The organism is Lysobacter sp. A378 (assembly GCF_054052125.1).
This window is the reverse complement of the sequence record NZ_JBSVRK010000002.1, coordinates 1,148,750-1,255,424: the sequence shown is the minus strand read 5'-3', so window position 1 is coordinate 1,255,424 and position 106,675 is coordinate 1,148,750. Positions and strand designations below refer to the sequence as shown.

98 protein-coding genes, 1 tRNA gene and 3 pseudogenes (1 of these 102 only partly in view) are annotated in these 106,675 nt (G+C 65.0%); 43 read left to right on the top strand and 59 right to left on the bottom strand.

What is annotated here, in order from left to right:
- A pseudogene (locus ACW7G1_RS11550) lies at positions 1–119 on the top strand (IS30 family transposase); the annotation flags it as partial.
- An 8-nt stretch (positions 120–127) separates the two neighbouring features.
- On the opposite strand, the gene ACW7G1_RS11545 reads toward ACW7G1_RS11550, so the two are convergent.
- From ACW7G1_RS11545 to ACW7G1_RS11530, 4 genes are all read right to left on the bottom strand, one after another.
- The gene (locus ACW7G1_RS11545; protein ID WP_456979847.1) at positions 128–547 is read right to left on the bottom strand and encodes a hypothetical protein; all 420 of its coding nucleotides are present in this window, start codon (positions 545–547) and stop codon (positions 128–130) included.
- A 567-nt stretch (positions 548–1,114) separates the two neighbouring features.
- Positions 1,115–1,414 carry a hypothetical protein gene (locus ACW7G1_RS11540; RefSeq protein ID WP_456979846.1) on the bottom strand — a complete coding sequence of 100 codons (300 nt, stop codon included), beginning with the start codon at positions 1,412–1,414 and terminating at the stop codon, positions 1,115–1,117.
- A gap of 108 nt (positions 1,415–1,522) precedes the next feature.
- On the bottom strand, positions 1,523–5,113 hold the full coding sequence (dnaE, locus tag ACW7G1_RS11535) for a DNA polymerase III subunit alpha (protein WP_456979845.1): 3,591 nt from the start codon (positions 5,111–5,113) through the stop codon (positions 1,523–1,525).
- 93 nt (positions 5,114–5,206) lie between these two features.
- Complete coding sequence (locus ACW7G1_RS11530) at positions 5,207–5,878, bottom strand: hypothetical protein (RefSeq protein ID WP_456979844.1); 672 nt, start codon at positions 5,876–5,878, stop codon at positions 5,207–5,209.
- 136 nt (positions 5,879–6,014) lie between these two features.
- Here ACW7G1_RS11530 and ACW7G1_RS11525 point away from each other — a divergent pair, with 136 nt between their 5' ends.
- The gene (locus ACW7G1_RS11525) at positions 6,015–8,222 is read left to right on the top strand and encodes a tetratricopeptide repeat protein (protein WP_456979843.1); all 2,208 of its coding nucleotides are present in this window, start codon (positions 6,015–6,017) and stop codon (positions 8,220–8,222) included.
- A 64-nt stretch (positions 8,223–8,286) separates the two neighbouring features.
- Complete coding sequence (locus tag ACW7G1_RS11520) at positions 8,287–8,730, top strand: hypothetical protein (protein WP_456979842.1); 444 nt, start codon at positions 8,287–8,289, stop codon at positions 8,728–8,730.
- Here ACW7G1_RS11520 and ACW7G1_RS11515 read toward each other — a convergent pair.
- The 13 genes from ACW7G1_RS11515 to pyrH all read right to left on the bottom strand — a co-directional run bounded on the left by ACW7G1_RS11515 (position 8,720) and on the right by pyrH (position 22,055).
- On the bottom strand, positions 8,720–9,385 hold the full coding sequence (locus tag ACW7G1_RS11515) for a ribonuclease HII (RefSeq protein WP_456979841.1): 666 nt from the start codon (positions 9,383–9,385) through the stop codon (positions 8,720–8,722). The genes ACW7G1_RS11520 and ACW7G1_RS11515 overlap by 11 nt on opposite strands.
- A complete protein-coding gene (gene lpxB, locus ACW7G1_RS11510) occupies positions 9,378–10,592 on the bottom strand; it encodes a lipid-A-disaccharide synthase (protein WP_456979840.1) in 1,215 nt (404 codons plus the stop codon). The genes ACW7G1_RS11515 and lpxB overlap by 8 nt, the downstream gene beginning before the upstream one ends.
- A complete protein-coding gene (gene lpxA / locus ACW7G1_RS11505; protein ID WP_456979839.1) occupies positions 10,589–11,374 on the bottom strand; it encodes an acyl-ACP--UDP-N-acetylglucosamine O-acyltransferase in 786 nt (261 codons plus the stop codon). The genes lpxB and lpxA overlap by 4 nt, the downstream gene beginning before the upstream one ends.
- On the bottom strand, positions 11,371–11,832 hold the full coding sequence (fabZ, locus tag ACW7G1_RS11500; RefSeq protein WP_456979838.1) for a 3-hydroxyacyl-ACP dehydratase FabZ: 462 nt from the start codon (positions 11,830–11,832) through the stop codon (positions 11,371–11,373). Before fabZ ends, lpxA begins: the two co-directional genes overlap by 4 nt.
- A complete protein-coding gene (gene lpxD, locus ACW7G1_RS11495) occupies positions 11,829–12,872 on the bottom strand; it encodes a UDP-3-O-(3-hydroxymyristoyl)glucosamine N-acyltransferase (RefSeq protein WP_456979837.1) in 1,044 nt (347 codons plus the stop codon). The genes fabZ and lpxD overlap by 4 nt, the downstream gene beginning before the upstream one ends.
- A 17-nt stretch (positions 12,873–12,889) precedes the next feature.
- On the bottom strand, positions 12,890–15,406 hold the full coding sequence (gene bamA / locus ACW7G1_RS11490) for an outer membrane protein assembly factor BamA (protein WP_456979836.1): 2,517 nt from the start codon (positions 15,404–15,406) through the stop codon (positions 12,890–12,892).
- Between the two features lie 77 nt (positions 15,407–15,483).
- Positions 15,484–16,866 carry an RIP metalloprotease RseP gene (gene rseP, locus ACW7G1_RS11485; RefSeq protein ID WP_456979835.1) on the bottom strand — a complete coding sequence of 461 codons (1,383 nt, stop codon included), beginning with the start codon at positions 16,864–16,866 and terminating at the stop codon, positions 15,484–15,486.
- On the bottom strand, positions 16,859–18,109 hold the full coding sequence (locus ACW7G1_RS11480; protein WP_456979834.1) for a 1-deoxy-D-xylulose-5-phosphate reductoisomerase: 1,251 nt from the start codon (positions 18,107–18,109) through the stop codon (positions 16,859–16,861). The genes rseP and ACW7G1_RS11480 overlap by 8 nt, the downstream gene beginning before the upstream one ends.
- Positions 18,109–18,960: a phosphatidate cytidylyltransferase gene (locus ACW7G1_RS11475; protein ID WP_456979833.1), complete on the bottom strand. Its 852-nt coding sequence runs from the start codon at positions 18,958–18,960 to the stop codon at positions 18,109–18,111. The genes ACW7G1_RS11480 and ACW7G1_RS11475 overlap by 1 nt, the downstream gene beginning before the upstream one ends.
- Complete coding sequence (gene uppS, locus ACW7G1_RS11470) at positions 18,957–19,715, bottom strand: polyprenyl diphosphate synthase (protein ID WP_456979832.1); 759 nt, start codon at positions 19,713–19,715, stop codon at positions 18,957–18,959. Before uppS ends, ACW7G1_RS11475 begins: the two co-directional genes overlap by 4 nt.
- 20 nt (positions 19,716–19,735) lie before the next feature.
- Positions 19,736–20,293: a ribosome recycling factor gene (gene frr / locus ACW7G1_RS11465; RefSeq protein WP_456979831.1), complete on the bottom strand. Its 558-nt coding sequence runs from the start codon at positions 20,291–20,293 to the stop codon at positions 19,736–19,738.
- A gap of 68 nt (positions 20,294–20,361) precedes the next feature.
- A complete protein-coding gene (locus tag ACW7G1_RS11460) occupies positions 20,362–21,258 on the bottom strand; it encodes a cation diffusion facilitator family transporter (protein ID WP_456979830.1) in 897 nt (298 codons plus the stop codon).
- A 74-nt stretch (positions 21,259–21,332) separates the two neighbouring features.
- Positions 21,333–22,055: a UMP kinase gene (gene pyrH, locus ACW7G1_RS11455; RefSeq protein ID WP_456979829.1), complete on the bottom strand. Its 723-nt coding sequence runs from the start codon at positions 22,053–22,055 to the stop codon at positions 21,333–21,335.
- 285 nt (positions 22,056–22,340) lie between these two features.
- On the opposite strand from pyrH, the gene ACW7G1_RS11450 reads away from it, so the two are divergent.
- Entirely contained in the window at positions 22,341–25,487 is a 3,147-nt protein-coding gene (locus tag ACW7G1_RS11450) for a TonB-dependent receptor (RefSeq protein WP_456979828.1), read from the top strand.
- 162 nt (positions 25,488–25,649) lie between these two features.
- Here the strand turns inward: ACW7G1_RS11450 and tsf are convergent, their stop codons facing one another.
- Together tsf and rpsB are read right to left on the bottom strand one after the other, a co-directional pair.
- A complete protein-coding gene (tsf, locus tag ACW7G1_RS11445) occupies positions 25,650–26,534 on the bottom strand; it encodes a translation elongation factor Ts (protein ID WP_456979827.1) in 885 nt (294 codons plus the stop codon).
- Between the two features lie 71 nt (positions 26,535–26,605).
- Entirely contained in the window at positions 26,606–27,529 is a 924-nt protein-coding gene (gene rpsB / locus ACW7G1_RS11440; protein WP_456979826.1) for a 30S ribosomal protein S2, read from the bottom strand.
- A 382-nt stretch (positions 27,530–27,911) separates the two neighbouring features.
- Between rpsB and map the strand changes: the two genes are divergently transcribed.
- The 13 genes from map (at position 27,912) to ACW7G1_RS11375 (ending at position 40,225) form a co-directional block, all read left to right on the top strand.
- A complete protein-coding gene (gene map, locus ACW7G1_RS11435; RefSeq protein ID WP_456979825.1) occupies positions 27,912–28,688 on the top strand; it encodes a type I methionyl aminopeptidase in 777 nt (258 codons plus the stop codon).
- The gene (gene glnD / locus ACW7G1_RS11430; RefSeq protein ID WP_456979824.1) at positions 28,685–31,306 is read left to right on the top strand and encodes a [protein-PII] uridylyltransferase; all 2,622 of its coding nucleotides are present in this window, start codon (positions 28,685–28,687) and stop codon (positions 31,304–31,306) included. Before map ends, glnD begins: the two co-directional genes overlap by 4 nt.
- Entirely contained in the window at positions 31,303–32,154 is an 852-nt protein-coding gene (gene dapD / locus ACW7G1_RS11425) for a 2,3,4,5-tetrahydropyridine-2,6-dicarboxylate N-succinyltransferase (protein WP_456979823.1), read from the top strand. The genes glnD and dapD overlap by 4 nt, the downstream gene beginning before the upstream one ends.
- A 29-nt stretch (positions 32,155–32,183) precedes the next feature.
- Positions 32,184–32,543, top strand: coding sequence for a Spx/MgsR family RNA polymerase-binding regulatory protein (locus ACW7G1_RS11420; protein ID WP_456979822.1), 360 nt, complete (start codon positions 32,184–32,186; stop codon positions 32,541–32,543).
- A complete protein-coding gene (gene dapE / locus ACW7G1_RS11415; RefSeq protein WP_456979821.1) occupies positions 32,540–33,682 on the top strand; it encodes a succinyl-diaminopimelate desuccinylase in 1,143 nt (380 codons plus the stop codon). Before ACW7G1_RS11420 ends, dapE begins: the two co-directional genes overlap by 4 nt.
- Positions 33,679–34,152 (top strand): DUF1456 family protein, encoded by a 474-nt coding sequence (locus tag ACW7G1_RS11410; RefSeq protein ID WP_456979820.1) that lies wholly within the window; start codon positions 33,679–33,681, stop codon positions 34,150–34,152. The genes dapE and ACW7G1_RS11410 overlap by 4 nt, the downstream gene beginning before the upstream one ends.
- 128 nt (positions 34,153–34,280) lie before the next feature.
- Positions 34,281–34,583: an urease subunit gamma gene (locus tag ACW7G1_RS11405; protein ID WP_456979819.1), complete on the top strand. Its 303-nt coding sequence runs from the start codon at positions 34,281–34,283 to the stop codon at positions 34,581–34,583.
- Positions 34,580–35,122, top strand: coding sequence for an urease subunit beta (locus ACW7G1_RS11400; protein WP_456979818.1), 543 nt, complete (start codon positions 34,580–34,582; stop codon positions 35,120–35,122). The genes ACW7G1_RS11405 and ACW7G1_RS11400 overlap by 4 nt, the downstream gene beginning before the upstream one ends.
- A complete protein-coding gene (locus ACW7G1_RS11395) occupies positions 35,115–36,824 on the top strand; it encodes an urease subunit alpha (RefSeq protein ID WP_456979817.1) in 1,710 nt (569 codons plus the stop codon). The genes ACW7G1_RS11400 and ACW7G1_RS11395 overlap by 8 nt, the downstream gene beginning before the upstream one ends.
- A gap of 10 nt (positions 36,825–36,834) precedes the next feature.
- Entirely contained in the window at positions 36,835–37,506 is a 672-nt protein-coding gene (locus ACW7G1_RS11390; protein WP_456979816.1) for an urease accessory protein UreF, read from the top strand.
- A gap of 25 nt (positions 37,507–37,531) precedes the next feature.
- On the top strand, positions 37,532–38,359 hold the full coding sequence (locus ACW7G1_RS11385; protein WP_456979815.1) for an urease accessory protein UreD: 828 nt from the start codon (positions 37,532–37,534) through the stop codon (positions 38,357–38,359).
- Positions 38,352–39,098 carry an urease accessory protein UreG gene (gene ureG, locus ACW7G1_RS11380; protein ID WP_456979814.1) on the top strand — a complete coding sequence of 249 codons (747 nt, stop codon included), beginning with the start codon at positions 38,352–38,354 and terminating at the stop codon, positions 39,096–39,098. Before ACW7G1_RS11385 ends, ureG begins: the two co-directional genes overlap by 8 nt.
- Positions 39,099–39,139: 41 nt before the next feature.
- Positions 39,140–40,225, top strand: a complete 1,086-nt coding sequence (locus tag ACW7G1_RS11375) for a HoxN/HupN/NixA family nickel/cobalt transporter (RefSeq protein ID WP_456979813.1) — start codon at positions 39,140–39,142, stop codon at positions 40,223–40,225.
- A gap of 25 nt (positions 40,226–40,250) precedes the next feature.
- On the opposite strand, the gene ACW7G1_RS11370 is transcribed toward ACW7G1_RS11375, so the two are convergent.
- The 4 genes from ACW7G1_RS11370 to ACW7G1_RS11355 form a co-directional block, all read right to left on the bottom strand.
- A complete protein-coding gene (locus ACW7G1_RS11370; RefSeq protein ID WP_456979812.1) occupies positions 40,251–42,584 on the bottom strand; it encodes a M20/M25/M40 family metallo-hydrolase in 2,334 nt (777 codons plus the stop codon).
- 105 nt (positions 42,585–42,689) lie between these two features.
- Positions 42,690–43,622 carry a rhodanese-like domain-containing protein gene (locus ACW7G1_RS11365; protein ID WP_456979811.1) on the bottom strand — a complete coding sequence of 311 codons (933 nt, stop codon included), beginning with the start codon at positions 43,620–43,622 and terminating at the stop codon, positions 42,690–42,692.
- Positions 43,623–43,752: 130 nt separating this feature from the next.
- Positions 43,753–44,373 (bottom strand): NADPH-dependent FMN reductase, encoded by a 621-nt coding sequence (locus tag ACW7G1_RS11360; protein ID WP_456979810.1) that lies wholly within the window; start codon positions 44,371–44,373, stop codon positions 43,753–43,755.
- A 43-nt stretch (positions 44,374–44,416) separates the two neighbouring features.
- Positions 44,417–45,283 (bottom strand): pirin family protein, encoded by an 867-nt coding sequence (locus ACW7G1_RS11355; RefSeq protein ID WP_456979809.1) that lies wholly within the window; start codon positions 45,281–45,283, stop codon positions 44,417–44,419.
- 130 nt (positions 45,284–45,413) lie between these two features.
- On the opposite strand from ACW7G1_RS11355, the gene ACW7G1_RS11350 reads away from it, so the two are divergent.
- The gene (locus ACW7G1_RS11350; protein WP_456979808.1) at positions 45,414–46,319 is read left to right on the top strand and encodes a LysR family transcriptional regulator; all 906 of its coding nucleotides are present in this window, start codon (positions 45,414–45,416) and stop codon (positions 46,317–46,319) included.
- 303 nt (positions 46,320–46,622) lie between these two features.
- Positions 46,623–48,317 (top strand): asparagine synthase B, encoded by a 1,695-nt coding sequence (gene asnB / locus ACW7G1_RS11345; protein ID WP_456979807.1) that lies wholly within the window; start codon positions 46,623–46,625, stop codon positions 48,315–48,317.
- Positions 48,318–48,342: 25 nt separating this feature from the next.
- Here asnB and ACW7G1_RS11340 read toward each other — a convergent pair whose 3' ends face one another.
- From ACW7G1_RS11340 to ACW7G1_RS11330, 3 genes are read right to left on the bottom strand one after another with little or no spacing between them, the layout of a single operon-like run.
- Positions 48,343–48,843 (bottom strand): hypothetical protein, encoded by a 501-nt coding sequence (locus ACW7G1_RS11340; protein ID WP_456979806.1) that lies wholly within the window; start codon positions 48,841–48,843, stop codon positions 48,343–48,345.
- A 55-nt stretch (positions 48,844–48,898) separates the two neighbouring features.
- Positions 48,899–49,369, bottom strand: a complete 471-nt coding sequence (locus ACW7G1_RS11335) for a hypothetical protein (protein ID WP_456979805.1) — start codon at positions 49,367–49,369, stop codon at positions 48,899–48,901.
- A 39-nt stretch (positions 49,370–49,408) separates the two neighbouring features.
- Positions 49,409–50,065 carry a thiopurine S-methyltransferase gene (locus ACW7G1_RS11330; protein ID WP_456979804.1) on the bottom strand — a complete coding sequence of 219 codons (657 nt, stop codon included), beginning with the start codon at positions 50,063–50,065 and terminating at the stop codon, positions 49,409–49,411.
- A gap of 66 nt (positions 50,066–50,131) precedes the next feature.
- Here ACW7G1_RS11330 and ACW7G1_RS11325 point away from each other — a divergent pair.
- The 6 genes and pseudogenes from ACW7G1_RS11325 to ACW7G1_RS11300 all read left to right on the top strand — a co-directional run.
- A pseudogene (locus ACW7G1_RS11325) lies at positions 50,132–50,248 on the top strand (pirin family protein); the annotation flags it as partial.
- 183 nt (positions 50,249–50,431) lie between these two features.
- Positions 50,432–50,620, top strand: a complete 189-nt coding sequence (locus ACW7G1_RS11320; protein WP_456979803.1) for a hypothetical protein — start codon at positions 50,432–50,434, stop codon at positions 50,618–50,620.
- A 52-nt stretch (positions 50,621–50,672) separates the two neighbouring features.
- Positions 50,673–51,722: an alpha/beta fold hydrolase gene (locus ACW7G1_RS11315; protein ID WP_456979802.1), complete on the top strand. Its 1,050-nt coding sequence runs from the start codon at positions 50,673–50,675 to the stop codon at positions 51,720–51,722.
- A 23-nt stretch (positions 51,723–51,745) separates the two neighbouring features.
- Positions 51,746–52,252 carry a cytochrome P460 family protein gene (locus ACW7G1_RS11310; protein ID WP_456979801.1) on the top strand — a complete coding sequence of 169 codons (507 nt, stop codon included), beginning with the start codon at positions 51,746–51,748 and terminating at the stop codon, positions 52,250–52,252.
- Positions 52,253–52,288: 36 nt separating this feature from the next.
- Positions 52,289–52,702 carry an organic hydroperoxide resistance protein gene (locus ACW7G1_RS11305; protein ID WP_456979910.1) on the top strand — a complete coding sequence of 138 codons (414 nt, stop codon included), beginning with the start codon at positions 52,289–52,291 and terminating at the stop codon, positions 52,700–52,702.
- Positions 52,703–52,765: 63 nt separating this feature from the next.
- Positions 52,766–53,521 (top strand): alpha/beta fold hydrolase, encoded by a 756-nt coding sequence (locus ACW7G1_RS11300; protein ID WP_456979800.1) that lies wholly within the window; start codon positions 52,766–52,768, stop codon positions 53,519–53,521.
- A gap of 37 nt (positions 53,522–53,558) precedes the next feature.
- On the opposite strand, the gene ACW7G1_RS11295 is transcribed toward ACW7G1_RS11300, so the two are convergent.
- The 5 genes from ACW7G1_RS11295 to ACW7G1_RS11275 all read right to left on the bottom strand — a co-directional run bounded on the left by ACW7G1_RS11295 (position 53,559) and on the right by ACW7G1_RS11275 (position 56,671).
- Entirely contained in the window at positions 53,559–54,188 is a 630-nt protein-coding gene (locus ACW7G1_RS11295) for a response regulator transcription factor (RefSeq protein WP_456979799.1), read from the bottom strand.
- A 49-nt stretch (positions 54,189–54,237) separates the two neighbouring features.
- The gene (locus tag ACW7G1_RS11290) at positions 54,238–54,615 is read right to left on the bottom strand and encodes a response regulator (RefSeq protein WP_456979798.1); all 378 of its coding nucleotides are present in this window, start codon (positions 54,613–54,615) and stop codon (positions 54,238–54,240) included.
- Positions 54,616–54,738: 123 nt separating this feature from the next.
- Positions 54,739–55,146, bottom strand: a complete 408-nt coding sequence (locus tag ACW7G1_RS11285) for a hypothetical protein (RefSeq protein ID WP_456979797.1) — start codon at positions 55,144–55,146, stop codon at positions 54,739–54,741.
- Between the two features lie 50 nt (positions 55,147–55,196).
- Positions 55,197–55,919 carry a hypothetical protein gene (locus tag ACW7G1_RS11280; RefSeq protein ID WP_456979796.1) on the bottom strand — a complete coding sequence of 241 codons (723 nt, stop codon included), beginning with the start codon at positions 55,917–55,919 and terminating at the stop codon, positions 55,197–55,199.
- 161 nt (positions 55,920–56,080) lie between these two features.
- On the bottom strand, positions 56,081–56,671 hold the full coding sequence (locus tag ACW7G1_RS11275) for an NADPH-dependent FMN reductase (RefSeq protein WP_456979795.1): 591 nt from the start codon (positions 56,669–56,671) through the stop codon (positions 56,081–56,083).
- 290 nt (positions 56,672–56,961) lie between these two features.
- Here ACW7G1_RS11275 and ACW7G1_RS11270 point away from each other — a divergent pair, with 290 nt between their 5' ends.
- From ACW7G1_RS11270 to ACW7G1_RS11240, 7 genes are all read left to right on the top strand, one after another.
- Positions 56,962–58,992, top strand: coding sequence for a PAS domain-containing protein (locus ACW7G1_RS11270; RefSeq protein ID WP_456979794.1), 2,031 nt, complete (start codon positions 56,962–56,964; stop codon positions 58,990–58,992).
- A complete protein-coding gene (locus ACW7G1_RS11265) occupies positions 58,992–64,289 on the top strand; it encodes an AAA family ATPase (RefSeq protein WP_456979793.1) in 5,298 nt (1,765 codons plus the stop codon). Before ACW7G1_RS11270 ends, ACW7G1_RS11265 begins: the two co-directional genes overlap by 1 nt.
- A gap of 183 nt (positions 64,290–64,472) precedes the next feature.
- Positions 64,473–65,222 (top strand): pirin family protein, encoded by a 750-nt coding sequence (locus tag ACW7G1_RS11260; protein WP_456979792.1) that lies wholly within the window; start codon positions 64,473–64,475, stop codon positions 65,220–65,222.
- Between the two features lie 11 nt (positions 65,223–65,233).
- Positions 65,234–65,950, top strand: coding sequence for a class I SAM-dependent methyltransferase (locus ACW7G1_RS11255; RefSeq protein WP_456979791.1), 717 nt, complete (start codon positions 65,234–65,236; stop codon positions 65,948–65,950).
- Positions 65,951–66,025: 75 nt separating this feature from the next.
- Complete coding sequence (locus tag ACW7G1_RS11250; protein WP_456979790.1) at positions 66,026–67,339, top strand: epoxide hydrolase family protein; 1,314 nt, start codon at positions 66,026–66,028, stop codon at positions 67,337–67,339.
- 112 nt (positions 67,340–67,451) lie between these two features.
- Complete coding sequence (locus ACW7G1_RS11245) at positions 67,452–68,156, top strand: cytochrome c biogenesis CcdA family protein (RefSeq protein ID WP_456979789.1); 705 nt, start codon at positions 67,452–67,454, stop codon at positions 68,154–68,156.
- Positions 68,157–68,158: 2 nt separating this feature from the next.
- Positions 68,159–68,731 (top strand): thioredoxin family protein, encoded by a 573-nt coding sequence (locus ACW7G1_RS11240; protein WP_456979788.1) that lies wholly within the window; start codon positions 68,159–68,161, stop codon positions 68,729–68,731.
- A gap of 153 nt (positions 68,732–68,884) precedes the next feature.
- Here ACW7G1_RS11240 and ACW7G1_RS11235 read toward each other — a convergent pair whose 3' ends face one another.
- A complete protein-coding gene (locus ACW7G1_RS11235; RefSeq protein WP_456979909.1) occupies positions 68,885–69,571 on the bottom strand; it encodes an NADPH-dependent F420 reductase in 687 nt (228 codons plus the stop codon).
- A gap of 236 nt (positions 69,572–69,807) precedes the next feature.
- Positions 69,808–70,992 (bottom strand): hypothetical protein, encoded by a 1,185-nt coding sequence (locus ACW7G1_RS11230; RefSeq protein ID WP_456979787.1) that lies wholly within the window; start codon positions 70,990–70,992, stop codon positions 69,808–69,810.
- A gap of 556 nt (positions 70,993–71,548) precedes the next feature.
- On the opposite strand from ACW7G1_RS11230, the gene ACW7G1_RS11225 reads away from it, so the two are divergent.
- From ACW7G1_RS11225 to ACW7G1_RS11215, 3 genes are all read left to right on the top strand, one after another.
- Complete coding sequence (locus ACW7G1_RS11225) at positions 71,549–71,818, top strand: hypothetical protein (protein ID WP_456979786.1); 270 nt, start codon at positions 71,549–71,551, stop codon at positions 71,816–71,818.
- Positions 71,819–71,975: 157 nt separating this feature from the next.
- Complete coding sequence (locus ACW7G1_RS11220) at positions 71,976–72,632, top strand: hypothetical protein (RefSeq protein ID WP_456979908.1); 657 nt, start codon at positions 71,976–71,978, stop codon at positions 72,630–72,632.
- Positions 72,633–73,375: 743 nt separating this feature from the next.
- On the top strand, positions 73,376–74,245 hold the full coding sequence (locus tag ACW7G1_RS11215; RefSeq protein WP_456979785.1) for an aspartyl protease family protein: 870 nt from the start codon (positions 73,376–73,378) through the stop codon (positions 74,243–74,245).
- Positions 74,246–74,343: 98 nt separating this feature from the next.
- Here ACW7G1_RS11215 and ACW7G1_RS11210 read toward each other — a convergent pair whose 3' ends face one another.
- The 3 genes from ACW7G1_RS11210 to ACW7G1_RS11200 are packed head-to-tail and all read right to left on the bottom strand — an operon-like array spanning position 74,344 to position 76,717.
- Positions 74,344–74,739 (bottom strand): hypothetical protein, encoded by a 396-nt coding sequence (locus tag ACW7G1_RS11210; RefSeq protein ID WP_456979784.1) that lies wholly within the window; start codon positions 74,737–74,739, stop codon positions 74,344–74,346.
- A gap of 8 nt (positions 74,740–74,747) precedes the next feature.
- Positions 74,748–76,025 carry a sensor histidine kinase gene (locus tag ACW7G1_RS11205; RefSeq protein WP_456979783.1) on the bottom strand — a complete coding sequence of 426 codons (1,278 nt, stop codon included), beginning with the start codon at positions 76,023–76,025 and terminating at the stop codon, positions 74,748–74,750.
- On the bottom strand, positions 76,025–76,717 hold the full coding sequence (locus ACW7G1_RS11200; protein ID WP_456979782.1) for a response regulator transcription factor: 693 nt from the start codon (positions 76,715–76,717) through the stop codon (positions 76,025–76,027). The genes ACW7G1_RS11205 and ACW7G1_RS11200 overlap by 1 nt, the downstream gene beginning before the upstream one ends.
- Positions 76,718–76,922: 205 nt before the next feature.
- Between ACW7G1_RS11200 and ACW7G1_RS11195 the strand changes: the two genes are divergently transcribed.
- From ACW7G1_RS11195 to ACW7G1_RS11185, 3 genes are read left to right on the top strand one after another with little or no spacing between them, the layout of a single operon-like run.
- A complete protein-coding gene (locus ACW7G1_RS11195; protein WP_456979781.1) occupies positions 76,923–77,606 on the top strand; it encodes a phosphatase PAP2 family protein in 684 nt (227 codons plus the stop codon).
- Positions 77,603–79,336 (top strand): phosphoethanolamine transferase, encoded by a 1,734-nt coding sequence (locus ACW7G1_RS11190; protein WP_456979780.1) that lies wholly within the window; start codon positions 77,603–77,605, stop codon positions 79,334–79,336. Before ACW7G1_RS11195 ends, ACW7G1_RS11190 begins: the two co-directional genes overlap by 4 nt.
- 18 nt (positions 79,337–79,354) lie before the next feature.
- Positions 79,355–81,292: an LTA synthase family protein gene (locus ACW7G1_RS11185; protein ID WP_456979779.1), complete on the top strand. Its 1,938-nt coding sequence runs from the start codon at positions 79,355–79,357 to the stop codon at positions 81,290–81,292.
- 48 nt (positions 81,293–81,340) lie between these two features.
- Here ACW7G1_RS11185 and parC read toward each other — a convergent pair whose 3' ends face one another.
- Together parC and rnk are read right to left on the bottom strand one after the other, a co-directional pair.
- Complete coding sequence (gene parC, locus ACW7G1_RS11180; protein WP_456979778.1) at positions 81,341–83,584, bottom strand: DNA topoisomerase IV subunit A; 2,244 nt, start codon at positions 83,582–83,584, stop codon at positions 81,341–81,343.
- Between the two features lie 14 nt (positions 83,585–83,598).
- The gene (rnk, locus tag ACW7G1_RS11175) at positions 83,599–84,015 is read right to left on the bottom strand and encodes a nucleoside diphosphate kinase regulator (RefSeq protein WP_456961888.1); all 417 of its coding nucleotides are present in this window, start codon (positions 84,013–84,015) and stop codon (positions 83,599–83,601) included.
- A 250-nt stretch (positions 84,016–84,265) separates the two neighbouring features.
- On the opposite strand from rnk, the gene ACW7G1_RS11170 reads away from it, so the two are divergent.
- The 5 genes from ACW7G1_RS11170 to sugE all read left to right on the top strand — a co-directional run bounded on the left by ACW7G1_RS11170 (position 84,266) and on the right by sugE (position 89,157).
- Positions 84,266–84,352: transfer RNA gene (locus tag ACW7G1_RS11170), tRNA-Leu, on the top strand.
- Positions 84,353–84,502: 150 nt separating this feature from the next.
- A complete protein-coding gene (gene rnr / locus ACW7G1_RS11165; protein WP_456979777.1) occupies positions 84,503–86,956 on the top strand; it encodes a ribonuclease R in 2,454 nt (817 codons plus the stop codon).
- A gap of 196 nt (positions 86,957–87,152) precedes the next feature.
- A complete protein-coding gene (locus tag ACW7G1_RS11160) occupies positions 87,153–87,953 on the top strand; it encodes a hypothetical protein (protein WP_456979776.1) in 801 nt (266 codons plus the stop codon).
- Positions 87,954–88,014: 61 nt separating this feature from the next.
- A complete protein-coding gene (gene rlmB, locus ACW7G1_RS11155) occupies positions 88,015–88,767 on the top strand; it encodes a 23S rRNA (guanosine(2251)-2'-O)-methyltransferase RlmB (RefSeq protein WP_456979775.1) in 753 nt (250 codons plus the stop codon).
- A gap of 72 nt (positions 88,768–88,839) precedes the next feature.
- Complete coding sequence (gene sugE, locus ACW7G1_RS11150; protein WP_456979774.1) at positions 88,840–89,157, top strand: quaternary ammonium compound efflux SMR transporter SugE; 318 nt, start codon at positions 88,840–88,842, stop codon at positions 89,155–89,157.
- 22 nt (positions 89,158–89,179) lie between these two features.
- On the opposite strand, the gene rnt is transcribed toward sugE, so the two are convergent.
- The 21 genes and pseudogenes from rnt to gspD all read right to left on the bottom strand — a co-directional run.
- Positions 89,180–89,866 carry a ribonuclease T gene (gene rnt, locus ACW7G1_RS11145; RefSeq protein ID WP_456979773.1) on the bottom strand — a complete coding sequence of 229 codons (687 nt, stop codon included), beginning with the start codon at positions 89,864–89,866 and terminating at the stop codon, positions 89,180–89,182.
- A gap of 94 nt (positions 89,867–89,960) precedes the next feature.
- Positions 89,961–90,842, bottom strand: a complete 882-nt coding sequence (locus ACW7G1_RS11140; RefSeq protein WP_456979772.1) for an HvfC family RiPP maturation protein — start codon at positions 90,840–90,842, stop codon at positions 89,961–89,963.
- Positions 90,817–91,701 carry an HvfB family MNIO-type RiPP peptide maturase gene (locus tag ACW7G1_RS11135; RefSeq protein ID WP_456979771.1) on the bottom strand — a complete coding sequence of 295 codons (885 nt, stop codon included), beginning with the start codon at positions 91,699–91,701 and terminating at the stop codon, positions 90,817–90,819. The genes ACW7G1_RS11140 and ACW7G1_RS11135 overlap by 26 nt, the downstream gene beginning before the upstream one ends.
- A gap of 25 nt (positions 91,702–91,726) precedes the next feature.
- Entirely contained in the window at positions 91,727–92,230 is a 504-nt protein-coding gene (locus ACW7G1_RS11130; protein WP_456979770.1) for an HvfA family oxazolone/thioamide-modified RiPP metallophore, read from the bottom strand.
- Positions 92,231–92,300: 70 nt separating this feature from the next.
- Positions 92,301–93,032 (bottom strand): phosphate signaling complex protein PhoU, encoded by a 732-nt coding sequence (gene phoU, locus ACW7G1_RS11125; RefSeq protein WP_456979769.1) that lies wholly within the window; start codon positions 93,030–93,032, stop codon positions 92,301–92,303.
- A gap of 10 nt (positions 93,033–93,042) precedes the next feature.
- Positions 93,043–93,834, bottom strand: a complete 792-nt coding sequence (gene pstB, locus ACW7G1_RS11120) for a phosphate ABC transporter ATP-binding protein PstB (RefSeq protein ID WP_456979768.1) — start codon at positions 93,832–93,834, stop codon at positions 93,043–93,045.
- A gap of 46 nt (positions 93,835–93,880) precedes the next feature.
- The gene (gene pstA / locus ACW7G1_RS11115; protein WP_456979767.1) at positions 93,881–94,774 is read right to left on the bottom strand and encodes a phosphate ABC transporter permease PstA; all 894 of its coding nucleotides are present in this window, start codon (positions 94,772–94,774) and stop codon (positions 93,881–93,883) included.
- Entirely contained in the window at positions 94,774–95,733 is a 960-nt protein-coding gene (pstC, locus tag ACW7G1_RS11110; protein ID WP_456979766.1) for a phosphate ABC transporter permease subunit PstC, read from the bottom strand. The genes pstA and pstC overlap by 1 nt, the downstream gene beginning before the upstream one ends.
- Positions 95,734–95,845: 112 nt before the next feature.
- Entirely contained in the window at positions 95,846–96,958 is a 1,113-nt protein-coding gene (gene pstS / locus ACW7G1_RS11105) for a phosphate ABC transporter substrate-binding protein PstS (RefSeq protein ID WP_456979765.1), read from the bottom strand.
- A gap of 105 nt (positions 96,959–97,063) precedes the next feature.
- Complete coding sequence (locus ACW7G1_RS11100; RefSeq protein ID WP_456979764.1) at positions 97,064–98,215, bottom strand: OprO/OprP family phosphate-selective porin; 1,152 nt, start codon at positions 98,213–98,215, stop codon at positions 97,064–97,066.
- A gap of 144 nt (positions 98,216–98,359) precedes the next feature.
- Positions 98,360–99,076, bottom strand: a complete 717-nt coding sequence (gspN, locus tag ACW7G1_RS11095; RefSeq protein WP_456979763.1) for a type II secretion system protein N — start codon at positions 99,074–99,076, stop codon at positions 98,360–98,362.
- Positions 99,073–99,561 (bottom strand): type II secretion system protein GspM, encoded by a 489-nt coding sequence (gspM, locus tag ACW7G1_RS11090; RefSeq protein ID WP_456979762.1) that lies wholly within the window; start codon positions 99,559–99,561, stop codon positions 99,073–99,075. The genes gspN and gspM overlap by 4 nt, the downstream gene beginning before the upstream one ends.
- The gene (gene gspL / locus ACW7G1_RS11085) at positions 99,558–100,721 is read right to left on the bottom strand and encodes a type II secretion system protein GspL (protein WP_456979761.1); all 1,164 of its coding nucleotides are present in this window, start codon (positions 100,719–100,721) and stop codon (positions 99,558–99,560) included. The genes gspM and gspL overlap by 4 nt, the downstream gene beginning before the upstream one ends.
- A gap of 1 nt (position 100,722) precedes the next feature.
- The gene (gene gspK / locus ACW7G1_RS11080; protein WP_456979760.1) at positions 100,723–101,694 is read right to left on the bottom strand and encodes a type II secretion system minor pseudopilin GspK; all 972 of its coding nucleotides are present in this window, start codon (positions 101,692–101,694) and stop codon (positions 100,723–100,725) included.
- Complete coding sequence (gene gspJ, locus ACW7G1_RS11075; protein ID WP_456979907.1) at positions 101,691–102,269, bottom strand: type II secretion system minor pseudopilin GspJ; 579 nt, start codon at positions 102,267–102,269, stop codon at positions 101,691–101,693. The genes gspK and gspJ overlap by 4 nt, the downstream gene beginning before the upstream one ends.
- A 98-nt stretch (positions 102,270–102,367) precedes the next feature.
- Complete coding sequence (gene gspI, locus ACW7G1_RS11070; RefSeq protein WP_456979759.1) at positions 102,368–102,742, bottom strand: type II secretion system minor pseudopilin GspI; 375 nt, start codon at positions 102,740–102,742, stop codon at positions 102,368–102,370.
- Positions 102,729–103,208, bottom strand: coding sequence for a GspH/FimT family pseudopilin (locus ACW7G1_RS11065; RefSeq protein WP_456979758.1), 480 nt, complete (start codon positions 103,206–103,208; stop codon positions 102,729–102,731). Before ACW7G1_RS11065 ends, gspI begins: the two co-directional genes overlap by 14 nt.
- A 3-nt stretch (positions 103,209–103,211) precedes the next feature.
- Positions 103,212–103,658, bottom strand: a complete 447-nt coding sequence (gene gspG / locus ACW7G1_RS11060; protein WP_456979757.1) for a type II secretion system major pseudopilin GspG — start codon at positions 103,656–103,658, stop codon at positions 103,212–103,214.
- 9 nt (positions 103,659–103,667) lie between these two features.
- On the bottom strand, positions 103,668–104,888 hold the full coding sequence (gene gspF, locus ACW7G1_RS11055) for a type II secretion system inner membrane protein GspF (RefSeq protein WP_456979756.1): 1,221 nt from the start codon (positions 104,886–104,888) through the stop codon (positions 103,668–103,670).
- Positions 104,875–106,398 (bottom strand): type II secretion system ATPase GspE, encoded by a 1,524-nt coding sequence (gene gspE, locus ACW7G1_RS11050; protein WP_456979755.1) that lies wholly within the window; start codon positions 106,396–106,398, stop codon positions 104,875–104,877. The genes gspF and gspE overlap by 14 nt, the downstream gene beginning before the upstream one ends.
- A gap of 174 nt (positions 106,399–106,572) precedes the next feature.
- Positions 106,573–106,675 (bottom strand): annotated as a pseudogene (gene gspD / locus ACW7G1_RS11045) (type II secretion system secretin GspD); its annotated part runs 1,907 nt beyond the window's last position; the annotation flags it as partial.

Genomic DNA, 106,675 nt, shown 5'->3' with positions numbered 1-106,675 from the left:
AGGCCGACTGCGACCAAGCGGTCGTTAAACTGAACACACGACCGAGGAAACGCTATGGCTTCCAGACCCCCGCCGACCGCATGCACAAACTCTCAGGAGTGTTGCACTTGGAGTGTTAATTCACCACTCATCGCTCCGCCGCTTGGCGAGCGCACTTGAGCATGATTTCTTTAACCTTACCTTCCAGCGCAGGATCAGATGGAAAGGTGTCTAGCACCTTGAGCTCAGCTACTGTGTGAGAGCTGATGATAGTGTCCGCGGAGCAGAGGCAATAAGCGTCTCTAAGTTCGACGGTGAGTTTGCCCTGAGCAGACGTTTTGTTAGTGCAGCTACTAAGGACTTTTGAGCGATATTGCTTCTTGAAATCAGCTGCGGATTGTTGGGTGCAAGCGCCAGTTGATGCGGCAAGCAATACAAGCGAGATGGTGGATCGGTACAGCACAATACTCTCCCCAATGAGTGCTAACGCCTGAGTTAAGCCGACTTGCGTAGCGTAGCCGACAACGTGGCAAGCTTTACCTGCCACGTTGTTGGTGTAGCGAAGCAAGTTCGGCTTGAACGAATTGTTAGCGCGCCCTATAGAGTCTGACAGAGCGTGCACACACAAAAAACCATGCAAGGAAAATTACACTGAATAGAAAAATGTAAAAGTACGTCGCCCAAAATGAAAATGGATGTACGACTACCGAAATCCACCCCTCGTCTTCATAAAATGAGCGCGGGCAGCGCCGTGCCTTGCGCAAGCATTTTATCTTTCCAGCGATAAGTACTTGATAAGAAGTGTAAAAGGCTAAGCCAGAGTAAATTGCAGCCTGAACTAACCCGAGCCAAGCGCCAGAACTGCTTCGAGGCCGCAACTTTGCCCTGGGCCAAAAGAACTGACACAGCCAGCCAGTCGCGAGCGTGAGTGAAAATAGCAGGCCCATGCTTATAGGGTCGGCGCTATATGTCTTGACGCGTTGGTACATCAAGTACAGTTCTTCGATGGATGCTTGCGTTGGGTCCATGCGCTAACGCCTGAGTTAAGCCGACCTGCGTAGCGGAGCCGGCAACATGGCAAGCTTTTCCTGCCATGTTGTTGGTGTAGCGAAGCAGGTTCGGCTTGAACGAATTGTTAGGTGTGCGCCTCGGCAAGGTGGTCGCGCCACTCCACCAGCACCTCACCGATCTTTACGTGGCGGTCTTCGGCTCCAGACATGCCCATCCGTTCCGACTCGATTGAGGAAAGATGGCGGGAGATAGCTGCTGCGTCAGCACCCTGCTTGAGAAGGCTGAAGACCCCGGGAAGGTAGCCGTAATACTCGTCACGAGCTTCCGGCGCATCCGAGATGCCACATGGATCCCAGATGTAGTGCAGTACTTCGTCAGTCCTACGATAGAGGTTTTCATCTTGCGGCGAGAGTTTAGTTCCCATAGCACACCTAACACTTAGTAGATCCCCAAAGTGGGGTGTTATCTAATCTAACGGATCGAACGGCTGCATCTTTGAGGTGCTAACTGATAACACTCCAAATATGCCGTGTTATCCGCCCCAAGGCCGCCCCAACGCCAACTTCACCGCCTTGACCCCCGGCACCGCCTTCAACGTCCCCACCAGCTCTGCATCCACCCGTACCGAGTGGCTCCCATTGAGGTCCAGCATCCCCGCTGCGCCCGACCTTATCAAATCGACCCGGAGCGGCGTCGAACCCGGCCGGTGCTTCGCCAGCAATTCGTCCACCCGGTTCCAGACCCCCGGCACCCGAAAATCCAAGCGCAGCGACAGCCGCTTCGCGTGCTGCGCGCAGATCTGGCTGTAGTCCCAGCAGCGCGCCGCCTTCAGTGCGAAGCCGCCGCTGAAGGCGTCCTCGCGCAGGCCGCCCTGGATCACCAGCAGGCGGTCGCGGGTCAGCAGGGTGGCGAACTCGCTGTAGGTCTCGGAGAAGAAGGCGACTTCGAGGCGGCCGCGACCGTCCTCGATCTGCACGAACATCTGGCTGTCGCCCTTCTTGCGGATCGCCACCACCTGGCCGGCGACGGCGGTTTCCAATTCGGGGCGCCAGCCGCTGCGGGCGGACTGGGGACGGTTCTCCCAGATCTTCTCGAGGTCGCCGAGATCAAAGCCGGTCAGATCGTGCAGTTCTTCGCGATAGGGGTCGAACGGGTGGCCGCTGAGGTAGTGGCCGAGTGTCTCGCGTTCGCGAGCCAGCAATTGGCCGAGCGGGAATTCGTCGGTTTCCTTGAGCTCCAGCTGCAGCGCGGGGGCGCTTTCGCCGCCGCCGAACAGGCTGACTTGGCCGGCGTCGCGTTCACGCGTGAGCTGCTCGGTCGCGCGCACCACTTCGGGCAGCTGCAGCATCAGGCTGGCGCGGTTGCGGCCGAGTTTGTCCAGGGCGCCGGCGTGGGTGAGTGCTTCGAGCGCGCGGCGGTTGAGCTTGCCGCTGTCGACGCGCTTGCAGAAGTCCAGCAGGTCGGTAAACGGGCCGGCGCGGCGGGCCTCGACAATCGCATCGCAGGCCCCGTGGCCGACACCTTTCACCGCGCCCAGGCCGTAGCGGATGGTGTGGGCGGCGACAGGACGGTTGCCGTCGGCTTGCACGGCGGTGCCGTCGGCCATGGCATCCGGCCCGGTCGCCGCGGTGTCAATCGCCTCGAACATGTAGGCGGAGGCGCCCGCATCCGGCGGCTGCACGGTCAGGCCCATCACCCGGCATTCGTCGAGGAAGCCGGTGACCTTGTCGGTGTTGTCCATGTCGCTGGACAGCACTGCGGCCATGAACTCGGCCGGGTAGTGCACCTTGAGCCAGGCGGTCTGGTAGGCGACCAATGCATACGCCGCGGAGTGCGACTTGTTGAAGCCGTACTCGGCGAACTTCTCCATCAGGTCGAAGATCGGGCTGGCGACCTTGCGGGGGATGCCGCGCGCTTCGCAGCCGGTTTCGAACTTGGCCCGCTCCTTGGCCATCTCTGCGGCGTTCTTCTTGCCCATCGCGCGGCGCAGCAGGTCGGCGCCGCCCAGCGAGTAGCCCGCCAGGACCTGGGCGATCTGCATCACCTGTTCCTGGTAGACGATGACGCCGTAGGTCGGCGCCAGCACCGGCTCCAGCGAGGGGTGGGGGTAGCTGACCTCGGCCACGCCGTGCTTGCGGTCGACCCAGTCCTTGTCCATCCCCGAGCCCAGCGGGCCGGGGCGGAACAGCGCGGCCAGGGCGATGATGTCTTCGAAGCAGTCGGGCTTGGCGCGCTTGAGCAGCTCGCGCATGCCGCGTGATTCGAACTGGAACACGGCGACGCCTTCGCCGCGGGCGAACAGCTCGTAGGTGGGCTTGTCGTCCAGCGGCAACGTGGTGATGTCGAGCGGTTCTGCACCCGTCTTGGCGCGGCGGACGTTGATCGCCTTCACCGCCCAATCGATGATCGTCAGCGTGCGCAGGCCGAGGAAGTCGAACTTGACCAGGCCGACGGCCTCGACGTCGTCCTTGTCGAACTGGGTGACCGGGCTCTTGCCGTGGCCTTCACCGTCGTGCTCGGCGAACAGCGGGCAGAAGTCGCTCAGCGGGCTCGGGGCGATCACCACGCCGCCGGCGTGCTTGCCGGCGTTGCGGGTCAGGTTTTCCAGGCTGCGGGCGAGGTCGAGCAGGTCGCGGACATCGTCCTGGCTGGCGTAGCGCTCGATCAGCTCGGTCGAGACCAACGCCGGGTTCTTGCGCGCCGCCTCCGACTCGCCGAGCGCGTCGTCCAGCGACACGCCAAGCGTCAGCGGAATAAGTTTTGCGATGCCGTCGACAAAGCCATACGGGTGGCCGAGCACGCGGCCGCAATCGCGCACCACCGCTTTGGCGGCCATGGTGCCGTAGGTGATGATCTGGCTGACCCGGTCGCGGCCGTACTTGCGCGAGACGTAGTCGATCACCTCGTCGCGCCGGTCCATGCAGAAGTCGATGTCGAAGTCGGGCATCGACACGCGTTCGGGGTTGAGGAAGCGCTCGAACAGCAGGTCGTACGGCAGCGGGTCCAGGTCGGTGATGCCCAATGACCACGCGACCAGCGAACCGGCACCGGAACCGCGACCCGGCCCGACCGGGATGCCTTGCTCCTTGCCCCAGTTGATGAAGTCCGCAACGATCAGGAAGTAGCCCGGGAAGCCCATCTCGATGATGACGTCGAGTTCGGTTTCCAGCCGCGCGTCGTACACCTCGCGGCTCTTGCCCTCGGCCAGCGGAGCGGTTTCCAGTCGCTTTTCCAGTCCCTCGCGCGCGGCGTTGCGCAGCCAGCTCTCGATCGTGTGCTCGCTGGGCACCGGGAATGCCGGCAGTGCGTACTGGCCGAACGTCATCTCGACATTGCAGCGCGTTGCCAGCGCCACGGTGTTGTCGATCGCATCGGGCACGTCGGCAAACAGCTCGGCCATCTGCTCGGAGGACTTCAGATACTGCTCGGCGGTGTAGTCGTGGGGGCGTTTGGGATCGTCAAGCACGCGGCCGGTGGAGATGCACACGCGCGCCTCGTGTGCGTCGAAGCCGTCCGCATCAAGGAAGCGCGCATCGTTGCTGGCAATGACCGGCAAGCCACGTTTGCCGGAGGTGTGCAGGGCAAAGCGGTTGAAGACGTCCTCGTCGCCATGTCCGGCGCGGGTCAACTCCAGGTGCAGGCGGTCGCCGAACGTGCCTTGCAAGTCGGCCACCCAGGCTTCGGCCAGTTCCGGGCGGCTGCCGGTCGCGAGCCGCCCGGCGAGGCTTTTCCGGCCGGCCAGTGCGAACAGACCGGTGTTGTCCTCGCGCAGCCATTCCGGGCGCATCGCAACGCCGTCGACGCGGTGGCCTTCCATCCACATCCGGCTGAGCAGCCGCGACAGGGTGAGGTAGCCGGTGCGGTCGCGGCACAGCAGGGTCAGGCGCGAGGGGGTTTCGTTACCGTCGGCCAGGTCGATGTCGGCGCCGAGGATCGGCTTGACTCCGGCGGCCTCGGCCTTGCGGTAGAACTTGACCGCGGCAAACAGGTTGTTGACGTCGGTGACCGCAACCGCGGGCTGGCCCAGGGCGGCGCAGCGCTTTACCAGCCCGTCGATCCGGATCGTGGAGTCGACGAGTGAGAATTCGCTATGCAGGTGGAGGTGTATGAAGCGCGCTGGCATCGTGCCGTTGGCTGACCGGCTGGGACAGTGACCAGAGTATCAGTCCCGCCGGGGCGGACAAGGCTTGACAGACCCTGCCCGCCCGCCATGGCGTCAATGCACCTGAAACCGCACCGCATGGGTTGGGACGTGGAAATGGTCGAGGGCGTCGCGATGGGCCGCGGCAAACGCGATCTCGGCCTGCAGTGCTTGTTGCCACTGCTCCCGGCTGAACTCGAAGTCGCCGTAGTTGCAGCCACGCAGGCGCGCCTCGATCCGGCGCAGCCGACGGTAGTGAAGGTAGTTGTCGACTTCGTCACCCAGTGCCGGCCAGGCGGTATCGACCACGATCACGTCGTCGAGCCGACCGACCCGCGGCAAACGATCCGGCAGCAGGTCGTTCTTCGCACGGATGTATTCGACCACCAACGTCGCCAGTAGCGCGACATCGTTGGCCGTTTCCCATGCCGGGTCGGTGATCATCAGGGCCGCGGCGGCGGCGCGACGCATCCGCTGCGCGATGCCGGGGAGCGGATTGACGCTGCCGTCGCACAACTCGCGGCCGGCGGTGGCCAGTTGGTCGCGCTCAAACGGGGCCTGGGTCCGGCCCAGGCGCGACAGCAGCCGGTTGAAGCGGTCGACTTCGGTCTGGTCGATGGAAAAGCCGCTGATGGTGCGGCGCCGCATCTGGTGGGGGGACGCTGCCGTGGTGGCGGCTACCCGGTCCAGGGCGGCGGGGTACGAACCGGCGGTGGCGAGCATGGTGCTGGTAAGCATGGCGTTCATGACAATTCTCCGGGTCAGGCGCTGGGGATTCGGCGCAGGTCCAGATTCCGCTCGACGCCCGGATGGGTCATGATGTCCGGGGGAGTCTTTCGCCACCTTTGGCACAGGTTGGCGAGGTCTTCATGAGGTTTCACCGATGGATCCGTCAGGAATCACGGGAGAACGAGGACTGCCCGGCGTCCGCTTCCACTTCGGCGGGATCGTCGTGGACGCGGTCGCGCATACGCTGACCCGGGACGGATTGCCACAGGCGATCGAACCCAAGGCGTTCGCGGTGCTGCTGGTGTTACTGCGGCACGCCGATGAGCTGGTCGAGCACGAGACGTTGCTCGATGCGGTGTGGGGTCACCGCCACGTCACCCCCGGTGTCCTTACCCGCGCGATCGCGCAGCTGCGGGCCGCCCTGGATGACCATCCGCACCAACCGCGATTCATCCAGACCCAGCACGCGCTTGGTTACCGGTTCATCGGCGAGTTGGAGGCTGTGGAATCCATTCAGGCTGGGCAACCATCCCCCGAGCCGGCACCGGTCGGGGCCGCCGCGACCTTGGCGAAGCTGGCGGATCCACCGGCGTCAGGTGAAACTATGATCGCGCCCCTGCCAGTGCCGCGAGCCCCGCCAGACTTGTCCTCCCCGCATGGCCATGTCGGCATGGATGAGGCGCCGCCGGCCCGCGTCCGCGGTGGCGTCAAATCGGCCTGGTTCGCCGCCGCTGTCCTGCTGCTGATCGCGATGGCCGCGTTGGCCTGGTTCAACCGCGGGATGCTGTCGCAGCAACCGGCGGATGCCTCGGTTGCGGTGCTTCCCTTCACCAGCCTCAGCGATAACCCCGACGACCGCTACTTCGCCCAAGGCCTGGCGGTGGAGATGCACAACGCGCTGGCGGGCATGCCGGGGCTGCAGGTGGCCGCGGTACGCCCCGGGGCAAGCCAGGATCCCCCCGACATCAAGGCATTGGGCCGCCGTCTCGGGGTGGCGACCGTACTGGATGCCAGTGTGCGTCGTGACGGCGACCGGCTGCGCGTGAATGCGCGCCTGTCCGATACCGCCACCGGTTTCACGTTGTGGAGTAGGAGCTTCGATCGCAAGGCCAATGATGTGTTTGCCGTCCAGAGGGAAATCGCCAACCAGGTCGTGCACGCGTTGCCCGGCGTGCTGAAGGTCGATCCCCACGCCTTGGACAAGCTGGCGCCCACCCATGACCTGAGCGCCTACGAGGCCTACCTGAAAGGACAGCAGCTGCTGTTGGGCTCGGCAAATGACGGCTACCTTGACCAGGCCATCGGATTGTTCGGGGAGGCTTTGGCTGCAGACCCGGATTTCGCCCGTGCCCAGGCCGGGATCTGCCGGGCCCGGATCATCCGCTTCGAGGCTGCGCACGATACCCCGGCGTTCGACCAGGCGCAGGATGCCTGCATGCGTGCGGCGACGATGGATCCGGCACTGCGCGAAGTCAGCCTGGCGCTTGGCGAGTTGCACCGGGCGCGGGGCGATTATGTGCAGGCCAATGAGTTCTACACCGAGGCGCTGGAAGACTTCGGCTTGCGCCCGGCGGCCTACATCGGACTGGCGCGGGTGCAGAGCGCGCAGGGCAACAATGACCTTGCGCTGGAGTATTTCGAGCTGGCGCGCAAGTTGCGGCCCGGTGACGCGCAGGTCTACCGCGAGCGTGGCTACCACCAGTACCTCAATGATGATCTTGCCGGGGCGATCGAGTCGTTTCGCACCGCGACCACCTTGCGGCTCGACGACCCCAGCCTGTGGAGCAGCCTCGGCGGCCTGTACCTGACCGACGGCGACAACGTGCGTGCCGCCGATGCGTTCCAGCAGTCGCTGGCGATCAAGCCCAGCTATGCGGCGTTGAGCAACCTGGGAACCCTCAGGTATGCACAGGGTGCCTACGCGGATGCCGCCCGGCTGTATCGGCGGGCCGCGGATCTGGATCCGACCGACTTCCGCATCTGGGGCAACATCGGCGATGCACTGGTCGCCCAGCCTGCTACCGCCGGGCAGGCGCAGGTGCCGTACCGGCATGCCGTGCAGCTTGCCCAGGACTATCTGACCGTCAAGGACGATGACGCGCAGGCCCAGGCGCTACTGGGCTTCTATTACGCGCGTCTGGGCGATGCGGTGGCGGCGTTGGACCATATAGGCAAGGCGGAGGCGCTGGCGACCGAGCGCGGCGAAGTGGCGTTCATCGATGCCCAGTCGCTGGTGTTGCTGGGTGACACGGCCGGTGCGCGCAAACGTCTGGTGCAGGCGCGTCGGGAGGGCATCGCCGAGCAACGGCTCAAGGCGTCCCCGGTGCTGCACGAATTGTTTGCGGGCCAACCGCGGCAATGACGGCAATGGTTCAGACGATCCCTAAACGGCCTGCACGGTGCAGGCACCCACCACGGAGTGCGTCATGCAACCGAAATCAATAGCAATCATCACCATCGTGCTGTTCGCGGCAGGCTGCAGCAGCACCGGTCCGACCCCGGATGGCGACGGCTCGCCCACAACGCCCGCCGATCCCGATGGGGTGGCCTGCCAGGACTCAGCCGGTGCAGCTGCCGTGCACATCGACCTGGAGTACGACGGCAACGCGGTGAGCACGCCGGATGCGGTCTGCACCGTGGACCGGGGCACCGAGATCACCTGGCGCGCGCCCGCAGGCAGCAGCGAGGCGTTCCAGTTGCAGTTCGCCGATGCCAGCCCCAGCGCCCGTGGGATGCCCCGGAGCGTGGATTCGTCGGAGCAGGACGGTCGGCAGAAAGTGATGATCACCGCCGGCAACGCCAGCGGCGCCTATGAATACGAAATCCAGACCCGCCTTGGCGGCATCGATCCGGCGATCATCATCCGTTAGTGGCGGCTGGGTGCTGCATGTCAGATGCATGCGGCTGGGCGCTCGCGGCGCGCACCGGGGCAAAGCTGCGCCGATGCTGCGGGCAAGGTCCGTGCGTGGCCAGCGCCGCCAGGTGGGCCGGGGTCGGATATCCCTTGTGGGCGTCGAAACCGTAATGCGGCCATTGCCGGTGCAGGTCGGTCATCAGGCGATCGCGGGTGACCTTGGCCAGGATCGAGGCGGCCATGATCGCGCGGTCACGGGCGTCGCCACCGATCCATGCCTCGGCCGGGCAGGGCAGGCCACGCGGCAATGCGTTGCCGTCGATGCGCGCCAGTTCGGCCACGTGCAGCACACCCTCCAGTGCGCGGCGCATGCCGACCATGGTGGCCTGGAAGATGTTGATGCGGTCGATTTCCTCCACCTCCACCGCGACCACGTGCCAGGCCAGTGCGCGCTCGACGATGCGGTCGTAGAGCGCTTCACGGCGTTTGGCGTTGAGCTGCTTGGAATCATTGAGTCCGTTGACCGGGGTGCGGCCGGGTCCCAGCACTACCGCGGCGATCACCACCGGCCCGGCGAGCGGACCGCGTCCGGCCTCGTCGATGCCGGCAATGCGTTGGGCGCGGGGCGCAACCGCCAGGTCGAGCGTGGTCTGGATGACGATGTCAGCCATTTGCCTCGGCCACCAGATCGACGATGGCGTCGGCGGCCTGTGCAGAGGCCTCGCGCTTCAGCGTCTGGTGCAAGGCGAGAAAGCGTGGCTGCAATGCTTCGGCGGCCGCGGGGTCGTGCAGCCAGCGCAAGGTCGCGGCGGCAAGTTTTTCCGGGGTGCAGTCGTGTTGCATCAACTCCGGTACGACTTCGGTGCCGGCCAGGACGTTGGGCAGCGCGTAATGGTCGACCTTGAGCATGCCCAGGCCCTTGACCAGGCGATAGGTCAGCGGGGCGACCTTGTAGCCGACCACCATGGGCCGCTTCGCCAGCATGGCTTCCAACGTCGCCGTACCCGACGCCAGCAGGATCACGTCGCTGGCGACCATCAGGGTGCGGGCACGGCCAGTGATCTCGCGCAAGGCAGGTGCCAGCGCCTCGCGGTCCGGATGGGCAGCAAGCACGCGTTGGAAAGCTTCGTGCGCCTGTGGATTGGCCATCGGCACCACGATCTGCAGCGTCGGCTCGGCGGCGAGCACCTGCGCCGCGGCGCCAAGAAAATCCGCGCCCAGCCGCTCGATCTCGCCCACGCGCGAGCCGGGCAGCAATGCCAGCAGTGGCCGCTCCTGGTCCAGCTGGAGCACTTGGCGCGCCAGGGCGCGGTCGGGTTGCAGCGGCATTTCATCGGCGAGCGGATGGCCGACAAAGCGTGCGTCGACGTCGTGACGCGCGTAGATTTCCGGCTCCATCGGGAACAGGCACAGCACCCGGTCGGCGCTGCTACCGATCTTCGCGGCGCGCTTTTCGCGCCAGGCCCAGACCGAGGGACTGACGTAATGCACGGTGCGCACGCCGCGTTGCTTCAGCCATTTCTCGACACCCAGGTTGAAGTCCGGTGCGTCGATGCCGATGAATACATCGGGCTTCCAGTCCAATACGCGGCGGCGGAACTCGCGGCGCAATCGCAGCAGCCGTGGCAGGTCGCGAAGCACCTCGGCCAAGCCCATCACTGACAGTTCGGAGGCGTCGAACCAGGTTTCCATCCCGGTCTCACGCATGGCCGGCCCGCCGATACCGACGAACTCCGCACCCGGCCATCGCTGTTGCAGTTGATTGATCAGTCCAGCGCCGAGCAGATCGCCGGAGGCCTCCCCGGCGACCAGCGCGACCCGCTTGGCACGGGTTGGGGCCGGGTCATTGAAAATATCGACTGCCGGCGCGCCGCTCATCGCAGCAAGGGCCGTTCACCGCTGTCGATGAACTCCAGCAGCATGCGCACATCCGGGCTGTCGCCCGCGAGGTCGGTCAGCTTTGCGTGAGCCTCTTCCAGCGATGCGCCCGACACATACAAGGCGCGATACGCGCGCTTGATCGCACTGATGCGCTCGGGATCGAAACCAAGCCGCTTCAGTCCTTCGCCATTGATGCCCCGCGGCCGGCTGTAGCCCTCCTGGGCAACCATCACGAACGGTGGCACGTCGCCGTTGACGAAGGCGCCCATGCCGATAAACGCGTGGGCGCCGATCCGGCAGAACTGGTGCACCGCGGCAAACCCGCTGAGGTTGACGTGGTCGCCCACGACAACGTGCCCGGCCAGGGTCGCGTTGTTGGAGAACACGCAATGGTTGCCCACCAGGCAATCGTGGGCGATGTGGGTATACGCCAGCAGCAGGTTGTCGTCGCCAACCCGGGTCATCCCGCCGCCGCCGTGGGTACCGCGGTTGATGGTGACGAACTCGCGCACCGTGTTGCGGTCGCCAATCACCAACTCGACCCGCTCGCCGCGATATTTCTTGTCCTGCGGGTCGCCGCCAATCGCGGCGTGGCCGAGGATCCGGTTGTCGCGGCCAATCCGGGTCGGACCGTGCACGCTGCAATGCGGGCCGATCTGGGTGTTGTCGCCGATTTCGACGTCGGCGCCGATATAGCTGAACGCACCCACCCGCACGCCGGCGCCAAGCCGGGCTCCCGGCTCGATTACTGCGCTGGGATGGATGGGGGCGGTATTCATGACTTCGGCACGACCTCGGCGCACAGGATGTCGGCACTGGCCGCCTGCTCACCATCGACCCGCGCAATGCCCTGGTACAACGCCATGTTGCGGATCGTGCGCTTGAGGATGACCTCCAGATCAAGCCGGTCGCCTGGCACGACCATCCTGGAGAACCTGGCCGCGTCGATCTTGACCAGGTAGAACAGCTTGTTCTCGGCGGTACGGCCCATCGACAACTGCGTGAGCAGGCCACCGGCCTGGGCCAGCGCCTCCAGCACCAATACCCCGGGCATCACCGGCTGTCCCGGGAAGTGGCCGTTGAAGAACGGCTCGTTGCCGGACACGTTCTTGTAGGCGAGCACGCGCTTGTTGGCTTCGAACTCGATCACCCGGTCGACCAGCAGGAACGGGTAGCGGTGGGGCAGCAGCTCCTGGATCGTGGTGACATCGATCGGCAGTTTCAGGGTGTCGCTCATTCTTTCTGATCCTTGTTCGGTTGGCCGCGCAACTGGCGGGCCATCTTGTCCAGTTGCCTGAACCGCGCCGCGTTCCTGCGCCAGCTGCGATTGTCCATTAGTCCGGTCCCCGACGAATACCCGCCGGGTTCACGGATCGAATGGGTGACCAGGCTCATTGCGGTGATTACTACCCGGTCGCAGATCTCCAGGTGCCCGATGATGCCGGCGCCACCGCCGATCTGGCAGTAGCGGCCGATCGTGCTGCTGCCTGCAATTGCGGCGCAGCCGGCGATTGCGGTGTGTGCCCCGATGCGGACGTTGTGGCCGACCTGTATCTGGTTATCCAGGCGCACGTCGTCTTCCAGCACGGTGTCCTCGATGGCGCCGCGGTCGATGGTGGTGTTGGCGCCGATCTCGCAATCATCGCCCACCAGCACCCCACCCAATTGCGGCACCTTGATCCAGTGTGGCTCGCCATCCGGCGGTTGGTCCATGGCCAGGCCGAAGCCGTCGGCACCCAACACTGCGCCCGGATGAATCCGCACGCGTTTGCCCAGCCGCACTCGCGTGACCAGGGTGACCCGGGCGCTCAACTGGCTGCCGTCACCGACCACGCAATCGTCACCAATCACGCAGCCCGGCCCGATCACGACGCCCGTCTCGATACGGCTGCGCGCTCCGATACTGGCAAACGCACCGATGTGCGCACCGGGATCTATCGTGGCGCTGGGATCGATTTCAGCCAGGGGATGGATACCCGGCGGATGTGAAACCGTCCGCTCGAACAAGGCGGCCAGCTTGGCGAAGGCGCTGTAGGGATCATCGGCCAGCAAGGCGGTGCCGTCATATCCTGCGGCGTCCGATTCGCGCATCACCACCACGCCGGCCCGGCTGGCAGCCAGCTGGGCGCGGTACTTCGGGTTGGCGAGAAACGCCAACTGGGTCGGCCCGGCGTTGGCAAGGGTGCCGACGCCGTCGACCCGCGTATCGCCATTGCCTTGAAGTCGGAGCAGGAAACGATCTGCCAGCTCGGCGGCGGAATGGTGGGTGGGTTGCATGTCCTCTGTCAGCGACCTTAGAACGAGCCGCCAAAGGTGAACTGCAAGCGCTCCAGGTCATCGCTGTCTTCCTTCTTGATCGGGAAGGCGTAGCTGATCGTGATCGGCCCCATCGGCGAGCGCCACATCAGGGCAAGACCGGTGGAAGCGCGCAGTTCGCCGGCGTCAAAGGCGTCGATATCGGTATACACGTTGCCGAAATCAACGAACGCCGACGCCCGTGCCGCAGAACTGTCGATCAGCGTGGGGAAGATCATTTCCACAGACCCGGTCGTCTTCAGCGAGCCGCCGATGGGCTGCAGGTAAGAGGTGTTGCTTGCCGACTCGCGCGGACCCAGGGTGTTGTCGGTGAAGCCGCGAACCGAGCGCGTACCACCGGCGTAGAAGTTCTCGAAGAACGGCAGGCCGTCGGCGGTGACGGTCTTTACGTAATCCGGAGAACCCGGTCCGCAGGGGTCGGAAGGCGTCGCTCCCGGGGCGAGAACTGGTGGTGTCTTCGGGTCGTTGTCATGGTCGACCAAGGTCGGGGCCGAGTAACAGATGTCGCGGACGAAGGCATCGCCGTAGCTGTCGCCGTAACCCAGTTCCATCCGGGTATTGAGCACCAGGTGGCGTGAGATTGGCCAGAACTTCGAGAAGCTGTAGTTGAGCTTGAAGTACTCGACGGTTGATCCCGGTAGCGCGGCTTCCAGCCACACGCGCTGCGTTGAGCCGCGGGTCGGGGTCAATGCGCTGTTGAGCGTATTGCGGGCCCAGCCGATCTCGCCGCGCCAGGCGTGGAACGTGCGTTGGCCCACCGCATCGATGTAATCCACGATGGAGTCGGGCGTGACCCCGCGGTAGGCAAAAATCTGGTTGCTGTCGATGCCGAGCATCGCGGTGAAACTGTCGGTCTCGGTGATTGGCACGCCCAGCACCATCTGACCCATGCCGCTGGTGGAGGAATAGCGTGCGGTGTTGAAGTTGGAGTTGTTGAACTCGCTCCAGCGCAGGTTGTAACCCAACGAGACCCCGTTATCGGTGAAATACGGGTTCAGGAAAGAGAAGTCATAACGCTGCAGGTAGTCGTTGCGCTGCGCCTGTACCGCGATGCGGTTGCCGCTGCCGAGGAAGTTGTCCTGCGAGACCTGGACCTGGGTGCTCAATCCGCTCAGCTGCGAGTAACCCAAGCCGAACATGAAGCTGCCGGCGGCTACTTCGTTGAGGGTGTAGACCACGTCGACCTGGTCATGGCTGCCGGGCACTGGCGTGGTCTCGACGTCGACCTTGTCGAAATAGCCCAGGCCCTGGATACGGATCTTGGAGCGGTCGATGGCCGCCTGTGAATACCACGTCCCTTCGAACTGGCGCATCTGCCGGCGCAACACTTCGTCGGCGGTGCGCGAGTTGCCCTTGAACACCACCCGGCGCACGTTCACGCGCGGCCCAGGCACGACCTGCAGGGAAATGGCGACGGTCTGATCCTCGGCGTTCACGCTCGGGATCGGATTTACCTGCGCGAATGCGTAGCCGACGTTGCCCAGGGTTGCCGTGATCGAGTCGGACGTGATCTCGAGCAGGCGACGCGAGAAGATCTGGTCGGGCTTGACCAGTACCAGCTTCTCGATTTCTTCTTTCGGCAGCACGGTATCGCCGCTGATCTCGACCGAGGAGATTTTGTACTGCTCACCCTCGGTGATGCCGGCGGTGAGGAACATGTCCTGCAGGTCGCGGCTGATCGCCACCTGGGTGGAGTCGAGACTGAAATCGACGTAACCGCGATCCAGGTAGAAATTGCTCAGCTTTTCCAGGTCGCCGGAGAGCTTCTCGCGCGAGTACTGGTCATCGCGGCGGTACCAGCTCAGCCAATTGTGCTCGCCGGACTCCCAACTCTCGGTAATCTGCTCTTCGTCGAACAGCTCGTTGCCGACCAGGTTGATGTGCCGGATCTTGGCCGCCTTGCCTTCGTCCACGGCAATGGTCACGTCGACCCGGTTGCGGGCAAGGGTGGATACGCTGGGGCTGATCTTGACGTTGTATTTGCCGCGGTTGTTGTATTGCCGCGTCAACTCCTGGGTGACGCGGTCCAGGCTCAGCCGGTCGAAGGTGTTGCCTTCCGTCAGTCCGATGTCGTTCAGGCCTTTCATCAAGTCGTCGGTCTTGATGTCCTTGTTGCCGGTGAGGGTCAGCTTGTTGATCGCAGGACGTTCAGTGACCGTGACCACCAGGATGTTGCCCTGGTGGCCAATCTGGACGTCTTCAAAGAAGCCGGTTGTGTACAGCGCGCGGATGGCCTCTCCGGCCTTGGCCGGGTCGACGGTGTCGCCACGCTCGATCGGCAGGTAGGTGAATACGGTACCTGCGGAAATGCGCTGCAGGCCGTCGACGCGGATATCACTGACCGTGAACGCGCTGCCGGGATCCGCCGCGGCAGGCGGTGCCGCCGTGGTCGATGGTGCGGTAGTCGTCTGTGCCGTGGCATTCAACGTCGGTACCGTGGACAACGCCGAGGCAAGTGCAATAGCAAGCAGGCGGCGGGGAATGGGTCGCGTCATCATCACGTCCGGTTGGGGTGCGGTTGCGCGGTCAGGACCGGCAGCAGGGCAGGCGGGTTGGAGAAGTTGGTCGACAATCAGTGCACCAGGTTGTTCACGATGTCGTTGTAGAAAGCCAGGCCCATCAAGCCGACGATCAATGCAAGACCGATATATTGGCCAAGCGCCATCGTCCGTTCGCTGACCGGGCTGCCCTTGACCAACTCGATAAGGTAATACAGCAGGTGACCGCCGTCCAAGATCGGGATTGGCAACAGGTTCAGGATGCCCAGGCTCAGCGAGAGCATGGCCAGCAGCGAGAGGAACCACGCGGGGCCCTGGTCGGCATAGGCATTGGCAGCGCGGGCGATGGTAATCGGGCCTGCGATGGTGTTTTCTATCTCGACCCGGCCGGTGAACGCGCGGCCGATCATGGCGAGCAACTCGCTGGTCTGGTGGACGGTTTCGCGCAGCGCCGCAGGGATCGCCGCCACCGGGCCGTAATGCAGTTCCGCGTCCATCGGGGGCATCGGCGGCCGCGCCGCGGCAATGCCCAGCGCCCAGTAGGAATCGCCGCCGTCGGCAGGCCGGGTCAGGGTTGGCTGCAACTCCAGCGCGAGTCGATCGCCATCGCGCTCGACTTCGATCATCGCCTCACCACCGCGCTCGCCCAGGTCCTGGATCAATGGGCCAAGGTCGCCCCAGGCATGGACGGGAATGCCGTCGATGGCTCGGATCAGGTCGCCTTCCGCGAGCACGCCCCAGGCGGGGGTGTCCGGAGCGACGCGGCCGACCAGCGGGGGCACCAGCAGATGATGCGGGATCAGGCCCATCGCCTCGATTGCGCGGCGCTCGTCGAACTGCGCCGGCAGTTCGGACAACGCCAGCGTGCGGGTCGCCTCGTCACCGGTATCGGTGGATACGTGCAACTGGATGTCGGCGTGATCCAGGGCCGCCGGGATCAGGGCCAGTTGGACGTCACTCCAGGTCGGCGTCTGGCGATCGCCAATCCGGGTGATGGTGTCGCCGCGTTGCAGCCCGGCCGCCGCGGCGATGCCGTCAACGTGGCCGACCACCGGCTGGTAGTCGGGTCGACCGATCACGAACATCGCCCACAACAGCGCCACGCACAGGATCAGGTTGGCCAGCGGTCCGGCGATCACGATCGCGATCCGCTTCCATACCGACTGGCGGTTGAATGCCTGCGCGAGCTGTTCGGGTGGCAGATCCGCGGCGCCCTGCTCGTCGAGCCGCGACTCATCGAGCATGCTGACGTAGCCACCCAGCGGGATAGCGGCGATGGCGTACTCGGTGCCATCGGCGCCGCGACGCATCCACAGCGGCTTGCCGAAGCCGACCGAGAAGCGCAGTACCTTCACTCCGCAACGGCGCGCCACCCAGTAGTGGCCGAACTCGTGGAACGTGACCAGCACGCCGAGACTGACGATGAGCCACCAGATCGAACCGAGTAGTTCAGCCATGCGTCGAGTTCCGGTTCATGTCGCCGTTGGCAGCCACGGCCTGACTCGCATGGCGGCGGGCCCGGGCATCGGCGTCGTGCAGGCATTCCAGTGAATCCGCTGCCGAGGCAGGGATCGCCGCGAGGGTGTCTTCGACCAGCGCGGCAATGGACAGGAAGCCTATGCGTCGCTGAAGAAACGCTGAAACCACGACCTCGTTGGCGGCATTCAGCATCGCCGGAGCGGTGCCGCCGGCCGCCAATGCGTCGAATGCCAGCCGCAGGCACGGGAACGCTGCCAGGTCGGGTGCCTCGAAATCCAGTCGCCCGCCCTGGGCCAGCAGGTCCAGGCCGGAGACACCGGAGGTGATGCGACGTGGCCAGCCGAATCCAACGGCCAGCGCGGTGCGCATGTCGGGCAGGCCGAGCTGGGCCAGGGTGGAGCCGTCAATGAACTCCACCATCGAGTGCACCAGGCTTTGCGGGTGCACCAGCACGTCGATCCTGTTGCCGGGCACGCCGAACAGGTGATGCGCCTCGATCACCTCCAGCCCCTTGTTCATCAAGGTGGCCGAGTCGACGGAAATTTTTGGCCCCATCGACCATTTGGGGTGGCGGATCGCCTGCTCGACGGTGACGTCGGCCAACGACTCGCGTGAACGACCCCGGAACGGCCCGCCGGATGCCGTCAGGATGATCCTGGCCAGGCCAAAGCTGGCCGGCGTGCCTGCCTGGTCGGCAGCGTCGGACTGTCGACCGTCAACCGGAAAACACTGGAATATCGCGTTGTGCTCGCTGTCGACCGGCACGATGGTGGCCCCGCCTTCGCGGGCGGCCGCCATCAACAGCTCGCCGGCCAACACCAGCGACTCCTTGTTGGCCAGTAGCAGGCGTTTGCCCGCACGCGCTGCGGCCAGGGTCGACGGCAGGCCGGCGGTGCCGACGATGGCCGCGACCACGGTGTCGCAGGCATCACTGGCCGCCAATGCCTCGATCGCCTCTGCGCCAGCGTGCGCCCGGGTGTCGAGCCCGGCTTCGCGCAAGCCGTCGCGCAACGCCGGGAAGCAGGCCTCGTCCGCGATCGCGGCATGGCGGGGTCGATGCCGCCGGCACAGCTCCAGCAACGCTTCCACGTTGCGTCCCGCCGCCAGCACGGTCGCGCGCAGGTGCCCGGGATGGCGACCGATCACGTCCAGCGCCGACGCCCCGATCGAGCCGGTGGCGCCCAGGACGGCGACCTCACGCATGGCAGTTGCGACCGGCATCAGAAGCCCAGCACGGCCTTGCCCAGCGCAAACGCGGGCAGGGCAGCCAACACGCCATCCAAACGGTCCAGGATGCCGCCGTGGCCGGGGATTACGTTGCCCGAATCCTTCACCCCGGCGTGGCGTTTGAGCAGGCTTTCGAACAGGTCACCGACCACCGAGAACAGCGTGGCAATCAGTGCCACCAGTGCAATCGCCGGCAATTGCGCGGTGGTGGCGCCGGCCAACAACGACATCACCACGCCTGCGGTGACCCCGGCGACCACGCCGCCGACCAGGCCTTCGATGGTCTTGTTGGGGCTGATCAGCGGCGCGAGCTTGCGGCCCTTGAACAGCTTGCCGCCGAACCGGCGTCCGGCGAAATAGGCGCCGCTATCGGCCGCCCACACCACCATCAGCGCGGTCAGCAGCCAGAAGTGGCCGTTGGGCGTGCTGGCGTGGATCCAGGCCAGCGCGCACCAGGCGGGAATCATCGCCAACGCGCCGGCGAACAGCTTGAACACGCGTGCATGGGTGGCATGGTCGCTGGCGAATCGCGGCCGTCCCAGCCAAAACAGCGCCAGGAACCACCAGAGCATGCCGATCAAGGTCATCAGCTCCAGCAACGCAAAGCTGAAACCCCGGGTTGAGCGCGACGCCCACACCAGGGCAACCATCAGCGCCAGATGAGCCAGCAGCAGTACGGTACGGGCGAGGGTGTCCTCGATATCGGCCAGATCGAACCATTCCCACAGGCCCAGCAGGAAGACGACCGCGGCCAGTGCCATCAACCATTCCGTTGGCAGCAGCAGGATCGCGGAGATCGCGACCGATGCCATTACCAGCGCGGCGATCAGGCGGATACGGGTCATGTTGGCATCTCGTTGGAGTTGGCGACCTGCGCGCCAGTGAGGCCAAAACGGCGTTCGCAGGATGCGTAATGGTCGAGTGCACGTTGCAGTGTTGCCGCATCCAGCTCAGGCCACAACAAGTCGGTGAACCACAATTCGGTATAGGCCAGCTGCCACAGCAGGAAATTGCTGATCCGCTGCTCGCCCCCGGTGCGGATGAACAGGTCCGGCGGCGGCAGATCCGCCAGCGACATGCGCGACGACAGCATCGTCTCGTCTATCGTTTGCGGGTCCAACTGGCCGGCGGCGACCTCAAACGCCAGCGAGCGTGCCGCCTGGGTGATATCCCAACGCCCGCCATAGCTGGCGGCGACGGTCAGCTGCAAGCCGGTGTTGGCCAGGGTCTGGGCCTCGGCGGCGTCCATTCGCCGCCCGATGCCCGGGCTGAAGCGATCACGCTCGCCGATGAATCGCACCCGCACGCCGCGGCGATCGAGTTCGTCGACCTCCCGCTCCAGCGCGTTCATGAACAACTTCATCAAGGCGCCGACCTCGGCCTCCGGTCGCCCCCAGTTTTCGCTGGAAAAAGCAAACAGGGTCAGCGCCTGGACGCCCTTGCCGATGCAGAAGTCGATACAGGCATTGACCGCGCGCGCACCGGCGCGATGTCCGATGACGCGTGGTCGGCCACGACGCTCCGCCCAGCGGCCGTTGCCGTCCATGATGACGGCAAGGTGGCGGGGGATGCGTGCACCCGTAATTGGCGGGGAAGGCATGGCAGTGACGGACGCGCTCGTCAAACCGCCATCAACTCCTGTGCCTTGGCCTTGACCACGTCGTCGACGTCCTTGATCGCGGTGTCGGTCAACTTCTGGATTTCGTCTTCGACCCGCCGTACGTCGTCTTCGCTGGCTTCCTTTTCCTTCAGCAGTTCCTTGACCTGCTGGTTGGCGTCGCGGCGGATGTTGCGGATCGCGACCTTCGAATCTTCACCTTCACCGTGGACCATCTTGGACAGGTCACGGCGGCGCTCCTCGGTCAGCGCTGGCAGGTTGATGCGGATCACGGTGCCGGCGGTATTGGGTGTCAGGCCAAGATCGGAGTTGATGATCGCCTTTTCCACCGCCGCGACCATGGGCTTTTCCCACGGGGTGATGGTGAGTGAGCGGGCGTCGTTGACGGCGATGCTGGCGACTTGGCCCAGCGGCATCTCCGAACCGTAGTAGTTGACTTTCAAATGGTCGACCAGCGAGGTCGATGCGCGGCCGGTCCGGACCTTGGTCATGGACTGGCGCAGCGCATCGATGCTCTTGTTCATGCGGGTCTGGGCGTCTTTCTTGATCTCGTTGAGCATCGCCGGCTCCGGTGCTGTGCGGTAATCGCGGAAGTATAGCGAACCCCGCCCCATCCCGGCCGCCGGAGTCATTGCCCGTGCGGCGCACGATCGTGCAGGTCGTGCTCGCACGACTGTCCATGCTCGATCTGCAAGGTCGGGTGGTTGATGCCGAAACGCTGGTCCAGCTGGTGGTTGAGCGCATCGATGAATTGGTCGTGGTCAGCGCTGGCCGGACGTACCAGGTGCGCCGTCATCGCGATCTCGCCGGCTCCCAGCGACCAGATGTGCAAGTGGTGGATCGCACTTACCCCGGGTTGCCCGCGCAGGAATTCGAGCACCTCGGCGCGGTCCACTGCACGCGGTACCGCATCCATCGCCGCGTTGAAGCTCTCACGCAGCAACCCGAATGCGCCCAGCGCCACGACCACGCCGACCAGCAGCGCGGTGGCCGGGTCCAGCCACGCCCAGCCCAGCCACCACATGCCCGCACCCGCCAGCACCGCGGCCAGCGAGACCGCCGCGTCCGCCACCAGGTGCAGGAACGCCCCGCGCCGGTTGAGATCGTGCTCGTGCCCATCGCGCACCAGCCAGGCCGCGCCCAGGTTGACGGCAATGCCCAGCGTCGCCACCAGCATTACCGGCAGTGCAGGAACCGCGGGCGGGGCATCAAAGCGGCGGATCGCCTCCCAGCCCAGGGCGCCGGAGAACGCCACCAGCAGCACCGCGTTGGCCAGTGGCGAGAGCAGGGTGGCCCGGCGCCAGCCATAGGTGTGGGTGTCGGTTGGCGCGCGCTTGGCCAGCACCGCGGCGCCCCAGGCCAAGCCGAGCCCCAGCACGTCGCCCAGGTTGTGCAGCGCGTCCGACAGCAGCACCAGTGAATTGGTGGCAAAGCCGTACCCGGCCTCCAGCGCCGTGTAGGCCAGGTTGACCAGGGTGATGACCGCGAACGTCCGGGTCGCGTGGGAATGCGGGTGCGAGTGCATGCGCCGATCCTGTCACGCGGCTGCGGTGGACACTATTTCACCGCCGCAGCTACTGCCGTGCGGGGATCAACGGGTCAACTGCGGCCCTGGACCAGGGTTCCGATGTCCTCGCCACGCAGGATCTTCAGCAACTCGCCCGGCTGGCTCATGTCGAAGATCCGCAGCGGCAGGTCGCTGTCGCGCGCCAATGCGAACGCGGCGGTGTCCATTACCTGCAGGTTGCGCTTGATGACGTCGTCATAGGTGAGCTTGTCGTAGCGCACCGCATCGTCATGCTTGTTCGGATCCTTGTCGTACACGCCGTCGACCTTGGTGGCCTTGAGCAACAGGTCCGCCCCGATCTCGATGGCACGTAACGCGGCGCCCGAGTCGGTGGTGAAGAACGGTGCGCCGACGCCGGCGGCAAAGATCACCAGTCGGCCTTTTTCCAGGTGGCGGATCGCGCGCCGGCGGATGTAGTCCTCGCAGACGTCATTGATCTTGATCGCGCTCATTACCCGGGCCTTGGCGCCGAGCTTCTCCAGCGCGTCCTGCATGGCCAGGGCGTTGATCACCGTGGCCAGCATGCCCATCTGGTCGCCGGTGACCCGGTCCATCCCGCCGGCTGCCAATCCCGCGCCGCGGAAGATGTTGCCACCGCCGATCACCAGCGCGACCTCCGCTCCGGCGGCCTGCGCCTCCATCACCTCACGCGCGAGCCGATGGATCACCAGCGGGTCGATGCCGTAGTCCTCGCAACCCATCAACGCCTCGCCGGACAGCTTCAACAGGATGCGGCGATAGGCGAGCTGGGACATGAAGACCTCTTGATGAATGGCAACCAGAGAGATTGTACGGGAAGCACAGCACCGCTCGCCTGCTCATGTCGAGTCGGCTGGAAGGGGGCGCTCGCAGGTAAAAACGGACGGGCATCACGACATTATTTTCAAGTGCTGTATCGGTGGAGACGTGCTTATTAAATGTGACTTAAGTCACAGTTCAACAAATCAGGTAATTAATATGTTGTTAAGGGTCGGTGTGGAAAGCCATAGTCGCCCTGCCCGTTTGGGCCATCCATTGGCAGTGTTTGAGGGAGTAACCACGTGTCGAAACCATCTATCCATCGTATTTTGCGTCGCAGCGCGTTGACCGTTGCGCTTGGTCTTTGCTTCGCTGGTGCCGCGCAGGCCCAGAGTACTTCCGGCGGCATCAGCGGCATTGTCGCGGGCGGGGAAGGCAGCACCATCGTCATTTCGAACAACAGCGGTTTCAGCCGTACCGTGTCGTCCGATGCGTCGGGTCGCTACAGCGTTGGCTCGTTGCCGATCGGTGAATACACGGTGGCCGTGCAGCGTAATGGCCAGACGGTGGGGACCAAGGACATCACCGTCATCGTCGGCAGGACGGCAGAGGTCTCCTTCGCCGGCGGTGGTACCACGACTCTGGGGACCGTTAGCGTTACGGCCGCCAACGTTCCGGCGATTGACATCACCGCGCTCGACACCCGGACCATTGTCACGGCTGCGCAACTGGAACGCCTGCCGATCCAGCATTCAGCTGAAAGCATTGCCTTGCTGGCGCCAGGCGCCAACGCGGGTGCCGGTGGATTTTTCGGTACCAGCGTGTCGTTCGGCGGCGCTGGCGTGTCCGAGAATGCCTATTACATCAACGGCTACTTCTCCGGCGAGCCGCTGTCCAACATCGGCGGCTTCAGCATGCCGTACAACTCCATCGCCCAGCAGGAAACCTACACTGGCGGCTATAGCGCCCAGTACGGTCGCTCCGACGGCGGCGTGATCAACCAGATCGGCAAGAGCGGCACCAACGAGGTTCACTTCGGTGGCCAGGTCACCTGGACTCCAAAGGCTTCACGTTCAGATCAGAGGGATATCTATTATCCGGACCTGGATTTCTCCGAAGCCAATTCCAATCCGAATATCCCGCTCATGCCGGAGCGCGACGCAGCCGGCGATATCGTCACGGATGCGAATGGCGACGTCGTCTATACCGATGAGACGTACCAGTACGCTTATGGCGATCCCGGTTCGGCAGGCACCCTGTACAGCCGGGACAGCGAGGACGAGGATTGGCGCTATACCTTGAGCGGTTACATCAGCGGTCCGCTGATCAAGGACCGTCTGTTTGCCTTCGTGGCGGCCGAGTGGGAGGAGAGGAATACCAACACCACTCCGGAATCGGGCGGTACCAGCAGCACGCACAACATCAGGACAGATCCGAAGATCTACGCCAAGCTCAACTGGAACATCAGTGACAACCATCTGCTGGAATATTCCTACATGCATGAGGATAACCGCAGGAAAGGCCGTCTTTACGAGTACGATTTTGACACTGGTACCGAAGGTGCCCAGCTCTCGAATGCGTATCCGACGGAACTGCGGACGCGCAGCGATTTCTCGATCTTCAAGTACACGGGCTATCTGACCGACAGCCTGACGCTGAATGCCACATACGGCCAAGCTGATTTCCTGAACCAGAGTTTGGTCTACAGCGTTCCGGGTCAAGCGTATCTGTTTGGCACCATCAACCAGGACCCGAGGATCACCGGAGGTGATCCGATTAACAACGACATCAAGGGCTACCGTGGCCGCGATGGCCGCGACAACACCAGTGGCCTGCGTGCGGATCTGGAATGGCTGGTCGGCGACCATACCCTGACCGTGGGTATCGACAACCTGAAGACGGAGGCCGAGAACGAAGGCAACGCGCAGATCAATCCGTCCTGGCAATACAGCAAAGCGGCCGGCAACATCGTTCCTGCGCTGGGTGTCGGCAGTCCGGTGTCGGCGGCCAACCCGGATGGCTACTACGTCAACAGCCTCGTCTACTTCGACTCCACCAGCATGACCCTGGACCAGAAAGCCTGGTTCCTGGAAGACCGCTGGCAGATGACCGACAACTTCCTGCTTTCCGTGGGTATCCGCAACGACCAGTTCACCAACTCGAACAACGTCGGTGAGGTCTACATGGACGCCAAGAATCAGTGGGCTCCGCGCCTGGGTGCCAGCTGGGACGTGTTCGGTGATTCCTCGTTCAAGCTGTTCGCCAACGCCGGCCGCTACTTTCTGGCCATGCCGAACAACGTGGCGATCCGTGGCGCTTCGGCTTCGACATACACCCGCCAGTATTACACCTACACGGGCATCGATCAGTACGGCAATCCAACCGGCCTGACTGAGGTTCCGGGTGTCGATGGCGCGCCGCCTCCGGGCCCCGTGTCGGCCAACGGCGAGTATGGCGAACCGGTGGACGTGCTGGCATTCGCGCCCAAGGATATGGAGAACATGTACCAGGACGAGTACATCCTGGGGTTCGACAAGACCTGGGGCGAAAGCTGGGCCTATGGTGCGAAGCTGACCTATCGTGACCTGAAGTCCTCGATCGATGACGTATGTGATTCCGGCAAGATAGCGGCCAAGATGACAGAGATCGGTTTGGATCCCGATAGCGTGGAAATCGCCGGCTGCTACATGTTCAACCCGGGCGGCACCAATACCTTCAGCCTGGCAAACGTCGATGGCTCGGGCCGCACCGAAGTCAAGATGTCGGGCTCGGATTGGGGCTTCGAACAGGGAACCACGCGCACCTACAAGGCGATTGACCTATATCTGGAGCGTCCGTTCGACGGCAAGTGGGAAGTCCGCGTTGACTACACCTACAGCAAGCTGGAGGGCAACAACGAGGGCCAGGTGAAGTCCGAGTTCGGGCAGGACAACATCTCCAAGACCCAGGATTGGGACGCGGCCGAGATAATGGCGTTCTCGGATGGTTATCTGGCCAACGACCGTCGGCATCAGCTGAAGGTCCGCGGCAGCTACGAGATCACCCCGGAATGGATGGTCAGCGGCAAGCTCCGAGTCCTCTCCGGCATGCCGATCAGCTGCCTGGGCTACTACAGCCCGGATGGCAGCATCGACGAGAGCTCGACCGCAGGTGATCCCATCGGTTATGGCTCCAGCTACCACACCTGCTTCGGCCAGGTGCGGACGCCGGGCGAGGAACGTACCTCATGGACCCATCCGCTTGATCTGTCGGTGAGCTATCGCCCGGCGATGTTTGACCACAAGCTGGCCTTGGGCCTGCAGGTGTTCAACGTCCTCAACGAGCGCAAGGTTACCCAAGTGCAGGTTCAGGCCGAAACCGACCCGTACACGGTCGACAACACCTTCATGATGCCGCTGTCGCAGCAGACCCCGCGCTATGTGATGTTCACCGCTTCGGTGGATTTCTGATCCTGCAGGCGCAGGGTGTAGTAGCTTCACGCCAGTAAAGAAAAGGCCGGTCCCTGAAGGGGCCGGCCTTTTTCTTGTGGGCTGCATGAACCATGCGTCATTGCCCATAAAAAAAACCGCGGTTGCCCGCGGTTTTTTCATGACTGAAGCTTGAAGTTGGCTTTAAGCCAATCCGGCCTGCTTCATGACTTCGGCGTGGAAGTCGTCGGCCTGCTTCTCGATGCCTTCGCCAACGGCGAGGCGGGCGAAGCTGACCACTTCGGCACCGGCAGCCTTGAGCGTCTGCTCGACACTCTGGTTGGTGTCCAGCACATACGCCTGGCCGGTCAGGCACAGCTCGTTGACGGTCTTGGCGACCTTGCCGGAGATCATCTTTTCGAGGATTTCCGGCGGCTTGCCGGTGTCCTTGACCTGGGCCAGGGCGATTTCCTTCTCCTTGGCGATGAAGTCGGCGGGGACGTGGGCCGGCGAGATATACGGAGGATTCATTGCCGCGACGTGCATGGCCAGGCCGCGGGCGAGGGCGTCTAGGTCGGAGCCGGGGTTGCCGCCCTTCAGCTCGACCAGCGCGCCGATGCGGCCACCGTGGACATACGCGGCAAGCGTGTTTTCGCTGTCGACACGGGCCATGCGCCGGACCTGCAGGTTCTCGCCAACCTTGGCGATGAGCGCCGAACGGGCCTCGTCAACGGTCTCGCCGGAAGCCAGCTTGGTGGCCTTCAAGGCGTCGATGTCGGCGGCCGCCAGGGCGGCGTTGGCGACGGTCTCGGTGAAGTTGATGAAGTTCTCATCCTTGGCGACGAAGTCGGTTTCGGAATTGATCTCCACCAGTACCGCCTTGCCATCGGCCTGGGCGGCGGCGACGCGGCCCTCGGCGGCGACACGGTCGGCCTTCTTGTCGGCCTTCGCCAGTCCCTGCTTGCGCAGCCATTCCGCGGATGCCTGGATGTCGCCATTGTTCTCGATGAGGGCTTTTTTGCACTCCATCATGCCGGCGCCGGTACGCTCGCGCAGCTCCTTGACCTGGGAGGCTGTGATCTCTGCCATGGGGTTTTACCTCGGTGTTCTGGGGGGATAGAGCCGTCGCGCGAGTGTCGCGCGACGGCGTGACAGCGGCCTTACTTCGTGGCGGGCGTGTCGCTGGCCGGCTGGTCTTCGGCTGCCTTGGCGTCGGTTGCAGGCGCAACGTCTTCAGCTTCGGCGGTATCGGCCTTCACTTCTGCATCAGCGGCTTTCGGCGCGTCGTCGGCTTCCGCAGCAGCCTTCGGTGCTGCCGCCTTCTTGGCCGGAGCGCGGCGTGGCGCCTTGTCGGTGCCACCCTCGATGAAGTCTTCCTCGCGCACGCTGGCAGCCGACGGCGCAGCCGCCTTGCCTTCCAGCACCGCGTCGGCAGCGGCACGGGCGTACAACTGCACGGCGCGGATGGCGTCGTCGTTGCCCGGGATCGCGTAATCGACCAGGGTGGGGTCGTAGTTGGTATCGACCACGGCGATGACCGGGATGCCGAGCTTCTTGGCCTCCTTGATCGCGATGTCCTCATGGCCGATGTCGATCACGAAGATCGCGTCGGGCAGGCGGTTCATTTCCTTGATCCCGCCGAGCGAGGCCAGCTTCTTGTCGCGCTCGCGCTGCAGGCCGAGCACTTCGTGCTTGACCAGCTTCTCGAAGGTGCCATCGGTCTCGGCCGCTTCCAGCTCCTTCAGGCGCGCCACCGACTTCTTCACCGTGGCGAAGTTGGTCAGGGTGCCGCCGAGCCAGCGCTGGGTCATGTACGGCATGCCGCAACGCTCGGCTTCTTCCTTGATCGATTCGCGGGCGCTGCGCTTGGTGCCCAGGAACAGGATGACGCCGCGCTTCTGGGCGACGCCGGAGATGAAGTTCATCGCGTCGTTGAACAACGGGACGGTCTTCTCGAGGTTGATGATGTGGATCTTGCCGCGCGCACCGAAGATGTACGGGCTCATCTTCGGGTTCCAGTAACGGGTCTGGTGGCCGAAATGGACGCCGGCTTCCAGCATCTGGCGCATCGTGATCTGGGGCATTGGTGTAACTCCGATAAGGGAATCCGGCCGCCGGATAGGGTGGGGCGGCTGTCTCGGCGTGAACCGAGGCAAGGATTCCGGGGTTGGACTTCCCCGCTGCCTCCGTGACCGAACCTCGAGGCAACAAGCCTTGAAGCACCCCGGCACGGGCTTTGACAGCAGGTGTGTATTCGCCGGTGACGCCCGGCGTGGGCGAATCGCCAAGGCAGCGCCGTGGTGATCCGGGCAAGTATAGGGGTTGCCGACTGCGGTACGCAATTGCCGGCTCGTTTCGGTCCCGACAGGTCCGTCGCGAAGCGCCAATAGCTCGGTCAAGCGCCTTCCCAAGACCCGCAACGGGCAAGGGCTCATATAACGCAGGCAGATGGGCGATAATGTCCGGATGCCAGTCAATATAAAAACCCCCGAAGACATCGAGAAGATGCGTATCGCCGGCCGTCTGGCCGCTGAAGTCCTGCAGGTTGTCGCCCCGCATGTGAAGCCGGGCGTGACCACCGAGGAACTTGATCGCATCTGCCACGACCACATCATCAATGTGCAGAAGGCGACCCCGGCCAACGTTGGTTACAAGGGCTTTCCCAAGACCGTCTGCACCTCGGTGAACAACGTCATCTGCCACGGCATCCCCAACGAGGCCAAGGTGCTCAAGGACGGCGATATCGTCAATATCGACGTCACCGTGATCAAGGACGGGTGGCATGGCGACACCAGTCGCATGTATATCGTCGGGACCCCTTCGGTGCTGGCCCAGCGCCTGGTCGATGTCACCCGCGAGGCGATGTTCCGCGGCATCAGGGTGGTGAAGCCCGGTGCGACCCTGGGGGACGTCGGTCATGCGATCCAGCAGTACGCGGAGTCCGAGCGCTTCAGCGTGGTGCGCGAGTACTGCGGCCACGGCATCGGCAAGGTCTATCACGACGAGCCGCAGGTGCTGCATTACGGCCGTGCGGGCGAAGGGCTGGTGCTGGAGGCGGGAATGACCTTCACCATCGAGCCGATGATCAATGCCGGCAAGCGCCATACCCGGGTCCTGCCGGACGGCTGGACGGTGGTCACCAAGGACCGTTCGCTGTCAGCGCAATGGGAACACACGGTGCTGGTCACCGATGATGGCGTGGAGATCCTGACCCGCGTGCCAGGCGACGACAACGACCTATGAGCGACCCCGACCCTGGCGCCATTCAGGGCGGACAACAGGATGCGACATGGGCGGCCAGTGCCCGTGATGAGTTGGCCGTGCATGACGCCGGTTTTGCGGCCCGTTTCGACGCTGATGCCGACATCGACCGGTTGCTGGCCGAGCGTGCGGCGGCGGTGGATGTCGTGGTGCAGGCGGCGTGGCAGCGGAGCATCCCCGCGGACGCGGAGCTGGCGTTGTTCGCCGTGGGCGGCTACGGCCGTGGCGAGTTGTACCCGCAATCGGATATCGACCTGCTGGTGATGGCTGAGCCGGCGGCGTCCCGGGCCCACGCCGATTCGCTGGCCCGGTTCTTTGCCTTGCTGTGGGATTCCGGGCTGCCGGTCGGCCATGGCACGCGTTCGCTTGAGCAATGCACCGAGGCCTCGATCGAGGACATCACCGTGTTGACGGCGTTGCTGGAGGCGCGCCCGCTGGCCGCCAACGAGCATGAGCGCCGCGAGTTGCAAGGCGCGGTATCGCCCCGGCTGGTGTGGCCACCGCAGCAGTTCTTCGAAGCCAAGCGCGCCGAGTTGCGCGAGCGTCATGAGCGTTTCGACGACACCGCCGACAACCTGGAGCCCAACCTCAAGGAAGGCCCGGGTGGTTTGCGCGACGTGCAGACCCTGAACTGGATGGCGCTGCGGATCATTGGTACCGCCGACATGGAGTCGCTGGTCGCCTTTGGCCAGCTTGGCGCCGACGAGGTCGCCACCCTGGAGCGCGAGCGACGTGCGCTGGCGCGGCTGCGCTACGGCTTGCACCTGGTGGCCGGCAAGCGCGAAGAGCGGTTGCGTTTCGACTACCAGAAGTTGCTGGCGACCCGCCTGGGTTTCGAGGACGTGGGCGGCACCCTGGCGGTCGAGCAGATGATGCAGGGCTTCTACCGCAACGCCTCGCTGGTGCTGCGCATTGGCGAGCGCCTGCTGCAGCGCTTCGAGGAACAGTTGGAAGGCGAAGCCGAACCCGAACCGCTGGATGACCTGTTCGAATTACGCCGGGGCTACCTCGCCGCGCGCGACCCCGAGTGGCCGCACACCCCCGAGCAGGTGTTTGCGTTGTTCGCGACCTGGGCCGCGCGCGGTGAGTTGAGCGGCCTGCATTCGCATACTGCGCGGGCGTTGGCCGAGGCGCTGCCGACGTTCCCGGATTTCGGTCATGCAGCGCCAGCGCTGCGGCAGCAGTTCATGAAATTGCTGCGTGGCACGCAACCGGTCCGCACGCTGACCCGGATGGCGCGGCTGGGCGTATTGGGGCGCTGGATTCCGGCATTCCTGCAGGTTTCCGGGCGGATGCAGTTCGACCTGTTCCATGTCTATACCGTCGACCAGCACACCCTTGCGGTGCTGCGCAACCTGGCGTCGTTCGCGTCCGGCGGGCCGAGTGACCGTTTTGCGTTGGCCCACGAGGTCTGGCCACGATTGCGCAAGCCGGAACTGCTGTTGCTGGCGGCCCTGTTCCACGACATCGCCAAGGGGCGTGGCGGTGATCATTCGGTGTTGGGGGGCGAGGATGCGCGAGTGTTCTGCACCGCCATGGAGCTGACCGAGGTCGATACCGCATTGGTCGAATGGCTGGTACGCAAGCATCTGCTGATGTCGATGACCGCGCAGAAGCAGGACATCGCCGACCCGGACGTGATCCACCGCTTCGCCACCGCAGTTGCCGACCGCGAACGGCTGGACCACTTGTACCTGCTGACCTGCGCCGACATCGCCGGCACCTCGCCGAAGCTGTGGAATGCGTGGAAGGACCGGTTACTGGCCGACCTGTATGCCGCTACCCGGCTGGCGCTGCGACGCGGCCTGGAGAATCCCCTGGACGCCGCCGACCGCAGCGCGGAAACACGCCGCGCGGTGCACTCGATGCTGAGCGCGTTCGGCATTGATGATGCCGGGGTTGCCGAGTTGTTCGAGCGCATGCCGGCGTTGTCGTTCCAGCGCGGCCGGCCGGACCAGCTGGCCTGGCAGGCGGCCTCCCTGCGCGGCCTGGCGAGCGGCGGCACGCGGGTCCGGGTACGTGCGGTGGCCGCCCACACCGGTGCGCTGGAGGTGTTCGTGCACTCGCCGGATCGCGACGGACTGTTTGCGGCGATCGTCGCCGTGCTGGACCGCTGCGGCTTGGCGATCCAGCAGGCCAGGGTGCTGGACGGCCCCGACCACACGATCTTCGATACCTTCGAAGTGGTGCCGGTCGATCCGCGCCATGCACCGGTCGCCGATACGGTGGCCAACCGCCTCGCGCTGGCATTGGATGGCGCGCTGGAGGATATCCGGCCGGCCCGCCGCACCTTGCCCCGCCACCTGCGTCATTTCCGGATCCCACCGAGCATCGGTTTCAACGATACCGGCGATGGCCGCAGCACGCTCAGCCTGGTCTGCACCGACCGGCCCGGCCTGCTCGCCGATGTCGCCCAGGCCCTGCGCGACCAGGACCTGCGCGTGCACGATGCACGTATCGCGACCTTTGGCGCCCGCGCCGAGGACGTCTTCCAGATCACCGCCACCGATGCCGACGGCCACAACCAGCCGTTGGACGAGGGCCGCCAGGAGGCGTTGAGCATTGCGCTGCTCGCCTGCATTGAAGGAGAACACCAGTGAGTCCAGGCATTTCCGCGACCGATGAGCTGAGGGTGACCATCGAAGGCGCCTTCGCACGGCGCACCACGTTGACCTCGGCGGAAATCGAAGGCTCCACCCGGCCGGTCGTGGAGCGGGTGATCGAAGGCCTCGAGAACGGCGAGTTCCGCGTTGCCGAGCCCGACGGGGACGGTGGCTGGAAGGTCAATGAGTGGCTGAAAAAAGCCGTGCTGTTGTATTTCCGCACCCAGGACATGGAAGTGGTGGAGTCGTACCCTGCACCGTTCTGGGACAAGATCCCGGCGCGCTTTGGCGATTTCGACGAGGCTGCGTTCCGCCAACTCGGTGCGCGCGTGGTGCCCGGTGCGATCGTTCGTCGCGGCGCCCACATCGGCAAGGACGTGGTGCTGATGCCGAGTTTCGTCAATATCGGTGCGTACGTGGGCGAGGGCAGCATGGTCGACACCTGGGCGACGGTGGGTTCGTGTGCCCAGATCGGCAAGGGGGTTCACCTGTCCGGTGGCGCTGGCATCGGCGGCGTGCTGGAGCCGCTGCAGGCGACGCCGACGATCATCGAGGATCACTGCTTCATCGGCGCGCGTTCGGAGGTGGTGGAAGGTTTCATCGTCGGCCACCACAGCGTGATCGGGATGGGCGTCTTCCTCGGTCAGAGCACCCGCATCTACCACCGCGCGACCGGCGAGATCAGCTACGGTTCGGTGCCGCCATACAGCGTGGTGGTGTCGGGGCAGCTGCCGTCGAAGGACGGTTCGCACTCGCTGTACTGCGCGGTGATCGTCAAACAGGTCGACGCCAGGACCCGCTCCAAGACCAGCATCAACGAATTGTTGCGCGGGCTGGCGGATTAGCTGGATCGCGAACAACGGAAATGACCAACATGACCACTGTCTACGGCCTCACCAACTGCGACACATGCCGCAAGGCGCGCAAATGGCTCGACCGCTTCGGTATCGAGCATGCGTTCGTCGATTACCGCGACCAGCGCCAGGCGCCGGAGACGCTGCTCGAATGGAAGGAGCAGTTGGGCGGCTGGGACGCGATGATCAACAAGTCCTCGACCACCTGGCGCCAGCTGCCCGATAGCCGCAAGGCCCCCGGTTCCGACGCCGAGTGGAAGCTGCTGCTGAAGGAATACCCGCAGTTGATCCGGCGCCCGGTGGTGGTCACCGATGACGGCCAAGTCAGCCAGCGCTTCAGCGACAACGGCTTCAAGGCGCGGTTCGGGATCGACCCGTGAGCGATGTTGTCGATCTTGCCTGCGAGTTGATCTCGCGGCCTTCCGTCACACCGCATGACGGCGGATGCCAAGTGCTGGTTGCCTCGCGACTGGCGAGGGCCGGGTTCGTATGCGAATCGTTTCGTTTTGGCGCCGTCGAGAACCTGTACGCGACCCACGGTGATCCGGCCGCGCCCACCCTGCTGTTGCTGGGCCACACCGACGTGGTCCCGACCGGGCCGCGGGAAGATTGGTCCAGTGATCCATTCGTACCGGAGATCCGCAACGGCGTCCTGTACGGGCGCGGCGCCGCCGACATGAAAGGCAGCGTGGCCGCGTTTGTCGTCGCCGCCGAGCAGTTCGTCGCCGCCCATCCCGGTCACCCCGGCCGCATCGCATTGCTGTTGACCTCCGACGAGGAAGGCGATGCGATCGACGGCGTACGCCGGGTGACCGAGACCTTCCGCGGGCGCGATGAGCGCATCGACTGGTGCATCACCGGCGAGCCGTCATCCACCGCGGTACTGGGGGACCTGTTGCGCGTGGGGCGTCGGGGTAGCCTGACCGGCACCGTGGCCATGCGCGGCGTGCAAGGCCACGTGGCCTATCCCGACAAGGCGCGCAATCCAATCCACCAGGCGCTGCCGGCGCTGGCCGAGCTGGCCGCGCGGGTCTGGGACGACGGTTACCAATCGTTCCCGCCGACCAGTTTTCAGGTCAGCAACCTGCAGGCCGGCACCGGCGCGAGCAACGTGATTCCCGGCGAGCTGCAGGTCCAGTTCAACCTGCGCTACAACCCGACCTGGAGCGCCGCGCAGCTGGAGAGTGAATGCGAGGCGGTACTGCGGGCCCACGCGCTGGATTACACGATTCACTGGCATCGCAGCGGCGAGCCGTTCCATACCCCCGAAGGCCCGCTGCGTGCCGCCGCGCGTGACGTGCTGGCCGGCTTCACCGGCACCGCACCGGAAGAAAGCACCGGTGGTGGCACGTCCGATGCGCGTTTTATCGCGACCCTGGGCACCCAGTGCATCGAGGTCGGTCCGGTCAACGCCAGTATCCACCAGGTCGATGAGCACGTGAGCGTGGCGGACCTGGAAGCCTTGCCCGGACTATATTTGGCCCTGATCGAGCGGTTGCTGCTCGCGGAGACACCATGATCAACAACGACGTACTGCGCAGTATCCGTTTCATGCTCGACCTGAGCGACATCAAGGTGGTGGAGATCACCAGGCTGGCCGATCCTGATTTCCCGATCGAGAAGCTGGATGTGCAGGCGTTCCTGAAGAAGGACGAGGACGCGGACTTCATCGAGTGTCCCGACGACGTCCTCGCGCACTTCCTGGACGGGCTGGTACTGCACTGTCGCGGTCGCGACGAGAGCCTGCCGCCACGGCCGGTGGAAAAGCGGATCACCAACAACATCGTCCTGAAGAAGCTGCGTGTCGCCTTCCAGCTCAAGGACGTCGACATGCACCAGGTCTTCGACGCCGCCGGCTTCCCGATCTCGAAGCCGGAGTTGACCGCATTGTTCCGCCAGGCCGACCACAAGCATTTCCGTCGTTGCGGAGACCAGGTGCTGCGCAATTTCCTCAAGGGATTGACCCTGCGCCTGCGGGGCAGTGAGTAACGGTCAGCTGGGGCAGGACGTCGACGACGTACCTTTAACGCGGCTGTGGTTATACCGAGGGCCTGAAGTCACGCCACCTGTTCGCAGTGCGGCGTGTGCTTTTCGTGGCCTGCGCGTGGGAGGGTTCGATGTTCCTGAGTATGCACGAACAAGAACGGCTCATGATTTACCTGGCCGGCAAGCTTGCACTGGAGCGCAAGGCTCGCGGACTCAAGTTGAATCTGCCGGAAACCACCGCCGTCATCACCTCGTTCCTGCTGGAAGGCGCTCGCAACGGCGAGACCGTCGCCGACTTGATGGAGTCGGGCCGCAACGTGCTCGGGTGCGATGACGTAATGGAGGGCGTGCCCGCGATGCTGGCGCAGGTCCAGGTGGAGGCGACATTCCCGGACGGCACCAAGCTGGTCACCGTAACGGATCCGGTGGGATGAAGACCTCCAACCCGTTCGAGAATCCGGACTTCCGGCCCGCCAACCAAGACGAGCCACGACACGCCTCCGACGACCCGGGCCGGGATTATCCGGAAGGCCAGTCGGAATCCGAAGGTCCGACCCGGTCGTCGGGCATCTGCGGGCCAAGCGAGCCGCGCCGCCCGGGTACCGGCGAGCGGCAGGCGCCACGGCGCGAGTCGGCAAGTGAACTGAAAGAATCCGATCCGCTGATCCCCGGCGAGGTGCTGCTGGGGGAGGGCGACATCGAGATCAATATCGGGCTCGAGGTGACCACCGTCAGGGTGGTCAACGGAGCCGACCGGCCGATACAGGTCGGGTCGCATTTCCACTTCGCCGAGGTCAATGCCGCCCTCGAGTTCGACCGGTCGGTGGCCTGGGGCCAACGCTTGAACGTGCTCTCGGGCGGTTCGGTGCGGTTCGAACCCGGTGCCGTCGAGGAAGTGGAGCTTGTTCCGATCCAGGGGCAACGCGTTGTTCTCGGCCTGCGCGGGCTCTGTGGAGGCAAACTCGATGACTAGGGTTGCACGCGCCGAGTACGTTGCCTCCTATGGCCCCACCAAGGGCGACCGCATCCGCCTTGCCGACACCAGCCTGGTGATCGAGGTGGAGGAAGACCGTTGCGCGGGTGGCGATGAGGCCGTCTTTGGCGGCGGCAAATCCATCCGTGAGTCCATGGGGCAATCGAGTGCGACCCGCGCCGAGGGCACGCCGGATCTTGTCATAACCGGTGCGGTCATCCTCGATCACTGGGGGGTGATCAAGGCCGATGTCGGCATCCGTGACGGTCGCATCGTCGCACTGGGCAAGGCCGGCAACCCCGAGACCATGAACGGCGTGCATCCCGATCTCGTGATTGGCCCATGCACCGAGATCATGTCCGGCAACGGCTTGATCATGACCGCCGGCGCGGTCGACACCCACGTCCACTACGTGGGTCCGCAGATGCTGGAGATCGCGCTCGCCTCCGGAACCACCACGGTGGTCGGCGGCGGCACCGGGCCGACCGAAGGTTCCAAGGCCACACTGGCCACGCCCGGGTCGTGGTGGATGCAGCGGATGCTGGAAGGCTTCGATCCGTGGCCCCTCAATGTGTTGTTTCTCGGCCGTGGCAACACCGTTTCGCGCGAGGCCCTGTGGGAACAACTGCGCGGCGGTGTCGGCGGATTCAAGGTCCACGAGGACTGGGGCGCCACACCGGCGGCCATCGACGTGGCGTTGTCGGTGGCGGATGAATCCGGCGTCCAGGTCGCGATCCACTCCGACACCCTCAATGAAGCGGGCTTCGTCGAAGACCTGCTGGAGGCGGTGGCGGGGCGCACCTTCCACTCGTTCCATACCGAGGGCGCGGGTGGCGGCCACGCGCCGGACATCATCCGCATTGCGGGTGAGCCCAACGTGCTGCCGGCTTCGACCAATCCCACCCGTCCGTTCACGCACAACACGATGGACGAGCATCTGGACATGGTGATGGTTGCCCATCACCTGAATCCGCAGGTGCCCAACGACCTGGCGTTTGCCGAAAGTCGCGTCCGTGCCGGCACGATCGCCGCGGAGGATGTCCTGAATGACCTCGGCGCGATTTCGATCATGTCCTCCGACGCGCAGGCGATGGGCCGCATTGGCGAGGTTGTGATCCGCACCTGGCAGACGGCGCACCGGATGAAGAAGATCCGCGGCAGCCTGTCCGGCGATGGCCGTGCCGACAACCACCGGGCACGCCGCTACGTCGCCAAGTACACCATCTGCCCTGCCATCGCACACGGGCTGGAGAAACATATCGGTTCGGTGGAAGTGGGAAAAATGGCCGACCTGGTGCTGTGGCAGCCGGCTCTGTTCGGTGTGCGGCCGGCACTGGTGTTCAAGGGCGGCATGGCGGCCGTCGCCGCCCTCGGCGACCCCAATGCGTCGATCCCCACGCCTCAGCCCGTGCTCGAACGGCTCGGGTTCAACGTGCATACCCGCGCCGCCGCGTCCACCAGTGTCGCGTTCGTATCCCAGGTGGCCATCGACGACGGCCTCGCTGGCCGCTTGAACATCGACCGTCCGCTGGTTGCGATCGAGAATTGCCGGGGACGCACGAAGAAGGACCTGCCTGAGAACACGGCCTTGCCGCACATCGAAGTCGATCCCGACACCTATGCGGTCAGGGTGGACGGCGAGTTGATCGAGCACGAGCCCGCCACCGAGCTGCCGATGGCGCAGCGCTACTTCCTGTTCTGACGCGGCCAGGATGCCGTCCAGGGCTGCCCTGCTGCTGCTCGCCGATGGACGGTTGCCCGCCGGCGGCTACGCACATTCCGGCGGTCTCGAGCCGATCGTCCATATGCAGGACTTGAAGGACGCCGCCGACGTGGAACGCTTCCTGGAGGGCCGGGCGGCGACCACCGGCCTGGTCGCCGCGTCGTTTGCGGCCGCTGCATGCGAGGCTGCCCGCGCGGGCAATGCGCTCCTGCTGAAGGAACTGGACATCGAACTGGATGCCCGCATGCCATCGCCCACGGCACGCGCCGTTTCGCGCGCACTGGGTCGCCAGTTGCTGCGGGCGGCCTCGAGCATCCATCCGCACGTTTTGTTCGAGGGCCTGCAGGGGCGTCCACACCAACCGGTCGTCTACGGGGTTGCAGCGGCTGCGCTGGGGCTTGGTGCCCGTGATGCCGCCCAGGTCGTGCTGCACGATGCGGTTGCCGGGCCTGCCTCGGCAGCCGTGAAGGTGCTCAGCCTGGACCCGTTTGCCGTACACGCGGCACTCGTGCGGCTGACAGATTTTCTCGACGAGTTGACCGCACAGGCGGCCAGCCATGCGCGGACGCCGCCCATGGAATTGCCGGCGATGGGCTCACCCTTGCTGGACATCGCCGCCGAACATCACCACCGCTGGAAGGTGCGGTTGTTTGCCTCCTGAGCCGGCAGCCCGCAGCGCAACCACGATGATCGCGCGTGCATCGCTGGCGACCGAGCGGGTCGTGAGCGACAACGGCCGCGCAGTGAGCCGCGTTCGCGTGCTGCGGTCCCACGCCCCCCTCATGCTGCGACCGACGCTGCCGAAAGGCCGCGAACCGCTGGTTCATCGCATGACCGGCATCGCGCGGGTGTCGTTGGCCACCAGCGCCGCCGGCCCCCTGGGGGGCGACGATTTCACGCTGGACATCCACGTTGGCGCGGGCAGCACGTTGGTCCTGAACGAGATCTCGGCCACGCTGCTGCTTCCGGGCGCGCGGAGGGGGCGCTCACACATGCGTATCACCGTCAGGGTCGATGAGGGTGCAACGTTCTTGTGGCTGCCGGAGCCGGTCATCGCCGCACGCGGGTGTGATCATCTGCATGAGATCGACATCACGCTCGCCGCCGACGCACGCCTGTTCCTGCGCGAGGAGCTGTTGCTCGGGCGCCACCGGGAGCAGCCCGGGCATCTGACCCAGCACGTGCGCGTGATTCGAGCCGGTCGTTCGCTGTTTCAACAACAGCTTGTCCTCGGCCCGGCAGCGAAAGGATGGCGAAGCTCCGCCGTGCTGGGGGCACGCAAATGCATCGGCAGCGTGCTTGTCGTTGACCCCGCATGGCACACCCGCACACCCGGCACGCGCGTGCTGGGGCATGACGCGGCGTTGCTGTCCCTCGAAGGTCCCGGCGTCCTGGTGAGTGCGCTGGCGGACGACACGCTTGGGCTGCGCCGGCAGCTCGACCACGGTGTTACGCTGCTGGGGGAGCCGTGGGCACCGGCCACCGCATCGGCCACTGGAGACTGTCTTGACTGATCCCCGGAACACCACGCGAACCCGCTCGCTGCGCCTCGGCGTCGCCGGTCCGGTCGGCACCGGCAAAAGCACCGTCATCGCAACGCTGTGCCGCAACTTGAATGCGGAATTCCGCATTGGCGTGATCACCAATGACATCTACACCGACGAGGACGCCCGGTTCCTGCGCTCGGCCGGAGTGCTGCCCATTGAGCGGATCCGTGCGGTCGAGACCGGGTCCTGCCCGCACACCGCCATTCGCGACGACGTAACCATGAATCTGCTGGCCGTGGAAGATCTCGAGAAGGACTTCGCTCCGCTCGACATCGTCCTGGTCGAAAGTGGTGGCGACAATCTCACCGCAACGTTCTCCCCCGCGCTGGTTGATGCGCAGTTGTTCGTCCTCGACGTGGCCGGCGGCGGTGATGTCGCACGCAAGGGCGGGCCTGGCATTGCCCGCGCCGACCTTCTGGTCGTCAACAAGGTCGACCTGGCCGAGTACGTCGATGTCGATGTCGAGCAGATGCTGAAAGATGCGCGGGCCGCGCGTGACGACAGGCCGGTTCTCGCGCATTCGAAGAATCGCCGCGAAACCGACAAGCAGCTGTGCGACTGGGTCAGGCAGCTTCACACCGCGTTTGTCAACGGCACCCACTCGCCAAGCGACCCCGGCCCCATGGCACCGCACCATCACGCCAGCGAGGACGGCGGGCACGTTCACAGTCACGAACACGGCGGCCATACGCACCTACACCGGTAACGACGCTCCGGCCTTGCCGGAACTGCCAGGGAGCTTTCGTCATGCGATCGGTGCCGCCCACATCCAGCAAACTCACGGCATTGATCGGGATGGGTGTCGTCAACGCAGCGCTTTTTATCCTCGGCTGGGGCGCCTTCTTCCTGGTGGTCCTGCCCGGCGACTACATCATGGGTGGGCAGGTGGTGTTCGGGACCGGCCTGGCGGTTACCGCGTTCACGCTGGGGCTGAGACACGGTTTCGACCCCGACCACATCGCGGCGATCGACAACACCACACGCAAACTCGTCGCGGAGGACGGCCAGCACCCGGTCACGGTTGGCTTCTGGTTCGCACTCGGGCATTCCACCGTCGTCGTCGTCACGGTCTTGCTGCTGGTGGCGGGACTCAATGTGCTCGCCAGCCAGATCACGCTTGAGCACTCGACACTGACCTCGATCGCCAGCGTGTGGGGCGTGCTCGTTTCCGGCGTGTTCCTGTTGCTGATCGGCCTCATCAACCTGGTATCGCTGCAGGGAATCTGGCGGGTGTTCCGTAGCATGCACCGCCAGCAACTCGACGAGGCCGAACTCGAACGCCTGCTGACAAACCGCGGTGTGCTCAACCGGATTCTCGGTCCGGTCGCGCGCCGTGTGGACAAGCCGTGGAAGATGTACGTGGTGGGGCTTCTGTTTGGGCTCGGCTTCGATACCGCCACGACGATTGCGCTGTTCGTGATTGGTGGTACGGCCGCTCTCACCGCGCCGTGGTACGTGGTGCTGGTGTTGCCCATCCTGTTCACGGCCGGCATGACCCTCGTCGACACGCTCGATGGCGTGATCATGCATCACGCCTACGCATGGGCGTTCGCCTCGCCGGTACGCAAGGTCTATTACAACCTGACGATCACCATCATCTCGGTCGCCGTTGCGTTCCTGGTCGGTGGACTCGGGCTCATCGGTCTGGCAGCGGAAGCGTTTCCCGGCAGCTCCGGATTGCTGGGCTGGATCGCGGCCCTGGATATCGAGAACCTGGGCTATGTGATCGTGGCCATCCTGGTTTTTACCTGGCTCGCGGCATCCGCTTACTGGAGAATCGCGAAAGTGGAATCCCGGTATTCGGGTGACGACGGTCGCGCCGCCGACACGTGAGCTACATGGGCGCCGGCGACCGCCGCTAGTCCTCCAGCGTCAGCTCGGTCCACGACCAGCTCGAGTCGCCGGGACCGGATGGCACGGCGACCGCGTCGCGGGCATGCACCACTTCGGCCAGCCCGGCCGGCACACCGTGCGATCGGTCATAGGCGTAGAGGGTGACGGGTTCGCCGGCAGCGACCTTGAACTCGAATGTCGCGCCTTCGTCCGGCAAGCCGACCAGCGCGATCTTGCGCCACGTGGTTTCCTGCGCGTGCCAGCGCGACGGAGCCAGTGCCTGGCCCTGGACCCGGATCGATGCGACGTCGACGCTGCCGGGCAGGACCAGACCGCCTTCGATCGCGCCCCGGACGGAACGCAGGCGGAGCCGCAGCTGGCGTTTGCCGTCGATCACGACGTCTTGTTCCAACTCAAGGACCGGTGGCGTCAGTACCGGGCCATCGGGACCCGCGAAGCCCCGGCCCGACCACGGCAAGACGCGCTCCGATTCCGAGGCAAATCCGTTCTCCCGCAGGAAGCCGGCGGGCAGGTCTGCTCTGGGTTGCAGAAACACCCGCGCGCCTGAATCGGTGCCCACGTAGGCCAGGTTCATCGGTCGCGGGACATCGGCATCGAACGCTGGCCGCGCGAGTGCCAGCACGGCGCATGCAATCGTCGCCAACAACGCCGCGCCACCCAGCACGACTTCACCGCGGCCCAGCGACCTCAACGCCGGTATCAGAGGCAGCAACACCAGGCCGGTCAGCAGCATCGCTGCCGGCAAGCCCGGATGGCCGATGGCGCTGTAGCTGTCCACCGCATAGGGGAACCACAACGCCGCGGCGACCACCGCCGCGACTCCCGCCCACACGCGATGACGCCCAGGCCAGGCGTGGCCACACAGTGCGCCGGCCAACAGCGGCAACAGCCCCATGTGACTGGCGCCGGGCATCGCCATCACGGCGGCGATCGCGATGGCCGCAAAAGGAAGCAAGCTCGCGGCGGCAGCGGTCGCCTCGCCGCACCATCGCTGGAGCAGCCATCCCGCCAGCAGGGTCACTGGCAGGGCCAGCAACACGAACGTCGCAACCAGCATGCCGCCCTGGGCCGTCCATGCCGCCGGCATCGCCCCCAATGCCTGCATCACCGAGTGGATCGCCCAGCCGATTCCGCCCAACATGGTCAGTCCGGCGAACATGCCGGCTCCGGCACCAATAAGCGGCAAGACCCGAACCGTACCGTCGCGGAGCAGCCGCACTACCAGAGCCAGCCAGGCGGCCAGGCCCAGTACCAACAGCCAGACATTCCAGGTGACCGGCCAGCCGGCCAGCGCGGCCCCGAACACGTTGAAGAACACCGCGTCGTGACTGGATTTCAGCGGAACTGTGGCACTGGCCAGCGCGCGCGCCATGGCCAGTGCGTTGTCGCCATGTTGCTGCAACGACCCGGGATCCAGGTGGGCGATGTCATCCAGTGGCGTGTGGTATCGCGCTGCGCCCCGGGCCCAGGCGAAGTTGACCCCGACCAGACCCTCGCGCCGGTAGACGGTGAAGTCGGTGTCGTTGGGCAGGGTCTTGTAGATCTCGTAGTCCAGCGATGAACTGCCCGGTCGCGACAGCGCACGACGCACGGTCGAGACGATTGCGGAGTTGCCCGGCTGGGTCTCGATCAGCAGGCTCGCACCGGTGGTGCCGCGAGCCTCCAGGTTCACCGCCGAGCGGATGTGCTTGAACTCCGGTTCGCGCGCGAAGGCTTCCGCGCCGATCAGGCCCAGCTCCTCGCCATCGTTGGCCAGCAGCCAGACATCCCGCGGCAATGGCGGGCCGGCCTGCAACGCACGTGCGACCTCGATGATCGCCGCGACCCCGGCGCCATCGTCGGAGGCACCCGGCCCGGCGGCCACCGAGTCGTAATGGGCCGACAGCAATACCGCGTCCTCGGCACTCGCACCCGCCAGCCTGGCGACGACGTTGTCGACCGTCGCGCAGGTGTTGCCGCCGCAAGCAAAGCGACGCTGGACTTCGGCATCGATCCCCAGCCGTGCGAACTCGGCCACTATGCGGTCGCGCACCGCGGCGTTGGCGGGGCTGCCGGTTGGGTGGGGGCGTTCATCGCCGAGGATGCGGACCAGCACCTGTTTTGCCCGCGCGGCCGAGAATGCCTCGGGTGGCGCATCCATGCCAAGCGGAGCCGGCGGCCGGTTGCCACGCAGCGACAACGCCGCGACCAGCACGAACAACGCCAGCAGAATGGTCGATGCCAGCTGCGAGCCGGCCGGCCCTGCTCCAGTCGGTCGCGCCTCAGTTGGTCGAGTACCAGTCAGTCGAGCCCGGGCTGCGCGCAGACCCGCGCCAATGGATGGTGTCGTGTGCGGCATCTTCTTCCCCAGGCCAACCGGAAACGGCCTGCCGATGATAGCCGTGATCCGGCTGCACCCGTCATGGCATGCAACGCGGCGACGGTCAGCGCCGCAGGGGGTGCTTCAACGCTTGTCCTGCGACGCCTGCGCGATGGGAAAGCCGTGGGCATTCCAGGCCTCGAATCCACCCGCCAGCGGACGCACGTGCTTGAAGCCGCGGCTCTTCAGCTGCCGGGCGAGCAGTGCCGCTGACGCTTCGTTGGGACAGTCGCAATAGATGATCACTTCCGGCTGGGCGGCCAAATCCAGCTCGGCAATGCTGGAGGCCGCGATCGCGCCGGGGATCCAGCCCGACAGCTGGCGTTGATCCGCCGGACGCACATCCAGCACCAGTGGATTGATGCCGGTTCCCATCAATTCGTGCAGCTCGGCCGGCGAAATGCGCGCCATCTGGATCAGGCGGATGAAACGCTGCCGTTTCCAGACTTTGCGCAGGACAAATACCGTGATGGCGGCCAGCAGCAGGATCAGACCGATCCGCCCAAGCGACTCCAGCCGCATCAGGACATCGTTCACGGCCTCGTGGAAGATCGCGCCGGTGGCAACCGCGACGCTCGCCCACAGTGCCGCGCCGATGCCGTCGTAAAAGGCAAAGCGGCCCAGGCCGGTCCGGGTCTGGCCCGCCAGCGTGGTGGCCAGTGCGGCGAAGCCGGGAATGAATTTCGCGACGATCAGCGATGGCGCGCCCCAGCGCGAATAGATGCCCTGGGTGGTGCCGACGCAGGAGTCCGGTGAAAGTGAAAGGCGGCAAATGAAGCGGATCATCGGCCCGCCGAACCGGCGCCCGCCGGCATACCAGAACGCATCGGCCAGCACGGCTGCGACGGTGGAGACCAGCAGGATCGACCACAGGCTGTCGCCCGACTGCACGGCCATGGCGCTGGTCACGACGATCGGTGGATACGCCGGCACCGGAACGCCGCCCTGGTCCAGCAGGACGGCGATGAACACGACCCACAAGCCGTAGTTCTCGATCAGGTGGATCAATGCATCCATGGGGTTCCAGGCTCTTGCGAGCGCAGGTTTCTACGAGGGCAGGCTTCCAGGGTGATTGTTCATATCGGCGCAGGCGAGCGCAAGAGCAACCGCTGCCTTGCGCCCGATGACATGCCTGTCGATGGTGCGGTCAGGCCGGTGTTGCCACCGGTGTGGCCGATGCGGCTTGCGTGGGTTCGGCTGCCCGCGGGCGCAGGCTTGCCAGCGCGCCTGTCCACTTGGCCAGTTCGTCCAGCATCTGCTGCGCGGAATGGTCAATCAACTCGTTGGAAACAAAGATGCCTTGTTCGTCCAGCGATTGGCCCACCATTGGCACGGCAACGCCTTCGACCATCGGCATCATCTTCAGGGTGGTGACCAGTTGCTTGGCCATCTGCACCGCGCGCAGGCCGCCGGACACGCCGCCGTAGCTGACGAAACCGCAGGCCTTGTAGTTCCACTCGCGGTAGACGTAGTTCAACGCGTTCACGAACGCCGGCGGCGGGTTGAAGTTGTACTCCGGGGTCACAAACACGAACGCGTCGGCCGCCGACACGCTGGCCGACCAGGCCTTGGTGTGGGCGTGCTCGTATTGCTGCATGGCGGGGTGGGTTGGCTCGTCGTAGACCGGCAGGTTGAAGTCCGCCAGATCGACCAGCTTGACGTCGAACGCGCTGTGTTCGGCAGCGAAATCACTGAACCAGCGCGCTACGGCAGGACCGACACGGCCCGGGCGGGTGCTGGCAATCACGACATGGAGTTGGGGTTTCACGTGGTGCTCCTTGAGAGTGGTCGAGGTGGGGGTTTCGTGTCAGTCAGTGCGGCATCCGTCCGAATTGACCGCTGTTGAAGTCGGTGATCGCCTGGTGGATCTCGTCCTGGGTATTCATCACGAACGGGCCGTGGCCGACGATCGGCTCGTCGATCGGCTCGCCGCTGAGCAGCAGCACGGTGGCATCGCTGTTGGCTTCCAGCAGCACGTCGCTGCCGGCGCGGTCCAGCATCACCATCTGCGCCTCGCGGGCGATCTGGCTGCCGTTGACCTGCACGGTGCCGCGCAGGACGATCAGCGCCGCGGTATGGCCTTCGGGCAGCTCGAATTCGCTGGAATGGCCTTGGTCCAGGCGCACGTCCCACACATTCATGGCGGTGAAGGTGCGTGCCGGTCCCGCATGACCGGCGTACTCTCCGGCAATCACCCGGACCCGGCCGGCGTCGCCGGGCAGGGCTACCGACGGGATGTCGGCGTTCAGCAGGTTCTGATAACCGGGCGGACTCATCTTGTCCTTCGCCGGCAGGTTGACCCACAGCTGCACCATCTCCAGCGTGCCGCCGGTGCGGGTGAACTCATGCGAGTGGAACTCCTCATGCAGGATCCCGGACGCGGCGGTCATCCACTGCACGTCGCCGGGGCCGATCTTGCCGCCCGCGCCGGTGGAATCGCTATGCTCGACCTCGCCTTCATAGACGATGGTGACGGTCTCGAAACCACGGTGCGGATGCTGGCCGACGCCACGTGGCTGCGCGGCCGGGTCGAACTTCATCGGTCCGGCGTAGTCCAGCAGCAGGAACGGGCTCAGGTGCGCGCCGTGGCTGTTGTAGGAAAACATCGAGCGGACGGGGAAGCCGTCGCCCACCCAATGCGGCTTTGGGGCGCTGTAGATGCCGAGGACCTTCTTCACCTTGATCTCCTGTTGGCTGGGCCGGGATGGTTCTGGGCCGATGGAGATAGCTTAATTTCATGACGATTGATCCGGAAGTCCCCGTTTCCTATCCTCATCGTTCTGTTTAAAGAACGATGAGGCGGTCGCCATGCAGGATCTCAACGATCTGTACTACTTCGTGCAAGTGGTCGATCACCGCGGCTTCGCGCCGGCGGGGCGTGCGCTGGGTGTCCCCAAATCCAAGCTCAGCCGGCGCATCGCGATGCTGGAGGAGCGGCTGGGCGTGCGCCTGATCCAGCGCTCTACGCGTCGGTTTTCGGTCACCGAAATTGGCCAGCAGTACTACGGGCATTGCAAGGCGATGCTGGTGGAGGCGCAGGCGGCGCAGGAAGCCATCGACCTGACCCGCTCCGAACCCTGCGGCATCGTCCGCCTCACGTGCCCGATCACCTTGCTGGACGCGAACGTCGGCGCGATGGTGGCCGATTTCATGGTCGACCACCCGGGAGTATCCGTTCACCTGGAGGCGACCAACCGTCGCGTGGACGTGGTCGGCGAAGGCATCGACGTGGCCATCCGCGCACGCACGCCACCACTGGAAAACAGCGACCTGGTGATGCGGGTGCTGGCCGTACGCACCTCATGCCTGGTGGCCAGTCCGGCGTTGCTGGCCGGCCACACGTTGCCGATGATGCCGGTCGATTTCACCGGCCTGCCGAGCGTGGATCTCGGACCGCCGCAACCGCAACATGTCTGGTCGCTGCAAGGCCCGGAAGGTGCCTCGGTCGCGATCCCGCACCAGCCCCGGCTGGTCACCGATGACATGAATGCCCTGCGCGTCGCCGCGATTCGTGGCGTCGGCATCGCGCAGTTGCCGACCATGGTGGTCAGTGACGCGTTGAAGCAGGGCGCGCTGGTGAAGATCGCCCCGGAATGGGCGTCACGAAGCGGCATCGTGCATGCCGTGTTTCCGTCAAGGCGCGGACTGCTGCCCTCGGTGCGAAGCCTGATCGACTACCTGGCGAGGCGGTTCGAGCAGCTTGATCAGGACTGAAGCCACGGGACACTTGCGCAGATGCAGGCACCTTTCGGGCGAGTGCTTGCGCGCGGTAGGCATATGGAGCAGGATCGGCCAATGATCCTCGTTGTCTCCCAGCTTGCATTCGCGTCCGCAGTGACCGGTTCCGGTCCGTGTGCGGCGCATTGTGCTGTGCAGTTCAATTCGAATAATAACGTCAGCCTCCCGCAGGCCGGCGATTAGCGAACGCGACAAACGCTCAATCGATCCCCAAGGCCTGCACTGCGAAGTGCGGGCCTTTTTATTTTCTGCGCCTCAATGTCCTCACGGAGCCAACCCATGTGTTCAATCTTCGGCATCTTCGGCCTGCAACCCGGCGACGACCTCCTGCAACTGCGGCAGCGGGCGTTGGAACTGTCACAACGCCAGCGTCACCGCGGTCCTGACTGGAGCGGGGTGCATCTGGACGACGGCGCGATCCTGGTCCACGAGCGCCTTGCCATCGTCGACCCGGCTGGCGGCTCGCAACCGCTGCGTTCGGCCGATGGGCAACTGGTGCTCGCGGTCAATGGCGAGATCTATAACCACCGCGAGCTCGAGGCCTCGCTGGAGCAGCCCTACGACTTCCAGACCGGTTCGGATTGCGAGGTCATAAGCGCGCTGTTTCGGGAGGATGCCGATATCGCCGGCTGGCTGAACCGTCTCAACGGGATCTTCGCGTTCGCGTTGTGGGACCGGGAGCACCAGCGTTACCTGATTGCGCGCGACCCGATCGGCGTGGTGCCGCTGTACTGGGGTCACGACGGCAGCGGCCGGCTGTGCGTGGCTTCGGAGATGAAGGCGCTGGTGGAGGTCTGCAACGATGTCTCCCAGTTTCCGCCGGGGCATTACTACGACAGCCGCAGCGGTGAACCGGTGCCGTACTACCAGCGCCCGTGGCGCGAGCACGACGCCACCGTGGGCGTGGAGGTCAGCCCGCGCGAACTGCGCGAAGCCTTCGAGGCCGCGGTGCACCGGCAACTGATGAGCGACGTGCCTTACGGGGTATTGCTGTCGGGTGGCCTGGATTCGTCATTGGTGGCGGCCTGCGCGGCACGCTTCGCACGTAAGCGCATCGAGGACGATGACAGCTCCGAAGCCTGGTGGCCGCGGCTGCACTCCTTCGCGATCGGCCTGGAAGGCTCGCCCGACCTGGCAGCTGCCGAGATCGCCGCCGAGGCGCTGGGCACCGTCCACCACGGTTTCACCTACACCATCGAGGAAGGTCTGGACGCATTGCCGGAGGTGATCCGGCATGTCGAGACCTATGACGTGACTACCATCCGCGCGTCCACGCCGATGTATTTGCTGGCGCGGCGGATCAAGGCGATGGGGGTCAAGATGGTGTTGTCAGGCGAGGGCAGCGACGAGATCTTCGGCGGCTACCTGTACTTCCACAAGGCACCCGATGCTCGCCAGTTTCACGAAGAGTTGGTGCGCAAGATCGACGCGCTGCACAACTACGATTGCCTGCGCGCGAACAAGTCGATGATGGCCTGGGGCGTGGAGCCGCGGGTGCCGTTCCTCGATGTCGAATTCCTCGAAGTAGCGATGAGGATGGACGCGACCGCGAAAATGGTCGGGACCCGAGCCGACGGGACGCGAAGGATCGAGAAGGCCGTGTTGCGTGAAGCTTTCGAAGGCTACCTGCCGGACTCGATCCTGTGGCGGCAGAAGGAGCAGTTCAGCGATGGCGTCGGCTACGGCTGGATCGATGGCCTGAAAGCGCACGCCGCCGCGCAGGTGAGCGATCGCGAAATGGCGGCCGCGGCAAACCGGTTTCCGGTCAACCCGCCGCAAAGCCGGGAGGCGTATTTCTACCGGCGGATCTTCGAGCGATTGTTCCCCGGCGAGGCCTGCGCGCAAACGGTGCCGGGCGGCAAGTCGATCGCCTGCTCGTCACCCGCCGCGATTGCCTGGGATGCGGCGTTTGCCGATGCGGCCGACCCGTCGGGCAGGGCGGTCGCCGGAGTGCATGCCGCGGCGATCGCCTAGGGTTTCCCGGTGTCGGCCGGGTCGGTCACTCCAGGACGTAGGACCGGCCTGACCATCTGAGCGACTCGTAGTCGCCGCATTCCATGCACGAGTACCAGCGGACCTCGTCCGTGCCGTTGGCCTGCAGGGCGCTGAAACCGGCCTCGCCGGGATACTCGAAATGCTGCACCAGGGCGCCATCGCGGGTAATCGCGAGGAAGCGGCCGTTGCTGCCGGAACCGGTTTCAAACACGCCCACGAAGACCTCTTCGCCGCCCTTGGCCTTGTCCAGCTGCGAATGCAGCCGGAAGGAGAAGCCGGATTCCGCGTAGTGGGCGATCGCCATTTCCGGGATGCGGCCGTGGAGCAGGGCGTCGTCGAGCGCACTGGCCTGCGTCCAGGACGGATTGAAACGGTCGATTGGAACTCCGGTGATGGTTGTGGAGCTCGGCGCGAACTCGATGTCGTACCACCACGCGGCAACCGGCGCGTCGGATGGAGTGTCCGTGGCAGCGCCACCGGGCGCGGCGCAGGCGATCAGCAGCAATGCGGCGACCAGTGTCGTCAATGCAGCCCGTGGTGTCGCCCAACAGCGAAGTCGATTACCAGTCCACATGCCAGTGCCTCCCTCCTGCAGCGCGGGGTTCGCGCAGGACCGACGCCCCGAGTTCCTGGATCCGGGCCTCGATCAGGTCGAGTTCGCGGTGGCTGCCGCTTGGCCAGCTGATGTCGCGGGCCGTATTGGACAGATGGTTGGAGACCTGGGCGCCGCGGGCACGGGCCTGCTCAATCAAGGCCTCGAAGGCATCGACCGTCTCCGTCTCGGTCGCGCGCGGATAGCCGCGGAACCACTCGTCCATCTCGGTGATGTGCCGCGTCATGCGGTAGGTGGTGAGGAACTCCCCCCGGCTGACGCGGATCCGCTGCGCCATGAGCTCCGCTTGCCTTCGTATCGTGCGTGCCCTTCCGGTAATGCGGATTCTGGCGTCGGGGAATTCGAGCTGGATGGTTCGAATCAATTCGTCGATATTGGCCGGCCGTGTCTGTACGGCTGCCCGGGCGGTGGTCTGCATATCCCCTCCTTGGGTAGTCAATATCCGGTTGTCGCGTGGCTATCGCCGATGCAGACGATACACCACGGTCTGCAGTGCAGTGACGCCTTCCGCAATGAATTGCGGTTGCTGGGCGAGGATGTCGCGACGCTCCAGTACCTCGACATTCCAGTGAGGCTCGAACAGCTCGCGGACCTCGGTTTCCTCGACCGAGAACGGCGGGCCGGATTTCTCGGCCTGCGGGTATTCCAGGGTGATCAGCATGCCGCGGCAGCCGGCCGGAAGTTTCGCGTACACCTCACGGACGTAGCGACGGCGCATCGGTGGCGGCAACGCGATCAGCGCCGCGCGGTCGTAGACGATGTTGCAGTCAGCGAGGGTGGCGGTGCCCAGCGCGAACACGTCGCCCTGGATCAGCTCGATGCCATCGGCGCGGTAATGCCGGCCAACGGTCGATTCGGTAACTTCCGGCTCCAGAGCATGTTCGGCGAAGAACTGCCCGATGGCTGTGGCCGACAATTCGGCCCCGAGGACGCGGTGGCCCCGTGCGGCAAACCACGCCATGTCGAGGCTCTTGCCCGCCAATGGCACGAACACCCGGCTGCTCGGAGCTGCGTGCACGGCAGGCCAGTGTTTCAGCATCAACGGCGTCTCGCGGTCCTGATGAAAGCCGATGCGGCCTTCGTGCCAACGTTGTTGCCAGAATTCGGGCTCCACGGATAATCCTCCATTTCTTCGACCGCATGGGTCCGAAAGACCTGGCGCCGGGCCTGCCGCGCGAGGACCTACCTGTTCAACGGCGAGATCACCCATCGCGACAGTCTCGGCTCGGAGCAGAACATCTATCCGGGCGAGGTCAACTGGATGACCGCCGGCAAGGGCATCACCCATTCCGAGCGCTTCGAGCGCCTGCGCGCAGACGGTGCCGGGCGCGCCTCAGTGAGCTGTGGCAGCAACGCTGCGAGGTATCGATACCAAGGTGTTGACCGACACCATCGTCCAATCGTTCCGCTTCGATGCTTCTGTTTTGATCGACGCATGGCATTTCGTGGCGCATCCGAAAGGGCCCGGAGCAATGGATCAATGAGAACCATCAAGACCTACCCGACAAGGCTTGAAGCCGATCTGGCGAAAATCGCCCTGGCGACATTTGGTATTCCGGCAATCGTGGCTGGAATCGGTGTGAGTCTGGAAGGCGGAAGTGCAGGCATGAAGCTGCTCGTTCCGGACGACTGCGTGGGCGCGGCCATGACAGTACTCGATGACGCGTGAGATCACCTTGAAACCATTTCGACCATGAACTATCTCCACCGGGAGCAAACCCATGTCCAATAAATTCAACTTCGACCGCCGCAACTTCCTGGGCGTTGCATCAAGTGCAGTTATCGCCGCACAGCTCGGCATGATCGGTGTTGCACACGCGCAGCTTGGCAGCACGAAACCGGGCCAGGCAAAGTCCACGAGTGGTTCGAACGCGTCGTTCAAAGTGATCAAGCAGATCGATGCCGGCCCGCTCAATGTCGGATACGTGGAGCTCGGTCCCGCCGGTGGGCCCGTCGCGCTTCTCCTGCATGGCTGGCCTTATGACATCCACAGTTTCATCGACGTCGCCCCGGCACTCGCGGCGAAGGGATACCGGGTGATCATCCCGCACCTGCGCGGCTTTGGTACTACCCGCTTTCTTTCGCCCGAGGCGCTTCGCAACGCTCAGCCCTCGGCACTCGCCACCGACGTGATCTCACTGATGGATGCGCTCGGGATCGAGAAGGCAATCGTTGCAGGCTTTGACTGGGGCGCGCGGTCGGCCGCTATCGTGGCGGCGTTGTGGCCGGAACGGGTGAATGCGCTTGTCTCGGTAAGCGGCTACCTCATCGGCAGCCAGGAGTCCGCCAAAGCGCCGCTGCCACCCGAGGCCGAGTTGAAGTGGTGGTACCAGTACTACTTCACCACCGACCGTGGCGCTGCCGGTTATGAGAAGTACCGGCACGACTTCGCGAAGCTCATCTGGCAGCTCGCGTCTCCGACGTGGTCATTCGACGACGCCACTTTCCATCGCAGTGCAGGGGCCTTGGAAAACCCTGACCACGCGGCGATCGTCATCCATAACTATCGCTGGCGGCTTGGACTCGCGGATGGAGAACGCAAGTACGACGCCTTGGAGAAGCAGCTTGCCGGGTTTCCTGCCATCGCGGTGCCGACGATCACGATGGAGGGCGATGCCAATGGCGCGCCACATCCGCCACCGGCCAGTTATGCCAAGCGATTCACCGGCAAGTATGAGCACCGTCTCATCAAGGGCGGCATCGGTCACAACCTGCCCCAAGAGGCTCCAAAGGCGTTCACGCAGGCAATCGTCGATGTCGCTGCGCTCTGAGCGCAAAGATAAGGGAGCACATGATGAAACTGACTCTTCTCTCCGTTCTTGCCGGTGTCGCGGCATGCTCGATGTCGGTGCTGTTCGCGGCTGAAGCCGGCGCTGGTAGTGAACGTGCGTCGCCGATCTACGGCGTCACGCTTCCCGACGACTATCGCAAATGGCAGCTGATCGCGCCTGCCGTGGAAGCGGAACCGCTGGATGAACTCCGGGCTGTCCTGGGGAACGACCGGGCGGTCGAGGCATACCGTCTGGGAACGCTGCCATTCCCGGATGGCACCGTCCTGGCAAAGCTTGCCTGGAAGCATGTCCAGTCCCCCGAATTCGAACCGGCCTCCATACCCGGAGCGGCGACGACGGTTCAGATCATGGTCAAGGATTCCAGGAAGTATGCGTCCACGGGTGGGTGGGGTTTTGGCCGGTTCGTCGACGGCAAGCCCGCTGACGAAGCGCAACACCGCACTTGCTTCGCATGCCATGAGGCGCGCGTGCAAGAACACGATTTCGTCTTCACCCGATTGGCACCCTGACGCAGCCCCCATCAGCACACCGAGGATGACCCCATGATCAAGATCGAGAAAGTTCTGTATACCGCCAAGACCCATACCACGGGAGGGCGTGATGGCGCCTCGCGGAGCGACGATGGTCGTTTGGAGGTCAAGCTGTCCTCCCCGGGAACCGCAGGTAAGGGCACCAATCCCGAGCAATTGTTCGCCGCAGGTTGGTCAGCGTGTTTTGAGGGTGCGATGGCGATCGCCGCCAGGCAGCGGAAAATCACGCTACCGCAAGAGACGGCGATTGACGCAGAGGTGGATCTCGGCATGACCGGCGACGGATATCTGTTGCAGGCGCGCCTGCATGTCTCGCTGCCTGGCCTGCCCCGTGATGTCGCGCAGGCGCTGGTTGATGAGGCGCACCAGACCTGTCCGTACTCCAAGGCAACGCAAGGCAACATCGACGTCACGATCGATTTGGCTTGATCCCCCGTCACCGATTTTCCCAGAAATCAAATGAGACCTGACATGAAAAAGATAGTCGCCACATTGGCATTCGCTTCCGCCATGGTCGTTGGACCGAATGCACTCGGCCAGGAGGTCAAGCCCACGATCGTCCTCGTGCACGGTGCGTTCGCGGATGCATCGAGCTGGAATGGGGTCATCAAGATCCTGAAAAAGGACGGCTATCCCGTTGTTGCCCCGGCCAATCCGCTGCGCGGTGTCCGGGTCGACGCGCAGTCCCTATCCGACGTCGTGGGCGGCATCCAGTCGCCAGTGGTCCTTGTCGGGCACTCATACGGCGGCAATGTCATTACCGACGCCGCCAACGGGCATGCCAACGTCAAGGCGTTGGTCTATGTCAGCGCATTCGCGCCCGATGCGGGAGAAACCGCTGTCGGGCTCTCGGGCAAGTTTCCCGGAAGCACGCTCGGGCCGACGCTTGCGCCTCCGGTGAAGCTCTTCGACGGTGGCGTGGACCTGTACATCCAGCAGGACAAGTTCCACGATCAGTTTGCAGCCGATGTTCCCGAAGCACAGGCGGCGCTGATGGCGGCCACGCAGCGACCGGTGACGGAAGGCGCTTTGAACGAGCCGACGTCGAATCCGGCGTGGAAGACCCTTCCTTCCTGGTTCATCTACGGCACCGCGGACAAGAACATTCCGTCGCAGGCGATGGCGTTCATGGCCAAGCGTGCCGATGCCAGGAAGGTGGAAGTCATCGAGGGTGGCTCCCACGTAGTGATGGTGTCGAATCCTGGCCCCGTCGCGCGGCTGATCGAGTCGGCCGCGACCGGATATTAGGGGCAACTCAACGCGAAACGAGAACCGCGCGTTCCCCTCAGCCCTGAATGCCGGATGGCAGCGAGAGTCTCGCTGCCATCTTTACGAGGTTCGCAAAGGTGCGGGCATTCATTTTGCGCATAACCTTGCCACGATGCGCTTTCACCGTGATTTCGCTGATGCCCAGATCACCCGCGACCTGCTTGTTCAACCGGCCTGCGACGACCATCGCCAGGACCTCCCGCTCGCGAGGGGTGAGGGATGCATAGGACTCCCGGAGCAACCGCAGGCTCTCCTCATGGTCGAGGGCGGCCTGGCTGTCCTCAATGGCATTGCCGATGGCGCTCAACAGCACTTCATCGTCGAACGGCTTTGTCAGGAATTCGGCAGCGCCCGCTTTCATGGCCTGTACCGTGCTCGGCACGTCGCCATAGCCCGTGATGAAGATAATCGGCATGTGGACTCGATCATCCGCAATACGCTTTTGCAGGTCGAGGCCATTGAGATCAGGAAGATTGACGTCGAGTACCAGGCAGCTCGGAGTCGTTGACCGCGGATGGGCCAGAAATTCCTGCGCAGATCCGAACAGTTCCGGTTGCCAGCCCGCGAAGCTGATCAGCAGCTCCAGCGATTCACGTACCGAAATGTCATCGTCTACAACGAAGACGACCGGGGTGATCTGCGGCATGACCGATAACCTCGACTCCCTGACGGAAGTATTGGCTGAACTCAACATGTTAGACCTCCTGGGTGTGGACGGCGGCATTGAGCGCTTTAAGCAAATCGGCCTCACTGAACGGCTTGAACAAGCACTCCACGGCGCCCTGTTCCAGTAGGCGTGGACGCACGGCGGCATCGCCATGCGCTGTAATGAAGACGATCGGAATGTGTATGTGTCGCAGCTTCAATTCTCGCTGCAGGTCAGGCCCGGACATGCCCGGCATGGCGATGTCGAGGATCAGGCATCTGGTCGCGTCCAGATAACCAGACGCCAGGAACGCCTCAGCCGACGAGAACACCTGGACCGAGAATCCGAACTCCCTCAGCAGGTCGGGCAACGATTCGCGCACGGACTCATCGTCATCGACTACCGAAACGAGCAGAGGTAAACCCATCAAAGCATCTCCATTGTGTGATCTTGATCGCCGCCCGCCGTCAAATGAGGATGCGCCATCCCATCAGGGTCCGCCCATCCTACTTTGGTGTCGGTTTCCGGCGATTGCAGGGACTCGGATGGCTTATAGCTGAGGTTTCGCGATCATCAGCCAGATCACTCCAGCCCAGCAAAGCGAGTTGATGTACAGCACCGCAACCGGCAGCACACCCAAGTGAAACCCCGCGACTTGCCCGTCGCCAGCGCGAGCGGCCAACAACAAGCGCTTGCGCCCGGGATCAAGTATCGCGACACCCAGGATGACCGCAATGGCCACGAGCAGGTACGCGCCGATCAACCAGGCCGAGCCATAGCCGAAGGGGGACGCCAGGTGAAGGCCGGAGAACACGCCGGCAATCACCATGACCTTCCCCGCAAGTCCCGCGGGTTTCGAAAGGCGTAGGGCGGTTTTGATGAACTCGGAACTTTTCGAGTTGGATGAGACCACGAACACCAAGTCGTAAGCCGTCAGCGCGGCAAAACCCAGCATCATCGTCGCGACGTGGAACCATATGATGATGATCATGCGATGGAGTCACGTTCCTATGAGAAGCGGACGTCACTGATGTCAATCGACACCATGAGCGGATCAAGCACCGGATTCCGGTTGGCATCGCGGGTGTAGGCGCGGCGCCTGCCCGGCAAACGGATGCCGCCGTCCGCAGTGATGTAGTCGAACACCAGTTGCGAGGCATCGAACCCGCCGGCGACATCGACGTTGTAGTCGTGGCGACGCAGGAGGAAGTCGTCGCCGAAGAAGAAGTCCTGGGTCGCGCTGTGCGTGGCGATAGCGTCGGGAAACCGTGCGCGCAGCACCCGCCAGGTCTCGCCCGCTTCCGTCCAGGGTTCGATCTCCGTGACCTCCACGTCCTCGCGCGCCAGCACGAAAGGTGTCCCGAGGTACGTCCACAGCGCATAGCCGCTGAAGTACGCCCGTTGCAGAGGGTCCCAGGGCGTGGTCATTTCATGACCGGCAAAGGGCGCCCGCGGGTTGTCGGTGCGGATGACCGGGGTGCCGTCGCTTTTCATGATCGCCACATATTGCGGGGCGAAATCGAGATGCCAGTCGGGGTCGCCGAATGGCGCCAGGAAGGCGCGCTGCTCATGCAGCTTGGCGGTCAGGCGGCGCGGATTCTGGTCTTGCTCAACCGACTTCATCTTCCAGAATTGGCCGTCGGTGACGATGGTGGCCTCCAACTGGCTGAACCCGTTCCAGCGATCAATGCCGCCGTGGGCTTCCAATACCGCATTCAAAAGTCTGCTCATGTCTGTGCACTCCACGTTGAAGAAAGGTGGCCACCCGGGCCCGGAGGGGGACGGGCCCGGGTAGCCGACGGATTCGGTGCGCACAAGCGCTGTCGTTTCCGTCAAAACATCAACAACCCGATCCGGCTGTCGAAAAAAGTGTCGCGGGTCGCGGATTGGTACTAGTTCGTCGCGGGTGCAGCTGCCCGGGCCACCATGAGGGCGCTCGTCCACCAGTGGAGTTCGTCCAGCATGGCTTTGGCGTTCTGTTCGAGGTAATCAAGCTCGGCGATATCCTTGCCCTGCTGGAGGACGGCGACGAAATCGCCACCCTGGATGTGGACGCCCGTACGTACCGGGGCCATCTGCAGCTCGATGCCAATCATCCGCAGGTGCTCGATCGACCGGGCCGCGCCCACGCTCCCGTAGCCGACGTGGGCCATGGTCTTGCGGTTCCATTCCGGATACGCATAGTCGATGGCGTTCTTCAGGGCGGCGGGGATACTGCGGTTGTATTCGGCGGTGACGAAGATGTAACCGTCGAACTCCGCGACCTTTCGCTGCCAGCGCTGCGCCACCTCGCTTTCGGAGGGGACCCAGGCATTTGACGCCGGCTCGTCGAAGAATGGCATCGGGTAGTCGCGCAGGTCGACCACCTCCGTGCGCATGTCCGCCCTGGAAGCGGCCAGGTCGTGGATCCATTTCGCTGGCTTGTCGCCAAAGCGGGCTGAGCGTGTAGTGCTGATAATGATGGCTATATTCGGAACTGCCATGTGTCTGTCCTCGCCGTTGGGTGCGGTCCTTTCTTTCATCGGACTGTGTGTCCGGAGGAGCGACCGTGTGGCGACGATCTGACTACAGTCGGCCATCTGCATCCATTGCACGATGGTGTCGACCCGCATGCGAAGCGGTTCCCCGGCGTCGAATATTGCTCTGCAATGCGCCTGCGGCGGTGGGCCCTGGAGAAAACCGACACCAAAGTATGGTGGTCGGTGTACGGGAGGCGATGCATGCTGGGCCCGCAAGGGGGCCTGGAATCGCGGAACACATTGAGGGCGGCAGGATGGACCAGACGTACATGCACGATCATGGCGGGCCCTTCCGCTCGATCTTCGATGACCTGCCTGCGCTGGTATGCCTCTTGAAACCCGCGGGCGGCGTCGAGCTTGCCAATCGCCGCTGCATGGAATTTTTCGGTGCGACGCTGGAGCAGATGGCGACGTGGGAGCTGGCGGACGTCATCCATCCCGACGACCTGGCAACGGTCAGCGCGGCCTGGACGCGTGCGGTGGAAACCGGCGACCCCTACGAAGTCGAGGGACGCCATCGTCGCGCCGACGGGATCTACCGGTGGTTGCACATGCGTGCCCATCCGTTGCCGGACGCGCAGGGGCAGGTCACGCTCTGGTATCTCGTGCAAACCGATATCGACGACCGCAAGCGGGCCGAGGACCTGCTGAAGGGCGAGAAGCGGCTGCTGGAGATGGTGGCATCGAACGACCCGCTTCCCGACGTGCTGACCGCGCTGTGCACGCTTGTCGAGGAAGCCGTCAGCGATTGCCACTGCGGCATGCTCTTCAGCGATGCCAGCGGCCGCACGTGGAGCCAGGCCATCGGACCAACGCTGCCATCGGGCTACAGGCATGCGATGAAAGGCCGATCCTCCGCCGGCGACGCCGGCCCCTGCGGCTTGGCAGCGGCATCGGCCCAGGTGGTGATCGTGCCCGATGTTGGTCTGGATGAAAGATGGCAGCGGCAAGGCTGGAGCACCCTGGCCCTCGGCCACGGGCTGCAATCGTGCTGGTCGTCGCCGATCGTCGGGCGCGGCAATCATGTACTGGGTTCGCTCGCCATCTACCGCGGCGAACCGGGCCTTCCGACGCCGTTCCAGCGCGACCTGATCGACAAGGTCGCGCATATCGCGAGCATTGCGGTCGAGCGGGCGCAGCATGATGCGGCGTTGAAGCAGAGCGAGGCGTTCCTCGCCCAGGCCCAGCGGATCAGTTCCACGGGCGGTTTTTCATGGCACACCGTGACCGACGCGATGACGTGGTCCGACCAGGTCTACCGGATCTTCGGGCTCGACCCGGCCGTGCCGGCCACGCTGGAGGCCATGCTGGCCAGGTTGCATCCCGAAGATCTGCCTTCGTTCTCGGCGACGCTGACCCGGCAACGCCGCGATGGCGGCGACTTCGAACACGAACACCGGCTGCGGCTGCCGGACGGTTCGACCAGGCATCTGCACGTGGTGGCCCGCGCCACGCAGGGCCCGGCCGGGCAGCTCGAGTACATCGCCGCAGTACAGGACGTCACGCCGCGCAGGATTTCCGAGGAGGCGCTGGGCACGCTCAGGTCCGAGTTGGCCCACATGGCCAGGATCACGACGTTGAATACGTTGACCGCATCGATCGCGCACGAGGTCCGACAGCCGCTGACCGGCATCATCACCAATGCCAGCCTGAGCATGCGCATGCTCGCCGCCGACCCCCCGAACATTGACGGGGCGCGCGAGGCCGCGCTTCGCACGATCCGCGATGGGAACCGCGCGGCCGATGTCATCACCGGTTTGCGCGCGCTGGTCGACAGGAAGACCGTCTCCAACGAGCTGGTGGACCTGAACGATGCCGCGCGGGAAGTGATTTCCCTGGCCCGCACGGAGCTCCAGCGCAGTCGGGTGATCCTGCGGGCCGAACTCGCCGACGACCTGCCGCCGGTCATGAGCGATCGCGTCCAGCTCCAACAGGTCATCCTGAACCTGCTTCTGAACGCCGCCGATGCCATGACCGGTGTCGAGGACCGGCCCCGGTACGTGGTGATCACGACCGGGCGCGACGAGGGCGACCATGTCCGGCTGACCGTGCGGGATGTCGGGGTAGGGTTTGATCCGCGTCAAACCGAGAGGCTGTTCGATCCCTTCTACACGACCAAAAGCTCCGGGATCGGAATCGGCCTGTCGATCAGCCGCTCCATCATCGAGAGCCACCAGGGACGGCTGTGGGCGGTATCGAACGACGGCCCGGGCGCGACGTTCGGGTTCTCGATTCCACCGCGGCCGGCCCATCATGCACAGATGGACCCCGTGAGCGCCGGCTGATGTCGGTAACGGGCGACACGCCGTTGCGCTCGAACCCGGACGGGCGCGCCGTGCCGCCGGTCGAAAGCCCCGGCACCGAATCCCTCGACAGCCTGATTGGCCGGATGAAAGGGCAACGGATGGCGCTTGCGCGTTGCCTGCGCATCCTGATCGCGCTCGCGCGGTCGCTTGCGCAACTGCACGGCCAGGGGATCCTGCACAAGGACATCAAGCCGGCGAACGTACTGGTCGATGATGCGGGGGACGTGCGCCTGACCGGATTCGCGCCGGCCTCGCGACTGCGGCGCGAACGCCAGGTGCTGGCGCCTCCGGAGACCATCGCAGGGACGTTCGCGTACATGGCACCCGAGCAGACCGGGCGCATGAACCGCTGGATGGATGCCCGCAGCGATCTGTACTCGTTCGGTATCACGATGTACGAACTGCTGACCGGCACCTTGCCGTTCAGCGCGTCCAATCCCATGGAGTGGATCCATTGCCACATCGCCCGGCAGCCAACGCCGCCGGGCGAGCGCGTACAAGGCGTGCCTCCGATACTCGACGAGATCGTGCTCAAGCTGCTCGCGAAGGATCCCGAGGCCCGCTACCAGACGGCGGCGGGCCTGGCGAACGACCTGCGCCGCTGCCTGAGGCAGTGGGAGGCGGAAGGGCGCATCGGCCGGTTCGAGCTGGCCGAGCGCGACGTCCCGGACCAGTTGGTGATCCCGGAAAAGTTGTACGGACGCCATGCGCAGATCGCCGAGCTGCTCGGTGCGTTCGATCGCGTTGTTAACCAGGGAACGACGGAGCTGGTGCTGGTCTCCGGGTATGCGGGCATTGGCAAGTCTTCCATCGTCCGCGAGCTTCACAAGGTTCTCGCGCCGGCACACGCCCTGTTCGCCACCGGTAAATTAGACCAGTTCAAGCGCGACATCCCATACGCCACCCTGGCGCAGGCCTTCCGGTCCCTGGTGCGCGACCTGCTCAACAAAAGCGACACCGAGCTCGCGCACTGGCGGGACGCGCTGATCGACGCGCTGGGGCCGAACGGCCAGCTCATGGTCAACCTGATCCCCGAGCTTGCCCTCATCATCGGAGAGCAACCGCCGACGCCTCCTGTCGAGTCGCAGGACGCGGCGATGCGTTTCCAGCTCGCGTTCGTGAACCTGGTCGAGGTTTTCGCGCGTCACGCGCATCCGCTTGTGCTGTTCATCGACGACCTGCAATGGCTCGACCCGGGGACGCTATCGCTCTTGCAGCGTCTGGCAACGCCGCCGGGCTGCGGCCACCTCATGCTGATCGGGGCCTACCGGGACAACGAGGTGGGTCCGATGCACCCGCTTTCGACCACGATCGACGTCATCCGCAGCGGCGGCGGGATCGTGACGCAGATCGAACTGGCGCCACTGGAACGGCACGACATCGCCCAACTCACCGCCGATGCCCTGCATGCGGATCTCGAACGCACCCGTCCGCTGGCGGAGCTGGTGTCCGAGAAGACCGGCGGCAATCCGTTCTTCGCGATCCAGTTCGTGACCGCACTGGCCGACGAAGCGCTGCTGGGATTCGACCCGGAAAGCGGCTCGTGGCGGTGGGACATCGAGCGGATACGCGCAAGGGGCGTGACCGACAACCTGGCGCAGCTGATGACGGCGAAGCTCGGCCGGCTGTCCGCTCCGGCCCGTGAATCGCTGGGGCAGCTGGCGTGTCTGGGGAACGTCGCGGAGATCGGCATGTTGGCGGCCCTGCGTGGCGTTCCAGTGGACGAGGTCAATGCAACATTGCGTGGCGCGGTGGAGGAGGGGCTTGTGGTGGTTACCAACGGGTCGCTCTCGTTCATCCACGACCGCGTCCACGAAGCGGCTTACGCACTGGTCCCGGTCGATGCCCGCGCGCTGACCCATCTGCGCATCGGCCGGATGCTCCTGTCGCTCGCACCCGACATGGAGAATGAATCGAACATCTTCGAGACCGCCAACCAGTTCGAGCGCGGGGCTTCGGCGATCGACTCGCTCGCCGAACGCGAGAGCGTGGCCGGGTGCTTCCTGGCGGCCGGCGGGCACGCCAAGGCGGCCAGTGCCTACGCCTCGGCGAAGAACTACTTCGCCGCCGGGCGGGCGTTGCTGGGCAGCGACAGTTGGGAGCGTCGGTACGAGCTGACGTTCAAGCTCGAGCTCGGTCGCGCGGAGTGCGAGATCGTTGATTACGACCTGGCGGAGGCGGAGGAGCGGCTTACCGCGCTCTCGCAGCATGCGACAGGGCTGACCGACCAGGCCGAGGTGGTCTGCCTGGCGGTGTTGCTGTATTTCACCACCGGCCGCAACGAGCGGGCCGTCGAGGCGGCGCTGTGCTTCCTTGCCGGGGCGGGCATCGACTGGTCGCCAAGGCCGTCCGAAGAGGACGTGCAGCGGGAGTATCTGGAGATGCGTCGCAGGCTCGCCGGGCGTCCCATGCAGACGCTGACCGATCTGCCCGCGATGAGCGACAAGCGCAGCATCGCCATCCTGGCAGTGCTCACGGAGCTTTTCCCCGCGGCCTATGCGGTCGATCGCCACTTGCTGGACCTCGTGCTCCTGCGCATGACCAACCTCAGTCTGGATCATGGTCACGGCGAGAGCTCGAGCGTTGCCTACGCGGCGTTGAACATGACGCTCGGGCCGCACTTCGCCGACTACACGACGGCCTATGATTTCGGGCGGCTCGCCTGCGAGCTGGTGGACCGCCGCGGCATCGATCGTTTCAAGGCGCGCGTCTATTCGTGCTTCGCCGCGTTCACCATGCCGTGGTTCAAGCACCTGCCGCTGTGCCAGCCGATGATGGTCCAGGCATTCCAGATCGGCAGCTCCAGAGGCGACATGGCGTTTGCCGCGTACAACCTGCGCAACCTCCTCACGCACCTGCTGATGTCGGGCGTTCCCCTCGCGCAGGTGCAGCAGGAGGCCGAGCAGGCGATGACATTCGCCAGGAAGATCGAGCTGGGATTGCCGGCCGAGCGCTTCATCGGGCAGCTCGCGCTGGTGCAGGCGCTGCGTGGATTGCCGACCGGACAGGATCCGGCCGACGAGGCCTGGGCCATGGGGGAGTTCGAGGATCACCCCCAGATGGCGATGATGGTTTGCTACCACTGGGTTTTCCGGCTGCATGAGCGGTTTATTGCCGGGGATTTTCCCGGCGCCCTCGTGGCCGCGGCCCGCATCGAGGGCATCCGCTGGGCGATGCGATCCTCGATCGAGGAAGCGGCCTACGAGTTCCATGCCGCGCTCAGCCACGCCGCCGCGTGCGAAACTGCCACCCCGACGCAGCGCGACCATCATGTCCGTGAGCTTTCAAAGCATCACGGGAGGATCGCGGCCTGGGCCGTGACGTGCCCGGAGAACTTCGCCGGGCAGGAAGCACTGGTGGGCGCCGAGATCGCGCGGCTGGAAGGTCGTGAGGTGCAGGCCCAGCAGCTGTACGAGGCGGCGGTCGCGCGCTCGCGCACATACGGCTTCCTGCACAACGAAGCCATCGCCAACGAGCTGGCCGGTCAGCACTATGCGGCGCTGGGGCTGGAGACCATTGCCTGTGCCTATCTGCGCAACGCGCGCGATTGCTATGAGCGCTGGGGGGCGGAGCCCAAGGTCAGGCAACTCGATACGCGCTACCCCCGCCTGTGTCGACGCCCCCCGCATGAGCCGGTCAATGCAACCATCGATGCGCCAGTCGTCCAACTGGACGTGGAGGCGGTCGACAAGGCATCGCAAACCTTGTCGAGCGAGATGATCCTTCCGGCCCTGCTTGAGAAGCTCATGCGGATCGCCGTTGAGCATGCGGGCGCGGAGCGGGGCTTGCTCATCCTGCTGCACGATGGCGTGCCGGTGGTCGAAGCGGAAGCCGCCACGGGGCGCGGCAGCGTGGACGTGACGCTGCGGAGATCGCGGGTCGTGCCGTCCGACCTTCCACAGTCGGCGCTCCAGTATGTGCTGCGGACGCGCGAGCGCCTCGTGCTCGATGACGCGTCGGCAGGGGGGCTGGACCGGGACGACGAATACATAGGCCGGCATCGGCCCAGGTCGCTGCTGTGCCTGCCGATCTTCAAGCAGGCGCGGGTAATCGGTGTGCTGTACCTGGAGAACAATATCGCGACGCGGGCCTTCACGGCCGGAAAGGTTGCGGTGCTGGATTTCCTGGCCTCGCAGGCGGCGATCTGGCTGGAGAACGCGCGCCTGTACTCCGACCTGCGCCGCAGCGAGGTGTGGCTGAAGGAGGCCCAGCACCTGAGTTCCACCGGCAGCTTCTACTGGCTCGTAGACCTGGAAACCCTCGAATTCTCGGAGCAACTGTTCCGCACCTACCAACTTGATCCGGCGCAGCCGGTGACGCTCGACCTGGTGGCGACACGGGTGCACCCGGACGACCTGTCGCTGTTCCGGGAGATCATCGAGGTCGCGCGCACCACCGGGGCGGATCTCGACCACACGTATCGCGCGCAGATGCCTGACCGGTCGATCAAGCATCTCCACCTGGTCGCGCATGCGGTACGCAACAGCGATGGCCGCAGCGAGTACATCGGCGCGGTCCAGGACGTGACCCAGGGCCGGCTTTCGGAAGAGGCGCTCGGCAAGGTCCGCTCCGAGCTGGCGCATGTGGCGCGCATCACGACCCTGGGCGTGTTGACGGCTTCGATCGCCCACGAGGTCAATCAACCGCTGGCCGGCATCGTCACCAATGCCAGCACGTGCCTGCGGATGCTCGACGCCCATCCGCCCAATGTCGATGGCGCGCGCAGTACCGCGCAACGCATGATCAGGGACGGCAATCGCGCGGCGGACGTGATCACCCGTCTGCGTGCGCTGTTTACCAACAAGGGCGTGGTGGTCGAGCCGGTCGACCTGAACGAGGCCACGGGCGAGATCATCGCGCTGTCGAAGAGTGAGCTGCGCAAGGCAGGCGTGCAGCTGGTCCCGGAACTCGCGTGCGATCTTCCATCCGTGACTGGTGATCGCGTCCAGTTGCAACAGGTGATCCTCAACCTGCTGCTCAACGCGACCGATGCGATGCGCGACATCGACGACCGGCCCCGGCGCATGGAAATCCGCACCGAGCGCGACGGCGACGACCGGGTGCGCTTCTCGGTGCGGGATGTGGGCGAGGGGATCGATCCGCAGTCGTCGTCCCGACTGTTCGAAGCCTTCTACAGCACCAAGGAGGATGGGATGGGCATCGGACTGTCGATCAGCAAGTTCATCATCGAAAGCCATCATGGGCGGCTATTGGCCGCCACGAATGACGGGCCAGGCGCGACGTTCTCTTTCTCGCTGCCGCGTGCCGTCGAGTAGCACGAGCAGGCAACAGACACCTTCGTGCAATGGCTGTTGGCTGCGCAATCTGATGTGATTGATGCCACCCGACAGGAATGAATCCGCATGACACCCACCCCGTCAACGACATCGTCGACCCGTCCGACACGTGCTATCGCGCAGCGCACCCGCGGCAGGACGCAGGGTCCGGTAACGCGCCTGATGAGTCCGTCCGATTTCGGCCAGTTGCTGAAGCCTTTCGTATTCCTCGATCTGTTTGATCATGACGGTGCGCCGTACGAAGGCCCGCTTCATCCCCACTCGGGGATTGTCACCCTGACCTACGTCGCGGAAGGCGCGTTGAGCTACATCGACCCGGACAATGTACGTGGCACGTTGCCGGCGGGCGGTGTCGAATGGATGCAGGCCGGACGCGGCATGTGGCACGGCGGCGGCCTGGACAAGGCGACGCGGACGCGCGGTTTCCAACTGTGGATCGCATTGCCGCCTGAACTGGAACTGGGCCCGACGACCAGCATCTGCCAGCTCCCCGGCGAGGTCCGCGGAGATGACCGGGTTCGCGTGCTCCTGGGTAGCCATGAGTCCGTATCGAGCGTCCTGACGCCCCCTTCGCCGATGAACTATCTCGCCGTGCTGTTGAAGGCCGGAGAGCGCTGGACCTATCACCCACCAGAAGGCCACACGATCCTTTGGGTCGCCATATCGGCAGGCGTGATAGCAACCCCTGATGAGTTGACGCATGGAGATCTTGTGGCTTTCGAGCCATCGGGCAACGCAGTGGAATTCGAAGCATTGACCGATGCGGAGTTCATCCTCGGATCGGCGTCACCGCACCAACACGGTCTTGTGACCGGGTACTACTCGGTCCACACCACGCCGGAAGCACTTCGCGAGGGTGAAGCCCATATCCAGTCGACCAGGGAACGCCTGGTTCGGGAAGGTCGGCTGTGAGCAGGTAGCAAATGGCTCTCCATACCGAACAGGGCGCAGGGATCTACTCGCCCGCTACCCTCAAGCTCTACGACTGGTGGGTGTTGGGCATCTCCAACCGCCATGCGTGGGAATGCTCCACCGACTCCGTCTTGCTTCCGTTCTTCCGGCAGCGCGTTGGTGTCCGTCATCTGGATGTGGGAGTCGGTACCGGCTTCTACCCTGCAAATGCGCAGTTGCCAGAGTCCACTCAACTTACCTTGATGGACCTCAACGCCAGCAGCCTGGAAGCGGCCCGGCGACGATGGGGGCGTGCTCACACGGAAGTGATCCAGCATGACGCAATGATGCCTCTGGTCGAACCTCCCGGAGAGGCATTCGACTCAGTATCCATGCTCTACCTGCTTCACTGCTTGCCACGTCCGATGGCCGAGAAGAGCAGGGTGTTCGCCAATCTCAAGCCGCACCTCAAATCCGATGGCGTGTTGTTCGGCGCGACGATCCTGGGCGAAAGCGCCCACCACAACAGCTTCGGCCGGGCGTTGATGAACGTCTACAACCGCAAGGGAATTTTCAGCAACCAGAATGACACCGTCGGCGGCCTCGAAATGGCTCTACGGCGCCACTTTGCGTGGGTGAAGACAAGTGTTGAAGGCAAGGTCGCGTTGTTCGAAGCGCGCCAGCCGATTTTCCAGGGTCGTGCCGCGCCGAATGATGCTTTGGTATCGAGCGGCACCATCGTGCAATAGATGCCGCCCATCCGCTCTGGTGTGATTGCAATCGAATCTGCCTGTCGCAGATCCCAATCACCCAGGAGAGTAGTCATGCGGAAGTCAGGTCAACTACGGCGCGGTTTGCTCGCCATTGCCGCAGCAGGTTCACTCGCAATTCCCTTGCTTGCGGTTTCCAGCGGCGCCTACGCCGCACCCGAAGCTGGAGTGTCTGCTCCGTCCGAGAGCAGCGCTATCCGGACGTTCCGCATCAACGTTCCCGAGGCACAGCTGGTCGACCTGCGTCAGCGCGTGCGGGCAACACGGTGGCCGGAAAAGGAAACGGTGTCCGATGAATCCCAGGGCGTGCAACTGGAGAAGTTGCAGGCCCTGGTCAAGTACTGGGGAACCACCTACGACTGGCGCAAGGTCGAAGCCGAATTGAACGCGTTGCCGATGTTCGTGACCAACATCGATGGCATCGATATCCAGTTCATCCACGTCAAATCGCGTCATCCCGATGCGATGCCGTTGCTGATCACTCATGGGTGGCCGGGCTCCATCCTGGAGTTGACCAAGTCGATCGGCCCGCTGACAGACCCGACCGCTCACGGCGGTCGAGCCGAAGATGCATTCGACGTGATCATTCCGTCGATGCCCGGCTATGGCTTTTCCGGCAAGCCGCAGGAAGAAGGCTGGGATCCGGACCGCATCGCGAAGGCCTGGGACGTGTTGGTCAAGCGTCTCGGCTACAAGAAGTACGTGTCCCAGGGCGGTGACTGGGGCTCGGTGATTGCCGACGCGATGGGTCGCCAGGCGCCGAAGGGGTTGCTCGGCATCCACGTCAACATGCCGGCGACCGTACCTGCCGCGGCAGCCAGAGCCATGAGTGTCGGGGATCCGGCACCAGCGGGATTGTCGGCGGAAGAGAAGGCCGCCTACGACGCGCTGAGCTATTTCTTCCAGAGGAACGGCGCTTACGGCGCGATGATGGCGACCCGGCCACAGACGGTTGGTTATGGGCTCACCGATTCGCCGGCCGGACTGGCCGCGTGGATCTTCGACAAGTTCAACCAGTGGACTTACAGCGGCGGTGATGCCGAGAAATCGCTGACCAAGGACGAAATGCTGGACGACATCACGCTGTACTGGCTGACCAACAGCGCCATATCGTCCGCGCAGCTGTACTGGGAAAACAACACCAACAACTTCAACGCCGTGGAGCAGCGGACCGCTGAGATTACGGTCCCGGTGGCAGTGACGGTGTTCCCCGGTGAGATCTATCGCGCGCCGCGCAGCTGGACAGAGCAGGCCTACCCCACGCTCATGTACTTCAACGAAGTCGACAAGGGTGGCCACTTTGCCCAATGGGAAGAGCCGCAGCTGTTCGCCGAAGAAATGCGCGCAGCCTTCAAGTCCCTGCGCTGACTGAATCCTATGCGGAGCGCGCTGGGCGCTCCGCATAGCTCAGGCCATTCAAGGAAAATCTGATGCATATTCCAGTGACCAACGGCCTCGTTGCCATTACCGGTGCCTGGCAATGATTGCCTATGTGCTCGCGGCCGTGGCCGGCGTGGCGACCATCGCATCACCTTGCATCCTGCCGGTGTTACCGATCGTGCTCGCCACCACGGCGGGTCGCAGCAGGGTGGAGCCTCTGCTGATCATTGTCGGTTTTGTCTCCACCTTCGCGGCGGGTGGCATCCTGATCGGCGCGTTGTCAGCGTCATCTGGCGAACTGCAACAGAGCATCCGTACGGCCGCGATCGTGTTGTTGCTCGCTGCCGGTCTGTTCTGCCTGTGGCCTGCACCCTTCGACTGGTTGGTGCAGAAAGGCCGTGCGCTTCTTCCTTCGCGGGGATTCGTATCACCTCGTCTGGGATCAGCCTTTGGAAAGGCCGGTGCGCTTCTGGTTGGTGTTTCCCTCGGCCTTGCCTGGGCGCCCTGTGCCGGTCCGATTCTGGCTTCCGTGCTGGCGCTTGCCGCCAGCTCGCAAGAACCAGGAAAAGCGACCGTCCTGCTGGGAGCTTATGCGATAGGCGCTGGGCTCCCGATGCTCGCGATTGCCTACGGGGGCGAGTGGGTGTCCTCGCGCCTGGGCTTCTTCAACCGCCGCGCAAATCTGTTCCGAAAAATTTTTGGCGCCGTCGCCATCGCCTTCGCACTCCTTCAGCTCTTCCAATACGACGTTCTTTTCACTGCCTGGGCCACGCAGTGGCTTCCCTCCATTTCCACAGGACTCTGATCATGTTCCAGCGACTTGTCTTCACCTTGAGCTTCTGCCTGTTCGCAGTCGCCTGCACCCCTGGTGCGCAGGCGGATCCAGCGGTAGATACCCGTTCGGAATCGGTCCCCCTTGCGCCCGAATTCACCGGCATCAACCACTGGATCAACAGCGAGCCGCTCAGGATGGAAGAGCTGCGGGGGGAAGTGGTATTGGTGGAGTTCTGGACCTATTCCTGTATCAACTGCATCAGGGTCATGCCGTATGTGAAAAAGTGGCACGAACGCTATCAGGACAAGGGGCTCGTCGTTGTTGGCGTGCACACGCCGGAATTCGGATACGAAAAAAGCACGAAGAACGTCGAAGCCGCTGTGAAGCGCTTCGGGATCGAATACGCCGTTGCCCAGGACAATGGCTACAGGACGTGGAATGCCTACGGTAACCGCTACTGGCCGGCACTGTATCTCGTCGATCGGAATGGTCGAGTGGCCTATCGACACTTCGGGGAAGGCGACTATGAGCGTACCGAAGCCGTCATCAGGCAGTTGCTGGAGTCGAGTAGTGCGGCTCCCGTTTCCGCGAGCGCGGCGCCATGATGTCGGGCGGCACGTCCTGATCGAAGATCGGATTCCCGTTGTGGGATACGATCTCGATCAGTTCCGAAATCCGACGTCAGTTCAGCGGCCGCTCCCGACCCATAGCGGACCTAGCCGAGTGCTGCGTCGGGTGACTACAGATGCCGAGCGCCCTCAGAAATAGGGGCGGGCGGCTTCATCCGCTTGCGCGCGGTATGCCGGGATCTGCGCGGCGTCCGCCTTCGCCAAGGCCGCTTCAAGTCCCGCGGCATCCAAATCCTGGCAGTACGCCGGCGTCCCTGGCTGCTGCCGCCAGGAGTCAGCGAGCGATCCGGCGTCGACGCCATCAAAGCCAATCGCGTCGATCAAGCCCAGCGTCAACTCCTTGGCGTGCTTATTGTCACCGGCGACGGAAAGGCTGATGCGCCCTGGCGTGCCCGCTGGCGCGCCGCGTGACGCAAGACTACTGGCGACTATGTTGTTGAATGCCTTGACGACAGGTCGACCGAGCACCCGCGTGACCCATTCGCTTTCGGTCAATCCACCATCGATCTCGGCGATGTGACCGTCGCGCGACGGGTAGTAGTTCCCAGTGTCGACAACCACAGCCGATGAGGTGGCAAGGCTATCGCGCGGCAGTTGCGGAACCGCTTTCTCCGGGACAGTGATGATGACCAAGTCCTGCGCGCGCGCTGCCTGCTCCACCGTCACTGCGGTTGCGCCCGTTTCCGCGGCCAGCGCCGTCAGCGACGCAGGGCCGCGCGAGTTGGCGATCGACACCTGGTGACCGAGGCCCTTGAGGTGGCGCGCGAGAGTGCTGCCGATGTTCCCCGAACCTATGATTCCAATGTCCATGTCCATTTCCTGTGCCAGCGGAGTTGGCATCCAAGTACCTATGTGGGGGCGTACATCGGGCTGCGAAAGGCCATCTACGCAGGCTGCTTGACCTCCGCGAAAAGTGGGCCAATTGGCCAACCTCTGGGTGAACGCGCATGACGGCACAGTCGACCTGTCAGCAGAGGGTGGCCGCTTCTGGCGGGAAGCCGATCTTGGGCGGATCAAGCAGGGCCCCGCGCGTGCAGAGCCCTGCACCTGGCTTACTCCGCCGACGCCTCGTCTGGCGTTTCTTCCTCGGGGTACCACGAGTAACGCCAGCCGAGTGGTGCGTCGGCATCGACGGCGCGTGCGACGTACTGTCCATCTGGCCGCACCTGTACAACACGATCGGTATCGTTGCGCAGTGGCACCACCGTCACACCCGTTTCTACGCGGGCGGGGAGTGAACCTGCAAACAGGCGGCTCAGCAGCGTCTCAATGTCGGTCGCACCTTGCGTGAGCGCCGAACGAACCAGGCTGCAGTCGTCGGCCGTCCATGCACGCGCGCGCGCAGCAGCCGCTTCGCGCGGTGTCCACTCCAGTCCCTTGGCATCGCGCATGCGCGCTTGGTGGGTCCTGAGCAATCCGCTGGCGGCGCGGCGGGCGGTACGATCGCCCGCGTTGGCGGCTTGGATCAGCTTGTACACGCCACTGTCCGCGTAGCGCGTGGTCTCGCGTGAGATTGCGGTTCGAACGTCTTCCGGGGTCTTCTCGGCCAATGGGACGACGTCTGACACCACGACAAGGTCATCGCTCCACGCTGGCTTCTTCTGCCAGCGCGTCGGCGCCCCTGGCAGTTGCGACGAGTACGCGGCCAGCGCGACCGAGGTGACCAGCGCAGAATAGTCCGGCGTCATGCTGTAGGTCGCCACCAGCTCGTAACGCGGCTCGTCCTGCGGCACCAGATCGTCCACCGACTGATCTTGCGCGAGCACATGGCGTTGGACGCTTCGTCCCGCACCCCATGGCGTGCCACCAACGCTGCGCTCGATCGCACCCAACAATGCGTCGGTGTTCGACAGCTTGCACTGGGCACGTTCGAACTCCGTGTTCGCATCCCGGACCTGGTTCTTGGCTGAGGCTTTGGCCTCGGCATTGATGAGCGCGGAGGCGATCAGGCCACCTGCGAGGCCAGCGGCAGCTGCGCTGCCGTACGACAGTCCGGGTGTGCTCGCGTATAGGTTGTTCGTGGCGTTGGCGGCGGTGGCACCCACGTTGATGTACCCGTAGGTGATCTGGCTCTTGAGCCGGTCATGCGCGGCGGCGGCGTGCACCGCCATGCTCGAGAGTAGTTCGTCTTGCGACGGATCGTGGCCCTCCGGCCTGTCCTTCGCCGCGTGAGCGGCACCGCACGCGCAGACAAGAACCGCCGCCACGAGCGGCAGCCCAATGCTTCGACTCGTCATATCTTCCCCTTTCCCCTGAATGCGCGAACGCGCCGCGAGAGCATATCAACGAGCAGCAAAGCTCGTTAAGTGGATTGGCTTGGGGGCAGGGGAGTCCGACCGCGTGGGTTTACGGAACGGTAGCGGGGCGAGGTCGGCTCCAGGCGTGGCCGGAAAAGCACGCAGCTCCCAAGTCCGCTGATGTCGATCAGCCGATGTCCGCTTCCGACCCGAAGCGGACATTGCGCACGGTGCAGTAATGATATGCCGGGAGAGACTATGTCGACCGCCTAGACGCATTGGAGGGGCCGGTATAGCTTTCCTTGCTGATGAATGGGGAGGAGTCGAAGAAGTCTCTGAAGATCAGTCGGTGCAAAACGGCTCGCGTATTAAGGTCTACTGTTCATCTTGGGTGGGGATCGGTGACTGCGGTTGTGATAGTCGATCAAATGCTGCGAGTTTTCGCGGAGACTGATGGATTCAAGCCGCAACTCTCACGAGTTGCCACATCTTCACAATCTATCTACGTATGCCAACGCCAGACTAGTCCCGATACCCCCGACGAAGGAGCATTGAAATGTTTGTGACCAAACAACATCTGGTGATGGCGCGTACGCTCGGCGTGGCGATCGTCGCCACCGTGGGACTTGCCGGCTGCGCAACCTATGCTGACGAGTTTGCAGGAATCAACTCACGCCTCGATCAACTCGACACGAGGGTTCAGAGCGCCGCCCAGAGCGCCGAATCCGCCAATCAGTCCGCGCAGCAGGCCAACCAGCGGCTGGATCAAATGGAAAGCCGCGTCCAGCAGCTCGAAGCGGCGCCGGTCCGCGCGCCGCGAGGTTAGTCGCCCTCGCACTTCGCGACGGACGGCCTGAACTGGGACCCGGTGGCCTTGTGCTGGTCACCGGTCTCCTTAGTCTCGCCCAGTCTTCGTTCCAAGGAACCGCCCTATCAATACGTGCACACACCCTGCGATCCGGGCCGCTTTTGGTGCGCTGGTGCTGGCCCTGGCGTCCGCGAGCTTCGGCGTGGCCAGCGCCGAGGATGCCGCCGCGCAACCGGTCGCCGCCGTCGACCAGCTTCCGCGAGGCCAGGATGTGTCCGGCACGGTGGTTGAGCTCGCGGGCTGGGTTGTCGCAGCCAACGACAACCAAGGCTATCCGTTTGCGGTCATAGACAAGGCCGCCGCACAGATCCTGGTGTTCGATGGCGACGGCCGGCTTCGCGGCGCGGCCCCCGGGCTCTTTGGCTCGGCGATCGGCGACCATTCGGCCCCCGGCATCGCCGGTCTCGCTCTCCGCGAGATTCCGGGCCGGGATCGCACGACGCCCGCTGGTCGCTTTGTGGGCGGTTTCGGTCCGTCAATCGACGCTGGCCGCGTGCTGTGGGTGGACTACGATTCCGCAGTCTCCATCCACCCTACCGCTACTGGCGTCCCGGCCGAGAAACGTGCCGAACGCCTTGCATCGTCCTCGCCTGACGACAACCGCATCAGTCATGGCTGCATCAACGTCTCGCCCGAGTTTTACGAGCGGATCATCAGTCCGACGTTCGAGCGGGGTGGGGTGTTCTACATCTTGCCGGATGCGGCGCCGATAGCGGAGACCTTCCCGGAGTTCGCGCAAAGTCGCGCGGCTACGCAACACAACGATGGTTGACGCGCACGGCCCGCCCGCCAGTAAAGGGCGCGTCGGCGTGTCGCCTTTGGTGTGCGAGGCAGCGCAGCGGATGACGCTGCTCGTGGCCCGGCCTCTTTTGCTAGTGTGCGGCACAATGCCGTGCCTTCCATGCAGTGGGGATCCGGTCAGGCGTTACGTCTGATCTTGGCAGTCCTCGACCCACCAAGGTCCAGGAGCATGCGTCCTTAACTCAGACATCCGTCTCCTCGGCATTGCTCCGTCCAGTTTGCTCAGTGAACAGGTCTGACAATTTATTCAGGCCGAAGCGGCTTCGCGGTTCAGCTGAACTCTGGCGTTGGTCCATGTCCGTTTGTGGCCGATAGCGGACGTCGGCCTGAAAACAAGCTTGGGTGATTTTTCGAGCCTTCGATAGCGGGCTCGTCAAAAAAAAGTCGGCCCAAGTGGCAGAGCCTCCGCTCTTTTAGTCCGAATTTTCCGGCCTCCGTCGGCCATGCGCCTGCTTCATCGCATTGTGCTCCCTCTCGGGACGCGTAGCGGGCAGCCTGCTCGTGCGCGACCCAGCTCAGAACCGCTCCAGCTCCTGCGCCCGGCCATCGCGAACGCAGACCCGCAGTTTCGCCTTCTATAAGGAAAGTCCGATGCCTCAACGATATCCGCTCGACAGTAAGGCCCGACCCGATCGCACGACGCCGACCCTGCCGGCGCACGGTGAGCAAAGGAGCAGCGCCCGCTGCGTCGTTGCACTTGGAAAGGTCGTGGCGGTGTCCACCCTGCTGGCCGCGGTATTTGTCGCAACAGCAGCGACTCCTGTTCCAACAGTACTGGACGATGCCTGCGCGCTCGCGGACGTTCCATCGTCGGACGCGCTGGTGCATGTCCCGTTTGAAACCGTGGACGGGCGCATCTACGTCCAGGCCCGGGTCAATGGGCGCGGGCCATTCCGATTCGCGGTTGATACAGGTGCAAGTGGGATGGCCCGTGCGGATGCCAGTCTGGTCACTTTGCTGGGCCTGTCGATGCATGGAGAGACCACCACGTCGGACGGGGTAAAAAGCGCGAACGTGGAGACGACCCACCTGGACTCGCTTGAGCTCGGCGGCGTTGTCCGACGCGATTTAGAGGTCATCGCGCGCGACTACAACAGCCGCAACGCTCCGGATGCAGTGTTCTCGGGGATCATCGCGCGCGAGTTCTTTTCTGACGGGCTGCTGGTTATCGATTACCCACGCAAGACCCTGACGTTCAGTCGTGCGCTGCGACTGTCGGCGTCTGGAAATAATACCCTCGGTTATGAGCGCGCTTTTCGCATACCGGTGTCGATCGGTGCACTGCAGACCGTGGGACACCTGGATACGGGTGCCAATATCAGCTTCGTGCTTCCCCAGGCGTTGTACGAGAAGGTCGCTGCGGGTCCGCTGGAGCAGGCAGGCCGCGCACAGCTCACCAATGGCCAGATCGAGACCCAGCGCGCCACGGTGCATGGGCCGTTCCGGATCGGAGAGGTAAGCGTTTCCGACGTGGAGGTACGCGTCTCCGCACAATTCCCGGAACTGCTCGTCGGTGCACATGCGCTCCAGGATGCGGTGGTTCTGATCGATCAGCGGTCGAAGACTGTCGCCGTCTGCGATTGAAGGAAGCCGGTCTGCCGCGTCGCTCGCGACCCGAAGCGGACACTGGCGTGGATGTCCGCAGGCCGTGCGACGTGTCCCGCTTTCAGTAGCGGGTCGATCTAGAGTCCCGGCTCCGCCTCGGCAGCCGACCGCTCGATCACATCCGCCAGTTCATGTAGCACGACGGCGTCGTCGAAGCCTGGCGCCCGTCGCGTTCTCTGCCGGATGTCCTGCGCGAGCAGGGCGTAGATGCGCGCCACGTTGCGTGCGGTCGCGTTGTCCGGCAAGCCCTCGTAGGCGTTGGCAGGCGGCATCAGCTGCGCCAGTTTAGGGGCATCGCCATTGCCACCCCTCGCCGCGAGGTCCACGAGCTGGGCGTGGCCGCTGGCGTCGGTCGCCTGGGTGTCGCCCTGCGTGCCGTTGATCTCCCACAGCAGGTTGAGCCCGCGCGAGTCGCCGCCGCGATAGTGGATCGAGAATGCCGCGCCACTCTCGAGCGTGCCCTGCACCAGCACCTGCTCGGTTACCTCGTGAACTTGAGGACTGCGGTGGTGCCGTGCGTCGAATCGGACTGCAGGTCGAGCCGCCAGCCGAAGTGCTCGCACAGGCGCGAAATCAGCTCCAGCCCGATGCCTGAATCACCACCACCGCCACCGACGCGTGCCATTCGCGTGTAGATCGCGCTGATCTGTTCAGGGCTCATGCCGTGGCCGGGGTCGTGGATGACGATGGTGGCATCGTCCTGCAGGCGGATGTCGATGCGGCCGTTGTCGCTGTTCTCGATGGCATTGCGCAGCAGGTTTCCGACCGCGGCGCGGACAATGCCCGGCGGCGCGTTGATCTCGCAGTGCGGTGTTGGCGCCAGACACAACTGCAGCGACTTGCCCGCGGTCAGGTGCTGGTGATCGTCGATTATCTGGGGCAGCAGTGCGTCCAGCGCCAGCGGCTTGTTGATCTTCGCCAGTCGCGCCGGGTCCTTGGCCAGGGCCAGCAGCAGGATGATCAGCTGTTCCATCTCGCGCGCGCTGCGTTGGATGCGCTGCAACTGGTGTTGCATCGTCGCCGGGTCGGCATTCGCCTGCAGCGCCAGTTCGGCCGCGCCGTTGATCACCGCCACCGGCGTGCGCAGTTCATGGCTTGCGGTGTTGACGAAGGTGCGCTCGCGCTCGACGAACTGCGCGTTGCGCTGCAGGTAGCCGTTGAACGCATCGGCAATGACGACCAGTTCCGAACCCGCACCCGGTTCAAGCTCGATGCGATCCATGCCCTGCTCGGGCCGCATCGCGCCGATGCGCTGGGCCAGGCGACTCAGAGGCCGAAGAAGGTGGCTGACGCCCAGGGCGGTGGCCACGCCAATGGCCAGCAACAACAGGACGGCGGCGAGGACGGTGAGAAGCTCGTAACCGGACTCGTCGATGGCGAACTGCTCGATGTCCATCGCCAACGTGTACCGGGTACCGGCGTCGTCATGCACCAGCACGACGTGGCTGGTATCGCCGACGAGCAAATCGTCGTGCAAACCTTCATCCAGTCCGCGCAGGGCGGGCGGCAGGTCTGGATCACTGACGCCGACATAGACGACAAAGCCACTGGTGTCGTCCCAGCGGTAGCCGGGTTCGTCCTGGCTGCGCTGGATGAAGTGGTCCAGCTCTACCGTCATCAGCGATCTCCACACTATGCGCTCGACGTACTCGATGACCACCGTGCCCTGGGCGACCATGGCCACGGTCAACGCGGTGGCGAACAGCAGCAGCCAAAGCGTAATGCGCCGGCGCAGGCTATGCGGCTTGGGAAGCTTCATCACCGTCCACCCTGGGCCGGCAGGCGCGCGAGGCGATAGCCGACCCGCGGCAGGGTCTGGATCAGCTTGGCCGCGCACGGCCCGTCCACCTCACGACGCAGCTCGTAGATATGGGACCGCAGCATGTCGCCATCCGGCGGATCGTCGCCCCACAGAGCGGACTCGAGTTGTTCGCGGGTCACCACTGCAGGGCTGGCGCGCATCAGCATTTCCAGCAATTTCCGTCCTGCCGGGAACAGGTGCACCGGCTTTCCGGCGCGACTGGCTTCAAGGGTGGACAAGTCCAGGCGCAGGTCATCCACTTCCAGAACCGTGCGGCGCATGCGGCCTTGCATGCGTGCCTGCAGGGTTTCCAGGCGAATCTCCAGTTCCGGCAGGTCGAAGGGCTTGGTCAGGTAGTCGTCGGCACCGGCGCGGAAGCCGACGATCTTGTCCGGCAGCTCATCGCGTGCGGTAAGCATGATCACCGGCACGTCGCTGTTGCCGTCATCGCGCAGTTTGCGCAGCACTTCCGGACCGTCCATCCGCGGCAACATCCAGTCCAGGATCAGCGCGTCATAGGACTGCGTGAGCGCCAGGTGCAGGCCGGTGATGCCGTCTGGCGCGGCGTCCAGGACGTGGCCGCGAACCTCGAAATAGGCGAACAGGTTGGCGACCAGGTTGCGGTTGTCTTCAATGACCAACAGGCGCATGGGGATTCCGGAAAGTCAGCTTGGGACAATCGCGCAGTGTGGGGTGGAGCATGTCGGAATTTCGTCGCTCGCAGGTTAACCGAATTCATACCGGTGTCCGACGGGGTTCCGACAGTGCCTGAACCGGCTTCCGACGTGGCGGCTACCGGCTTCCGACGCGGCCATCGCGAACATGCGCGGCAGGTCTCCTCGTGGTCGTGTACGCATGCGTTCCGAAATTGCAGTTCTGTGGTGGTTGCCGTTCGCGGCATTCCTGTTGTTGTCTGCATGGCTATTGGGCCTGCATGGCGATCTGTGGCTGGCCGACCATGTGTATGCCTGGGAGGGCGGGCGCTGGGCGCTGCAGTCGCACTGGCTGAGCGAGCGTGTGCTGCACACCGGCGGGCGCTGGGCATCGACCCTGGCTTGGCTGGGCGTGCTGATGGCGTGGCTGGCAACACTGCTGCACAGGCAGTGGGGCGCCTGGCGCAGGCCGTTGGGGTACCTCGCGCTGGCGGTTCTGCTTAGTACTGGAATGGTGTCGGCTCTCAAGTCGTTCAGTCACATGGATTGTCCATGGGACCTGACGCGCTACGGCGGCACGCGCGCCTACCACGGGTTGTTGCAGATGCGTGCCGACACGCCTGGGCGCTGCTTTCCTGCAGGACATGCCAGTGCCGGTTATGCGTGGCTGGCGCTGTTCTTCTTCTTCGCCGCGGTGAAGCCGACGTGCCGCTTCCGGGGGCTGGCTATTGGTATTGGCCTGGGCCTGTTGTTCGGTATCGACCAGCAACTGCGTGGCGCGCATTTCCTTTCGCATGACGTGTTCACCGCGATGATCTGCTGGTCCATCGCGCTGGGCCTGTACCTGCTGATGTTTCGTTCGCGTGGTGCCGGGGGTACGGCATGAGCAGCGTGGCGTTGCCTGCATCGGTGTCCTTGCCCAGGGTGCCGGGCGCGCTCCGGCACTGGCGGCCGCAGGTCACGGTGGAAGTGCTGGCGATGCTGGCAAGCGGCTACTTCGCCCTGGCTTGCAACCTGCCGTTCTGGCACGCGGCGCTGACACATGGCTGGGAGCAGTGGCGGCTGGCGCTGGCCTTGTTCGTATTGTTGTTCGGTTTGCACGGCTTGTTGCTGGGCGTGATGCTGGCCCGGCCGTGGGCCAAAGCCATGTTGATGGTGCTGTTCGTCGTCACCGCTTGTGCGACGTATTACATGCAGTCCTACGGCGTGTACGTGGATGCGGACATGCTGCGCAACGTGCTGCATACCGATTGGGCCGAATCGCGCGAGCTGCTCACGCCTGGTTTGTGCCTGCACTTGCTGTTGTATGCGGGCTTGCCCGGCGCGCTGTTGTCGCGAGTGGAAGTGGTGCGGCGCCCGATGACGCAAGCCTTGATGGTACGTGCCGGGTTCCTGCTGTTGATGTGGGTGTTGATGATGATTGCCGCGGCTTTGTCCTTCAAGGATGTGTCATCGCTGATGCGCAACCAGCACGAAGTGCGTTACCTGGTCACGCCGGGCAACTATCTGTATGGCCTTGGCAACCTGGTGTTCTCGCGTCCGGCGAAGGCAAACGCGCCGCTGTTGCCCGTCGCCGAGGACGCCCACCAGATTCCGCTGGCGGCAACGCGCAAGCCGCGCCTGCTGGTGCTGGTTGTGGGTGAGACCGTGCGGGCGCAGAACTGGGGACTGAATGGCTATGAGCGCCAGACCACGCCGGAACTGGCGCGCCAGGACGTGGTGAACTTCGGTGACATGCAGGCCTGCGGCAGCAGCACCGAAGTCTCGCTGCCGTGCATGTTCTCGCCCTATGGCCGCCGCGATTACGACGAAGAGCAGATTCGTGCGCACCAGTCGCTGTTGCACGTCCTGCAGCGTGTTGGCGTAGATGTTCTGTGGCGGGACAACCAGAGCGGCTGCAAGGGCGTATGCGATGGCTTGAAGTTCGAATCAGTGGCCCAGTCCAGCGATCCCGCGTTCTGTAATGGTCTGCGCTGTCTCGACGAAATCCTGCTGAAGGACATGCCGACAAAAGTCGATGCAGACGGCGGCGACAAGCTCATCGTCCTGCACATGCTGGGCAATCACGGCCCGAGCTACTTCCAGCGCTATCCGCCGGAATTCAAGCGCTTCCTGCCTGCCTGCGAAAAGCCGGAGCTGGGCCGCTGCTCGCGCGAGGAGATCGTCAATGCCTACGACAACGCCGTGCTCTACACCGATCACGTGCTGTCGCAGGCAATTGCCCGATTGCACCAGGTGGATGAGTACGACGCCGCGCTGATCTATCTCTCCGATCATGGTGAATCATTGGGCGAGAACGGTTTGTACCTGCATGGCATGCCCTATGCGATTGCGCCGCAAGAGCAATTGCGGGTACCGATGGTGATGTGGTTCTCGCCCCAGTTCGCCGCTGACGTGAAACTCGACCGGTCCTGCCTGCGCGACAGATCCGCGCGGCCGGCCAGCCATGACAACCTGTTTTCCACCGTGCTTGGGCTGTTCGACGTGCAGACCTCGGCGCGAGTGCCGGAACTCGACCTGCTGGCCGCTTGCCGCAACGGGCGTTCCGACGATTTTCCGACACCACGCCCACCGGCTTCCGACTCCTCGCCAATCAACCTGACCCCGCCGCGTTGATGCGGCGCGGGTGTGCTGATGCTGTCGAGAATGTTTGCGCCGGTCTGGCCGGTGGTGTGGTTCTTCATTGCGGGGTTGCTGTTGTTGAGTGCCGCGCGGCTGGGACTGGCGTTGTGGCAATTCGATGCAGTGAACCAGACCCACGGCTGGACGACGGTGCTGCTGCAGGGTGTGCGTGTCGACGTGGCTACGCTGTGCCTGATGTTTGGGCTGCCGGCCGTCGTATTGCTGCTACTGCCGGCGTGCCGCCCGGTGCACGCGCTTGCATCGCTCTGGCTGGCGACGTGCATGGCGCTGTTGCTGTTGCTGGAGTTGGCCACGCCGGGCTTCATGGGCGAATACGGCCTGCGCCCGAACCGCTTGTTCATCGAATACCTGGTCTATCCGCACGAGGTGCTTTCCACCTTGTGGCACGGTCGACCATTGCAACTGCTTCTCGCGCCCATCGCGGTCGCCATGGTGTTGTGGTTGGGGTGGAAACTGGCGTGGCGCCTGTTTGCGCGCCAGCCACCCGCCGCGCCGTGGGGATTGCGGGCAGTGCTCGCCGTGCTGGTGTTGTGCCTCTCGGTGCTGGGCGTGCGCTCCACCCTGGGCCATCGACCCCTGAACCCGGCGATGGTCGCGCTCTGTGCCAATCCCCTGGTCAACCAGCTACCGCTCAATTCCTTTTATGCACTGGCCACGGCCGCGCGCCGGTGGCTGAAGCAGGAGGACAGCGCCGTGGATCTGTACGGCGCGCTGCCGGACGAGGCGGTGGTGGCCGCCGTGCGCGCAGCCAGTGGCCTGCCCGTCAGCGCTTTCACCAACGCGAGCATCCCCACGCTGGCCGCGCGCGTGCCGAGCTACACGGGCGAGCCGAAGAACCTCGTTATCGTGCTGGAGGAAAGCCTGGGCGCGCAGTTCATCGGCCACCTCGGCGGCCTGCCGTTGTCGCCGAACCTGGACCGGTTGAGCGAAAGCGCATGGACCTTCACCCGAATGTACGCCACCGGCACCCGCAGCGTGCGCGGCATCGAGGCCGTGGTCGCCGGGTTCTCGCCCACGCCGGCGCAGGCAGTGGTGAAGCAGCCCGAAGCGCAACAGGGGTTCTACACCTTGGCGCAAACCCTCCGCGGGCATGGGTACGACACCACGTTCTACTACGGCGGGGAAAGCCACTTCGACAACATGCGTGGGTTCTTCTTCGGCAATGGCTTTGGCCGCGTGATCGAACAGAAGGACTATTCCGATCCGGCGTTCACCGGTTCGTGGGGCGTCAGCGACGAAGACCTTTTCGCCCGTGCCGACGAGGAATTCACCCGGTTGCACGCAGCCGGCACGCCGTTCTTCGGCCTGGTGTTCTCGTCCAGCAACCACGATCCGTTCGAGTTCCCCGATGGCAGCATCGCGTTGTACGAGCAACCGAAGCCGACCCGGAACAACGCGGCCAAGTACGCCGACCATGCCGTGGGCGAGTTCTTCAGGCAAGCCATGGCATCCGATTACTGGAGCGACACGGTCTTCCTGGTGGTGGCCGATCACGATTCGCGCGTGTTCGGCGAGGACCTGGTGCCGGTGGATAATTTCCACATCCCCGCGTTGATCCTGGGCGCGGGCATCGCCCCGCGACGCGATGACCGGATTGCCAGCCAGATCGATCTGGGGCCAACCTTGCTGTCACTCATCGGTATCGGTGATGCCACGCCAATGAATGGCCGCGATCTGAGCGACACGGCGCTGCAAGGGCCGGGTCGCGCGCTGATGCAGTACGACGGCAACTTCGCATGGATGCAGGGCGAGAATGTGGTGGTGCTGCAGCCGCAAAAGCCACCGCAGCAGTATCGCTATGACGTGGCGTCAAAACGACTGCGGGCTACACCACTGGACCCGGCGCTGGCCAAAACCGCGCACGCGCAGGCGCTGTGGGGCTCGCTGGCTTACGCCAAGCATTGGTACCGATCTCCTGCAGATAGATGACTGGCGGCTTGATTCCTGCGAGCTGACGTTGCCTGGATCATGGACGCTCTATTCGACCGACAGCCCTTCAACCTTCTGCCACCCACGCGGCAACAACCCGCCGCGCGTCGCGCGTCCACCGAGGTAGGCCTCCAGATCCTTCCAGGTCACCGTCATCGTGCGCGCACCGGACTTCACGCTGAGCGATGCCCCCGGTGCGACCACGGCCACCGCGACCACGTGCTCGGTGCCCAGCTTGGCGCGGGGGATATCAATCAGCTTGTTGCCCTTGCCCTTGTCGAGCTCAGGCAACTCCGAGGCCGGGAAGGCCAGCAGGTGGCCGGCGCTGGTTGCCACGACCACGCGGTCCTGCGCCAGGTCGCTCACCGCGGCCGGTTGCAGCACGTTGGCGTTGGGCGTGAGCGACAGCATCGCCTTGCCGGCCTTGTTGCGGCTGGTGAGGTTCTCGAAGCGGGTCACGAAGCCATAGCCGTGCGAGCTGGCGAGTACGAAACGCTGATCGTTGTCGCCACTGGCGACAGCCTGGAATGACGTCTTCGCGGCGGGGGAGAAACGCGCGGTCAGTGGTTCGCCGTTGCCGCGCGCGGAGGGCAGGCCATGGACCACGGTCGAATAACTGCGGCCGGCGGAATCCAGGAACGCGACTTGCTGGTTGCTGCGGGTGCGGGTGGATGCCAGCAACTGGTCGCCGTCGCGGTAATTCATCGTTGCCGCGTCGACGTCGTGCCCTTTCGCCGCACGCACCCAGCCCTTTTCGCTGAGCACCACGGTCATGGGCTCACTGGGCGCCAGGTCGGTTTCCGACAGCGCCTGTGCGGCACCGCGTGCGACCAGCGGCGAGCGCCGGGCGTCACCAAATTTTTTCGCATCGGCCAGCAATTCATCCTTGACCAGCTTTTTCAGCTTGCGGTTGCTGCCCAGGATCGCCATCAACTGCTCGCGCTCGCGGGCAAGCTCGTCCTGCTCGCCGCGGATCTTCATCTCTTCCAGTCGCGCCAGTTGGCGCAGGCGGGTTTCCAGTATGTAGTCGGTCTGTTCCTCGCTGAGCGAGAAGCGCTGCATCAGCGCCGGCTTGGGCTCGTCCTCGCTGCGGATGATGCGGATCACTTCATCCAGGTTGAGGAACGCGACCAGCAGCCCTTCCAGCAGGTGCAGACGCTGTTCGACCTTCGCCAGCCGGTGGTTGAGCCGGCGGGTCACCGTGTCGGTGCGGAACGTCAGCCATTCGGTCAGGAACGCCTTGAGTCCCTTGACCTGTGGGCGGCCGTCCAGGCCGATCACGTTCATGTTGACCCGGAAGCTTTTCTCCAGATCGGTGGTCGCGAACAGGTGCCCCATCAACTGCTCGGCATCGATCCGGTTGCTGCGCGGGATCAGCACGATCCGGGTCGGGTTGGCGTGGTCGGACTCGTCGCGGATGTCCTCCAGCCACGGCAGCTTCTTGGCCCGCATCTGGGTCGCGATCTGCTCGATGATCTTGCCCGGCGAGGCCTGGTGGGGCAGGCCGGTGATGACGATGTTGGGACCTTCCCTTTCGTACACGGCGCGGGCGCGCACGCTGCCCAGGCCGGTCTCGTACATCTGCAGCAGGTCAGCGCGCGGAGTGATGATCTCGGCGGGAGTCGGGTAATCCGGGCCGAGCACGTGCTCGCACAGGTCGCGGGTGGTCGCGTCCGGATCCTCCAGCAGGCGGATGCAGGCGCTGACCACCTCGTTGAGGTTGTGCGGTGGCACATCGGTGGCCATGCCGACAGCGATGCCGGTGGTGCCGTTGAGCAGCAAATGCGGCAACCGCGCCGGCATCCAGGACGGTTCTTCCAGAGTGCCGTCGAAGTTGGGAACCCAGTCGACCGTGCCCTGGGTCAGCTCGGCCAGCAGGACCTCGGCGATCGGGGTCAGCTTGGACTCGGTATAGCGCATCGCGGCGAACGACTTGGGGTCGTCGCTGGAGCCGAAGTTGCCCTGACCCTCGACCAGCGGATAGCGGTACGAGAACGGCTGCGCCATCAGCACCATCGCCTCGTAGCAGGCGCTGTCGCCGTGCGGATGGTATTTGCCGATCACGTCGCCGATGGTGCGTGCCGACTTCTTCGGCTTGGAACCCGCGTTGAGTCCCAGTTCGCTCATCGAGTAGATGATCCGCCGCTGCACCGGTTTCAGGCCGTCGCCGAGGAATGGCAGCGCGCGGTCCAGCACGACGTACATCGAATAATCGAGGTACGCGCGCTCGGCATATTCACGCAGTGGGACTTGTTCGTAACCGTGGAAAACGGGCCGTACGGAATCAGTCATTGGGTGCGACGGCCTCAGCGGTGCAGTTCGCCTGCAGCCTCGGGCTGGTAGCGGATCGAAAGGACTTCAAGGGTGATCGTGCGGCCACCGGGCACCGGCCAGTCGATGACCGCACCCACGTGCAGGCCAAGCAACGCGCTGCCGACCGGCGCCAGGATCGACACCTTCTCCGGACTGCCGTCGGCGTCCTTCGGGTAGACCAGCGTCAGCTCACGCTCGGCGGCGCTGTTGACGTCGCGGAAACGGGCGGTCGAGTTCATCGTGATCACGTCATCGGGCATCTCGGCCGGCTCGAGCAATTCGGAACGATCGAGCTCGTGGCGCAATGCGTCGGTGTTCAGGCCCTGTGCCAGCGGCTGCTCGAGCAGGGACTCCAGGCGCTCGTAGTCCAAGCGCGAGAGCAACAGCGGCGGGGTAGTGGTAGCGTTCATGCTTCATGGCTCCAAAAGCAATGCGGACGACGCATCGAAAACGCGCGTCGTCCGCGGGAATCTGTCGTGGTGGGTTGAAGTTAGCTCTGAATCGGGCGCGCATCAACTGCGATGGCAGGAGCGGCCCGTCGAGCCCTTCCCGGATGCATTATCCCACTTTTCGGGAATCTTATTCGCACGCGGGGCGTTGACAAGACTTTCCGCGCACCGCAACATACGCGGCCCGCACAGCCAGATTGGCTTGCGGTTTGCCCGGGTGGCGGAATTGGTAGACGCACTAGCTTCAGGTGCTAGCGGGGGCAACTCCGTGGAGGTTCGAGTCCTCTCCCGGGCACCAACATCGTTCGACGACTACCTTGTCGGACAAATCAGAAAACCCCACTTCGGTGGGGTTTTTTGTTGCCGCTTGCCTGTCAAGTCCGCTTGCTCACTGCGCGGCGGCGATTTGCCTACAGCCTGTTGACGCGGCACCTGTAACATCTCGGCGATGAACAAGCCTCCCAGCAAGCGCCGTGGCGCCAAAAAATCGACCGGCAAGGCCGGAACCTCGCAATCTGCCGGTAGCGCCAAGCCCGGGAAAGGTGGTCGAGGGCCGGCCAAGGCTGGCGGCAAGAAGCCTGGTTGGCTGCCCGAGCCGCCACCGAGCGGTACCCGCAAGCCGCCGCTGGCGCCGCTGCACGGTAGTGCCGTGTCAAGCGATGGCAGGCTGCATGATCCCCACGCCGCCCGCGAGGCTGCCCGTTACGAGCAGCCCATCGCCAGCCGCGAGATGATCCTGCAGGTGTTGGTTGACTCAGACGGGCCGATGAACGCCGAGGCGCTGGCGGCCCGGTTGGGCCTGGACGAGCCGGAACGTTTCGAGGCGATGACCGCGCGGTTGCGCGCGATGGTTCGCGACGGCCAATTGCTGCAGAACCGCCGCGACGGTTACGTGCCGGCCGAGCAAGTCGACCTGGTGGCCGGCAGCGTGATCGCCAACCCGGATGGTTTCGGCTTCCTGCGCCCGGAGGCCGGTGGCGACGACCTGTTCCTGCCGCCCTACGAGATGCGCAAGGTGATGCACGGCGACCGCGTGCTGGCCAGCGTGACCGGTGTCGACCGCCGCGGCCGCCAGGAAGGCGCGATCGTGGAGGTGCTGGAGCGTCGGCTCAACCGGTTGATCGGGCGTTTCACCCTGGAAGACGGTGTCTGTTATGTCGAACCCGATGACCGCCGGGTCCAGCGCAACATCCTGATCCCGCCCGAGGCGCGCGGCGACGCCCAGCCCGGGAACCTGGTGGTCTGCGAATTGACCCGCTCCCCGGACGCGCGCCGGCCGCCACTGGGGCGGATCCTGACCGTCCTGGGCGACCGCCTGACCGCGTCGCTGGCGGTGCAGGCGGCGATCCACGGCCACGACATCCCGTATGAATTCCCGCCCGAAGTGCTCGACCAGGCGGCCGCGATCCCCGTGGATGTATTGCCGGCCGAGACCGCCAAGCGCGTCGACCTGCGCGAGCTGCCGTTGGTCACCATCGATGGCGAGGATGCCAAGGACTTCGATGATGCGGTGTGGTGCGAGCCCAACCGCGACGGCTTCCGCGTGGTGGTCGCGATCGCCGACGTGTCCCATTACGTGCGTCCGGGCCAGTCGCTGGACGAGGAGGCGCAGAATCGCGCTACGTCGGTGTATTTCCCCGGCTTCGTGGTGCCGATGCTGCCCGAGGTGCTGTCCAACGGCATCTGCTCGCTGAAGCCCAAGGTCGACCGGCTGTGCTTTGTCTGCGACATGCAGGTCGATCGCAATGGCCAGGTGACCGAGGCGAAATTCTACGAAGCGGTGATGAACTCGCACGCGCGATTGACCTACAACCAGGTCTGGAACGCGATTGGCGACGGCATCGAGGACGACGCCCGGAACGAGGCGCTGGAGCAGGTTGGGTCGCTGCTGCCCAATCTGCAGCGACTGCACCAGCTGTATCAGGTGCTGGCCAAGGCGCGGGCGAAGCGCGGCGCGATCGAGTTCGAGTCCAGCGAAGTGCGCTTCGTGCTGGGCGAGCGTGGCGAAGTGGTGCAGGCCGGCATGCTGGTGCGCAATGACGCGCACAAGCTGATCGAGGAATGCATGATCGCGGCCAACGTGGAGGCGGCGAAGTTCCTGATCGGCGCCGAGGTGGTCGCGCCGTACCGCACCCACGACCGGCCGCCGGAGCAGAAGTACGAAGACCTGCTGGAGTTCCTCAAGGAGTTCCAGCTGCGGATGCCGCCGTGGTCCAAGGTGCAGCCGCGCGATTACACCCAGCTGCTGCGCAACACCCGTGAACGCGCCGATGGGCCGTTGATCGAGTCGGTCCTGCTGCGCAGCCAGAGCCTGGCCGTGTACCAGCCCGAGAACATCGGCCACTTCGGTCTCGCGCTGGAGGCCTACGCCCACTTCACCTCGCCGATCCGGCGCTATCCCGACCTGCTGGTGCACCGCGCGATCAAACACGCACTCACCGGCGCCAAGGCGGAGCATTTCCGCTACTCGCCCAGCGACATGGCGCAGTTGTCGCTGCAGAGTTCCGAGCGTGGCCGCCGTGCCGACGAGGCATCGCGCGAGGTCGATGACCGTTATCGCGCCGCGTGGATGGAGCAGCACGTGGGCAGCCGGTTCGACGGCGTGATCAGCGGCGTGACCAGCTTCGGCTTGTTCGTGGAGCTGGACGATTCCAAGGTCAACGGCCTGGTCCACGTCACCCAATTGCCGAACGACTACTACCGCTTCGATCCCATCCGCAAGACCCTCACCGGTGAGCGCAACGGCCGCGAATTCCGCCTCGGCGACCGCGCCAGCATCATCGTGATGAAGGCCAGCCTGGAGGAGCGCAAGATCGACTTCCGCTTGGCAGAGGAAACGGGCAGTACCAAACCCGAGCCGCCCCGCGCCGAGCCGGCCAAACGCAAGAAGCAGAAGCGCTGAGCGGCCCCGCCGTCATCCCCGCCTCCCGCCGTCATCCCCGCGCAGGCGGGGATCCATGGACGTTCGCGATGACACCGTCAAAGCCATGATGCAGGAAGGACGCCATGGCTCCGGATAATGATCGAATCTGCATGGGGATAGAGATGGCGGTACCTGTATACGACGGCTTGGTTCTGGCGTTAGCTGAGCAAACAATATGCGCATCCTTGCTCTAGCTATTCTGTTCCTCGTTGTCTGCACATCGTGTCGCGCGATGGGCCCACACGAACAGCCAGAACGAGTTCTTTTCGTTGGCAACAGCCTCACGTATGTAGGGAACGTTCCTGCGATCTACTCGGCGCTTGCGGTGGCAAATGGGCACCCCGCCACCAGCGACATGATCGTGCGAGGCGGAGCAACGCTTTCCCAGCGCGTCGCTGATGGTTCAGCGGCGCGTGCGCTCGCAGCGGGAAAATACACAGCCCTTGTTCTTCAAGAGCGCGGCGGCGACCTGATCTGCTCATTCGGGCCTGAGTCCTGCATCGAGTCGCGGGCAGCAATCAAAGCCCTCGCAGATCTCGCCAGGGAACAAGGCGTGACCGTTGTTCTCCTGGGCACTTACCAGTCCAATGCGGTCGTGTCCCTGAACTTGGTGGAGAAGGAGGCCGCGGCGGCTGAGGAGGCGGGGATCAGGTACGTCGAGGTTTCCGAGAAGCTACAACAGTTGCGTAGCGTGGCGCCTGAGCTGACGTGGTTCGCCGCTGACGGCATGCACCCGGGGAAAGACCTGGCGCTGCTGAACGCCATGCTTGTTCATCAGGCGCTCCACGGCACCGCCCCTAGACCAAACCCGCTCACAGTTGTGGCTCCCATTTATGGAACTACAAGCGGCCTCACGGAAGCGCTAAGGCAAGCAGACGATCGGCCGCCGTTGCCAGATACCCCGAGCGAAGTGCGTTACACGTCTGACACGCTTGAAAAGCTGCTTGGCGTCATCAACGGTGCCGGGAGCCGCTAGTCGGCCGTCTGCTCCGCCGAGCCGTACAATGGCCGCCCCCAGACTCCAATTCCCGACCCGCATGAGCCAGAAACAATGGATTGCCGGCATCAATGCCGTTACCGCCGCGATCGAGCACGACGCCGACAATGTGCGCGAGGTGCTGATCGAGGCGGGGGCGAAGAATCCGCGCCTGACCGAGATTGAGACGTCTGCGCGCCGGTTCGGGATCGATGTGCGCCGGGTCAACCAGCAGGCACTGGCCGGCGTGGTCGGCAACCTGCGTCACCAGGGCGTGGTGGCACGTTATGCGGCGGCGAAGACCTGGGGCGAGGACGAGCTGGAAGATCTCGTCGCCGCTGCCGAAGGGCGCGCGCTGATCCTGCTGCTGGATGGCGTGCAGGACCCGCACAACCTGGGCGCCTGCCTGCGCAGCGCGGCGGCGGCGGGTGCGACCGCGGTGATCATCCCCAAGGACAAGTCGGTCCAGGTCAACGCCACCGTGCGCAAGACCTCCGCGGGTGCCGCCGACAGCGTGCCGGTGGTGCCGGTAACCAATCTGGCCCGGACCATGCGGGACCTGCAGAAGCTCGGAGTCTGGCTGTACGGCCTGGCCGGCGATGCGCAGGCGTCGCTGTACTCGATCGATCTGCGTGGAAACGTCGGGTTGGTGCTGGGCGGCGAGGGCGATGGCCTGCGCCGGCTGACGCGCGAGAATTGCGACCAGTTGGTGAACATCCCGATGCCCGGCGGCGACGGCGGCGGTGTCGAGAGCCTCAACGTCTCGGTCGCCACCGGCGTAACCTTGTTCGAAGCGGTGCGCCAGCGGCTTTGAGTTTGCAGGGCGCGGGGACGACCCCGCCGCTCCAGTTCATCCGGGGACGGCCCCATCGATACGGAGAACGTCATGGCCTGGATCATCCTGCTACTCGCCGGCCTGTTTGAAATCGTCTGGGCGATCGGGCTGAAATACACCGAAGGATTCACCCGCCTGTGGCCGACGGTAGGGACGCTGACCGCCATGGCGATCAGCGTCGGCATGCTCGGCATCGCGATGAAGTCGCTGCCGGTTGGGACCGCTTACGCGATCTGGGTGGGCGTGGGCGCAGTGGGCACCGTCATTCTCGGCGTAGTGCTGTTCGACGAACCGGTGAATGCGCTCCGGGTCGGCAGCATCCTGCTGATCATCGCGGGGCTGATCGGCCTGAAGCTGGCCACGCCGTAGCCATGACCGCCGTCATTTACGACTAAGACGGCAGCCGGGCCAGTGGCGCAACGCCGGCCATCGGTCCCGGCCACGCGTTAACGATATTGCAGAACAGCTCGGCGGTGCGCTCGGTGTCGTAGACGGCGGAATGTGCTTCGTTGGCGTCCCACTCGAAGCCGGCTGCCTGCACCGCGCGGGCGAGCACGGTCTGGCCGTACGCCACTCCGGCAAGCGTCACGGTGTCGAATACGCTGAAGGGGTGGAACGGGTTGCGCTTGTGACCGACCCGGGTGACCGCGGCGTTGAGGAAGTTGAGGTCGAAGTGGGCGTTGTGGCCGACCAGGATCGCGCGTTGGCACCCGTGCTTCTTGCACGCCGCGCGCACCGGGGCGAACACGTGGTCCAGCGCCGCGCGCTCTTCCTTGGCGAGCCGGAACGGGTGGTCCAGCACGATGCCGGTGATCTCCAGCGATTTGGGGTCGATGTCCAGGCCGGGCGCGGGCGTCACGTGGGCGTTGGTGGTCTCGCCGAGGATCAACAGCCCGTTTTCATCGATATCCAGCGGCAATACCGCGATTTCGAGCAGGGCATGGCGGTTCCAGTCGAAGCCGCCGGTTTCCACGTCGACTACGACCGGCAGGAAGCCGCGGAAGCGGGTAGCCATTGGCGAGATCGCGGGCACGGAAGGGGAGTCCGGAGTGGACGCAGTAGGTACGGCGTTGGTCATGGCGGGAAGCGTAGCAGAGGACGGCGACGCGTCCGTTGCGGTGGGGACCGTCGCAAGCCTGAAAGGCCTGCACAGCTTGCAGTGGAAGCCGCTACTACCGCCGATGGAAGTCCTCGATGAGGATTCCCGTATCGCACAGCTGTTGCAGCATGGTGCTGCCCTGTTCAATGAAGGCGGCGATCGACGGGGCGGCGGCTTCTTCGGCCAACTCATGCAACAAGGTCCGGGCATGCAGGCCGGGGGTCCGTTCGATGCGGTCCAGCAGCCGGAAGGTGAGTGCGCTGAGTTGCTGGAAATGCACTTCCCCGGCGGCATCGCGCTGCAACAGCAGGAACGTGGGTTCCGCAGGCGGCGATGCGGGCAGGTAGTTGGGAGCCAGACGGTGCACCGGCCAGTGATAGGCAAACGGCCATGCCAGCGGGGACAGGCTCAGCGTGCTCCCGTGCCGGTGTTCACCTGCGGCTATGCCGGCAGGCGTGGATGCAGGTTGGTTCGGCAGGACATTCGGCGGGCTGTCGGCGACGTTCTCGCTGATCTGCAGCGCCAGTTCCACCCACTCGTAATGGGCCAGTTCCGGCAGCCAGGGCGGGTCCCCGCGGGCGCTGTCCGCGCGGTGCTGGAGGTAGCGCAGGAACTCGCGCGCCAGTTCGGTGAACAGCGGCGTGCGCGAGGGGTGATCACGGTAGAAGTCGCGGACCAGGGGCGTCCAGCCGTCACCGTCGGATGACGCCGAGAGGATGCGGTGGATCACCGGGAAGTTGCCGGCCAGCATCGATTGCAGATTGTTGAAGAACAGCTCGCGATAGACCTTCAGTCGACGTGCTTCGATACCGGTGGGCGGCGGCGCGTTGTCGGGATCGCGGATGTAGTCGCTGAGTGCGCGCTGGGCGTTGCTGCCGGTCGCCGCCTCGATGTTGGCGCGGTTGCCTTTACCGTTGGCAATGGAGTCCTCAGGCGACACGGGAGGCCTGGCCATGCGGTAGTTCGCGCTGCTCTGCGCGGTGCGGATCGAGATGCCGACGGACGATATCCAGCTCGCCCAGCAACTCATCCAGCGGCGGCAGGTTGAAGTCGCGCTCCAGCAGCGTCGGGCGTGGGCCGAATGCGCGGTAGGTCTGCGCCAGCAACGCCCATACCGGGTCGCTGACGGCCGCACCGTGGGTGTCGATCTTGAGATCCGCGGCTTCGTCAAAGTGGCCGGCGACGTGGAGGTAGGCGATGCGTTCGCCGGGCAGCGCGTGCAGGAAGTCGAGGGCGTCGTAGCCGTGGTTGGTCGCGTTGACCACGAGGTTGTTGACGTCCAGTAGCAGGTCGCAATCGGCGCGGTCGAGCACGGCGCGGATGAAGTCGATCTCGCGCATGGCATCGGGCGCGGGCAGGGTGGCGTAGTAGGAGATGTTCTCCACCGCGATGCGCCGGCCCAGTGCGTCCTGGACGCGGCGGATACGCGCCGCGACGTGGTCGACGGCGGCATCGGTGAATGGCAACGGCATCAGGTCATAGAGCTGGCCCTGATCGTCGCTGCAGGCGCTGAGGTGCTCGCTGTAGATCGAGCATTGGTGCGCCTCCAGAAACCGGCGCAACTTGCCTAGGAAGGTGTCGTCCAGCGGGCCGGGCCCGCCGAGCGAAAGCGATAGCCCATGGCACACGAGGGGATGGCGCGAGACGAGTTCGCGGAAGGCCTCGCCCAGCGCACCGCCGACGCCGATCCAGTTTTCCGGCGCGGCTTCGAGGAAGTCGAAACTCCCTGCCGGCGCCACCCGCAACTCGGGCAGCAAGCCGCGCCGCAGCCCCAGGCCGACGGCGTGGGGTGCGAGCGTGGCGGTGGAGGTCATTGCGATGAGGCGGTCAAGGCGGGTCTTACATCGAGCCGCACTTGCCCTCGCCACACTTGCCTTCCGTGTCGGCCTTGGCGGGCATTTCAGCCTTCTTTGCCGCGTGGTGGGCCTTCATTTCATCGGCGTCGATGAAGCCGTCACCATTGCTGTCGTGCGCGGCGAACTTGCTGCTGTCGCCATCATGTGCGGCGGCGAATTCGGCAGGGGATAGCTGGCCGTCCTTGTCGGTATCCATCTTGTCCATGCCGCACATGCCTTCACCGCACTTGCCTTCGTGGGCGGTTTTGTCGGTGTCGCCGCCGGCGTTGCTGCTGCCACACTTGCCTTCTTCGGCGTTTTTATTGGCGCCACACGCGGCTTCGGCGGTCTTCTCGGTGCTCGCCGCGTCCTGCGCGCCGAGCATGTAGCCCTGCGCCAGCGGGGTGGCGGCAAATGCGGAGCCGGCAAGAACGGCGCCAGTGAGGACCAGGCTGCCGGCGAGGGCGGCACTGGCGGCGAAAACAGGCTTGTTCGACTGGTTCGACATGGTGTTGTCCCATCATTGGCGGCCGTGCCGCGGTGGAGGCAATGCTAGCGCGGTTGCAACGTCGATGGCATTAACGCGTGCCAGGGCCCTCCGGTCGGGGTGCCAACGTGTTGCTGTCGTCCGCCTTCGGGCGCGGGGGCAGGTCGTCCTCGCCATGGACCAGGAACCAGACGTTCTCGGCGATGTTGGTGGCGTGGTCGCCGATGCGCTCGATGTTCTTGGCCATGAACAGCAGGTGGGTGCACGGGGTGATCACGCGCGCGTCTTCCATCATGTGGGTCAGCAGTTCGCGGAACAGTGCGGTGTAGGCGGTGTCGATCGCGACATCGCTTTCGCGTACGCGCTTGGCGACTGCAACGTCGCTGTCGCGATAGGCCACCATCACGTCGCGCAGTTGGGTCACCGCCAGCCGTCCGATGACCTGCAACCCGCTGATATGCGGCAGCGGTGGTGCCAGGTTGAGCGCGGTGGAACGTTTGGCGACGTTGGCCGCGTAGTCGCCGATGCGCTCGATATCGGAGGTGATGCGGATCGCGGCCAGGATCTCGCGCAGGTCGCGCGCCATGGGCCCGCGCAGGGCAAGTTTCATGACGTCCTGGCTGATTTCCTGCTCGAGCTGGTCGATCGCCTCGTCGTTGTCGATGATCCGGGTGGCGGCCGCGTCGTCGCGGCGGGATACCACGTCCAGCGCGGCCTCCAGTTGGGCGGCGGCCATCTCACCCATGCGCAGGGTCTCGTCGAGCAGGCGGTGCTGTTCTTCGTCGTAGCTCTTGACGATGTGGTCGCTGGGAGTCGGTGTCATGTCAATGTCCTCAGCCGAAACGGCCGGTGATGTAGTCCTCGGTCTGGCGCTTGGACGGGTTGGAGAAGATGGTGCTGGTCACGTCGTGCTCGATCAGGTCGCCCAGGTACATGAAGGCGGTGTAATCGGACACGCGCGCGGCCTGCTGCATGTTGTGGGTGACCATGACGATGGTGAAGTCGGTCTTGAGTTCGGCCACCAGTTGCTCGATACGGCTGGTCGAGATCGGGTCCAGCGCCGAGGTCGGCTCGTCCAGCAGCAGGACATCCGGGCGCAGAGCGATGGCGCGGGCGATGCACAGACGCTGTTGCTGGCCACCCGACAGACCCAGCGCACTGGCCCCGAGCTTGTCCTTGACCTCGTCCCACAGTGCGGCCTGGTGCAGTGCGTGTTCGACGCGCACGGCCATCTCCGCCTTCGACAACTTCTCGTGGTGGCGGATCGCGTAGGCGACGTTCTCGAAGATCGTCATCGGGAATGGCACCGGTTTCTGGAACACCATCCCGACCTTGCTGCGCAGCCGGTTCATCGGATACTTCGGATCGAGGATGTTCTCCCCGTCCAGCAGCACCTCGCCGCTGGCGTCCTGCTTGGGATACAGCGCATAGATGCGGTTGAACACCCGCAGCAGGGTGGACTTGCCGCAGCCCGACGGGCCGATAAGCGCGGTGACCTGCTTCTCCGGAATCGACAGATTGATCCCCTTGAGCGCATGGAACTTGTCGTAGTGGAAGTCCAACCCGCGCGCAGCGAGCTTGGTCGGCGCATCGGCAGCGACCGCGGGGGAGATTGCATTCATCATGACCGAGGCCTTGTGGGTACGCGAAGGGGCAGGGCGTTGCAGGAGCTCAATCATTGGACACCCGGTGGCGGGAAATGATGGCGCGGGCGACGAGGCTGATCAACAGCACGAACGCGGTCAGCACCAGTGCCCCGCCCCAGGCCAGGTCCTGCCAGCTCTCGTACGGACTGCCGGCGTACTGATACATCACCACCGGCACGCTGGCGATCGGTCCGGTGATGTCGCTGCTCCAGTACTGGTTGCCGAAGGCGGTGAACAGCAGCGGTGCGGTCTCACCGCTGATCCTGGCAAGAGCGAGCAGGATGCCGGTGACGATGCCGGGCATCGCCGAGCGGTACATCACCTGCACGATCACCTTCCACTGTGGCACGCCCAGCGACAGCGCGGCTTCGCGCATCTGACCGGGCACCAGCCGCAGCATCTCGTCGGTGGTGCGCAATACCACCGGCAGCACGATGAAGGCCAGCGAGATCGCGCCGGCGATGGCCGAGAAATTGCCGCCGGCCTGCATCACGATCAGGGTGTAGACGAACAGGCCCAGCACGATCGACGGCGCCGACAACAGGATGTCGTTGACGAAGCGGACCACGGTGCCGATCCGGGTGTTGCGGCCATACTCCGCCAGCCAGGTGCCCGCGGCGATGCCGAGCGGGGTGCCGATCCCGATCGCCATCAGGCACATCACCGCGCTGCCGAAGAACGCATTGCGCAAACCACCCTCGGCCATGGGCGGCGGGGTGTCCTGGCTGAACAACGACCACTCGATGGCGCCGATGCCCTTGGCGACCAGTGTCCACAGGATCCAGCCCAGGAACAGCAGGCCGATCGCGGTGGCAACGCAGGACAATCCCAGTGCGACCACATTGCCGATCCGCCGGCGCCGGTACAGCGAGTCGGCGACGCGTGCCGATGCGGGCGTGGCGGCGGTGGAGGCGGCCATCAGTTGCCCTCCTTGCGCGACAGTTGGGCCAGCATCAGGCGCGCGATCGCGAGCACGATGAAGGTAACGATGAACAGCACGAAGCCCAGCAGCAGCAGGGCGGAGCGGTAGGTCTCGGTGGCCTCGCCGAAATCATTGGCGATCAGCGCGGCGATGGTAGTGCCCGGCTCCAGCAACGAGGCGGTGAAGCGGGTGGAATTGCCGATCACGAACGCGACCGCCATGGTCTCGCCAAGCGCCCGGCCCAGGCCGAGGAAGATGCCGCCGATCACCGCCGAACGGGTGTACGGCAACACGATGTCCCAGCTGACCTCCCACTTGGTCGAGCCCAGCGCGTAGGCGGATTCCTTCAGTCGCGTGGGCACGGTCAGGAACACCTCGCGCATCACCGAGCAGATGAACGGCACCACCATGATCGCCAGCACGATGCTGGCGGTGAGCATGCCGATGCCGATCGGTGGCCCCTGGAACAGTGGGCCGATGACCGGCAGCGTGCCCAGGTGCTCGTTGGCCCACGGCGTGACGTACTTGGTCATCACCGGCACCAGCACGAACAGGCCCCACATGCCGTAGATGATCGAGGGGATGCCGGCCAGCAACTCGATTGCGGTGCCGACCGGCCCGCGCAGCCAGCGCGGCGCGACCTCGGTCAGGTAGAACGCGATGCCGAAACTGACCGGTATCGCAAACAGCATCGCGATCGCCGCGGTGACGATGGTCCCGTAGATCGGTACCAGCGCCCCGTAGCGGTTTTCCACCGGGTTCCAATCGCTGCTGAAGAAGAAATCCAACCCGGTGACCTGCAATGCCTGGCGACCGCCCCAGAGCATCGACAGCGCCGCCCCGGCCAGCGCCAGCAACACGAACACGACGGTCGCGACCAGCGCGTAGCGGAACCAGCGATCGTTGCGCGCATCCTTGAAATCACGCGTGTTGGTGGGCAAGGCAACGGTATTCATCAGTCCAGGAAAACTCCAAGTGGTCGTAGGGCGCATTGTTAATGCGCCCTACGTTCCGATGTCGTGCGTAGGGCGTATTAGGCGAAGCCGTAATACGCCGAACCCCAACCAATCACGGGGTCTTGAACTCCGCCGCCCAATACGCCTCGACCTGCGCCACCAGCTCCGGCGGCAACGGCACGTAATGCAATTGCGATGCCTGCGGTTGGCCGTTCTCCAGCGCCCACTTGAAGAACGCCATCGCGTCCGCGCTGCGCTTGGCATCCTTGGGCTGTTTGTACATCAGGATGAAGTTGGTCGCGGTGATCGGCCATGCCTCGGCGCCCGGGGCGTTGGTGATGACCAGGTTGAAGTCTTTCGCGCCAGCCCAGTCCGCGGTTGCGGCGGCGGCCTGGAACGACTCGGCGTGGGGGGCGACGAAGTTGCCCGCGGCGTTTTGCAGCAAGGTATGGGACATCTGGTTCTGGATCGCGTAGGCGAGCTCGACGTAACCGATGGAGCCATCGATCTGCTGCACGTACGACGCCACGCCCTCGTTGCCCTTGCCACCGACGCCATCGGGCCACTGCACCGACTTGCCTTCGCCGACCGCATCCTTCCATGCCGGGCTGACCTTGGTCAGATAGTTGGTGAAGTTGAACGTGGTGCCCGAGCCGTCCGAGCGCTGGACCAGGTTGATCTTCGCCGCCGGCAGTTCTACGCCCGGATTGAGCGAAGCGATCGCGGCATCGTTCCAGGTCTTGACCTTGCCCAGGTAGATGTCGGCCAGCAGTGCACCGGTCAGGCGCAGTTCGCCCGGCTCGATGCCTTCAACGTTGACCACCGGTACCACGCCGCCGATGGCCGAAGGGAACTGGCCAAGGCCGGCCTCGGCCAGCTCCGCGCTGTCCAGCGGCGCATCGGAGGAGCCGAAGTCCACCGTGCCGGCCTTGATCTGGGCGATGCCGCCGCCCGAGCCGATCGACTGGTAATTGACCATGTTGCCGGTCGCGGTGTGGTAGTCGGCCGACCACTTGGAGATCAGCGGGAAGATGAAGGTCGCACCGGCGCCGGTGATCTGCGCGGCAACCCGGTCGGTGGTGTCTGCCGAGGCCGTCGAGCCGGCGGTGGTGCCGGTATCGGTGGTCGGAGCTGAATCGTTGCCCGAGCAGGCGCTCAGAGCGACCGCAAGGGCGAGGGACAGGGCAGCGGTGCGGACAACAAATCGGGCCGGTGTCGGGTTCATGGGGTACTCCGTAACGGAAGAGGCCGGCTTGATGCCAGCGGGTTGAGTCTATGAAATGATATTTTTGTTACACGCATATGACAGTCGTGCGGTTTTGTTACTGCGCTACCAGTAAAACTGCGCGCGCGCCTCGACGATATTCGGGTCATCGCTGACACCAAGACGCTCGCTGTCGACCTGCACATAGTTCAGGGCGAACTTGAAGTTCTTGCGCCAGTACCAGTTGACGCCGGCGGTCAGCGCATCCATTTGCCCGCCTTCGACCGTGCCGTCGTCGAGGTCGATGGTGTCGTAGCGCAGGCCGAGCTGCCACATGCCGCGGGCCGGGTCGATCGGCTTGGCGGTGCCGGGCGTGCCGCCCTTGTAGCTCCAGCTCTCGCCAGTCAGGTTGTAGAGCGCGCTGAGGTAGGCGCCGCTGGTGCTGTAGTCGGTGTTGTCGTGGCGGCTGACCTCGCCCTGCATGTATTCGCCCTGCAGCTTGAGCGGGCCGCGCACCCAGAACGCCTCGACGCCAGTGGTGGCAAGGCGGTCGGTATCGGTGAGTGTGCCGCTGTCGACCAGCCGCACGCCGGCCAGGTCGGCCTGCGGACGGGTACGCAGGCGCAGGGTGTCGGCGTCGGTGTCCTGGTCCACGTACGACAGGCCGAGGTGGAGGATGTTGCCGTCCTGGTTGATCGGCGCGAAGGTGGCGCGCAGGCCGTAGCCGCTGCCGTGGGCGCCGCCGCTGGTCAGCTCGCGGCCGAAGCTGCTGGCGGTGATGCTCCAGTCGTCCTGGCTGTAGCCATAACCCACGCCAAGCCGGCGCGACACCGCAAAGGTGTTGGTCGTCATCGCCTTGGAGATGAAGTCGTTGTTCTTGGTCGACGACAGCTCTTCCAGCCCGTGGGGCTGCTTGAACTGGCCGGCCTGCAGCATGTGGCCATCGCCGAAGCCATATTCGACGTTGACGTCGAGCCACTTGTCGGCCTTGGCGTCGTAACCGACCACCCAGTCGAGGTTGCCCGGGCCCTTGCCCTTTAGCACCAGCTCGGCGCGGCGCATTTCGTAATCGTGGTCGCTGCCGTCGCCGGCATCGCCATCAAGGTTGGTCAGGTCGTTGTCGTACCAGCTGCCGTCGGCCTGGATCAGGCCTTCGAACGTGATCTCGGAGCCGCCGATGGTGTCGATCGGCACGCCGGCAAAAGACAGCGGCGCCAGCGCGGCAAGTGACAGGCCGGCAAGGACCTGCGTGGTGAGGCGGTTTTGTTGAAGTTTCATTGCGGTTTGATGTCACGACTGGGGAAGTACGCGCAGGGTAGGCGCGACAAGTTGCAGAAATGTGACATTCCTGCAGTTGCGTGACGTTTTCATTGCATTTGCGTTTAGCTTCGCGTCGGTCCCGGTGGCAGGCCGGCCGTGCGGTCAATCCATCCATTGCCCGCTGTCGGTACGGACCAGCCCGGCCGGGGTATCCCTGAATCCGGCGACCTGCAACGCGAGCCCGGTGAGTGCGCCAGCGGGCTGGACGCGCGACTGCAACCGGTAGTGGCCGTTGCTCTCGATGTCGAGGACGGCTTCGACGCGGGGAGCATCGGGCGCCGGGATCGCGGCGAGTGCGATCGAACCGGCATCGCCATCGCAGCGTACGGGTCCCTGCAACCGGATCGGCTCGGCCAGGCCTGGAACGACCAGTTCCGCCTTGAGCGCGCCGGCGGCCTTCTGGCATCGGCCGCCGGCGAACACCAGGCTGGCGTTTTCGAAGGAAAGGCGCGCGACCAGCCCCGGTAGCGGCCGGTCGATGTCCAGCTGCAGTGGTCCGTCGATGTGGTCGATGCCGATGCGGCGACCACGCAGCAGGTCGACGGAAAGGTCGGACGTTGCCAGCTCGAGCCGTTGCACCCCCAGCAGGAGCGACAGCGGCTCCAGCGCGAGCGTGGCATCACCCAGCGTCTGCCCGCGCCATTCGACCGAACGCAGGCGGCCGGACCAGATCGAGCCCGATGCGCCGTCCGCCGACAGGCCCAGCGCATCCGGGTCGATGCCGGAGCCTGCCGCCAAACCCAGGCGCAGCGGCAACGTCGCCAGCAGCATCAGCGCCAGGGCCAGCAGGAACGACAACGCCAGTGCCCGCCGGCTCATGGCGATGGCGACCGGAAGCGGGCCTGCACCTGCAGGCGACCGTTGCGTTCGGCGATGTCGACGGCCATCGGCGCGATGCCGTGCTGCTCGACCAGTCCGTCGAGCCAGCCCAACAGCGCCGGTGCGTCGACTGCGTCGATGCCCACTTCGAGCACGCCGGCCTCGTCGATGCGCTGGCGGCTGACCGGCACCTGCGCGGCCGCGGCTGCGTCGAGGATGGCGCTGGCAAAATCGTCGGGCGCGGATGCGGCGGGCCGCTGGGCCTGCAGGGTGCGGATCGCAGTGACCCCACGCGTGACCTCGCGGAGGTCGGCGGTGGCGCGGTCAACGCGGTCGCGCGCCGCATCGCGCACGTGCCGCAGCGGCGCGACCACGCCGAACCACAGCGCGAACGCGGCGATCGCGACGAACATCACCGCCAGCATCCGCTGCTCGCGGAGTTCGCGCGATTGCCACCCATGCCGGAGCTTGTCGAAGGTGCTCATACCGATGGCCTCACGGTGATGGCGTACTGGTTGCGGCCGCCGGCATCGCGGCGACCGGTCTCGTCCAGCTCCAGCCCGGCCTCGGCCAGCGCGGTGCGGATGCGTTCCAGTGCGGCCGGCGCGGGTAGCACGAGGGCGGCCTGCAGTTCGCCGTCGGCGTAGGCGAGGGCATCGAGTTCAGCGCCGTCGGTCGCCGCGACCGCCGCCAGCAGCGCGGCGGCGGCGCGGGCAAAGCCGTCGCCGGCCTGCAGTTCGGCCAGCCGTGCGCGCACCGGCGGCAGCGGGTCGGCGTCCTTGCCCAGCGCGGGCAACACCTCGCGGGCTCGGGTGTTGGCCTGGGCTTGCAGGTCGCGCGCGGCGACCTCGTGGCGGATCGCCTGCGCGGCCAGCAACACCAAGGGTGACACTGCCACTACGGCGGCCAGGATTGCCGCGCGGCGCCAGGCCGGCCAACCCTCGCGGCGGGTGGTCTTGCGGGCGAAGGCGTATTGCAGCAGGTCGATCGGCGGCACCAGCGCATTGACGGCGAACGCGGCTTGGGCTTCCGTTTCAGTCAGGACGCGGCGCGGCCGTTCGCCGATGACCTGGTCGGCCAGTGCAGGCTCGGCGGCGAAGGCCAGCCGTTGGCCGCGGACCAGCCAATGACCGTCCATGTCGGCGATGACGACATCGCCGGCGTCGCCCGCGGACGCGTCCTCGGTCGAAGGCAACAGCATCGGCAGCGGCACCACGAGGTCGGGAGTCATGCCGAGCGCCGCGGCACGGTCGAGCCAGACCTGCATCGTCGCCGACTCGACCGCGACCACCTGGTGGCTGCCGTCGTCCGCGGCCGGCGCGATCGCGAGATGCAGGGTGTCGACCGGGCCGGCGACATGCTCCGCGACCAGCACCCGCGCCGCCGCCACTGCCTGCACCGGATTGCGCGCCGGCAGCTCCAACCATGTCGACAGGCATTCGATGCCGGGCACGGCCAGCACCTGCCGGGCAGGGGACTGGGTCGCAGTGGTGGTCAGGGGCGCATCAGTGTCGACCGTGCGCCGCGCGAGCACGCGGCCGCCGCCATCGACCTGAAGGCAGGTGGCCGCGGCTGCGGGCCTTGCCGGGAGCAACAGCAAGAGGGTGGTGGGGTTCATCGCGATGGGCTCACGCGGGTTCTTCATGTCATTCCAGTGGCGCCAGACGGCGCTCGACCAGCCGGGTGCGGCCGGCATCGTGTTCGAACAACGCGCTCGGCACGACCTGCGCGCCGGCGTACTCGATCTGCGACTGCAGGGCGAAGAACCGGGTCCGCAGCGCGACCTGATCCCGCGCCGACGTCAGCGGTTCGATCCCGTCCAGCAGCCGGTGCGACCAGAAGGCGTCAAGGTCCGGCCAGCCAACGGGTGGCCGCGCGCGGATCAGCCGGCGCGCCGCATCCGGACTGAGCGCGCCGTCGGTCAGCATCGACAGCAGCACGGCGTCGGTTTCGTCGAGGGTGTTGAGGTTGATCGGCGACAACATGTCGGTTGGCAACGCGCACACGTGCGGTCGCAGTCGGGTGTACATGTCGTCGTCGAAGCCGGCGATCGCGCGCAGCTCGCTGGGTTCGGCCAGCAGCGCGCCGCTGGTGCGGTGGGCCGGGGTACGCGACAGGTAGGTCGCGTCCTCGGCGCCGAGCGCACCGGGCACGCTGTCGGAATCGATCCAGTCGACCAGCGCGTCGACCAGCGCGTCAGCCTGATGCGCGGGGACGTCGAGCGCGCGCAGCAACGCGCCGAATTGCCGGCTACCCGCTTCGCGTTGCTGCCACAGCTCGGGCGCGCCCTCGACCACGCTGTTGAGGTTGAAGCAGGTGGTGGCGTCGGACAGCCGCGCGCTGATCGCGCCGTGCTCGACCGGGAACACGAACGGCCGGTCGTTCCAGTCACCGACCAGGGTGGTGCGGCCAGGGTCACGCGTCGACAGACGGTCGATCTGCGCCATCGCCAGCGTTTCCGCGCCGTGTGCGTACCACTGTGCCTGCGCCATCGATTGCGCGTTGGACGCCCGGCGCAGGCCGAAGCGGATGTCGTCCAGCACGCTCATCACCAGCACCGACATCACCGCGACCAGCAGCAATACGGTCAGCAGTGCGACGCCCGACTGGCGCTTCACGAACCGGCCCCCGGCAGCAGGAACAGTTGCTCGATCCGGCCCAGTCCCTCCAGTTGCAGTTGCAGCCGCACGGCATCGGGCATCGCCGTTGCGCCGCCGGGCCAGCCGTCGATCCATTGGCCGCGGTAGTGGTAGCCGATCGTCGCCGACTCGATGCCTGCCAGCATCACCTGCGGCACGCCCGGCGCGGCACCGTCGAGCGCGGTGCGGACGCTGCGTTCGAGCTGGCCGTCGACCAGCCGGTATTCGACGTATTGCATCGATGCGCGCGGTTCGGCGTCGGGATTGGTCCAGCCGCGACGGACCATCGCCAGCAGCGGCGCCGCGCCGGACATCGCCCGGCCTTCGCCCGCGGTGCTGCCGATGAAGGCGTTGCGCGCGGGCGTGCCGTCGCGTTCGCGCACCCGGCGCACGGCCGCCTGGGCGAGGTCGGCCTTGAGCAGGGCGCGGGCGCGCTGGAACTCGCCGAGCCGATCCATCCGCGCCTGCACCACGCCCTGGTTGTCGGCGGCATACGCCATCACCGAGACCCCGACCGCCGACAACAGGGCGAACACCAGCAGGGCGACCAGCATTTCAACCAGGGTGAAGCCGGCTGCCCTGGTGGCACTGTCGTCAAGACGGCTGAACGCCGCGCCGCTGTGCTGCGTGGCCGGACTGAAGCCGCGTACGTTCATTGCACGCTCCGGAACACGCTGGCTTCCGCGGCGATGCGGTCCTCGCCGGCGGGCATCACGGTGACGTCGATCCGGACGATCGCGGCCATGTCGGTCGGGCTGACGGTGCGGGTCCAGCGCCAGTCGCGGTCGCCGGCGGACTCGGTGCCGGCGGACTGTGCGGCCAGTTGCGAGGGCGTCGCCAGCATCGCCTCGACCGCGCGGTTGTCGGCGACCACGCCGGCCAGCACGCGCTCCTCGATCACCACGGCGGTGCGGGTGTTCTCGCCGGCCAGGTTCAACAACGCCATCGCGATCAGGCTGAACACCGCCATCGCGACCAGCATCTCGATCAGCGAGAAGCCCGGCGCGGGCCGATCAGCGCGGCGCATCGACCTTGACCTCGCCGGCGGCGTCCACGCCGACCCGGAGCTGCTGCCCGTTACGCGCCAGTCGGACCTGTTCCTCGCGCCCGCCACCGGTCGGTTCGAAGCGGAAGCTGACCTGTTCGCGATCGCCATCGAGCACGGCGGTGGTGCCCTCGGCCCACGCCACCGGCTCGAATGGACCCTCGTCCAGCGACTGCCATTGACCGAAGCTTTGCCGTGCGAATGCATAGCCCCCTGCATCGACGACCACCTGCACCGCGCGGGTGGTCATGATCGCCTCCTCCTGCGCGCGCACCAGCCGCGCGGCGAGGGCGTCGGCTTCCCGCGAGAGGGTGTTGGCGTCACCCGGCGCGGTCAGCAACACCGCCACGCCCATCAGCCCGACGATCACCAGCACCACCGTCAGCTCCACCAACGTGAAGCCGCGCAGGCGCGCAGGGAGCCGCGAACAGGTGGGCTGGCGCGACAACGGTCAGTTCCAGTTGCCGATGTCGGTGTTGTCGGCTTCGCCACCGGCCGCGCCATCGGCGCCGAACGAATAGATGTCGAACGCGCCGCGCTCGCCGGGCTGGCGGTACTGGTACGGGTTGCCCCACGGGTCGGTCGGCAGGCGGCGGATGTAACCGCCGCGGCGGTAGCGTTCGGGACGCGCCAACCCGGCCGGCGCGCGCAGCAGGGCGTCGAGCCCGTGCTCGGTGCGCGGGTAGACCAGGTTCTCCAGCCGATACGTCTCGACCGCCTGCTCCAGCACCGACACGTCGGCGCGGGCCTTCTCGACCATCGCGCGGTCCTGGCTGGGCATCACGTTGATCATCACCACGGTGGCGAGCAGGCCGATGATGACGATCACCACCATCAGTTCGACCAGAGTGAAGCCGGCATTTTTGTAGCGGCGGCGCAGGGTGCGTGTGGCGTGCATGGGGTTTCCTCAACCAAGGACCAGGGAATTGAACTGCAGGATCGGCAGCAGGATCGCGAGCACGATCACCGCGACCACGCCGCCCAGGACGACGATGATGATCGGCTCCAACAGGCTCATCGCGACCGAGGTGAAGGTGTTGAATTCACGTTCGAGGTAGTCGGCGGCGCGCTCCAGCATCGGCGCCAGGCGGCCGCTGTTCTCGCCGCTGCCGGTCATGTACAGCAGCGTCGGCGGGAACACCCCGGCGCGCCGCATCGCGCTCGACAGGCTGCCGCCTTCGCGGATCGAGGCGACCATGGTGTCGGCCGCCGCGCGCAGTACCCGGTTGTGCACGGTGCGCGCGGTGATGACCAGGCCCTCCATCATCGGCAGGCCGCTGGCGAGCATGATCGACAGCGTGCGCGCCATCTGCGCGGCATGGACGTCGCGGACCAGGCGGCCGAGCAATGGCGTCTTCAACACCAGCGCGTCGAAGCGCAGGCGGAACGCCGGGCGTTGCATCATTCGCGTGAACGCCACCGCGCCCAGGCCGAGCAGCACCAGTGCCAGCAGGCCCCAGTCGGTCATCAGGTCGGAGATGCCAATCACGACTTTGGTCAGCATCGGCAGCTCGCGGCCCATCGAGTCGAACTGCTCGACCACCTTGGGCACCACGAACGCCATCAGCGCGATCACCACCGCGACCGCGGTCAGCGCCAGCGCCGCCGGGTAGACCAGCGCGGTGACCAGCTTGCCGCGGACCTGCTGCTCGCGTTCGAGCAGGTCGGCGAGGCGCTCGAGGATGTCGGGCAGCGCGCCCGAGCCTTCGCCGGCGGCGACCATCGCCCGGTACAGCGGCGGGAACGCCTTGCCCTGGCGCGCCATCGCGTCGGACAGGCGGAAGCCTTCCAGCACCTGCGCGTGGGTGGCCATCAGTACCCGTCGCACCGCGCGCTTCTCGGCCTGCGCGCCGATCGTGCGCAGCGCCTCTTCCAGTGGCGCGGCGGAGACCAGCGTCGCGAGCTGGCGGGTGACCAGGGCGACGTCCTTGGTGGTGAAGCGGTCGAAGGCGCCCGCGAGCGACCCGCCCGGCGTCGGATCGCCGCCGGCGCGGGCCGGCTCCAGCCGGACCGGCACCAGGCGCCGGCGTTGCAGCCGCGCGCGAGCGTCGTTCGGGTCGGCCGCATCGAGCCGGCCACTGCGGTTGCGACCGCGCTCGTCGAGGGCGTCGAAGTCAAACGCCGGCATGGCTGGCGCCCCCGGCCTGCGTCGTGTGGTTGTCGTCGTCGCGGGTCACCCGCAGCGCTTCCTCCAGCGTGGTCGCGCCACTGGCGACCGCGGCGCGCGCCGATCCCGCAAGCCGGTCGGCGCGGGCGAATGCGGCGCGGGCGAGGGTGTCTTCGGCGGCGTTGTCGCCGATCAGTCGGCGCATTTCGTCGTCGATGGTGATGGCCTCGTACACGCCCATCCGTCCGGCGTAGCCGGTGTGGTTGCAGCGCGGGCAGCCGACGGCCTGGTAGAGGATGCCGTCGAAGTCGCGGCCCATCAGCCGGTGGCCCAGTGCATCGGCCGGACGCGGTGCGCGGCAGTGCGTGCACAACCGCCGCACCAGCCGCTGCGCCAGGACCAGGCGCATGGTCGAGGCGAGCAGGAACGGTTCCATCCCCATGTCCCTGAGCCGGGTGATCGCGCCGACCGCGTCGTTGGTGTGCACGGTCGACAGCACCAGGTGGCCGGTCAGGCTGGCCTGCACCGCGATCTGCGCGGTCTCGGGGTCGCGGATCTCGCCAACCATTACCACGTCCGGATCCTGTCGCAGGATCGCGCGCAGGCCGGCGGCGAAGGTCATGCCGACCTTGGTGTTGACCTGGGTCTGGCCGATGCCGTCCATCGCGTACTCGACCGGGTCCTCCACGGTCAGGATGTTGCGGCTGCCGTCGTTGAGCAGCGCCAGCCCGGCATACAGGGTGGTGGTCTTGCCGGAGCCGGTCGGGCCGGTCACCAGCACGATGCCGTTGGGCACGTGCAAGGCCTTGTTGAACGCGGCCTCGACCGCGGCCGGCATGCCGAGCTGTTCCAGTGTCAGCGTGCCCTGGTCCCTGTCGAGGATGCGCAGCACCACCCGCTCGCCGCCGCGTGCGGGCAGGGTGGAGACGCGCACGTCGAGCGCCTTGGCGCCCATCGCCACCGAGATGCGGCCGTCCTGCGGGATGCGCTTCTCGGCGATGTCGAGCCGCGCCATCACCTTGACCCGCGATACCAGCAGCGGCGCGATCCGGCTCGACAGGCTGACTGCCTCGCGCATCACGCCGTCGATCCGGAAGCGCACCCGCAGCGCGGCCTCGGACGGCTCGATATGGATGTCGGAGGCGCCCAGCCGCGCGCCCTCGGCGATGAGGCCGTTGATCAGGCGGATGATCGGCGCGTCGTCCTGGCTTTCCAGCAGGTCGGCGGTGGCCGGGATGTCCTCGACCAGCGAATCCAGGCTGCCGTGCATGTCGAGCTGGTCGACCGCCTCGGTGGTGCCAAGGCCGGCGTCGGCGTAGACCTCCGACAGCTTGCGGTCGAACGCGGCGCGCGGCAGCCGCGCAACCTGCAGTGGTCGTCCGAGCGTGCGACGGACCTCGATCAGCGCCGTCGCCGTGGCGTCCTCGCGCAGGCCGACATGGATCGATTCCGCATCGGCCGCGCCGTCGAGCACGACCACGCCGTGCCGCTTGGCGAATGCGTAGGGCAGCGACGGCGCGGGCTTTGTCACCGGGTGTGACCCAAGGTGTTGTTATTCATGGGGCGGCCCGGCCTCGGTGTCGCGTTGCTCTTGTTCGTCATTCCCGCGAACGCGGGAATCCAGCGACCTGGTGGCTGCCTCTCCGTCACTGGATCCCCGCTTTCGCGGGGATGACGGCGGGAGGGATGACGGTTGGAGGGATGACGGTTGGGGGGGTGACGGTTGAAGGGATGACGGTTGGAGGGACGCTGCCGGCGCCGATGCCGGCGCTACCGGCGGGTGGGTGCGCAGGTAGTCGCGCACCAGT

Excerpts from the sequence above, each read along its gene's own strand:
- ACW7G1_RS11540 (WP_456979846.1), bottom strand. The coding sequence starts at position 1,414 with ATGGGAACTAAACTCTCGCCGCAAGATGAAAACCTCTATCGTAGGACT.
- dnaE (WP_456979845.1), bottom strand. The coding sequence starts at position 5,113 with ATGCCAGCGCGCTTCATACACCTCCACCTGCATAGCGAATTCTCACTC.
- ACW7G1_RS11530 (WP_456979844.1), bottom strand. The coding sequence starts at position 5,878 with ATGAACGCCATGCTTACCAGCACCATGCTCGCCACCGCCGGTTCGTAC.
- ACW7G1_RS11525 (WP_456979843.1), top strand. The coding sequence starts at position 6,015 with ATGGATCCGTCAGGAATCACGGGAGAACGAGGACTGCCCGGCGTCCGC.
- ACW7G1_RS11520 (WP_456979842.1), top strand. The coding sequence starts at position 8,287 with ATGCAACCGAAATCAATAGCAATCATCACCATCGTGCTGTTCGCGGCA.
- ACW7G1_RS11515 (WP_456979841.1), bottom strand. The coding sequence starts at position 9,385 with ATGGCTGACATCGTCATCCAGACCACGCTCGACCTGGCGGTTGCGCCC.
- lpxB (WP_456979840.1), bottom strand. The coding sequence starts at position 10,592 with ATGAGCGGCGCGCCGGCAGTCGATATTTTCAATGACCCGGCCCCAACC.
- lpxA (WP_456979839.1), bottom strand. The coding sequence starts at position 11,374 with ATGAATACCGCCCCCATCCATCCCAGCGCAGTAATCGAGCCGGGAGCC.
- fabZ (WP_456979838.1), bottom strand. The coding sequence starts at position 11,832 with ATGAGCGACACCCTGAAACTGCCGATCGATGTCACCACGATCCAGGAG.
- lpxD (WP_456979837.1), bottom strand. The coding sequence starts at position 12,872 with ATGCAACCCACCCACCATTCCGCCGCCGAGCTGGCAGATCGTTTCCTG.
- bamA (WP_456979836.1), bottom strand. The coding sequence starts at position 15,406 with ATGACGCGACCCATTCCCCGCCGCCTGCTTGCTATTGCACTTGCCTCG.
- rseP (WP_456979835.1), bottom strand. The coding sequence starts at position 16,866 with ATGGCTGAACTACTCGGTTCGATCTGGTGGCTCATCGTCAGTCTCGGC.
- ACW7G1_RS11480 (WP_456979834.1), bottom strand. The coding sequence starts at position 18,109 with ATGCCGGTCGCAACTGCCATGCGTGAGGTCGCCGTCCTGGGCGCCACC.
- ACW7G1_RS11475 (WP_456979833.1), bottom strand. The coding sequence starts at position 18,960 with ATGACCCGTATCCGCCTGATCGCCGCGCTGGTAATGGCATCGGTCGCG.
- uppS (WP_456979832.1), bottom strand. The coding sequence starts at position 19,715 with ATGCCTTCCCCGCCAATTACGGGTGCACGCATCCCCCGCCACCTTGCC.
- frr (WP_456979831.1), bottom strand. The coding sequence starts at position 20,293 with ATGCTCAACGAGATCAAGAAAGACGCCCAGACCCGCATGAACAAGAGC.
- ACW7G1_RS11460 (WP_456979830.1), bottom strand. The coding sequence starts at position 21,258 with ATGCACTCGCACCCGCATTCCCACGCGACCCGGACGTTCGCGGTCATC.
- pyrH (WP_456979829.1), bottom strand. The coding sequence starts at position 22,055 with ATGTCCCAGCTCGCCTATCGCCGCATCCTGTTGAAGCTGTCCGGCGAG.
- tsf (WP_456979827.1), bottom strand. The coding sequence starts at position 26,534 with ATGGCAGAGATCACAGCCTCCCAGGTCAAGGAGCTGCGCGAGCGTACC.
- rpsB (WP_456979826.1), bottom strand. The coding sequence starts at position 27,529 with ATGCCCCAGATCACGATGCGCCAGATGCTGGAAGCCGGCGTCCATTTC.
- map (WP_456979825.1), top strand. The coding sequence starts at position 27,912 with ATGCCAGTCAATATAAAAACCCCCGAAGACATCGAGAAGATGCGTATC.
- glnD (WP_456979824.1), top strand. The coding sequence starts at position 28,685 with ATGAGCGACCCCGACCCTGGCGCCATTCAGGGCGGACAACAGGATGCG.
- ACW7G1_RS11420 (WP_456979822.1), top strand. The coding sequence starts at position 32,184 with ATGACCACTGTCTACGGCCTCACCAACTGCGACACATGCCGCAAGGCG.
- ACW7G1_RS11410 (WP_456979820.1), top strand. The coding sequence starts at position 33,679 with ATGATCAACAACGACGTACTGCGCAGTATCCGTTTCATGCTCGACCTG.
- ACW7G1_RS11405 (WP_456979819.1), top strand. The coding sequence starts at position 34,281 with ATGTTCCTGAGTATGCACGAACAAGAACGGCTCATGATTTACCTGGCC.
- ACW7G1_RS11400 (WP_456979818.1), top strand. The coding sequence starts at position 34,580 with ATGAAGACCTCCAACCCGTTCGAGAATCCGGACTTCCGGCCCGCCAAC.
- ACW7G1_RS11395 (WP_456979817.1), top strand. The coding sequence starts at position 35,115 with ATGACTAGGGTTGCACGCGCCGAGTACGTTGCCTCCTATGGCCCCACC.
- ACW7G1_RS11390 (WP_456979816.1), top strand. The coding sequence starts at position 36,835 with ATGCCGTCCAGGGCTGCCCTGCTGCTGCTCGCCGATGGACGGTTGCCC.
- ACW7G1_RS11385 (WP_456979815.1), top strand. The coding sequence starts at position 37,532 with ATGATCGCGCGTGCATCGCTGGCGACCGAGCGGGTCGTGAGCGACAAC.
- ACW7G1_RS11375 (WP_456979813.1), top strand. The coding sequence starts at position 39,140 with ATGCGATCGGTGCCGCCCACATCCAGCAAACTCACGGCATTGATCGGG.
- ACW7G1_RS11370 (WP_456979812.1), bottom strand. The coding sequence starts at position 42,584 with ATGCCGCACACGACACCATCCATTGGCGCGGGTCTGCGCGCAGCCCGG.
- ACW7G1_RS11365 (WP_456979811.1), bottom strand. The coding sequence starts at position 43,622 with ATGGATGCATTGATCCACCTGATCGAGAACTACGGCTTGTGGGTCGTG.
- ACW7G1_RS11350 (WP_456979808.1), top strand. The coding sequence starts at position 45,414 with ATGCAGGATCTCAACGATCTGTACTACTTCGTGCAAGTGGTCGATCAC.
- asnB (WP_456979807.1), top strand. The coding sequence starts at position 46,623 with ATGTGTTCAATCTTCGGCATCTTCGGCCTGCAACCCGGCGACGACCTC.
- ACW7G1_RS11335 (WP_456979805.1), bottom strand. The coding sequence starts at position 49,369 with ATGCAGACCACCGCCCGGGCAGCCGTACAGACACGGCCGGCCAATATC.
- ACW7G1_RS11320 (WP_456979803.1), top strand. The coding sequence starts at position 50,432 with ATGAGAACCATCAAGACCTACCCGACAAGGCTTGAAGCCGATCTGGCG.
- ACW7G1_RS11315 (WP_456979802.1), top strand. The coding sequence starts at position 50,673 with ATGTCCAATAAATTCAACTTCGACCGCCGCAACTTCCTGGGCGTTGCA.
- ACW7G1_RS11310 (WP_456979801.1), top strand. The coding sequence starts at position 51,746 with ATGAAACTGACTCTTCTCTCCGTTCTTGCCGGTGTCGCGGCATGCTCG.
- ACW7G1_RS11295 (WP_456979799.1), bottom strand. The coding sequence starts at position 54,188 with ATGCCGCAGATCACCCCGGTCGTCTTCGTTGTAGACGATGACATTTCG.
- ACW7G1_RS11290 (WP_456979798.1), bottom strand. The coding sequence starts at position 54,615 with ATGGGTTTACCTCTGCTCGTTTCGGTAGTCGATGACGATGAGTCCGTG.
- ACW7G1_RS11285 (WP_456979797.1), bottom strand. The coding sequence starts at position 55,146 with ATGATGCTGGGTTTTGCCGCGCTGACGGCTTACGACTTGGTGTTCGTG.
- ACW7G1_RS11280 (WP_456979796.1), bottom strand. The coding sequence starts at position 55,919 with ATGAGCAGACTTTTGAATGCGGTATTGGAAGCCCACGGCGGCATTGAT.
- ACW7G1_RS11275 (WP_456979795.1), bottom strand. The coding sequence starts at position 56,671 with ATGGCAGTTCCGAATATAGCCATCATTATCAGCACTACACGCTCAGCC.
- ACW7G1_RS11270 (WP_456979794.1), top strand. The coding sequence starts at position 56,962 with ATGGACCAGACGTACATGCACGATCATGGCGGGCCCTTCCGCTCGATC.
- ACW7G1_RS11265 (WP_456979793.1), top strand. The coding sequence starts at position 58,992 with ATGTCGGTAACGGGCGACACGCCGTTGCGCTCGAACCCGGACGGGCGC.
- ACW7G1_RS11260 (WP_456979792.1), top strand. The coding sequence starts at position 64,473 with ATGAGTCCGTCCGATTTCGGCCAGTTGCTGAAGCCTTTCGTATTCCTC.
- ACW7G1_RS11255 (WP_456979791.1), top strand. The coding sequence starts at position 65,234 with ATGGCTCTCCATACCGAACAGGGCGCAGGGATCTACTCGCCCGCTACC.
- ACW7G1_RS11250 (WP_456979790.1), top strand. The coding sequence starts at position 66,026 with ATGCGGAAGTCAGGTCAACTACGGCGCGGTTTGCTCGCCATTGCCGCA.
- ACW7G1_RS11245 (WP_456979789.1), top strand. The coding sequence starts at position 67,452 with ATGATTGCCTATGTGCTCGCGGCCGTGGCCGGCGTGGCGACCATCGCA.
- ACW7G1_RS11240 (WP_456979788.1), top strand. The coding sequence starts at position 68,159 with ATGTTCCAGCGACTTGTCTTCACCTTGAGCTTCTGCCTGTTCGCAGTC.
- ACW7G1_RS11235 (WP_456979909.1), bottom strand. The coding sequence starts at position 69,571 with ATGGACATGGACATTGGAATCATAGGTTCGGGGAACATCGGCAGCACT.
- ACW7G1_RS11230 (WP_456979787.1), bottom strand. The coding sequence starts at position 70,992 with ATGACGAGTCGAAGCATTGGGCTGCCGCTCGTGGCGGCGGTTCTTGTC.
- ACW7G1_RS11225 (WP_456979786.1), top strand. The coding sequence starts at position 71,549 with ATGTTTGTGACCAAACAACATCTGGTGATGGCGCGTACGCTCGGCGTG.
- ACW7G1_RS11205 (WP_456979783.1), bottom strand. The coding sequence starts at position 76,025 with ATGAAGCTTCCCAAGCCGCATAGCCTGCGCCGGCGCATTACGCTTTGG.
- ACW7G1_RS11200 (WP_456979782.1), bottom strand. The coding sequence starts at position 76,717 with ATGCGCCTGTTGGTCATTGAAGACAACCGCAACCTGGTCGCCAACCTG.
- ACW7G1_RS11195 (WP_456979781.1), top strand. The coding sequence starts at position 76,923 with ATGCGTTCCGAAATTGCAGTTCTGTGGTGGTTGCCGTTCGCGGCATTC.
- ACW7G1_RS11190 (WP_456979780.1), top strand. The coding sequence starts at position 77,603 with ATGAGCAGCGTGGCGTTGCCTGCATCGGTGTCCTTGCCCAGGGTGCCG.
- ACW7G1_RS11185 (WP_456979779.1), top strand. The coding sequence starts at position 79,355 with ATGCTGTCGAGAATGTTTGCGCCGGTCTGGCCGGTGGTGTGGTTCTTC.
- parC (WP_456979778.1), bottom strand. The coding sequence starts at position 83,584 with ATGACTGATTCCGTACGGCCCGTTTTCCACGGTTACGAACAAGTCCCA.
- rnk (WP_456961888.1), bottom strand. The coding sequence starts at position 84,015 with ATGAACGCTACCACTACCCCGCCGCTGTTGCTCTCGCGCTTGGACTAC.
- rnr (WP_456979777.1), top strand. The coding sequence starts at position 84,503 with ATGAACAAGCCTCCCAGCAAGCGCCGTGGCGCCAAAAAATCGACCGGC.
- ACW7G1_RS11160 (WP_456979776.1), top strand. The coding sequence starts at position 87,153 with ATGCGCATCCTTGCTCTAGCTATTCTGTTCCTCGTTGTCTGCACATCG.
- rlmB (WP_456979775.1), top strand. The coding sequence starts at position 88,015 with ATGAGCCAGAAACAATGGATTGCCGGCATCAATGCCGTTACCGCCGCG.
- sugE (WP_456979774.1), top strand. The coding sequence starts at position 88,840 with ATGGCCTGGATCATCCTGCTACTCGCCGGCCTGTTTGAAATCGTCTGG.
- rnt (WP_456979773.1), bottom strand. The coding sequence starts at position 89,866 with ATGACCAACGCCGTACCTACTGCGTCCACTCCGGACTCCCCTTCCGTG.
- ACW7G1_RS11140 (WP_456979772.1), bottom strand. The coding sequence starts at position 90,842 with ATGGCCAGGCCTCCCGTGTCGCCTGAGGACTCCATTGCCAACGGTAAA.
- ACW7G1_RS11135 (WP_456979771.1), bottom strand. The coding sequence starts at position 91,701 with ATGACCTCCACCGCCACGCTCGCACCCCACGCCGTCGGCCTGGGGCTG.
- ACW7G1_RS11130 (WP_456979770.1), bottom strand. The coding sequence starts at position 92,230 with ATGTCGAACCAGTCGAACAAGCCTGTTTTCGCCGCCAGTGCCGCCCTC.
- phoU (WP_456979769.1), bottom strand. The coding sequence starts at position 93,032 with ATGACACCGACTCCCAGCGACCACATCGTCAAGAGCTACGACGAAGAA.
- pstB (WP_456979768.1), bottom strand. The coding sequence starts at position 93,834 with ATGATGAATGCAATCTCCCCCGCGGTCGCTGCCGATGCGCCGACCAAG.
- pstA (WP_456979767.1), bottom strand. The coding sequence starts at position 94,774 with ATGGCCGCCTCCACCGCCGCCACGCCCGCATCGGCACGCGTCGCCGAC.
- pstC (WP_456979766.1), bottom strand. The coding sequence starts at position 95,733 with ATGAATACCGTTGCCTTGCCCACCAACACGCGTGATTTCAAGGATGCG.
- pstS (WP_456979765.1), bottom strand. The coding sequence starts at position 96,958 with ATGAACCCGACACCGGCCCGATTTGTTGTCCGCACCGCTGCCCTGTCC.
- ACW7G1_RS11100 (WP_456979764.1), bottom strand. The coding sequence starts at position 98,215 with ATGAAACTTCAACAAAACCGCCTCACCACGCAGGTCCTTGCCGGCCTG.
- gspN (WP_456979763.1), bottom strand. The coding sequence starts at position 99,076 with ATGAGCCGGCGGGCACTGGCGTTGTCGTTCCTGCTGGCCCTGGCGCTG.
- gspM (WP_456979762.1), bottom strand. The coding sequence starts at position 99,561 with ATGAGCACCTTCGACAAGCTCCGGCATGGGTGGCAATCGCGCGAACTC.
- gspL (WP_456979761.1), bottom strand. The coding sequence starts at position 100,721 with ATGAAGAACCCGCGTGAGCCCATCGCGATGAACCCCACCACCCTCTTG.
- gspJ (WP_456979907.1), bottom strand. The coding sequence starts at position 102,269 with ATGCTGGTCGCCCTGCTGGTGTTCGCCCTGTTGTCGGCGGTCGGGGTC.
- gspI (WP_456979759.1), bottom strand. The coding sequence starts at position 102,742 with ATGCGCCGCGCTGATCGGCCCGCGCCGGGCTTCTCGCTGATCGAGATG.
- gspG (WP_456979757.1), bottom strand. The coding sequence starts at position 103,658 with ATGCACGCCACACGCACCCTGCGCCGCCGCTACAAAAATGCCGGCTTC.
- gspF (WP_456979756.1), bottom strand. The coding sequence starts at position 104,888 with ATGCCGGCGTTTGACTTCGACGCCCTCGACGAGCGCGGTCGCAACCGC.